This is a genomic window from Pseudomonas helmanticensis, from assembly GCF_900182985.1.
Taxonomy (GTDB): domain Bacteria; phylum Pseudomonadota; class Gammaproteobacteria; order Pseudomonadales; family Pseudomonadaceae; genus Aquipseudomonas; species Aquipseudomonas helmanticensis.
Window position 1 is genome coordinate 2980142 of sequence record NZ_FXUY01000001.1, and the last position, 115343, is coordinate 3095484.

General features: G+C 58.9%; 102 protein-coding genes (2 of these 102 running past the window's edge). 42 read left to right on the top strand and 60 right to left on the bottom strand.

Annotated features, from left to right (window positions below; genetic code table 11):
* Positions 1-436 carry the start of an S-(hydroxymethyl)glutathione dehydrogenase/class III alcohol dehydrogenase gene (locus QOL84_RS13425; protein WP_283437512.1) on the bottom strand. It extends 677 nt beyond the left edge of the window, so 436 of the gene's 1113 nt are visible here — the first part of the coding sequence; its start codon is at positions 434-436; its stop codon lies off the left edge, out of view.
* 116 nt (positions 437-552) lie between these two features.
* Here QOL84_RS13425 and QOL84_RS13430 point away from each other — a divergent pair, with 116 nt between their 5' ends.
* Positions 553-1449, top strand: a complete 897-nt coding sequence (locus tag QOL84_RS13430; RefSeq protein ID WP_283437513.1) for a LysR family transcriptional regulator — start codon at positions 553-555, stop codon at positions 1447-1449.
* Positions 1450-1544: 95 nt separating this feature from the next.
* Here QOL84_RS13430 and ispD read toward each other — a convergent pair whose 3' ends face one another.
* The 23 genes from ispD to rpsB form a co-directional block, all read right to left on the bottom strand.
* Complete coding sequence (gene ispD / locus QOL84_RS13435) at positions 1545-2252, bottom strand: 2-C-methyl-D-erythritol 4-phosphate cytidylyltransferase (protein ID WP_283437514.1); 708 nt, start codon at positions 2250-2252, stop codon at positions 1545-1547.
* Positions 2249-2527, bottom strand: a complete 279-nt coding sequence (gene ftsB / locus QOL84_RS13440) for a cell division protein FtsB (RefSeq protein WP_007908838.1) — start codon at positions 2525-2527, stop codon at positions 2249-2251. The genes ispD and ftsB overlap by 4 nt, the downstream gene beginning before the upstream one ends.
* Before the next feature lie 171 nt (positions 2528-2698).
* Complete coding sequence (gene eno, locus QOL84_RS13445; protein ID WP_007908839.1) at positions 2699-3988, bottom strand: phosphopyruvate hydratase; 1290 nt, start codon at positions 3986-3988, stop codon at positions 2699-2701.
* 157 nt (positions 3989-4145) lie between these two features.
* On the bottom strand, positions 4146-4991 hold the full coding sequence (gene kdsA / locus QOL84_RS13450; RefSeq protein WP_129389830.1) for a 3-deoxy-8-phosphooctulonate synthase: 846 nt from the start codon (positions 4989-4991) through the stop codon (positions 4146-4148).
* 4 nt (positions 4992-4995) lie between these two features.
* Complete coding sequence (pyrG, locus tag QOL84_RS13455) at positions 4996-6627, bottom strand: CTP synthase (RefSeq protein ID WP_129389827.1); 1632 nt, start codon at positions 6625-6627, stop codon at positions 4996-4998.
* 274 nt (positions 6628-6901) lie between these two features.
* Entirely contained in the window at positions 6902-8230 is a 1329-nt protein-coding gene (tilS, locus tag QOL84_RS13460; RefSeq protein WP_283437515.1) for a tRNA lysidine(34) synthetase TilS, read from the bottom strand.
* 124 nt (positions 8231-8354) lie between these two features.
* A complete protein-coding gene (locus QOL84_RS13465) occupies positions 8355-9302 on the bottom strand; it encodes an acetyl-CoA carboxylase carboxyltransferase subunit alpha (RefSeq protein ID WP_283437516.1) in 948 nt (315 codons plus the stop codon).
* Between the two features lie 139 nt (positions 9303-9441).
* Positions 9442-12963 carry a DNA polymerase III subunit alpha gene (gene dnaE / locus QOL84_RS13470; protein ID WP_283437517.1) on the bottom strand — a complete coding sequence of 1174 codons (3522 nt, stop codon included), beginning with the start codon at positions 12961-12963 and terminating at the stop codon, positions 9442-9444.
* Positions 12964-13039: 76 nt separating this feature from the next.
* The gene (gene rnhB, locus QOL84_RS13475) at positions 13040-13666 is read right to left on the bottom strand and encodes a ribonuclease HII (RefSeq protein WP_283438653.1); all 627 of its coding nucleotides are present in this window, start codon (positions 13664-13666) and stop codon (positions 13040-13042) included.
* 14 nt (positions 13667-13680) lie between these two features.
* Positions 13681-14808: a lipid-A-disaccharide synthase gene (lpxB, locus tag QOL84_RS13480; RefSeq protein ID WP_129389814.1), complete on the bottom strand. Its 1128-nt coding sequence runs from the start codon at positions 14806-14808 to the stop codon at positions 13681-13683.
* Between the two features lie 2 nt (positions 14809-14810).
* Positions 14811-15587 carry an acyl-ACP--UDP-N-acetylglucosamine O-acyltransferase gene (gene lpxA, locus QOL84_RS13485; RefSeq protein ID WP_283437518.1) on the bottom strand — a complete coding sequence of 259 codons (777 nt, stop codon included), beginning with the start codon at positions 15585-15587 and terminating at the stop codon, positions 14811-14813.
* The gene (gene fabZ / locus QOL84_RS13490; RefSeq protein ID WP_003222142.1) at positions 15584-16024 is read right to left on the bottom strand and encodes a 3-hydroxyacyl-ACP dehydratase FabZ; all 441 of its coding nucleotides are present in this window, start codon (positions 16022-16024) and stop codon (positions 15584-15586) included. Before fabZ ends, lpxA begins: the two co-directional genes overlap by 4 nt.
* 106 nt (positions 16025-16130) lie before the next feature.
* Positions 16131-17186 carry a UDP-3-O-(3-hydroxymyristoyl)glucosamine N-acyltransferase gene (gene lpxD, locus QOL84_RS13495; RefSeq protein WP_283437519.1) on the bottom strand — a complete coding sequence of 352 codons (1056 nt, stop codon included), beginning with the start codon at positions 17184-17186 and terminating at the stop codon, positions 16131-16133.
* Positions 17187-17189: 3 nt separating this feature from the next.
* Positions 17190-17693 (bottom strand): OmpH/Skp family outer membrane protein, encoded by a 504-nt coding sequence (locus tag QOL84_RS13500; RefSeq protein WP_007908849.1) that lies wholly within the window; start codon positions 17691-17693, stop codon positions 17190-17192.
* A 45-nt stretch (positions 17694-17738) separates the two neighbouring features.
* Positions 17739-20114 (bottom strand): outer membrane protein assembly factor BamA, encoded by a 2376-nt coding sequence (bamA, locus tag QOL84_RS13505; RefSeq protein WP_129389808.1) that lies wholly within the window; start codon positions 20112-20114, stop codon positions 17739-17741.
* A gap of 74 nt (positions 20115-20188) precedes the next feature.
* A complete protein-coding gene (rseP, locus tag QOL84_RS13510; protein ID WP_283437520.1) occupies positions 20189-21541 on the bottom strand; it encodes a sigma E protease regulator RseP in 1353 nt (450 codons plus the stop codon).
* Positions 21542-21595: 54 nt separating this feature from the next.
* A complete protein-coding gene (gene ispC, locus QOL84_RS13515) occupies positions 21596-22786 on the bottom strand; it encodes a 1-deoxy-D-xylulose-5-phosphate reductoisomerase (RefSeq protein WP_283437521.1) in 1191 nt (396 codons plus the stop codon).
* The gene (locus QOL84_RS13520; protein ID WP_129389798.1) at positions 22783-23589 is read right to left on the bottom strand and encodes a phosphatidate cytidylyltransferase; all 807 of its coding nucleotides are present in this window, start codon (positions 23587-23589) and stop codon (positions 22783-22785) included. The genes ispC and QOL84_RS13520 overlap by 4 nt, the downstream gene beginning before the upstream one ends.
* Entirely contained in the window at positions 23589-24344 is a 756-nt protein-coding gene (uppS, locus tag QOL84_RS13525) for a polyprenyl diphosphate synthase (protein WP_129389795.1), read from the bottom strand. Before uppS ends, QOL84_RS13520 begins: the two co-directional genes overlap by 1 nt.
* A gap of 14 nt (positions 24345-24358) precedes the next feature.
* On the bottom strand, positions 24359-24916 hold the full coding sequence (gene frr, locus QOL84_RS13530) for a ribosome recycling factor (RefSeq protein ID WP_007908855.1): 558 nt from the start codon (positions 24914-24916) through the stop codon (positions 24359-24361).
* Positions 24913-25656: a UMP kinase gene (gene pyrH / locus QOL84_RS13535; RefSeq protein ID WP_003222124.1), complete on the bottom strand. Its 744-nt coding sequence runs from the start codon at positions 25654-25656 to the stop codon at positions 24913-24915. Before pyrH ends, frr begins: the two co-directional genes overlap by 4 nt.
* Positions 25657-25865: 209 nt before the next feature.
* Complete coding sequence (gene tsf / locus QOL84_RS13540; protein WP_007908856.1) at positions 25866-26729, bottom strand: translation elongation factor Ts; 864 nt, start codon at positions 26727-26729, stop codon at positions 25866-25868.
* Positions 26730-26921: 192 nt separating this feature from the next.
* Entirely contained in the window at positions 26922-27659 is a 738-nt protein-coding gene (gene rpsB / locus QOL84_RS13545) for a 30S ribosomal protein S2 (protein WP_008052780.1), read from the bottom strand.
* A 373-nt stretch (positions 27660-28032) separates the two neighbouring features.
* On the opposite strand from rpsB, the gene map reads away from it, so the two are divergent.
* The 5 genes from map to QOL84_RS13570 all read left to right on the top strand — a co-directional run bounded on the left by map (position 28033) and on the right by QOL84_RS13570 (position 34668).
* Positions 28033-28815, top strand: coding sequence for a type I methionyl aminopeptidase (map, locus tag QOL84_RS13550; RefSeq protein ID WP_129389792.1), 783 nt, complete (start codon positions 28033-28035; stop codon positions 28813-28815).
* A 41-nt stretch (positions 28816-28856) separates the two neighbouring features.
* On the top strand, positions 28857-31559 hold the full coding sequence (locus QOL84_RS13555) for a [protein-PII] uridylyltransferase (RefSeq protein WP_283437522.1): 2703 nt from the start codon (positions 28857-28859) through the stop codon (positions 31557-31559).
* A 209-nt stretch (positions 31560-31768) separates the two neighbouring features.
* Positions 31769-32965 (top strand): succinyldiaminopimelate transaminase, encoded by a 1197-nt coding sequence (gene dapC, locus QOL84_RS13560; protein ID WP_283437523.1) that lies wholly within the window; start codon positions 31769-31771, stop codon positions 32963-32965.
* Positions 32966-33161: 196 nt separating this feature from the next.
* On the top strand, positions 33162-33896 hold the full coding sequence (locus QOL84_RS13565; RefSeq protein WP_283437524.1) for a M12 family metallopeptidase: 735 nt from the start codon (positions 33162-33164) through the stop codon (positions 33894-33896).
* A gap of 61 nt (positions 33897-33957) precedes the next feature.
* A complete protein-coding gene (locus QOL84_RS13570) occupies positions 33958-34668 on the top strand; it encodes a M12 family metallopeptidase (RefSeq protein WP_283437525.1) in 711 nt (236 codons plus the stop codon).
* 31 nt (positions 34669-34699) lie between these two features.
* On the opposite strand, the gene QOL84_RS13575 is transcribed toward QOL84_RS13570, so the two are convergent.
* Positions 34700-36331, bottom strand: a complete 1632-nt coding sequence (locus tag QOL84_RS13575; RefSeq protein WP_283437526.1) for a Na+/H+ antiporter — start codon at positions 36329-36331, stop codon at positions 34700-34702.
* A 279-nt stretch (positions 36332-36610) separates the two neighbouring features.
* Here QOL84_RS13575 and QOL84_RS13580 point away from each other — a divergent pair, with 279 nt between their 5' ends.
* From QOL84_RS13580 to QOL84_RS13595, 4 genes are all read left to right on the top strand, one after another.
* Positions 36611-36973: an ArsC family reductase gene (locus QOL84_RS13580; protein WP_016985102.1), complete on the top strand. Its 363-nt coding sequence runs from the start codon at positions 36611-36613 to the stop codon at positions 36971-36973.
* Between the two features lie 33 nt (positions 36974-37006).
* Positions 37007-38041, top strand: a complete 1035-nt coding sequence (gene dapD, locus QOL84_RS13585; RefSeq protein WP_283437527.1) for a 2,3,4,5-tetrahydropyridine-2,6-dicarboxylate N-succinyltransferase — start codon at positions 37007-37009, stop codon at positions 38039-38041.
* A gap of 130 nt (positions 38042-38171) precedes the next feature.
* Positions 38172-39377, top strand: a complete 1206-nt coding sequence (locus QOL84_RS13590) for an aminotransferase class V-fold PLP-dependent enzyme (RefSeq protein WP_283437528.1) — start codon at positions 38172-38174, stop codon at positions 39375-39377.
* Positions 39374-39778: a SufE family protein gene (locus tag QOL84_RS13595; RefSeq protein ID WP_283437529.1), complete on the top strand. Its 405-nt coding sequence runs from the start codon at positions 39374-39376 to the stop codon at positions 39776-39778. Before QOL84_RS13590 ends, QOL84_RS13595 begins: the two co-directional genes overlap by 4 nt.
* A gap of 120 nt (positions 39779-39898) precedes the next feature.
* On the opposite strand, the gene tcdA is transcribed toward QOL84_RS13595, so the two are convergent.
* The gene (gene tcdA / locus QOL84_RS13600; protein WP_283437530.1) at positions 39899-40717 is read right to left on the bottom strand and encodes a tRNA cyclic N6-threonylcarbamoyladenosine(37) synthase TcdA; all 819 of its coding nucleotides are present in this window, start codon (positions 40715-40717) and stop codon (positions 39899-39901) included.
* Between the two features lie 214 nt (positions 40718-40931).
* Between tcdA and QOL84_RS13605 the strand changes: the two genes are divergently transcribed.
* The 4 genes from QOL84_RS13605 (at position 40932) to QOL84_RS13620 (ending at position 46137) form a co-directional block, all read left to right on the top strand.
* Positions 40932-43520 (top strand): glycosyltransferase, encoded by a 2589-nt coding sequence (locus QOL84_RS13605; protein WP_283437531.1) that lies wholly within the window; start codon positions 40932-40934, stop codon positions 43518-43520.
* A gap of 203 nt (positions 43521-43723) precedes the next feature.
* On the top strand, positions 43724-44875 hold the full coding sequence (gene dapE / locus QOL84_RS13610) for a succinyl-diaminopimelate desuccinylase (RefSeq protein WP_129389756.1): 1152 nt from the start codon (positions 43724-43726) through the stop codon (positions 44873-44875).
* Positions 44875-45684, top strand: a complete 810-nt coding sequence (locus tag QOL84_RS13615) for a putative RNA methyltransferase (protein ID WP_129389753.1) — start codon at positions 44875-44877, stop codon at positions 45682-45684. The genes dapE and QOL84_RS13615 overlap by 1 nt, the downstream gene beginning before the upstream one ends.
* A gap of 75 nt (positions 45685-45759) precedes the next feature.
* The gene (locus QOL84_RS13620) at positions 45760-46137 is read left to right on the top strand and encodes a hypothetical protein (protein WP_283437532.1); all 378 of its coding nucleotides are present in this window, start codon (positions 45760-45762) and stop codon (positions 46135-46137) included.
* Between the two features lie 197 nt (positions 46138-46334).
* Here the strand turns inward: QOL84_RS13620 and QOL84_RS13625 are convergent, their stop codons facing one another.
* On the bottom strand, positions 46335-46544 hold the full coding sequence (locus QOL84_RS13625) for a cold-shock protein (RefSeq protein ID WP_007908870.1): 210 nt from the start codon (positions 46542-46544) through the stop codon (positions 46335-46337).
* 238 nt (positions 46545-46782) lie between these two features.
* On the opposite strand from QOL84_RS13625, the gene plsB reads away from it, so the two are divergent.
* From plsB to QOL84_RS13645, 4 genes are all read left to right on the top strand, one after another.
* A complete protein-coding gene (gene plsB, locus QOL84_RS13630) occupies positions 46783-49281 on the top strand; it encodes a glycerol-3-phosphate 1-O-acyltransferase PlsB (RefSeq protein ID WP_283437533.1) in 2499 nt (832 codons plus the stop codon).
* A gap of 97 nt (positions 49282-49378) precedes the next feature.
* Positions 49379-50065 carry a hypothetical protein gene (locus QOL84_RS13635; RefSeq protein WP_283437534.1) on the top strand — a complete coding sequence of 229 codons (687 nt, stop codon included), beginning with the start codon at positions 49379-49381 and terminating at the stop codon, positions 50063-50065.
* 51 nt (positions 50066-50116) lie between these two features.
* A complete protein-coding gene (locus QOL84_RS13640) occupies positions 50117-50515 on the top strand; it encodes a YbaY family lipoprotein (protein WP_129389741.1) in 399 nt (132 codons plus the stop codon).
* A 27-nt stretch (positions 50516-50542) separates the two neighbouring features.
* A complete protein-coding gene (locus tag QOL84_RS13645) occupies positions 50543-51232 on the top strand; it encodes a DUF4197 domain-containing protein (RefSeq protein ID WP_283437535.1) in 690 nt (229 codons plus the stop codon).
* A 231-nt stretch (positions 51233-51463) separates the two neighbouring features.
* Here the strand turns inward: QOL84_RS13645 and QOL84_RS13650 are convergent, their stop codons facing one another.
* On the bottom strand, positions 51464-54532 hold the full coding sequence (locus tag QOL84_RS13650; RefSeq protein WP_283437536.1) for an efflux RND transporter permease subunit: 3069 nt from the start codon (positions 54530-54532) through the stop codon (positions 51464-51466).
* A 6-nt stretch (positions 54533-54538) separates the two neighbouring features.
* On the bottom strand, positions 54539-55639 hold the full coding sequence (locus tag QOL84_RS13655; protein WP_129389732.1) for an efflux RND transporter periplasmic adaptor subunit: 1101 nt from the start codon (positions 55637-55639) through the stop codon (positions 54539-54541).
* A 94-nt stretch (positions 55640-55733) separates the two neighbouring features.
* Between QOL84_RS13655 and QOL84_RS13660 the strand changes: the two genes are divergently transcribed.
* Positions 55734-56369 carry a TetR/AcrR family transcriptional regulator gene (locus QOL84_RS13660; protein ID WP_283437537.1) on the top strand — a complete coding sequence of 212 codons (636 nt, stop codon included), beginning with the start codon at positions 55734-55736 and terminating at the stop codon, positions 56367-56369.
* A gap of 114 nt (positions 56370-56483) precedes the next feature.
* On the opposite strand, the gene QOL84_RS13665 is transcribed toward QOL84_RS13660, so the two are convergent.
* Complete coding sequence (locus QOL84_RS13665; protein ID WP_430458716.1) at positions 56484-57266, bottom strand: class I SAM-dependent methyltransferase; 783 nt, start codon at positions 57264-57266, stop codon at positions 56484-56486.
* A 92-nt stretch (positions 57267-57358) separates the two neighbouring features.
* Here QOL84_RS13665 and QOL84_RS13670 point away from each other — a divergent pair, with 92 nt between their 5' ends.
* On the top strand, positions 57359-57979 hold the full coding sequence (locus QOL84_RS13670; RefSeq protein ID WP_283437538.1) for an energy transducer TonB: 621 nt from the start codon (positions 57359-57361) through the stop codon (positions 57977-57979).
* 3 nt (positions 57980-57982) lie between these two features.
* On the opposite strand, the gene QOL84_RS13675 is transcribed toward QOL84_RS13670, so the two are convergent.
* The 7 genes from QOL84_RS13675 to ppc all read right to left on the bottom strand — a co-directional run bounded on the left by QOL84_RS13675 (position 57983) and on the right by ppc (position 65271).
* A complete protein-coding gene (locus QOL84_RS13675) occupies positions 57983-58675 on the bottom strand; it encodes an extensin-like domain-containing protein (RefSeq protein ID WP_283437539.1) in 693 nt (230 codons plus the stop codon).
* A gap of 2 nt (positions 58676-58677) precedes the next feature.
* The gene (locus tag QOL84_RS13680) at positions 58678-59514 is read right to left on the bottom strand and encodes an isocitrate lyase/PEP mutase family protein (RefSeq protein ID WP_283437540.1); all 837 of its coding nucleotides are present in this window, start codon (positions 59512-59514) and stop codon (positions 58678-58680) included.
* 32 nt (positions 59515-59546) lie between these two features.
* Positions 59547-60407 (bottom strand): DUF72 domain-containing protein, encoded by an 861-nt coding sequence (locus QOL84_RS13685; RefSeq protein ID WP_283437541.1) that lies wholly within the window; start codon positions 60405-60407, stop codon positions 59547-59549.
* Positions 60407-60715: a hypothetical protein gene (locus QOL84_RS13690; protein WP_064393215.1), complete on the bottom strand. Its 309-nt coding sequence runs from the start codon at positions 60713-60715 to the stop codon at positions 60407-60409. Before QOL84_RS13690 ends, QOL84_RS13685 begins: the two co-directional genes overlap by 1 nt.
* 216 nt (positions 60716-60931) lie before the next feature.
* A complete protein-coding gene (gene tsaB / locus QOL84_RS13695) occupies positions 60932-61606 on the bottom strand; it encodes a tRNA (adenosine(37)-N6)-threonylcarbamoyltransferase complex dimerization subunit type 1 TsaB (RefSeq protein ID WP_283437542.1) in 675 nt (224 codons plus the stop codon).
* 93 nt (positions 61607-61699) lie between these two features.
* Entirely contained in the window at positions 61700-62350 is a 651-nt protein-coding gene (adk, locus tag QOL84_RS13700) for an adenylate kinase (protein ID WP_008078383.1), read from the bottom strand.
* A gap of 290 nt (positions 62351-62640) precedes the next feature.
* Complete coding sequence (gene ppc / locus QOL84_RS13705; RefSeq protein ID WP_283437543.1) at positions 62641-65271, bottom strand: phosphoenolpyruvate carboxylase; 2631 nt, start codon at positions 65269-65271, stop codon at positions 62641-62643.
* 213 nt (positions 65272-65484) lie between these two features.
* On the opposite strand from ppc, the gene QOL84_RS13710 reads away from it, so the two are divergent.
* The 3 genes from QOL84_RS13710 (at position 65485) to lptF (ending at position 67452) form a co-directional block, all read left to right on the top strand.
* A complete protein-coding gene (locus QOL84_RS13710) occupies positions 65485-65829 on the top strand; it encodes a hypothetical protein (protein WP_064120549.1) in 345 nt (114 codons plus the stop codon).
* Between the two features lie 375 nt (positions 65830-66204).
* Positions 66205-66609: a DUF4398 domain-containing protein gene (locus QOL84_RS13715; RefSeq protein WP_129389705.1), complete on the top strand. Its 405-nt coding sequence runs from the start codon at positions 66205-66207 to the stop codon at positions 66607-66609.
* Positions 66610-66663: 54 nt separating this feature from the next.
* On the top strand, positions 66664-67452 hold the full coding sequence (gene lptF / locus QOL84_RS13720) for a lipotoxin F family OmpA-related lipoprotein LptF (RefSeq protein WP_283437544.1): 789 nt from the start codon (positions 66664-66666) through the stop codon (positions 67450-67452).
* A gap of 133 nt (positions 67453-67585) precedes the next feature.
* Here the strand turns inward: lptF and QOL84_RS13725 are convergent, their stop codons facing one another.
* The 14 genes from QOL84_RS13725 to QOL84_RS13790 form a co-directional block, all read right to left on the bottom strand.
* A complete protein-coding gene (locus QOL84_RS13725; RefSeq protein ID WP_283437545.1) occupies positions 67586-67915 on the bottom strand; it encodes a PA3694 family proteiin in 330 nt (109 codons plus the stop codon).
* Entirely contained in the window at positions 67912-68817 is a 906-nt protein-coding gene (locus tag QOL84_RS13730; protein WP_283437546.1) for an alpha/beta hydrolase, read from the bottom strand. The genes QOL84_RS13725 and QOL84_RS13730 overlap by 4 nt, the downstream gene beginning before the upstream one ends.
* A 147-nt stretch (positions 68818-68964) precedes the next feature.
* On the bottom strand, positions 68965-70215 hold the full coding sequence (locus QOL84_RS13735; protein WP_174823963.1) for a flavohemoglobin expression-modulating QEGLA motif protein: 1251 nt from the start codon (positions 70213-70215) through the stop codon (positions 68965-68967).
* A 60-nt stretch (positions 70216-70275) separates the two neighbouring features.
* A complete protein-coding gene (locus QOL84_RS13740) occupies positions 70276-70830 on the bottom strand; it encodes a hypothetical protein (RefSeq protein WP_283437547.1) in 555 nt (184 codons plus the stop codon).
* Positions 70831-70990: 160 nt separating this feature from the next.
* Entirely contained in the window at positions 70991-71704 is a 714-nt protein-coding gene (locus QOL84_RS13745) for a TetR/AcrR family transcriptional regulator (protein WP_283437548.1), read from the bottom strand.
* A gap of 105 nt (positions 71705-71809) precedes the next feature.
* Positions 71810-73312 carry a lysine--tRNA ligase gene (gene lysS / locus QOL84_RS13750; RefSeq protein ID WP_122662230.1) on the bottom strand — a complete coding sequence of 501 codons (1503 nt, stop codon included), beginning with the start codon at positions 73310-73312 and terminating at the stop codon, positions 71810-71812.
* 114 nt (positions 73313-73426) lie between these two features.
* Positions 73427-74522, bottom strand: a protein-coding gene (gene prfB, locus QOL84_RS13755) for a peptide chain release factor 2 (RefSeq protein ID WP_102358477.1) whose coding sequence is annotated in 2 segments (ribosomal slippage) — positions 73427-74449 and positions 74451-74522 — 1095 coding nt in all. Because the reading frame shifts where the segments join, the coding sequence is not laid out codon by codon here.
* 209 nt (positions 74523-74731) lie between these two features.
* A complete protein-coding gene (locus QOL84_RS13760; RefSeq protein ID WP_129389685.1) occupies positions 74732-75733 on the bottom strand; it encodes a diguanylate cyclase domain-containing protein in 1002 nt (333 codons plus the stop codon).
* A 48-nt stretch (positions 75734-75781) separates the two neighbouring features.
* Positions 75782-76792, bottom strand: a complete 1011-nt coding sequence (gene cheB / locus QOL84_RS13765) for a chemotaxis response regulator protein-glutamate methylesterase (RefSeq protein WP_129389682.1) — start codon at positions 76790-76792, stop codon at positions 75782-75784.
* On the bottom strand, positions 76789-79080 hold the full coding sequence (locus tag QOL84_RS13770; protein WP_283437549.1) for a hybrid sensor histidine kinase/response regulator: 2292 nt from the start codon (positions 79078-79080) through the stop codon (positions 76789-76791). Before QOL84_RS13770 ends, cheB begins: the two co-directional genes overlap by 4 nt.
* Positions 79077-79760, bottom strand: coding sequence for a chemotaxis protein CheW (locus QOL84_RS13775; RefSeq protein ID WP_129389676.1), 684 nt, complete (start codon positions 79758-79760; stop codon positions 79077-79079). Before QOL84_RS13775 ends, QOL84_RS13770 begins: the two co-directional genes overlap by 4 nt.
* A complete protein-coding gene (locus QOL84_RS13780; RefSeq protein ID WP_283437550.1) occupies positions 79757-81028 on the bottom strand; it encodes a CheR family methyltransferase in 1272 nt (423 codons plus the stop codon). The genes QOL84_RS13775 and QOL84_RS13780 overlap by 4 nt, the downstream gene beginning before the upstream one ends.
* Entirely contained in the window at positions 81025-81561 is a 537-nt protein-coding gene (locus QOL84_RS13785; RefSeq protein WP_283437551.1) for a chemotaxis protein CheW, read from the bottom strand. Before QOL84_RS13785 ends, QOL84_RS13780 begins: the two co-directional genes overlap by 4 nt.
* Positions 81561-83183 carry a methyl-accepting chemotaxis protein gene (locus QOL84_RS13790; protein WP_283437552.1) on the bottom strand — a complete coding sequence of 541 codons (1623 nt, stop codon included), beginning with the start codon at positions 83181-83183 and terminating at the stop codon, positions 81561-81563. Before QOL84_RS13790 ends, QOL84_RS13785 begins: the two co-directional genes overlap by 1 nt.
* A gap of 512 nt (positions 83184-83695) precedes the next feature.
* On the opposite strand from QOL84_RS13790, the gene QOL84_RS13795 reads away from it, so the two are divergent.
* The 6 genes from QOL84_RS13795 (at position 83696) to QOL84_RS13820 (ending at position 93043) form a co-directional block, all read left to right on the top strand.
* Positions 83696-84211 carry an Hcp family type VI secretion system effector gene (locus tag QOL84_RS13795; protein ID WP_007919523.1) on the top strand — a complete coding sequence of 172 codons (516 nt, stop codon included), beginning with the start codon at positions 83696-83698 and terminating at the stop codon, positions 84209-84211.
* A gap of 91 nt (positions 84212-84302) precedes the next feature.
* On the top strand, positions 84303-86345 hold the full coding sequence (locus QOL84_RS13800) for a type VI secretion system Vgr family protein (protein WP_283437553.1): 2043 nt from the start codon (positions 84303-84305) through the stop codon (positions 86343-86345).
* Positions 86338-87237, top strand: coding sequence for a DUF4123 domain-containing protein (locus tag QOL84_RS13805; RefSeq protein ID WP_283437554.1), 900 nt, complete (start codon positions 86338-86340; stop codon positions 87235-87237). The genes QOL84_RS13800 and QOL84_RS13805 overlap by 8 nt, the downstream gene beginning before the upstream one ends.
* Positions 87234-90596: a toxin VasX gene (locus QOL84_RS13810; RefSeq protein ID WP_283437555.1), complete on the top strand. Its 3363-nt coding sequence runs from the start codon at positions 87234-87236 to the stop codon at positions 90594-90596. The genes QOL84_RS13805 and QOL84_RS13810 overlap by 4 nt, the downstream gene beginning before the upstream one ends.
* Positions 90596-91681: a DUF6708 domain-containing protein gene (locus QOL84_RS13815; protein ID WP_346772241.1), complete on the top strand. Its 1086-nt coding sequence runs from the start codon at positions 90596-90598 to the stop codon at positions 91679-91681. Before QOL84_RS13810 ends, QOL84_RS13815 begins: the two co-directional genes overlap by 1 nt.
* A 231-nt stretch (positions 91682-91912) precedes the next feature.
* Positions 91913-93043: a hypothetical protein gene (locus tag QOL84_RS13820; protein WP_283437556.1), complete on the top strand. Its 1131-nt coding sequence runs from the start codon at positions 91913-91915 to the stop codon at positions 93041-93043.
* Positions 93044-93095: 52 nt separating this feature from the next.
* On the opposite strand, the gene QOL84_RS13825 is transcribed toward QOL84_RS13820, so the two are convergent.
* The gene (locus QOL84_RS13825; RefSeq protein WP_283437557.1) at positions 93096-93818 is read right to left on the bottom strand and encodes a tellurite resistance TerB family protein; all 723 of its coding nucleotides are present in this window, start codon (positions 93816-93818) and stop codon (positions 93096-93098) included.
* Positions 93819-93993: 175 nt separating this feature from the next.
* Here QOL84_RS13825 and QOL84_RS13830 point away from each other — a divergent pair, with 175 nt between their 5' ends.
* The 8 genes from QOL84_RS13830 (at position 93994) to QOL84_RS13865 (ending at position 104065) form a co-directional block, all read left to right on the top strand.
* Positions 93994-94908: a LysR family transcriptional regulator gene (locus tag QOL84_RS13830; protein ID WP_007967749.1), complete on the top strand. Its 915-nt coding sequence runs from the start codon at positions 93994-93996 to the stop codon at positions 94906-94908.
* Between the two features lie 131 nt (positions 94909-95039).
* Entirely contained in the window at positions 95040-96497 is a 1458-nt protein-coding gene (locus QOL84_RS13835; protein WP_283438656.1) for a gamma-aminobutyraldehyde dehydrogenase, read from the top strand.
* 83 nt (positions 96498-96580) lie between these two features.
* Positions 96581-97732, top strand: a complete 1152-nt coding sequence (gene ydcS / locus QOL84_RS13840; RefSeq protein ID WP_283437558.1) for a putative ABC transporter substrate-binding protein YdcS — start codon at positions 96581-96583, stop codon at positions 97730-97732.
* A 267-nt stretch (positions 97733-97999) separates the two neighbouring features.
* The gene (locus QOL84_RS13845) at positions 98000-99037 is read left to right on the top strand and encodes an ABC transporter ATP-binding protein (RefSeq protein WP_283437559.1); all 1038 of its coding nucleotides are present in this window, start codon (positions 98000-98002) and stop codon (positions 99035-99037) included.
* Positions 99038-99053: 16 nt separating this feature from the next.
* Complete coding sequence (locus tag QOL84_RS13850; RefSeq protein WP_007908947.1) at positions 99054-99974, top strand: ABC transporter permease; 921 nt, start codon at positions 99054-99056, stop codon at positions 99972-99974.
* Positions 99964-100773: an ABC transporter permease gene (locus QOL84_RS13855; protein ID WP_283437560.1), complete on the top strand. Its 810-nt coding sequence runs from the start codon at positions 99964-99966 to the stop codon at positions 100771-100773. The genes QOL84_RS13850 and QOL84_RS13855 overlap by 11 nt, the downstream gene beginning before the upstream one ends.
* Before the next feature lie 157 nt (positions 100774-100930).
* Complete coding sequence (locus QOL84_RS13860) at positions 100931-102355, top strand: gamma-aminobutyraldehyde dehydrogenase (RefSeq protein ID WP_283437561.1); 1425 nt, start codon at positions 100931-100933, stop codon at positions 102353-102355.
* Between the two features lie 225 nt (positions 102356-102580).
* On the top strand, positions 102581-104065 hold the full coding sequence (locus QOL84_RS13865; protein WP_077571272.1) for an APC family permease: 1485 nt from the start codon (positions 102581-102583) through the stop codon (positions 104063-104065).
* Positions 104066-104141: 76 nt separating this feature from the next.
* Here QOL84_RS13865 and QOL84_RS13870 read toward each other — a convergent pair whose 3' ends face one another.
* Positions 104142-104543 (bottom strand): type II toxin-antitoxin system VapC family toxin, encoded by a 402-nt coding sequence (locus QOL84_RS13870; RefSeq protein WP_027610984.1) that lies wholly within the window; start codon positions 104541-104543, stop codon positions 104142-104144.
* Positions 104543-104788 (bottom strand): AbrB/MazE/SpoVT family DNA-binding domain-containing protein, encoded by a 246-nt coding sequence (locus QOL84_RS13875; RefSeq protein ID WP_082341390.1) that lies wholly within the window; start codon positions 104786-104788, stop codon positions 104543-104545. Before QOL84_RS13875 ends, QOL84_RS13870 begins: the two co-directional genes overlap by 1 nt.
* A 418-nt stretch (positions 104789-105206) precedes the next feature.
* Here QOL84_RS13875 and QOL84_RS13880 point away from each other — a divergent pair, with 418 nt between their 5' ends.
* Together QOL84_RS13880 and QOL84_RS13885 are read left to right on the top strand one after the other, a co-directional pair.
* Positions 105207-105719 (top strand): BRO-N domain-containing protein, encoded by a 513-nt coding sequence (locus QOL84_RS13880; RefSeq protein WP_283437562.1) that lies wholly within the window; start codon positions 105207-105209, stop codon positions 105717-105719.
* Positions 105720-105804: 85 nt separating this feature from the next.
* On the top strand, positions 105805-106011 hold the full coding sequence (locus QOL84_RS13885) for a hypothetical protein (protein WP_283437563.1): 207 nt from the start codon (positions 105805-105807) through the stop codon (positions 106009-106011).
* Here QOL84_RS13885 and QOL84_RS13890 read toward each other — a convergent pair.
* Entirely contained in the window at positions 106008-106193 is a 186-nt protein-coding gene (locus QOL84_RS13890; RefSeq protein ID WP_103306409.1) for a hypothetical protein, read from the bottom strand. The genes QOL84_RS13885 and QOL84_RS13890 overlap by 4 nt on opposite strands.
* A 403-nt stretch (positions 106194-106596) precedes the next feature.
* On the opposite strand from QOL84_RS13890, the gene QOL84_RS13895 reads away from it, so the two are divergent.
* Complete coding sequence (locus tag QOL84_RS13895) at positions 106597-108225, top strand: glucan biosynthesis protein D (protein WP_064120576.1); 1629 nt, start codon at positions 106597-106599, stop codon at positions 108223-108225.
* 206 nt (positions 108226-108431) lie between these two features.
* Here QOL84_RS13895 and QOL84_RS13900 read toward each other — a convergent pair whose 3' ends face one another.
* From QOL84_RS13900 to QOL84_RS13910, 3 genes are all read right to left on the bottom strand, one after another.
* Entirely contained in the window at positions 108432-109538 is a 1107-nt protein-coding gene (locus tag QOL84_RS13900; protein WP_283437564.1) for an NADH:flavin oxidoreductase/NADH oxidase, read from the bottom strand.
* A gap of 256 nt (positions 109539-109794) precedes the next feature.
* Complete coding sequence (gene recJ, locus QOL84_RS13905; protein WP_283437565.1) at positions 109795-111504, bottom strand: single-stranded-DNA-specific exonuclease RecJ; 1710 nt, start codon at positions 111502-111504, stop codon at positions 109795-109797.
* 55 nt (positions 111505-111559) lie between these two features.
* Positions 111560-112102, bottom strand: a complete 543-nt coding sequence (locus QOL84_RS13910; RefSeq protein WP_007908961.1) for a YaeQ family protein — start codon at positions 112100-112102, stop codon at positions 111560-111562.
* A gap of 146 nt (positions 112103-112248) precedes the next feature.
* Between QOL84_RS13910 and QOL84_RS13915 the strand changes: the two genes are divergently transcribed.
* Together QOL84_RS13915 and QOL84_RS13920 are read left to right on the top strand one after the other, a co-directional pair.
* Entirely contained in the window at positions 112249-113448 is a 1200-nt protein-coding gene (locus tag QOL84_RS13915) for a CaiB/BaiF CoA transferase family protein (protein WP_283437566.1), read from the top strand.
* Positions 113375-114355, top strand: a complete 981-nt coding sequence (locus QOL84_RS13920) for a TIGR02285 family protein (protein ID WP_283437567.1) — start codon at positions 113375-113377, stop codon at positions 114353-114355. Before QOL84_RS13915 ends, QOL84_RS13920 begins: the two co-directional genes overlap by 74 nt.
* Positions 114356-114531: 176 nt before the next feature.
* Here QOL84_RS13920 and QOL84_RS13925 read toward each other — a convergent pair whose 3' ends face one another.
* Positions 114532-114813: a DUF3509 domain-containing protein gene (locus QOL84_RS13925; RefSeq protein ID WP_129389626.1), complete on the bottom strand. Its 282-nt coding sequence runs from the start codon at positions 114811-114813 to the stop codon at positions 114532-114534.
* 163 nt (positions 114814-114976) lie between these two features.
* Positions 114977-115343: the 3' portion of a response regulator gene (locus QOL84_RS13930; RefSeq protein ID WP_283437568.1), read on the bottom strand. The gene runs 41 nt beyond the window's last position; only the last 367 of its 408 coding nucleotides appear in the window; its start codon lies off the right edge, out of view; its stop codon occupies positions 114977-114979.

Consider the following 115343-nt stretch of genomic DNA (forward strand, 5'->3'; position numbering starts at 1 on the left):
TGTATTCCGAGAACGTCGAAGTACCCATGTAGTGGAAAATCGTTTCGCCCTTGTAGGAAAAGCGCGAAGTGCCGTCTGGCATCAAGCCCTTACCCTGAGTCGCGCGAATCGCCTGACACAGGTTGGTCTTGCCCGACTTGCAGAATTTGCACTGGCCGCATTCCGGGGTGTACAGCGGAATGACGTGATCGCCAACGGCAACCGAGGTTACGCCTTCGCCGATGGCCTCAACGATGGCACCGCCTTCGTGACCAAGGATCGACGGGAAGATGCCTTCCGGGTCAGCGCCGGACAGGGTGTAGGCGTCGGTGTGGCAAACCCCGGAAGCCACCACGCGCAGCAATACTTCGCCGGCCTTGGGCATGGCGACGTCGACTTCTACGATTTCCAGCGGCTTCTTGGCCTCGAAGGCAACGGCGGCGCGCGACTTGATCATGCTGACTCTCCAGTGAATCCATTGAATAAAAAAGCAGACCGTCAGTGTAGTTCAGCGCGAGCTGATGAATAATCCGGACAAAAGCAAAACATTATTGCCATACAGGGATAATCTTGATGTCCGAAAATCGCTGGGAAGGCATCGACGAGTTTGTTGCCGTCGCCGAATGCAGCCAGTTCACCGCCGCCGCGGAACGTCTTGGGGTTTCCTCCTCGCACGTCAGTCGCCAAATCGTCCGACTCGAAGAGCGTTTGCAGACGCGTCTGCTTTATCGCAGTACCCGTCGCGTGACACTGACTGAGGCCGGGCAAACCTTTCTGCAACATTGCCAACGCTTGCAGGATAGTCGCGAGGAAGCCTTGCGCGCGGTGGGCGACCTGACCAGCGAACCAAAAGGCATGCTGCGCATGACCTGTGCGGTGGCCTATGGCGAGCGGTTTATCGTGCCGCTGGTCACACGCTTCATGGGACTGTATCCGCAGCTGCGCATCGATATCGAGCTGAGCAATCGCCAACTCGATCTGGTGCATGAAGGGCTGGATCTGGCGATTCGCCTGGGTCGTCTGCAGGATTCGCGTTTGGTCGCCACCCGACTTGCGCCACGGCGCATGTATCTGTGCGCGTCGCCGTCCTACCTGGAAAGGTATGGGCGCCCACACAGTTTGTCGGAACTGAGCCGACACAATTGCCTGATTGGCAGCTCGGACATCTGGCAGCTTGAACAGAACGGGCGAGAATTTTCCCAGCGGGTGCAGGGCAACTGGCGTTGCAACAGTGGGCAGGCGGTGCTGGATGCGGCGTTGCAGGGGGTCGGGCTGTGTCAGTTACCGGATTATTACGTGCTCGAGCATTTGCACAATGGCGCGCTGATTTCGTTACTGGAGGCACATATGCCGCCGAATACGGCGGTGTGGGCGTTGTATCCGCAACAACGGCATTTGTCGCCGAAGGTGCGCAAGTTGGTGGATTTTTTGAAGGTGGGGTTGGCTGAGCGGCCGGAATATCGAGGTTGAAAAGCAAAAGATCGCAGCCTTCGGCAGCTCCTACAAAGGCATGCGAACCCATGTAGGAGCTGCCGAAGGCTGCGATCTTTTGATCTTTTGATCTTTTAGCGGCGATTCGCCCAACGCTGCCGCAACCATTCAAGATCTTCCGGCCGGGTGACCTTGAGGTTATCCGCCCGCCCTTCGATCAGGCGCGGCTTCAGCCCCGCCCACTCCATCGCCGATGCTTCATCAGTAATTAGCGCATCCGCCACCAGACTGTCCGCCAACGCCCGATGCAACGCACCAAGGCGAAACATCTGCGGCGTGTACGCTTGCCAGATCACACTGCGATCGACGGTTTCCACCACCCGGCCGTGCTTGTCGACCCGTTTCAACGTGTCGCGGGCCGGCACCGCAAGCAAACCGCCCACAGGGTCATCTGCCAGTTCATCAAGTAACTTGTCGAGATCTTCGCGACTCAGGTTGGGCCGTGCGGCATCGTGCACCAGTACCCAATCCTCATCATCGGCACCCTGCGCATGCAAATGCAGCAAGGCATTGAGCACCGAGCCGGAACGCTCGGCCCCGCCCTCAACCCGTTGAATACGCGAGTCGCCCGCGCACGCCAGGTTCGGCCAGTAAGGATCATCAACCGCAAGACTGACCACCAAACCCCTGAGGCTCGGGTGATCGAGGAAACAGCCGAGGCTGTGTTCGAGAATTGTGCGCCCGCCCAGTTGCAGATATTGCTTGGGACGGTCCGCGGCCATTCGGGCACCGACGCCCGCGGCAGGAATCACGGCCCAGAAGGCCGGAAGGGAATTGATCATTGGGCCAACTGGTAAAGGGTTTCGCCGTCCTTGACCATGCCCAGCTCGTGACGAGCCCGCTCTTCAACGGTCTCCATGCCTTTTTTCAACTCGCTGACTTCAGCGTCCATCACTCGGTTGCGCTCCAGCAAACCTTCGTTCTCGGCATGTTGATCAGCAATCTGCTGATTCAGCTCGGCGACCTGCGCCAGACTGCCATTGCCCACCCACAGGCGGTACTGCAGACCGGCCAGCAGCAAGAGCAAAACGAGAAACAACCAGTAAGGACTGCGCATCGAATATCAGGTATCCAGTGAAAAAAGACAGCCACGCCAAAACTTTGAAGCATCTGATAGCACGAAGCCTGGAAGATCCAGGCTTGTGCATATAAGGCATCAGATTAGTGGCAAATCCATCGCTGTCACGACTTTTCCGACACAATCCGGTGTCTTTTTACCATTTACAACTTAGCCGCGGAACTCGGAGCGACCGTTGTACTTGGCCTTGCCATTCAACTGCTCTTCAATACGCAGCAGTTGGTTGTACTTGGATACACGGTCGGAACGGCACAGCGAACCGGTCTTGATCTGGCCAGCCGAGGTGCCCACAGCCAGGTCGGCGATGGTCGAATCTTCGGTTTCGCCCGAACGGTGCGAGATCACTGCGGTGTAACCGGCAGCCTTGGCCATCTGGATGGCTTCAAGGGTTTCGGTCAGCGTGCCGATCTGGTTGAACTTGATCAGGATCGAGTTGGCGATGTTTTTATCGATGCCCTCTTTCAGGATCTTGGTGTTGGTCACGAACAGGTCGTCGCCTACCAGTTGAACCTTCTCGCCGATCTTGTCGGTGAGAATCTTCCAGCCAGCCCAGTCGGACTCGTCCAGACCGTCTTCGATCGAGATGATCGGGTAACGCTCGGTCAGACCTTTCAGGTAGTCGGCGAAACCTTCGGCGGTGAACACCTGGCCTTCGCCGGACAGGTTGTATTTGCCGTCTTCGTAGAACTCGCTCGCCGCGCAGTCCAGTGCCAGGGTCACGTCGGTGCCCAGCTTGTAACCGGCGTTTGCCACAGCTTCCGAGATCACTTTCAAAGCGTCTTCGTTGGAAGCCAGGTTCGGTGCGAAACCGCCTTCGTCGCCAACGGCAGTGCTCAGGCCACGGGCCTTCAGCACAGCTTTCAAGTGATGGAAAATCTCGGTGCCCATGCGCAGACCTTCCGAGAAAGACTTGGCGCCAACCGGCTGAACCATGAATTCCTGGATATCGACGTTGTTATCGGCGTGCTCGCCACCGTTGATGATGTTCATCATCGGTACCGGCATCGAGTAAACACCCGGAGTGCCGTTGAGGTTGGCGATGTGTGCGTACAGCGGCAGGTCCTGATCCTGCGCAGCAGCCTTGGCCGCAGCCAGGGACACGGCGAGGATGGCGTTGGCGCCCAGGGTCGCTTTGTTTTCGGTACCGTCGAGCTTGATCATCGCGTGATCCAGGGCTTTCTGGTCGCTTGGGTCAGTGCCCAGCAGCAGATCGCGGATCGGACCGTTGATGTTGGCTACCGCTTTGAGCACGCCCTTGCCCAGGTAACGGCTCTTGTCGCCATCACGCAGCTCGAGCGCTTCACGCGAGCCAGTGGATGCACCGGATGGCGCGCAAGCGCTGCCGATGATGCCGTTGTCGAGAAGCACGTCCGCTTCCACGGTGGGATTGCCACGGGAGTCGAGAACTTCACGACCTTTGATGTCGACGATTTTTGCCATTGTTGTAAACACTCCAAAGTTGACGAAAACGACGCAGCTAGAGGAAATCTTTTTACCGTCGGCAAGGGGTGTGCAGCGGGCAGACTTGCAGACGATAACGCTCATGCCCGAGGGCATGAGCGACAAATCGTGCGGTACTTTACCGGAGAATTGAGGTTTACGCGGTTTCTACCGTCGGAAAACTCTTAACCAGTTCGTCCAAAGCTTTGAGCTGGGCCAGGAATGGCTCCAGTTTGTCCAGACGCAAGGCGCAAGGGCCGTCGCATTTGGCGTTGTCCGGATCCGGATGTGCTTCGAGGAACAGACCCGCCAGCGACTGGCTCATACCCGCCTTGGCCAGATCCAGAACCTGCGCACGGCGACCGCCGGCGGAGTCGGAACGACCGCCAGGCATTTGCAGCGCGTGGGTCACGTCGAAGAATACCGGGTACTCGAACTGCTTCATGATGCCGAAGCCGAGCATGTCGACCACGAGGTTGTTGTAGCCGAAGCTCGAACCACGCTCGCAGAGGATCAATTGATCGTTACCCGCTTCCACGCACTTGTTCAGGATGTGTTTCATTTCCTGAGGCGCGAGGAACTGGGCTTTCTTGATGTTGATCACTGCATTGGTCTTGGCCATCGCGACGACCAGATCGGTCTGGCGCGACAGGAAGGCCGGCAGTTGAATGATGTCGCAGACCTCAGCGACGACCGCAGCCTGATCGGGCTCGTGGACGTCGGTGATGATCGGCACGCCGAAGGCTTGTTTGATGTCCTGGAAGATGCGCATGCCCTCTTCCAGGCCAGGGCCACGGTACGAATTCACAGAAGACCGGTTGGCCTTGTCGAAACTGGCCTTGAACACGTAAGGGATACCGAGTTTTTCGGTGACCTTCACGTACTCTTCGCAAACCTGCATGGCCATGTCGCGGCTTTCCAGCACGTTCATGCCGCCGAACAGCACCATGGGTTTGTCGTTGGCAATCTCGATATCGCCGACGCGGATGATCTTCTGTGCCATCGGGTTACGCCTTCTTCTGGTGTTGAGCCAACGCAGCCTTGACGAAACCGCTGAACAGCGGGTGGCCATCGCGTGGTGTCGAGGTGAACTCAGGGTGGAACTGGCAAGCGACGAACCATGGATGATCCGCTGCTTCAACCACTTCAACCAAGGCTGCGTCAGCGGAGCGACCGGAGATCTTCAGGCCGGCTTCGATGATTTGTGGCAGCAGGTTGTTGTTCACTTCGTAACGGTGACGGTGACGTTCGACGATCACGTCCTTGCCGTAGCAATCGTGCACCTTGGAGCCGGCTTCGAGCAGGCATTCCTGAGCGCCGAGACGCATGGTGCCGCCCAGATCGGAGGTTTCAGTACGCACTTCGACTGCACCGGTGGCGTCTTCCCACTCGGTAATCAGGCCGACAACCGGGTGGCCACTGGCGCGGTCGAACTCGGTGGAGTTGGCGTCTTTCCAGCCCATGACGTTACGAGCGAACTCGATGACCGCCACTTGCATGCCCAGGCAGATACCCAGGTATGGAACCTTGTTTTCACGAGCGTACTGAACGGCAGTGATCTTGCCTTCCACGCCGCGCAGACCGAAGCCGCCTGGTACGAGGATCGCGTCGACACCTTCGAGCAGCGCAGTGCCCTGGTTCTCGATGTCTTCGGAATCGATGTAGCGCAGGTTGACCTTGGTACGGTTGCTGATGCCGGCGTGACTCATCGCTTCGATCAGCGACTTGTAGGCGTCCAGCAGCTCCATGTACTTGCCGACCATGGCGATGGTCACTTCGTGTTCCGGGTTCAGCTTGGCGTCAACCACCGCTTCCCACTCGGACAGGTCAGCGCTGCCGCACTGCAGGCCGAAACGCTCGACAACGAAATCGTCCAGACCCTGCGAGTGCAGGATGCCCGGGATCTTGTAGATGGTATCGGCGTCTTCCAGCGCGATCACCGCACGTTCTTCAACGTTGGTGAACTGAGCGATCTTGCGACGCGACGAGATGTCGATCGGATGATCGGAACGGCACACCAGCACGTCTGGCTGCAGGCCGATCGAACGCAATTCTTTTACCGAGTGCTGAGTTGGCTTGGTCTTGGTCTCGCCAGCGGTGGCGATGTACGGAACCAGCGTCAGGTGCATCAGCATCGCGCGCTTGGCGCCGACTTCGAAACGCAGCTGGCGGATGGCTTCGAGGAACGGTTGCGACTCGATGTCACCGACGGTGCCACCGATCTCGACCATTGCCACGTCAGCGTCACCGGCACCCTTGATGATGCGGCGCTTGATTTCGTCGGTGATGTGCGGAATCACCTGGATGGTTGCACCCAGGTAGTCACCACGGCGCTCTTTGCGCAGTACGTGTTCGTAGACACGGCCAGTGGTGAAGTTGTTGTTCTGGGTCATGGTCGTGCGGATGAACCGCTCGTAGTGGCCCAGGTCCAGGTCGGTCTCGGCGCCGTCGTGGGTGACGAACACTTCACCGTGCTGGAACGGGCTCATGGTGCCCGGGTCAACGTTGATGTACGGATCCAGCTTAAGCATGGTGACCTTAAGCCCCCGCGCCTCCAGGATAGCCGCCAATGAAGCCGAGGCAATGCCTTTCCCCAATGAAGAAACAACACCGCCCGTGACGAATATGTAGCGCGTCATGAAAAACCCTAGAAGTCTGCGTTAAAGCGGTACGAGCCGCCGGGGAAAGCGAAGGAAGGCCGAAGCCCCCGATCACCTGCATTAATCACAGTGCACCTTTCAAAAAAACCGCCGCGTTGGGACAGACCGGCAGATGAAACACCGGTAGGTTGCTCGCTACACATTTTTTGGAATCGCCCAGCAAAGACTGCTTGGTAATCGGCAACTCCTGCAATTCAGGCGAATCCACAGAAGTTGTATCAAGAAGGGAGCGTAGTCTACCGGAATGCTCCTTTCAGCTCAAACCTTGATCTTCGTCTGTTGGCTGCCAATGCAATTGCCAGCCGTCCTGCCCATTGCCATCAAGCCCCGGCAGGTTCGCCACCGCGAGCAATTCGTCAGCGCGAAACAGCAGCGGCAATCTGCCACGGACGAACCCCGGCACCGCGCGCTCATTGAGCAGGCGCTTGAGGTCGCGATGCCCGCGATTCGCCAGATGCATGACTTCGCCACCTTGCCGATAGGCAATGCGCAACGGCCCGCAAGGCGCCTGCCCGCTGAACATGACACGGCCGTTATCGGCCAAGCGTAGCGCCGACGCCGGCGTCTGCCACCCGCAACCGATCACTGGCGTGCGCAGCCAGTCACCGCTGAGCCACCACACACGACCGGCGCTGCGGTGCAGCTCGCCATCGGCCAGACGCCAGATCGGCGCGGCATCGGCGGCGGCATCGCAGAGATCCGTCCAACCCGACCAATGGTCACTATCTGGCAGTCGCGTGAAGGGTTCGAGCCAGTGGCTGAGCGCATTTCGTTGACGCGCGGCAGACAGCGCAGTCAGTGGCGCCAGTTCCAGCGATGGCAATCCCAGCCATTGGAAATCATGCGCGGAGTTGGCGTGCGCCAGATCCATCTGCGCCAGTTCATCAAGCAATCCCTGCGCCTCACGCAGATGCGCGGCGCTGCGAGCCATGCTCGCCTGCGCTTGCGGCCAGCGCTCGGTCAGCAGCGGCATGACCTGATGGCGCAGGTAATTGCGCGAGAACTGCCGATCCTGATTTGACGGATCTTCGATCCAGGTCAATTGATGAACCCGCGCATAGTCCTCCAGCTCGGCGCGAGAGACATCCAGCAACGGCCGAATCAGCGTGCCCTGCCCCACCGGCCGTTGCTGCGGCATCCCTGACAACCCACGCACCCCGGCGCCGCGCAGGAGCCGGAACAACAGCGTTTCTGCCTGATCATCGCGATGCTGGCCGGTGAGTAACGCGTCATTGGTTTGTGTCAGCGAACCGAACACCGCGTATCGCGCATCCCGCGCCGCCCGCTCCAGACTCGCGCCCGGTTGCACCGTCACGCGCTCGATCAGCAGCGGCACACCCAACGCAGCGCAAACGGACTGACAATGTTGCGGCCACGCATCAGCCACAGCCTGAAGGCCGTGATGGACATGGACAGCGCTTAGCGGAGGGAGGGATTCGGATTTCGCCAGAGAGGCAAGCAGATGCAGCAGGACAGTGGAGTCGAGGCCACCGGAGAAGGCGATACGCCAATGAGCGGCATTGCGCCAAGGTTCCAGGCTCAGTAACAGCCGTGAAGGCAAATCACTCTTCGAAGGACTCATGAAAATTGATCACTTCTCAAAAAATCCCTGTAAGAGCTGCCGCAGGCTGCGATCTTTTGACTTTGTCTTTTAAGATCAAAAGATAGCAGCCTGCGGCAGATCCTACAGGGGTATTGCGTTCGACTTAGAGGCCGTAGCTCATCAGTCGATCATAACGGCGCTTCAACAGCGCTTCGTTATCGAACTTCTTCAGCATCGCCAGTTGCGAGCTCAGCTCGGCACGGATCGATGCAGCCGCAGTGGCCGGGTCACGGTGGGCGCCGCCCAGAGGCTCGCCAATCACCTTGTCGACAATGCCCAGGCCTTTCAGACGCTCGGCGGTGATGCCCATCGCTTCAGCGGCATCCGGCGCTTTTTCGGCGGTTTTCCACAGAATCGAGGCGCAACCTTCCGGCGAGATCACCGCGTAGGTCGAGTATTGCAGCATGTTCAGTTGATCGCAGACACCGATCGCCAGTGCACCACCGGAACCACCTTCACCGATAACGGTGGCGATGATCGGGGTCTTCAGGCGCGACATCACACGCAGGTTCCAGGCAATCGCTTCGCTCTGGTTGCGCTCTTCAGCGTCGATACCTGGGTAAGCACCCGGGGTGTCGATGAAGGTCAGGATCGGCATTTTGAAACGCTCGGCCATTTCCATCAGGCGGCAAGCCTTGCGGTAGCCTTCCGGACGCGGCATGCCGAAGTTGCGGCGCACCTTCTCACGCACTTCACGGCCCTTCTGGTGACCGATGATCATCACCGGCTGGTCTTCCAGACGAGCGATACCGCCGACGATGGCAGCGTCGTCGGAGAAGTGACGGTCACCGTGCAGCTCGTCGAACTCGGTGAAGATGTGCTGGATGTAGTCCAGCGTGTATGGGCGTTTCGGGTGACGCGCCAGGCGTGCGATCTGCCAGCTGGTCAGCTTGCCGAAAATGTCTTCGGTCAGCGTTTTGCTCTTGTCCTGCAGGCGGGAGATCTCATCGCCGATATTCAGCGAATTGTCATTACCGACCAAGCGCAACTCTTCGATCTTGGCTTGCAGGTCGGCGATCGGCTGTTCGAAATCTAGAAAATTCGGGTTCATAGGCGTCCGTCTTGGGTCGTGTCCCAAATGAGCTTGGGCCGGCCGGTTGTCTATTCGCGCCCTACCTTAAGGGAGAGGCGCGCTGAGGTCGAGATTAAAAATTCAGGTCGCGGGCGAGCGCCATGATGGCACTCGCCGGTCAACGGTATTGGAGGAAGACGTTGTCTCGCCCGAACTGGTCACGCAGTGCTTGAATCAACGCATCTGCCGGATCGATTCGCCAGGTCTCCCCAAACTGCAGCAAGGTCTTCGCATCCGGGCTGGTGTACTCCATGGTCACCGGGCACGCGCCGCGGTGACGCTTGAGCAAATCCCCCAACCAGCGTAGCTGATCGCCTTTCAGATCCTGGGTTTGCAGCTTCAGGCGCAGGCTCTCGGCAAGGTTGGTACGCGCATCTTCCATACTCATCACACGCTTGACCCGCAGGCGCAGGCCGCCGGAGAAGTCGTCGTTGCTGACTTCGCCTTCGACCACCACCATCGCATCGGTCTGCAACAGCGATTGCGCCGAATGGAACGCATCGGCAAACAGCGACGCCTCGATGCGCCCCGAGCGGTCGTCGAGGGTGATGAAGCCCATCTTGTCGCCCTTCTTGTTCTTCATCACCCGCAGGGCAATGATCATCCCCGCGATGGTCTGGGTATCGCGGGCCGGTTTCAGGTCAATGATGCGCTGACGGGCGAAACGGCGGATCTCGCCTTCGTATTCGTCGATCGGGTGACCGGTCAGGTACAGGCCCAGGGTATCTTTCTCACCCTTGAGGCGTTCTTTGAGGGTCAACTCCTTGGCCTTGCGATGCACAGCGTAAACGTCGGCATCTTCCTCGACGAACAGCCCGCCAAACAGGTCGGCGTGGCCGCTGTCGTGAGTGCGCGCGGTCTGTTCGGCGGATTTGATCGCCTCTTCCATTGCCGCCAACAGCACCGCGCGATTGCGGTCGATGTTGGCCTGATAAGCCTTTTGCTCTTCATGGAAGTACGGGCCGAGACGATCCAGCGCACCGCTGCGGATCAAACCGTCCAGAGTGCGCTTGTTGATGCGTTTGAGGTCGACCCGGGCGCAGAAATCGAACAGATCCTTGAACGGCCCGTTCTCGCGCGCCTCAGTGATCGCCTCGACTGGCCCTTCGCCCACACCCTTGATCGCGCCGAGACCATAAATGATGCGGCCTTCGTCGTTCACCGTGAACTTGAATTCCGAAGTATTCACATCCGGCGCGTCGAGACGCAGCTTCATGGTGCGAATTTCTTCGATCAAGGTCACGACCTTGTCGGTGTTGTGCATGTCCGCCGACAGTACCGCGGCCATGAACGGCGCCGGGTAGTGGGTTTTCAGCCAGGCGGTCTGGTAAGAGACCAAGCCGTAAGCGGCAGAGTGAGACTTGTTGAAACCGTAACCGGCGAATTTTTCCACCAGGTCGAAAATGTTACCGGCGAGGTCGGCTTCGATATTGTTGGTCTTGCAACCTTCAATGAAACCGCCGCGCTGCTTGGCCATCTCTTCGGGCTTTTTCTTACCCATCGCCCGGCGCAGCATGTCCGCACCACCGAGGGTGTAACCGGCCATGACCTGGGCAATCTGCATCACCTGTTCCTGATACAGGATGATGCCGTACGTCGGCGCCAATACCGGCTTGAGGCCTTCGTATTGATAGTCGGAGTGCGGGTACGCCAGTTCGGCGCGACCATGCTTACGGTTGATAAAGTCATCAACCATGCCCGATTGCAGCGGACCCGGACGGAACAGGGCGACCAGTGCGATCAAGTCTTCCAGACAGTCGGGCTTGAGCTTTTTGATCAGCTCTTTCATGCCCCGGGATTCAAGCTGGAACACCGCCGTGGTTTCCGCTTTTTGCAGCAGCGTGTACGTCGGTTTGTCGTCGAGCGGGATGAACGCAATATCCAGCGGCGGCTCGTCGACCTTGGCGCGGTCGCGGTTGATGGTCTTCAGTGCCCAGTCGATCACCGTCAGCGTCCGCAGACCGAGGAAGTCGAACTTCACCAGACCGGCCGCTTCAACATCGTCCTTGTCGAACTGGGTTACCAGACCGTCACCGGCCTCGTCGCAATAGATCGGCGAGAAGTCGGTCAGTTTGGTCGGGGCGATCACCACACCACCGGCGTGTTTACCAACGTTACGCACGACGCCTTCGAGCTTGCGCGCCATCTCCCAGATTTCTGCGGCTTCTTCATCGACCTTGATGAAGTCACGGAGGATTTCTTCCTGCTCGTAGGCTTTTTCCAGGGTCATGCCGACTTCGAACGGAATCATCTTCGACAGACGATCCGCCAGGCCGTAGGACTTGCCCTGCACCCGCGCCACGTCGCGCACCACAGCCTTAGCGGCCATGGAACCGAAAGTGATGATCTGGCTTACCGCGTTGCGCCCGTATTTCTCGGCCACGTAGTCGATCACGCGGTCACGACCGTCCATGCAGAAGTCGACGTCGAAGTCGGGCATCGATACCCGTTCCGGGTTAAGGAAACGTTCGAACAGCAGGTCGTATTCCAGCGGGTCGAGGTCGGTGATCTTCTGCACGTAGGCCACCAGCGATCCCGCACCCGAACCACGGCCCGGGCCTACCGGTACCCCGTTGCTCTTGGCCCACTGGATAAAGTCCATAACGATCAGGAAGTAACCGGGGAAGCCCATCTGGATGATGATATCCAGCTCGAAATTCAAGCGATCGACGTAGACCTGACGCTTGGCTTCGTAGTCTTCGGTGGTGTCCTTGGGCAGCAGCACCGCCAAGCGTTCTTCGAGGCCGTCGAAGGAGACTTTGCGGAAATACTCGTCGATGGTCATGCCATCGGGAATCGGGAAGTTGGGCAGGAAGTGCGTGCCCAGTTTCACTTCGATGTTGCAGCGTTTGGCGATTTCGACGGTGTTTTCAATCGCGTCGGGAATATCGCTGAACAGCTCGATCATTTCCTCGGCGCTTTTCAGGTATTGCTGATCGCTGTAATTCTTCGACCGGCGCGGATCGTCGAGGGCGCGGCCCTCACCGATGCACACGCGGGTTTCGTGGGCGGCGAAGTCTTCCTGCTTGATGAACCGCACATCGTTGCTCGCCACCAGCGGCGCGCCGAGCTTGTCGGCAAGGGCCACGGCACCGTGCAGTTGCTCTTCATCGTTGGGGCGGTTGGTGCGCTGGATTTCCAGATAGAAACGATCCGGGAACACCGTCATCCACTCGCGCGCCAAGGTTTCGGCTTCAGCCGGGTTGCCGCCGATCAGCGCCATGCCGATCTCGCCTTCTTTGGCGGCGGACAGCATGATCAGGCCTTCATTGGCTTCGGCAACCCACTGGCGCTCGATGATGATCATGCCGTTGCGCTGGCCTTCGATGAAGCCGCGCGAGATCAACTCGGTGAGGTTGCGATAGCCCTTGGCGTTCATCACCAACAGACTGAGACGGCTCAGCGGCGCGTCCGGGTCTTTGTTCGATAGCCACAGGTCGGCGCCGCAGATCGGCTTGATCCCGGCGCCCATGGTGTTTTTATAGAATTTGACCAGGGAACACATGTTGTTCTGGTCGGTGACCGCGACCGCCGGCATGTTCATGGCGGTCAGCGCCTTGACCAGCGGCTTGATCCGTACCAGCCCGTCGACCAGCGAGTATTCAGTGTGCAGGCGTAGATGAACGAATGAAGCCGGCATAGTGATCCTGTCCAGTTACATAGAGACAACAAGGCCCGGATTGTACCGGGCCTCGAACAAAACATCAGCCTTGCGACTAAACCTGCGTGAGGCCTTCCAGCGCTTCATAAGCCTGACGTACCGGGGCGAACGAGCGCCGGTGAATCGGCGTCGGGCCAAGCCGCACCAACGCTTCCAGATGAACGGGCGTCGGGTAGCCTTTATGGCCACCGATACCGTAACCCGGGTAGATCAATTCGAATGCGGCCATTTCTCGGTCACGGCTGACCTTGGCCAGAATCGACGCGGCGGCGATGGCCGGCACCTTGCCGTCACCCTGAATCACGGCTTCAGCGCGCATCGGCAGTTGCGGGCAGCGGTTACCGTCGATCATCGCCAGTTTCGGCTGGATGTGCAGGCCAGCTACCGCGCGCTGCATGGCGAGCATGGTCGCGTGCAAAATATTCAGCTCGTCGATTTCTTCGACTTCGGCGCGGGCAATGCACCAGCTCAGGGATTTTTCGATGATTTCGTCGTAGAGCTTTTCGCGCTTGGCTTCGGTGAGTTTTTTCGAGTCGTTGAGACCAAGAATCGGCCGGTTCGGGTCGAGGATCACCGCTGCTGTCACCACGGCACCGCACAACGGGCCACGACCGACTTCATCGACACCGGCGACCAACTCCTCGACTTCGGCGACCAGAGTAAAGTCCAGGCCCATCTGCATGCTTGTCTTGCTCATTATTTTTGACCGATCAGGTTAAGGACGGCGTCCGCCGCCTGATTGGAGGCATCCCGGCGCAGCGTGCGGTGGATCTCGTCGAAACCGCGAGTCTGCTCTTCGCCACCTTCGATCAGCGGCGACAGGGTCTGCGCCAGTGCTTCGACTGTCGCATCATCCTGCAACAATTCTGGCACCAGCAAACGCTGAGCGAGCAGGTTCGGCAGCGACACATACGGGCTCTTGACCATGCGCTTGAGAATCCAGAATGTCAGCGGCGCCAGGCGGTAAGCCACCACCATTGGCCGCTTGTACAGCAATGCTTCGAGGGTGGCGGTGCCGGAGGCGATCAACACCGCATTGCACGCGGCCAGGGCCAGATGCGACTTGCCGTCGAGCAGGGTCACCGGTAGATCGCGGCCGGCGAGCAGCTCTTCCAGTTGCACGCGACGTTCCGGGTTGGCGCACGGAATGACAAAGCGCACACCTGGGCGCATGGCGCGCAGACGTTCGGCGGTGTCGAGGAACAGCCCACCCAACCGAGACACTTCGCCGCCACGGCTGCCGGGCATCAACGCTACCAGCGGCCCGTCGGGCAGGCCCAACTCAGAGCGCGCCGCAGCGCGATCGGCTTCCAGTGGAATGGTATCGGCCAGCGTGTGGCCAACGAACCGGACTGGCACGCCTTTCTCTTCGTAGAATTTCGCTTCGAACGGCAGCAGCGTCAGCATCAGATCGCAGCCTTCGCGGATCTTCAGCACCCGCTTCTGGCGCCACGCCCACACCGACGGGCTGACGTAATGCACGGTCTTGATCCCGGCCTGACGCAGCTTCAGTTCGATGTTGAGATTGAAATCCGGTGCGTCGATACCGATGAACACATCCGGTTTCTCGGCGATCAGCATGGCGATCAGGTCTTTGCGGCGCTTGAGCAACTCACGCAGGCGACCAAGAACTTCCACCAGGCCCATGACCGACAAGCGCTCCATGGGAAAGTAAGAAGTCAGGCCTTCAGCCTGCATCAACGGACCGCCGACGCCGATGAACTCGACCGCCGGATGCTGCGCCTTGAGGGCGCGCATGAGACCGGCGCCGAGAATGTCACCGGAAGCCTCACCCGCCACCAGCGCAATACGCAGATTGGCCATGATCAGCGAGTGATGCCGCGAGTCGACGACTGGATCGAGTCACGGAATATCGCGACTTCGGGGAACTGTGCCGCCGGCTCAACCAGCTCTGCGAGTGCCTGCTCGACCGTCAGACCCTGACGGTAGACGGTTTTGTAGGCGCGACGCAGGGTATGGATGGCGTCTTCGCTGAAACCGCGACGACGCATGCCTTCGAAGTTCATGCTGCGCGCTTCTGCCGGGTTGCCAAACACGGTAACGAACGCCGGAACGTCCTTGCCGATGGCGGTGCCCATCCCGGAAAAGCTGTGCGCGCCGATGTGGCAATACTGGTGAACCAGGGTAAAACCGGAGAGGATCGCCCAGTCATCAACGTGCACATGGCCAGCCAACGCCGTGTTGTTGACCAGAATGCAGTTGTTGCCGATGACGCTGTCGTGGCCGATGTGGGCATAGGCCATGATCAGGTTGCGATCACCCAGGGTGGTTTCCGAGCGGTCCTGCACGGTGCCACGGTGAATCGTCACGCCTTCGCGGATGACATTGTGATCACCGATGACCAGACGGGTTTCTTCACCTTTGTATTTCAGATCGGGCGTGTCTTCGCCTACCGAGGAAAACTGGTAGATGCGATTGTGCTTGCCGATACGCGTCGGGCCTTTGAGGATTACATGCGGCCCGATCACGGTCCCCTCGCCGATTTCCACACCTGCGCCGATGATCGACCACGGGCCGACCTCGACGCCGTCAGCCAGTACGGCCGACGGATCGATGATTGCGCGAGGGTCAATCAAACTCATAGCTTGCGTTCCGCACAGATGATTTCAGCCGAGCAGACCGGCTTGCCGTCGACCGAAGCCTGGCATTCGAACTTCCAGATCTGACGCTTGCAGCTGATGAACTTGGCTTCCAGGATCAACTGGTCGCCCGGCAACACAGGCTGGCGGAAGCGCAATTTGTCGGAACCGACGAAGTAGTAAAGCGTGCCGTCGGCAGGCTTCACATCAAGCATTTTGAAACCGAGGATCCCGGCAGCCTGAGCCATCGCTTCGATGATCAGTACGCCCGGCATGATTGGATGCGCCGGGAAGTGACCATTGAAGAACGGTTCATTGATGCTGACATTCTTGTAGGCGCGAATGCGCTTGCCTTCAGTGTCCAGTTCCACCACCCGGTCCACCAGCAGGAACGGGTAACGGTGAGGCAGGTATTCGCGAATCTCGTTGATGTCCATCATTTCGGGGGGAAGCCTATGTAAAGATTGGGAGCGCGACTGACGCGCACTCCTCTAGCAAATCAAGGAGGCAGTCTAGAGGCTGTGCACACTTGATATGGAAATGGTATCAGCCATCTGATGAAGCATTGCCGTCAGGGGTCACTTCCCCTACGCGCTTTTCCAGCTGTTTCAAACGTCGCGCGATGTCATCGAGCTGACGAATACGGGCCGCGCTTTTGCGCCATTCGGCCGCTGGTTGCATGGCTGTACCGGAAGAGTAGGCGCCTGGCTCGGTAATCGAGTGCGTCACCATGGTCATCCCGGTGAGGAAAACGTTGTCGCAAATATCAATGTGGCCAACCAGCCCTACACCACCGGCGAGCATGCAATGCTTGCCGATTTTGGTGCTGCCGGAAATGCCGACACACGCGGCCATGGCGGTGTGATCACCGACCTGGACGTTGTGCGCAATCTGGATCTGATTGTCGAGCTTCACGCCATTGCCGATCACGGTATCGGCGAGCGCACCGCGGTCGATCGCGGTATTCACGCCAATCTCGACATCGTCGCCGATGGTCACGCCACCGATCTGGGCGATTTTCTGCCAAATGCCTTTTTCGTTGGCGAAACCGAAACCTTCGCCGCCGAGCACTGCACCGGACTGGATAACCACACGCTTGCCGATGCGCACGTCGTGATACAGCGTAACGCGCGGCGCGAGCCAGCCGCCTTCGCCGATTTCACTGCGCGCGCCGATGAAGCAATGCGCCCCCAATGTCACGTTTGCCGCAATCCGCGCTCCGGCCTCGATCACCACGAATGGGCCGATACTGGCGGTTGGATCAACCACGGCATCAGGCGCAATCACCGCAGACGAGTGGATACCCGCCGCTGCTTTTGGCTTTGGATCGAACAGGTGGGAGATACGCGCGTAAGCCAGGTAAGGATCAGGCACCACCAATGCATTACCGGCAAAACCTTCGGCATCGGCCTCTTTGAGCAGCAATGCAGCTGCCTGCGAGCCCGCCAGGTATTTGCGATATTGAGGGTTTGCCAGAAAGCTCAACTGAGCTGGGCCAGCCTCTTGCAAAGTGGCTAGCCCAGTAATTTGCTTCTCCGGGTCGCCACGCAGGGTGGCGCCGAGGAACTCGGCCAATTGGCCGAGTTTGATAGTCACGGTCATGGGTTACTTCAGCTGATTCATGCGCTCGATAACCTGGCGCGTGATGTCGTACTGAGGTTTGACATCAATCACTGCGCCACGCTCGAACACCAGGTCAAAACCACCTTTCTTGATGACTTCTTCCACTGCGCTATCCAGTTTCGGCTTCAGTTGCTTGAGCATTTCGCGGTCGGCAACGGCTTTGGCTTCGTTCAGCTCTTTGGACTGGAACTGAAAGTCACGGGCCTTTTGCTTGAATTCCAGCTCCAGACGCTCACGCTCGCCTTGCTGCATCTTGTCGCCACCGGCCATCAGACGGTCCTGAATGCCTTTGGCGCTGCTTTCCAGGGTCTTCAGTTTGGTCAGTTGCGGGCCGAATTTTTTCTCGGCATCGACGGCGTATTTCTTCGCCGCGTCAGATTCCAGCAAAGCCATCTGATAGTTCAGAACGGCGATTTTCATGTCGGCAAATGCCGGGCCTGCCACCATCAAGGAGGCCAGGAGAACCAATTGAGTCAACTTACGCACGATGCACTCCTACAAAATCCATTGTCGTTATCTTGGGTCAGACGCTTAGAACGTCTGGCCGAGGGAGAATTGGAACACTTGAGTTTCAGCGTCATCCGGTTTCTTGATCGGCATGGCCAACGCGAAGCTCAGAGGACCCAGTGCGGTGACCCAGGTCACACCCACACCCACGGAACTTGCCATGTTGCTCAGGCTGATGTCGTTGCACTTGGTGTTCGACGTCGAGCCGTTGGCATTGGTAGTGTCCTTGCACTGCGAGTCAAATACGTTACCCACATCCCAGAATACCGAAGTACGCAGGGAACGCTGATCCTTGACGAATGGCAGCGGGAACAGAACCTCGACACCACCCTGGATCAGGACGTTACCGCCGAACGGCAGTGGATCCTGGTCCGGGTCAGCCAGCGTACCCGGGTTGGTGCCTCGGCTTGGTGTACTACGCGGGCCGAGGGTGCTGTCCTTGAAGCCACGAACCGAGTTGAAACCACCAGCATAGTAGTTTTCATAGAACGGCAAGCCGTCAGTCGAACCGTAACCGTCGCCATAACCCAGCTCGGTGTGCAGACGCAGGGTGTAGTTCTCGGTGATCGGCTGGAACAGCTGACCGCGGTAATCAAGTTTGTAGAACGACAGGTCGCTGCCCGGAATGGTGGTTTCCAGGGTCAGGCTCTGGGAACGACCACGGGTCGGCAATACACCTTTGTTCAGGGTCGACTCGGACCAGCCGGCCGAAGCCTTGAAGTTCAGGTACTTGTCGCCTTCCTTGTTAACGAAGTCGAAAATCTCGTCAACGGTGTAAGTACCGGTCTTGATCTCGTCCTGTTGCGCGGACAGACCGAAGGTCAGGCGCGAAGTCTCGCTGATCGGGTAGCCGATGTTGACGCCGGCACCCAGGCTGTCTACCGCATAGCTTGCTACGTCGACGTCGAGGTCTTTGTAGTCGGTGGTGCGATAGAACGCGTTGTAGCCCAGGCTCACGCCATCGGCGGTCCAGTACGGGTCAACGTAGCCGAAGTTGTAGCGGCTCTGGTATTCGCTTCGGGTCAGACCGACGCTGACGCGGTTACCGGTACCGAGGAAGTTGTTCTGGGTGATCGAACCACCGAGGATCAGACCGGCACTCTGGGCGAAACCGACACTGGCGGTAATCGAACCGGAAGCCTGCTCTTCAACGGCGTAGTTCACGTCCACCTGGTCGTCGACACCTGGCACAGCCGGGGTTTCGACGTTGACTTCCTTAAAGAAGCCCAGACGCTCAAGACGGGTCTTGGATTGGTCGATCAGGTAGGTCGAAGCCCAGCCGCCCTCCATCTGACGCATTTCACGACGCAGCACTTCGTCTTCCGACTTGGTGTTGCCACGGAAGTTGATACGGTTGACGTAGGCGCGCTTGCCCGGATCGACAGCAAACAGGATGTCGACGGTGTGGTCGTCATCGTGTGGCTGAGGCACGCCGTTGACGTTGGCGAAGGTGTAACCCTCGTTACCCAGACGACGGGTGATCAGTTCGGACGTGGTAGTCATCAGCTTGCGCGAGAACACCTGGCCTTTCTGCACCAGCAACAACGATTTGACCTGATCTTCAGGGACTTTCAGATCACCGCTGAGTTTGACGTCACGAACGGTGTACTTCTCGCCTTCGGTCACGTTGACGGTGATGTAGACGTGCTTCTTGTCCGGGGTGATGGACACCTGGGTCGAAGCGATATCCATGTTGATATAGCCACGGTCCAGGTAGTAGGAACGCAGACGCTCCAGGTCACCAGACAGTTTTTCACGGGCGTACTTGTCATCGTTCTTGAAGAACGACAGCCAGTTGGTGGTTTTCAGTTCGAACAGGTCGGTCAGGTCTTCCTCGGGGAAAACCGTGTTGCCCACCACGTTGATGTGCTGAATGGCCGCAACGGTGCCTTCGTTGATCTTCACTTTCAGACCAACGCGATTACGCGGCTGCGATACCACTTCGGTATCGACGGTAGCCGAATAGCGGCCTTGCGCGACGTACTGACGTTGCAGTTCGTTACGCACGCCTTCGAGGGTGGCACGCTGGAAGATCTCGCCTTCGGAGAGACCGGATTGCTTGAGGCCCTTCATCAGGTCTTCAGTTGAGATCGCCTTGTTACCTTCGATCTCGATACTGGCGACGGATGGACGCTCGACAACCGTGATTACCAGAACGTTGCCTTCGCGGCCCAGCTGGATATCTTGAAAGAAACCGGTTTTGAACAACGCACGAGTGGATTCCACCAGGCGACGATCATCCGCCTGCTCACCGACGTTCAACGGCAAGGCACCAAAGACGCTACCCGCGGAGACCCGCTGGAGGCCATTGACGCGAATATCAGAGATAGTGAAGGACTCGGCGTGAACTTCGGCGATCATCAATACGGTGAGAACCGCAGTTAGCAGCAGACGTTTCATGAAGTCCTTTCTTATTCCAACTGGCAATAAACAAACTGCCGCAAAATGCGGCAGATTCGCAATTCAGCGAAGCGTTACAGTCGACCCAGATCGTTGACCAGAGCAAGCAACATCACCCCGACCACCAAACTGATACCGATCTGTATCCCCCAACCTTGCACCCGATCCGACAAGGGACGACCACGCGCCCACTCGATCAGATAAAACAACAAATGCCCCCCATCCAGTACAGGAATGGGCAGCAAATTCAGAACGCCCAGGCTAATACTCAGATAAGCAAGGAAATTCAGGAAATCAGCGACGCCCGACTGGGCAGAAGCGCCCGCCACTTTAGCAATGGTTATCGGTCCACTCAAGTTTTTTACCGAGAGCTCGCCGAAGAGCATTTTCTTCAGTGAATCCAGCGTCAGGATGCTCATGGTCCAAGTGCGACGGGCACCCTCGCCAATTGCGGCCAAAGGCCCGTAACTGACCTCGCGGATCATCTCCGGTGGCCAGTCGACAGCTTTTACACCGGCGCCCAGATATCCGCTTGGCGACTTGCTTTCACCGCGCGCCGCCAGGGTTACCGGGACGTCGATTTGAGCACCGTCGCGCTCGATGCGCAGCATGATTTTGGTATCAGGACGCGTACGAACGGTATCGACCACCTGCTGCCAGTCATTCAGCGCCTGACCATCAAGGGCGAGCAGGCGATCACCGGTTTTCAGACCGGCCGCTTGCGCCGGGCCTTTCGGATCAAGCTCGGCAAGTACCGGCGGCAGGGCTGGACGCCATGGCCGAATCCCCAGCGAGCGAATCGGATCCGGCTCATCGGCACCTTTGAGCCAGTGATCCAGCGCCAGCTCGCGCGGCGAATCCGCGGTGGAACCTTGTTCACGCACGACCAGTTGCAGCGAGCCGCTCTCGCCCAGCCGGCGTACCAGCTGCAAATTCACGGCAGCCCAACCGGTAGTCGGCTCACCATCGATGGCGACGATTTCCTGGCCGGAAGTCAGACCGGCCTTGGCGGCGATGCTGCCGGACTCGACTGCACCGATGACCGGGCGGATCTGCTCGCTACCGAGCATGGCCAGCACCCAGAAGAACACCAGGGCCAACAGAAAGTTGGCGATGGGACCTGCGGCAACAATGGCGATACGCTGACGTACGGATTTGCGGTTGAACGACTGATCAAGCTGATCGGCCGGCACTTCGCCCTCGCGCTCATCGAGCATCTTGACGTAGCCGCCCAACGGGATCGCGGCAACGACGAACTCGGTGCCTTGCTTGTCGCGCCAGCGTAGCAGCGGCATGCCGAAGCCTACGGAAAAACGCAGAACCTTGACGCCACAGCGACGCGCGACCCAGAAGTGGCCGAATTCGTGAAAAGTGACCAGCACTCCCAAGGCGATCAGGGTGCCGGCAATCATATAGAGCGCGCTCATCTACTTTCTCCGCAATCCTGTTCAGTGCCGCGTGTAGCCATTGTGTTGCAAAACTTATCGGTCGTGACGACTCAACCACTGTTCAGCCAGCACTCGCGCTTTCGCGTCCGCCGTGAACACCGCATCGAGATCATCCAGTGCAACCACCGGCTCGAGATTCAAGACTTCCTCGATGATACTCGCGATTTCCAGGTAACGAACCCGTCCGTCGAGAAACGCTGCCACAGCGACTTCGTTGGCCGCATTCAACATGGCCGGTGCGCTGTCGCCTGCTTCAGCAGCTTGACGAGCCAGACGCAGACATGGAAAGCGCTCTTCATCCGGCGCTTCGAAATCCAGCCGGGCAATCGCAAACAGATCCAGCGGCGCAACACCGGAGTCGATGCGCTCCGGCCACGCCAGAGCATTGGCAATCGGCGTGCGCATATCGGGGTTACCCAATTGCGCCAACACCGAACCGTCCACGTAATCGACCAGCGAATGAATCACGCTCTGCGGGTGAATCACCACTTCGACCTGCGCAGGCTTGGCATCGAACAACCAGCAGGCCTCGATCAGCTCAAGCCCTTTGTTCATCATGCTCGCCGAATCCACGGAGATCTTGCGCCCCATGGACCAGTTCGGATGCGCGCAGGCCTGATCAGGTGAAACATGCTCCAACTCGGCCATCGGCGTCTGCCGGAAAGGGCCGCCGGAAGCTGTCAGCAAAATCCGCCGCACACCTACCGAACTCAATCCGCGCGCAAAATCCTGCGGCATGCACTGGAAAATCGCGTTGTGCTCGCTGTCGATCGGCAGCAGCACCGAACCGCTTTTACGCACGGCCTGCATGAACAAGGCGCCGGACATCACCAGCGCTTCCTTGTTGGCGAGAAGAATCTTCTTGCCCGCCTCGACCGCCGCCAGCGTTGGACGCAAACCAGCGGCACCGACGATGGCTGCCATGACTGCATCGACCTCAGGGGCCGCTGCGACCTGACACAAACCCTCTTCCCCGACCAGCACGCGGGTCGGCAACCCGGCCGCCCGCAAGTCATCCTGCAGGCTGCGCGCCGCGCCTGCTTGCGGGACCACCGCGTACTGCGGCACATGACGCACGCACAAAGCGAACAACTCACTCAGTCGAGTGAACCCGCTCAGCGCAAAAACCTGATAACGCTCAGGGTGACGCGCGATGACATCAAGGGTGCTCAAGCCGATCGAACCGGTTGCCCCCAGAACAGTGATCTGCTGTGGGCGGCTCAAGGTGCAGCCATCCACAGCAATACTGCGAATACCGGAATGGCTGCCGTCAGGCTGTCGATACGATCGAGCACGCCGCCATGGCCGGGCAGCAGGTTACTGCTGTCCTTGATGCCGGACTGACGCTTGAACATGCTTTCAGTGAGGTCGCCTACCACCGAAATGAACACGATCAGTGCCGCGCCGATCAGCCCCTTGAGCAACTCGGCCACCGTCCAGTCGCGCACCAGGCCGACAATCGCGGTAATCACCAGACTCAGAGCCAGGCCACCATAGACACCTTCCCAGCTTTTACCGGGACTGACGTGTGGCGCCAGCTTGCGCTTGCCGAAGGCCCGGCCGGAAAAGTACGCACCGATGTCTGCGCCCCAGACCAGCACCATCACCGCCATGATCAGCCAGTTACCCAGTGGATACTGCTTGATCTGCACCAGACCTTGCCAGGCCGGCAGCAGAATCAACAGACCAATGACCAGTTTGGTCGCGGCACTGGACCAGTGCTCGCTCGAGCGCGGATAGGTCAGCACCAGCCATGTCGCCACCGCCCACCACAACACGGACGCACCCAATACCCATGGCGCAAGACCGGGCAGGATGTACATGACGAACAGCATCAGGGCGACCACGGCAGCAAAGCCGACACGGAAGGTTTGCGCGGTAAAACCTGCCAGGCGCGCCCATTCCCAGGCACCCAGACTCACGACCAGACCGATGAAAAGCGCAAAGCCCGAGCCTTCGAGCAGGAAAAACCCGCACAAGGCGATCGGCAGCAAGATCAGTGCAGTAATGATTCGTTGTTTAAGCATTAAACCCGGGCTCCAGCTTCGATCTGCTCGCTCGTTTTACCGAAGCGACGTTGACGCGAAGCGTAATCGGCCAGCGCATTGCGCATGGCATCGTGTTTGAAGTCCGGCCAGAACAGGTCGGAGAAGTACAACTCGGCGTAAGCCAGCTGCCACAACAGGAAATTGCTGATGCGATGCTCGCCGCCCGTGCGAATGCACAGGTCAGGCAGCGGCAGATCACCGGTCGCCAGACAGGTTTGCAACAGGTCCGGCGTGATGTCCTCCGGACGCAGATGCCCGGCCTGAACTTCGCGCGCCAAGCGCTGCGCAGCCTGGGCAATATCCCACTGACCGCCGTAATTGGCAGCGATCTGCAGGACAAAGCGATTGGCACCGACGGTCATCGCCTCGGCTTCGCGCATCGCTGCCTGTAGCTCAGGATGGAAGCGCGAGCGATCACCGATGATGCGCAGGCTGATGTTGTTGTCGTTGAGGCGCTTGGCCTCACGACGCAACGCCTTGAAGAACAGATCCATCAAGGCGCTGACCTCATCGGCCGGGCGCTGCCAGTTTTCACTGGAAAAGGCGAACAGGGTCAACACTTCGACCTTGGCCTCAGCGCAGACCTCGATTACCGCACGCACGGCATCCACGCCCGCTTTATGCCCGGCGACACCTGGCATAAAGCGTTTTTTAGCCCAGCGATTGTTACCATCCATGATGATCGCGACATGGCGCGGCACCGCGGACGGCGCAGTCTGCTTGGTCTTGTCCATTAAAAACTCGACCCTTAAACGGCCATCAGATCCGCTTCTTTTTGCTTGGTAGCCGTGTCGATATCAGCCTCTGCCTTGTCGGTCAGTTTCTGGATATCGGCAGCAGCACGACGCTCTTCGTCTTCGCTGATTTCTTTGTCCTTGACCAGCTTCTTCAGCTCGCCCAGGGCATCACGACGAATATTGCGCACGGCAACACGAGCGTCTTCAGCAGCACTGCGCGCCTGCTTGGTGAAGCCCTTGCGGGTTTCCTCAGTCAGGGCAGGCATGGAGATCAGCAGCAATTCGCCCAGGTTGGTCGGATTGAGGTTCAGGCCAGCGCTCTGGATTGCCTTGTCGACCGCCGCGAGCATGTTGCGCTCGAAAGCTACGACTTGCAGGGTGCGCGAGTCTTTTACAGTGATGTTGGCCACTTGGGTGATGGAGGTGTCTGCGCCGTAGTACGGCACCATCACGCTGCCCAGGATGCTTGGGTGAGCCTTGCCGGTACGAATCTGGCCGAATGCATGGGCCAGAGAGTCCAGGGATTTTTGCATGCGCTCTTGAGCGTCTTTTTTGATTTCGTTGATCATTGTTGACCTTCCTCGATCAGGGTGCCTTCAGCGCCGCCATGGACGATGTTCAGCAGGGCACCAGGCTTGTTCATGTTGAATACGCGCAGCGGCATCTTGTGGTCGCGGCACAGGCAGATAGCTGTCAGGTCCATTACACCCAGCTTGCGATCCAGTACTTCATCATAAGTCAGATGATCGAACTTCTCGGCATGCGGATCTTTGAACGGGTCAGCGGTGTAGACGCCATCGACCTTGGTCGCTTTGAGCACGACATCGGCATCGATTTCGATTGCACGCAGACAGGCTGCCGAATCCGTGGTGAAGAACGGATTACCGGTACCGGCCGCGAAAATCACCACGTCCTTGGAGTTCAGGTGGCGCATGGCTTTGCGGCGATCATAGTGATCGGTCACGCCAACCATGGAAATCGCCGACATGACGATGGCCGAGATATTGGCACGTTCCAGCGCGTCGCGCATGGCCAGGGCGTTCATCACAGTGGCCAGCATGCCCATGTGGTCGCCCGTAACCCGATCCATACCGGCTTTGCTCAGGGCTTCGCCACGGAACAGGTTGCCGCCGCCGATCACCAGACCGACCTGAACGCCGATGCCGACCAATTGGCCGACTTCCAGCGCCATGCGATCCAATACCTTTGGATCGATCCCGAACTCTTCCGAGCCCATCAGGGCCTCGCCGCTAAGCTTGAGTAGAATGCGTTTATAGCGAGCCTGATAACCACTGCCCTGCTGAGCCATTGCGAATCTCTCCTGCGGCGTATTTAAAATTCTTTGCGAGCTGTTTACAGCTGGCGTTCACTCTAGCTTGGCGCTGCTTCAGCGCCATCGGAACATGGCTTTGTAAGTCAGTTCCAAGTGGAAACCAATAAAAAATTGGCAACCCCATTTGAAAAGAGGCTGCGCGCGTAAGCGGGCAGCCTCTTTCGGGCGACAGTTGAAAAACCGTCTTATTGCTTGGCGGCAGCCAGCTGGGCAGCAACTTCTTCGGCGAAGTTGTCGACCGGCTTCTCGATGCCTTCGCCTACTTTGAAGTAGGTGAAGGAAACGATTTCAGCACCGGCTTTCTTGGCCAGTTCGCCAACCTTGATTTCAGGGTTCTTGACGAACGCCTGCTCAACCAGGCTTGCTTCAGCCAGGAACTTGCTGATACGGCCTTTGACCATATTTTCAACAATGTTTTCTGGCTTGCCTTTGATTTTTTCTTCGTTCAGCTGCAGGAACACAGCTTTTTCGCGCTCGATAGCTTCAGCCGAAACTTCCGATGGCAGCAGGAACTCAGGGTTGCTGGCCGCTACGTGCATAGCGATGTCTTTGGCCAGTTCAACGTTGCCGCCTTTCAGAACAACTGCAACACCGATCTTGTTGCCGTGCAGGTAGCCACCAACAACGTCGCCTTCTACGCGAACCAGACGACGGATGTTGACGTTTTCGCCAACCTTGCCGACCAGTACCAGGCGAGCAGCTTCTTGAGCTTCGATCAGTGGAGCAACATCAGTCAGCTTGTCAGCGAAGGCTTTTTCGATGCTTTCAGCAACGAATGCCTTGAAGTCGTCCTGCAGAGCCAGGAAGTCGGTCTGCGAGTTCACTTCCAGCAGAACAGCAGATTTGCCGTCTTCTTTCAGAGCGATGGCGCCTTCAGCGGCAACGTTGCCAGCTTTTTTGGCAGCCTTGATTGCGCCCGAAGCACGCATATCATCAATGGCTTTTTCGATGTCGCCGTCAGCCTTTTCCAGGGCTTTCTTGCAATCCATCATGCCTTCGCCGGTACGCTCGCGCAGTTCTTTAACCAACGCTGCAGTAATTGCTGCCATTTTCAAATTCCTCTTGGATAGGTTTTCAACCATTCCACCCGATCGAACGGGCGTTCAATTCGTCCCGAACCCCATCTTGTAGCTGCTGCACGTTACAGAAGCTGTAGCTGCGCCGCCGACAAGTGGTTTTCGAGGTGGCAAAAAGGGGGCCAAGCCCCCTTTTTGCTTACTGAGTCAACGCCAGGGCGTCAATTACTCAGCTGCAGCCTGAGTTTCTTCAGCTGCGAATTCTACAGTGCCGCCGGCAACATTGTTGCGACCACGGATAACTGCGTCAGCCATCGAACCCATGTACAGCTGGATAGCGCGGATTGCGTCATCGTTGCCTGGGATGATGTAGTCAACGCCTTCCGGGCTGCTGTTGGTATCGACAACGCCGATTACCGGGATGCCCAGCTTGTTGGCTTCGGTGATCGCGATGCGCTCGTGGTCAACGTCGATCACGAACAGTGCGTCTGGCAGACCGCCCATGTCCTTGATGCCGCCCAGCGAACGATCCAGCTTCTCAAGATCACGAGTGCGCATCAGCGCTTCTTTCTTGGTCAGCTTGGCGAAAGTACCGTCTTCGGCTTGAACTTCAAGGTCACGCAGACGCTTGATGGAAGCACGAATGGTTTTGAAGTTGGTCAGCATGCCGCCCAACCAGCGGTGATCGACGTACGGCGAACCGCAACGTGCTGCTTCTTCAGCAACGATCTTGCCAGCGGAACGCTTGGTGCCGACGAACAGAATCTTGTTTTTGCCCTGGGCCAGACGCTCTACGAAAGTCAGAGCTTCGTTGAACATTGGCAGGGTTTTTTCAAGGTTGATGATGTGAATCTTGTTACGCGCGCCGAAAATGTACTTACCCATTTTCGGATTCCAGTAACGGGTTTGGTGACCGAAGTGCACACCGGCCTTCAGCATATCGCGCATATTGACTTGGGACATGATAGTTCCTTAATAAGTCGGGTTTGGCCTCCACGTATCCCAATGACCAACCAGTGGCATAAAGCCAAAAGCACCCAGGTCATCGTGTCGACACGTGTGTGGATTTAAGCCTTTCGGGGTATCCCCGGAAAGCGGCGCATTTTATACCACAGGGTGCGCAGAAACGGAACCCGAAATCTGTATTCGCACCAAGGACATGGGCGCAGCCCCCTTGGAATCGGCTCCGAACGCACCACTGTATAGAGAGAAGCGATGCACGCAGGCACTGAATTGCGCCGTGCGTCTGTTAGAATCGCGTTTTTCAGGGTCGCAAAACGCACACCTGCCACCCTATTCGTATCAGCAAGCGCCGCCGAGCGCAGAGAGAGCCTGTATGACCGTCAACCTCAAAACCCCCGAGGACATCGCTGGCATGCGTGTCGCCGGCAAACTGGCCGCCGATGTGCTGGAAATGATTGCCGAACACGTCAAACCGGGCATCACCACCGATGAGCTGAACCAGATCTGCCACGACTACATCGTCAACGTGCAGCAAGCCATCCCTGCCCCGCTCAACTACAAGGGCTACCCGAAGTCGATCTGCACTTCGATCAACCATGTGGTCTGCCACGGCATCCCGAACGACAAGCCGCTGAAAAACGGCGACACCCTGAACATCGACGTCACCGTGATCAAAGACGGTTACCACGGCGACACCAGCCGCATGTTCCACGTCGGCGAAGTACCGGTGTGGGCCGAGCGCCTGTCGCAGATCACTCAGGAATGCATGTACAAGGCGATCGAGATCGTCAAACCCGGCTGCCGCCTTGGCGACATCGGCGAAGTGATCCAGAAGCACGCGGAAAAGAACGGTTTCTCGGTGGTCCGCGAGTTCTGCGGTCACGGCATCGGCAAGGTGTTCCACGAAGAGCCGCAGATTTTGCACTACGGCCGCGCTGGCACCGGCATGGAACTGAAGGCCGGCATGACCTTCACCATCGAGCCGATGATCAACCAGGGCAAGGCCGACACCAAAGTATTGGGCGACGGCTGGACCGCGATCACCAAGGACCGCAAGCTCTCGGCACAGTGGGAACACACCCTGCTGGTGACCGATACCGGCTACGAGATCTTCACCCTGCGCGCCGACGACACCATCGCGCGCATCTCGGCCTGATCCACACAACGCTCCCAGCCTTATAGAAGGAAAGCCAATCGATGCCGCAGGTGGATCCCGAACTCTTCGACCGCGGCCAGTTCCAGGCTGAACTGGCTCTCAAAGCGAGTCCTATCGCGGCGTTCAAGAAGGCGATCCGCCAGGCTCGCGAAGTGCTCGACGCGCGTTTTCGCAATGGCCGCGACATCCGTCGGCTGATCGAAGACCGTGCCTGGTTCGTCGACAATATCCTGCAAAAGGCCTGGGACCAGTTCAACTGGAGCGAAGACGCCGACATCGCGCTGGTCGCGGTCGGCGGTTATGGTCGCGGCGAGCTGCACCCCTATTCCGACATCGACCTGCTGATCCTGCTGGACAGCGCCGATCACGAAATTTTTCGCGACTCGATCGAGCGCTTTCTGACGCTGCTGTGGGACATCGGCCTGGAAGTCGGCCAGAGCGTGCGCTCGGTCGACGAATGCGCCGAAGAAGCCCGCGCCGACCTGACGGTGGTCACCAACCTGATGGAAAGCCGCACCATTTGCGGCCCCGAGCGTCTGCGCCAGCGCATGCTCGATGTCACCAGCACTGCACACATGTGGCCGGCCAAGGAGTTTTTCCTGGCCAAGCGCGCCGAACAGAAGGCCCGCCATCACAAGTACAACGACACCGAATACAACCTGGAACCCAACGTCAAAGGCTCGCCCGGCGGACTGCGGGATATTCAGACGATCCTCTGGGTGGCCCGACGTCAGTACGGCACGCTTAACCTGCGCGCCCTCGCCGGCGAAGGCTTTTTGGTCGAGAGCGAAAACGCCCTGCTCGCCTCCTCCCAGGAATTCCTCTGGAAAGTGCGTTACGCCCTGCACATGCTTGCCGGGCGTTCAGAAGATCGCCTGCTGTTCGATCATCAACGCACCATCGCCGGCCTGCTCGGTTTTGAAGGTGACGACGCCAAACAGGCGGTCGAAAACTTCATGCAGCAGTATTTCCGCGTGGTGATGAGCATTGCCCAGCTCAGCGACCTGATCATCCAGCACTTCGAGGAAGTCATCCTCGCACCAGAAGACGAAGCGCCGCCGCAACCGATCAATTCGCGCTTCCAGCTGCACGACGGCTACATCGAAGCGCGCAACGACAACGTGTTCCGCCGCACGCCATTTGCCATGCTGGAAATCTTCGTGCTGATGGCCCAGCAGCCAGATATCAAAGGCGTGCGCGCCGACACCATTCGTCTGCTGCGCGAGCATCGTCACCTGATCGACGACAACTTCCGTAACGATATTCGCAACACCAGCCTGTTCATCGAGCTGTTCAAGTGCAAGATCGGCATCCACCGCAACCTGCGCCGAATGAACCGTTACGGGATTCTCGGGCGTTATCTGCCGGAGTTCGGCTTTATCGTCGGGCAAATGCAGCACGACCTGTTCCACATCTATACGGTCGATGCGCACACGCTGAACCTGATCAAGCACCTGCGCAAATTGCAGTACACCCAGGTCTCGGAGAAATTCCCGCTGGCCGCCAAGCTGATGGCCAAGCTGCCCAAGCCCGAGCTGATCTACATGGCCGGTCTGTACCACGACATCGGCAAGGGTCGGCACGGCGATCACTCGGAGATCGGCGCGGTCGATGCCGAGGCGTTCTGCCAGCGCCACCAGTTGCCGGTGTGGGACAGTCGCCTGATTGTCTGGCTGGTGCAAAACCACCTGGTGATGTCGACCACCGCCCAACGCAAGGACTTGTCCGATCCGCAAGTGATTCACGATTTCGCCCTGGCGGTCGGCGATGAAACCCGTCTCGACTACCTCTACGTGCTGACCGTGGCCGACATCAACGCGACCAACCCGACGCTGTGGAACTCATGGCGCGCCAGCCTGCTGCGCCAGCTCTACACCGAAACCAAACGCGCCTTGCGCCGTGGCCTGGAAAACCCGGTGGATCGCGAAGAGCAGATCCGTCAGACCCAGAGCGCGGCACTGGATATTCTGGTGCGTGGCGGTACCGATCCGGACGACGTCGAGCAGTTGTGGGCGCAGTTGGGCGATGACTACTTCCTGCGGCACACGGCGGGCGACGTGGCCTGGCACAGCGACGCGATCCTCCAGCAGCCGGTCGATGGCGGTCCGCTGGTGCTGATCAAGGAAACCACCCAACGCGAATTCGAGGGCGGCACGCAGATCTTCATTTATGCACCGGACCAGCATGACTTCTTCGCCGTGACCGTGGCGGCGATGGATCAGCTCAACCTGAACATTCATGACGCCCGGGTCATCACCTCGAGCAGCCAGTTCACCCTCGACACCTACATCGTGCTCGACAACGAAGGCGAATCCATCGGCGACAACCCGGCGCGGGTCAAACAGATCCGCGACGGTTTGACCGAAGCGCTGCGCAATCCGGACGACTACCCGACGATCATCCAGCGTCGGGTGCCACGCCAGCTCAAGCATTTCGCGTTTGCGCCGCAGGTGACCATCCACAACGACGCGCAGCGTCCGGTGACCGTGCTGGAACTGACCGCGCCGGACCGGCCGGGCCTGTTGGCACGGATTGGCGGGATTTTTCTCGAGTTCGACCTGTCGCTGCAAAACGCCAAGATTGCGACCCTGGGCGAGCGCGTGGAAGACGTGTTCTTCATCACCGACGCGCACAACCAGCCGCTGTCCGACCCGCTGCTGTGCAGCCGTTTGCAGGATGCGATTGTTGAGCAGTTGAGCGTCAATCAGGAACCGGATATCAAGCTTTCGCGTATCAGTATTTGAATCAATGAATTTCCCCTGTTGGAACCGGCAAGCTCCACTGCAAGCCTGGCAATGACCCCATGTGGGAGCGAGCCTGCTCGCGATAGCGGTGCTTCAGCACACATAAATGCTGAATCTGCCGCCCTCATCGCGAGCAGGCTCGCTCCCACAGGTTTCTCATCCAGCCTGAAAGTTGGAGCATGGCCACTCCCACATTGAACGAGGCCCCAATGAACAACGCTCTGAACCAGCTCCAGCCTTACCCGTTCGAAAAGCTCCGCGCCCTGCTCGGCACCGTGACGCCGAACCCGGACAAACGTCCGATCGCCCTGTCGATCGGCGAGCCGAAACATCGCTCGCCAAGCTTTGTCGCCGAAGCGCTGGCGAACAATCTGGATCAGATGGCGGTTTATCCGACCACGTTGGGCATCCCGGCCCTGCGCGAAGCCATCGCTGGCTGGTGCGAGCGGCGTTTTGGCGTGCCGAGCGGCTGGATCGATCCGGCGCGCAATGTGCTGCCGGTCAACGGCACCCGCGAAGCGTTGTTCGCCTTCACCCAGACCGTGATCAACCGTGGCGATGATGCGCTGGTCGTCAGCCCGAACCCGTTCTATCAGATCTACGAAGGCGCCGCGTTCCTCGCCGGGGCCAAGCCGCACTATCTGCCGTGCCTCGACGAGAACGGCTTCAACCCGGATTTCGATGCCGTTTCTCCCGACATCTGGAAGCGCTGCCAGATCCTCTTCCTGTGCTCGCCAGGCAACCCGACCGGCGCGCTGATTCCGGTCGATGTGCTGAAAAAACTCATCGCCCTGGCTGACGAATACGACTTCGTGATCGCCGCCGACGAGTGCTACAGCGAGCTGTATTTCGAAGAACAGACCCCGCCGCCGGGCCTGCTGACGGCCTGCGTTGAATTGGGTCGCAAGGATTTCAAGCGCTGCGTGGTGTTCCACAGTTTGTCCAAGCGCTCCAACCTGCCGGGCCTGCGTTCCGGTTTCGTCGCCGGCGACGCCGATATCCTCAAGGGTTTCCTGCTCTATCGCACCTACCACGGCTGCGCGATGCCGGTCCAAACCCAACTGGCCTCCGTCGCCGCCTGGAACGACGAAGAACACGTGCGCGCCAACCGTGCGCTGTACCGCGAGAAGTTCGACGCGGTACTGGCAATCCTCAGCCCGGTGATGGACGTTCAGCGTCCTGATGGCAGTTTCTACCTGTGGCCGAATGTGCAGGGTGACGATACTGCGTTCTGCCGGGACCTGTTCGAACAGGAACACGTGACCGTAGTCCCGGGTTCTTACCTGTCCCGCGATGTCGACGGAGTCAACCCGGGTGCAGGTCGCGTGCGGATGGCACTGGTTGCGCCGCTGGCAGAATGTGTCGAGGCTGCGGAACGTATCCGCGACTTCATCAAGCGCCGCTAACTAACGTTTATATATTCCCGCACGATGCAATGTCGTGCGGGAACAAACACCACGCAACATATCAACTCCCCGCATCGTCTTCCTATCTTCAGCCCCGACACTTACTCTGTCCGTCAGGCCGAACCCGGTTATTTAAAAAAACAAATTCCACGCCCCCCCAAAAAAACAACAAAGCGTCTATTACGGAAAGTTATTCATGGATGATATTAAAGATTGTTTTGTTAAAGCGCCCAAAGACATTAACGCGTCTTACCAAACGGCCATTGAGGAGAATCCCGCCAATCGCGGTGCGCCCAGCGGTCGGCAGAAAAGAGCCGTGTTCAAGCATCGCAAACTCTGGACACCCGGCCGAACCCTGCGCATTCGCGTGCTGGCCGGTGACGCGGCCTACAAGCAAGCCATTCGCGCGGCCGCAGAGACATGGACTGCTTTTATCAATCTCAACTTCGACTTTGTCGATGACGGTGATGCCGAGATTCGTATATCCGATGACGGCGGAGCCTACTGGTCGCTGATCGGCACTGACGCATTAACCATTGATGATCAAAGCGAAGCCACTATGAATCTTTCGCCTGATCACAACTTGTCGCTCAAGTTCTTCATGGCCAATGCCATACATGAGTTCGGTCATGTACTGGGTGCCGAACATGAACATCTGCATCCACAGATGACCATTCCCTGGGACAAGCAAGCCGTCTACGAGCACTTTGGCGCAGAAGATGATCTGGCCCGCAGCAGCATCGACGAGCGTTATTTCAATCTTCTCGATGCCAGTGAAGTCGACAACTCGGCTTACGACCCAAAGTCCATCATGCACTACGCCATCCGCCAGAGCTGGACTCAGGGTGACTTCCAGATTCACCTGAATCTGCAGCTCAGCGACAAAGACAAGGCTTTCATATCCGCAGCTTATCCACAGCCCGATGCCTGACAGGACGTCAGGTTTCATCAAAACCACTCACTTCATGCATCACTTAAAAAGGATTTCAAGAATGCCAGACTGCAAAATCTGTACGACACTGCCGCCGAAAAGCCAAAGTCCTTCCTATCAGGCCGCGCTTGCCGAAAACCCTGCCAACGTCAGCAGACAGGGCATTTCCTTACTGGGCGTGGCCCTTGATGGAAAGGTATGGAAAGCGTTCAGGACGCTTAGCGTCACGTTTCTCGATAACCTGACGAACGACGAGCAAAGGCAGTATCGGGAAGTCATTCGGGAATGGGGCAACCATATCAATCTGGATATCGCGTTCACGAGCGAGCGCGATGCCGACATTCGCATCAAGACCAAAACCAGTGACAACAGCTCTGCCGTTGGCACAGACGCACTCACCGTCGATGTGCAGAATCCAACGATGTACATTGCCGAAAAGCCAGGCAGCAGCAGATTCAGAACGGTATTACTGCACGAGTTCGGCCACGCCTTGGGCTTCGAACACGAGCATTTGCACCCGTACGCCAACATCCCTTGGAACAAGCAAAAGGTTTACGACCACTTCACGCGACTCGGTATGAGCAGAGCCGCTATTGACGAAAACTTCTTCACCAAGATCAATCAAAAGATGTCTGTGACCGCTTATGATCAAAAGTCGATCATGCACTACCCGATAGAAAAAACCTTCACCGACGGAGTATTTGAGGTCACTGAAAACACCGAACTAAGTAGATTGGATATACACATGGCGCGAACCGTTTATCCCCGATAAAACCAGCAATCCGATCAACACCCATGCGGGACTACTTCAACACCCCCAGATTGGCCTCACTCAAATCAAGCTCACCTAATACCTCGCGCAATACGTCATCACCGATCTGGTGATGACGGCTGAGGCTGTAGAGTTCCAGACGTTGCGCGCGAAGTGCCTTGAGGCGTAAACGACGCTCGAGCAGATCCATCTGAAACGCCAGGGCCTGTGCTTCGGCCGAGTCGTTGAAGACATCGAGCTGATGGCGGTACTCGGACATGATCCGCGCCTTGAGTTCTGCCGCGAGAGCGGCCTGCGCTGCATCCTGCGGGCCGACCTCCTCGGTTTCCAGCGCATGAATCGCTGCCTCGGCGGTCTTGCGCCAGGCGTCGCGCACTTCCTGGCGACGTTTGTCGTCCGGGCTTTTTTCGATGCCGCGCAACAACAGAGGCAGAGCGATACACGCCGAAATCAACGACAGCAGAATCACCCCGGCAGCGATAAAGATCAGCAGATCACGCTCGGGAAACGCCTCCGCGCCCATCAACATCGGCACCGACATCACACCCGCCAGCGTCACCGCACCGCGTACGCCACCCACCGTCAGCAGCCAGCAGGAGCGCGCCGTCGGCACCTGAGTCAACTCGTTCTTGCCACGCAAACGCCGCAGCAACACCGACAAGCGCCAGATGCTCTGCACCCAGATAAACCGCAGCAGCACCAAGGCGAGAAAGATCGCCACCACGTCGAGACAGCGATAGAACAGGGTCGGCCATAACGTCGGTTCGTGGCTGACCACCGCTTTGATGATGTCCGGCAACTGCAGACCGAGCAGCAGGAAGATCAACCCGTTGAAGGCAAACTCCAGCAGCGACCAGACGCTGCGATTAAGCAAGCGGGTGCTGGTTTGCCGAGGCAGCAGATCGAGCCAGCTCTGCATCATGCCCGCCGCCACTGCCGAGAGAATGCCCGAGACCCCGAGGCGTTCAGCCAATACATAAGCAGCGAACGGCAGCAGCAACATGAACACCACGTGCGTGGCGGGATCGTCCCAGCCTCGCGCGATCATCCAGGCGCGCAGGCGCCCGACCAGCCAGCTCAAGGCCACGCCGACGGCCAGCCCACCGAGGGCCACCACGACAAAGGTCAGGCTGGCGTTGGTCAGCGAGAACACGCCGGTGATCGCCGCGGCCAGTGCGAACTTGAAGGTCACCAGACCCGAGGCGTCGTTCATCAACGCTTCGCCCTGCAAGATATGCATCAGCGGCGTCGGCAAGCGGTTCTGCGAAATCGCCGAGACCGCAACCGCGTCGGTTGGCGACAGCACAGCGGCCAGGGCGAAGGCTACCGGCAACGGAATCGCCGGCAACAACCAGTGAATGAAGTAGCCGGCGCCGACTACGGTGAACAGCACCAGACCAACCGCCAAGGTCAGGATCGGCCCGCGCAAATGCCAGAATTCACGTTTGGGCATGCGCCAGCCATCGGAAAACAGCAGCGGCGGCAGGAACAGAAAGAGGAACAATTCAGGATCGAGCGCCACGTGCAGACCGAGGGTCGGCCAGGCGAGCAAGGCGCCGGCGGCGATTTGCACCAGCGGCAGAGGCAGCGGGATGACCCGTCCGACCAGACGCGAAACGCTGACCAGCATCAGCAGGATCAGGACGGTGTAAGCAGTTTGCATAAAGCGGAAATCTCAGACAATCGACAGCGTTGAACTGCCATATTAGCCGCTTAGCATGCATCTGACCGTTGCACCTATGTCGCAGCTGTCCCAACCGATCCCCGCACAACAATGCGCAGGAGCTGCGGCACGCTGCGATCTTTTGATCTTTAAAGACACAATCAAAAGATCGCAGCCTCGTTTCACTCGACAGCTCCTACAGGGTTTTGCGTATTCGCCGAAGGGTCATGGCATAATCCGTCACCATTTTTCTCCAGCACCTGTGAAGGGGGCGATTCCTTGACCGTTTCAAGTAAAACGTTGCACCTTTTCGGCATCAAAGCCTGCGACACCATGAAAAAGGCGCGCACCTGGCTCGATGAACACGCTGTCAGCTACGACTTTCACGATTACAAAAGCGCCGGCATCGACCGTGAGCACCTGACCCAATGGTGTGACGAGCACGGCTGGCAAACGGTGTTGAACCGTGCAGGCACGACCTTTCGCAAACTCGACGACGAACGTAAAGCCGATCTCGACCAGTCGAAAGCCATCGAACTGATGCTCGCTCAACCCTCGATGATCAAGCGCCCGGTGCTCGATCTCGGTGACCGAACCCTGATTGGCTTCAAGCCAGATATCTACGCGGCCGCTCTGAAGTAAGCAGCCCGTCACTCTTTGTAGAGGTGTATTTACATGTCCAATTCCCTGTTCAGCATCGCCTTTGGTGTCGGCACTCAGAATCGTCAAGGCGCATGGCTGGAAGTGTTCTACGCACAGCCACTGCTCAACCCTTCGGCCGAACTGGTCGCCGCGGTTGCGCCGATCCTCGGTTACACCGAAGGCAACCAGGCCATCACCTTCACCACCGCTCAGGCTGCACAACTGGCTGAAGCCGTGAAAGGCATCGACGCCGTGCAAGGCAAGCTGCTGACCCGTCTGGCCGAAAGCCACAAGCCGCTGGTCGCCACCCTGCTGGCTGAAGACGCACAGCTGACTTCGACCCCTGAGGCCTACCTCAAGCTGCACCTGCTGTCGCACCGTCTGGTCAAGCCGCACGGCGTGAGCCTGGCCGGGATCTTCCCGTTGCTGCCGAACGTGGCCTGGACCAGCCAGGGCGCCATCGACCTGAGCGAACTGGCGGAAATGCAACTGGAAGCCCGTCTGCGCGGCGATCTGCTGGAAGTGTTTTCGGTCGACAAATTCCCGAAAATGACCGACTACGTGGTTCCGGCCGGCGTGCGTATCGCTGACGCCGCGCGTCTGCGTCTGGGCGCTTACGTCGGTGAAGGCACCACCGTGATGCACGAAGGTTTCATCAACTTCAACGCCGGCACCGAAGGCCCGGGCATGATCGAAGGCCGCGTTTCCGCTGGCGTCTTCATCGGCAAGGGTTCCGATCTGGGCGGCGGTTGCTCGACCATGGGCACCCTGTCGGGCGGCGGCAACATCGTGATCAAGGTTGGCGAAGGCTGCCTGATCGGCGCCAACGCCGGTATCGGTATTCCGTTGGGCGACCGCAACACCGTGGAGTCGGGCCTGTACGTGACCGCCGGCACAAAGGTCGCGCTGCTGGACGAGCACAACAACCTGGTTAAAGTTGTGAAGGCGCGCGAGCTGGCCGGTCAGACTGACCTGCTGTTCCGTCGCAATTCGGAAACCGGTGCTGTGGAATGCAAAACCCACAAATCGGCGATCGAACTGAACGAAGCGCTGCACGCTCACAACTAAGCAGCACATCGACCTCCTGTGGGAGCGAGCCTGCTCGCGAAGCTTTTGGCGTATTCAAGAACGCCTTCGCGAGCAGGCTCGCTCCCACAGTGTCTTGTGTACACCCGCCCAAGTTCACAGGGCTGAACAGATGATGATTCCCTCCCCGTGGCGTGCCGATTTCCCGGCCATCGCCGCGCTGCAACGGCAAGACCAGACCTATCTGGACAACGCCGCCACCACGCAAAAACCGCAAGCCCTGCTCGACGCGCTGACGCATTACTACGCCAATGGCGCGGCCAATGTGCATCGCGCGCAACACCTGCCCGGCGCCCATGCCACGCAGGCGTTCGAGGACAGTCGGCTCAAGGTTGCCCACTGGCTGAACGCCGGTGACAGTGGGCAGATCATCTTTACCCACGGCGCCACCAGTGCGCTGAACCTCCTGGCTTATGGCCTGGAACATCTTTTCCACCCCGGCGATGAAATTGTCATCAGCGCCCTGGAGCATCACGCCAACCTGCTGCCGTGGCAGCAACTGGCGCAACGTCGCAATCTGAAACTGGTGATCCTGCCGCTGGATACCGACGGTCTGATCGACCTCGCTGCCGCCGTGCACTTGATCAGCCCGCGCACACGCTTGCTGGCGGTCAGTCAGCTGTCCAACGTACTCGGCGCATGGCAGCCATTGCCGGCGCTATTGGGCATGGCCAAGGCGCAGAACGCATTGACCGTGGTCGATGGCGCACAAGGCGTGGTTCACGGTCGGCATGACGTGCAGGCGCTGGGTTGCGACTTTTATGTGTTTTCCAGCCACAAACTGTATGGCCCCGATGGCCTCGGTGTGTTGTTCGGGCGCAATGCTGCACTTGAACAACTGAAGCCTTGGCAGTTCGGCGGTGAAATGGTGCTGGAAGCCAACTACCACGACGCGCGCTTTCGCCCTGCTCCGCTGGGTTTTGAAGCGGGCACACCGCCGATTGCCAGTGTGATCGGCCTCGGTGCCACGCTGGATTATCTGGCCGGGCTCGATCAGGACGCGGTGTCGGCCCACGAAGCGGTGCTGCATGACTATCTGCTGCGAGGCCTCGCCGCTCGTAATGGCATTCGCTTGCTCGGCAAGCCGCAATTGGCGCTGGCGAGTTTTGTCGTCGAAGGCGTGCACAACGCCGATCTGGCGCACTTGCTGACCGAGCAAGGTATTGCCGTGCGCGCCGGACATCATTGCGCGATGCCGTTGCTGAAAAGCTTTGAGCTGGCCGGAGCGATTCGCGTGTCGCTGGCGCTGTACAACGATTCGGAGGATCTGGAACGGTTCTTTGAAGCGCTGGATCAGGCGCTGGAGTTGTTGCGATGAGTTTGCCGGTCGAAGCCGCCGAGGCGTTGCAGACTTTTCAGAATGCGGCTGGCTGGGAACAGCGGGCGCGGTTGTTGATGCAGTTTGGTGATCGCCTGCCGCCGCTAAGTGACGCCGACAAGTGCGAGGCCAATCGCGTGCATGGCTGTGAGAGTCAGGTGTGGCTGGTTGGGGCGTTGCGCGAGGGTCACTGGCAATTCAGCGCGAGCAGCGATGCGCGGATGATTCGCGGCTTGGTGGCGTTGTTGCTGTTGCGGGTCAACGGGTTGTCGGCGGCTGATTTAAAGCAAATAGACTTGCCTGATTGGTTTAATCAGCTCGGCCTGTCGCGCCAGTTGTCGCCCTCGCGCAGCAACGGCCTGAATGCCGTGCTCCAGCGAATGAATGATCTGGCGCGCTAACTGATCGTTCCCACGCTCTGCGTGGGAATGCCTCAACGGACGTTCCGCGTTCGGCTGCTGATGGGGACGCGGAGCGTCCCGGGCTGCATTCCCACGCGGAGCGTGGGAATGATCAACCGGTCAGGCGTCAGGTTTGACCCGATCTGAAGGGCGCCGCACACCCGCGACAATCTTGTCCACAGCCTTGGTCGCCGCGACCATGCCGAACGTCGCCGTGACCATCATCACCGCGCCAAACCCACCCGCGCAGTCCAGTTTCACCCCATCGCCAACAAAACTCTTCTGCAAACAAATGCTGCCATCCGGTTTCGGGTAGCGCAGTTGCTCCGTGGAAAACACACACGGCACGCTGTAATGACGGGTCACGGTGCGCGAAAAACCGTAATCACGACGCAACGTCGAACGCACTTTCGAGGCCAATGGGTCGTTGAACGTACGATTGAGATCGCAGACCTGGATCAGCGTCGGATCAATCTGCCCGCCCGCGCCACCCGTGGTGATGATCTGAATCTTGCGGCGTTTACACCAGGCGATCAGCGCAGCCTTGGCGTTAACCGCGTCGATGCAGTCGATCACGCAGTCAATGTTCGGCGTAATGTATTCGGCCATGGTCTCGCGGGTGACGAAGTCCGCCACTGCGTGCACCGTACAATCCGGATTGATCCCGCGCAGACGCTCGGCCATCACCTCGACCTTGGGTTTGCCGACGGTGCTGTCCAGCGCGTGCAATTGGCGGTTGGCGTTGCTGACGCAGACATCGTCCAAATCAAACAGCGAAATCTCGCCGACGCCACAGCGGGCAATGGCTTCCGCCGCCCAGGAACCGACGCCACCGACGCCGACGATCGCCACATGCGCCGCACGTAAACGCGCCAAGCCTTCGATGCCATACAAACGGGCGATGCCTGCAAACCGCGGATCTTCTGTACTCATGACCATTACCCCAAAAACCGGCGCGCATTATAGGGCTACACAGCGACAAGTTTTAAGCTTCCAGCTACAAGTGTAAGAACTTAAGTCAAAGTCGGCTGCCCAATGTCGGGCATTTCCCTGTCTGATGTACGACTTGCGAACAGCCGGTGTAGGATGCGCGCCCCTCGGGCGTATAGCCGACCGATCCTCCGTTCCACAGCCTTTGGAACCCGAAATAGCTATGTCATCGCGTAAATTTGGACTCAACCTGGTGGTGGTTCTGGCAATCGCCGCCCTGTTCACCGGTTTCTGGGCGCTGATCAACCGCCCGGTCTCCGCGCCGAACTGGCCGGAGCAAATCTCCGGTTTCTCCTATTCGCCGTTCCAGCAGGGACAATATCCGCAAAAGGATCAGTACCCGACTGACGACGAGATGCGCCGCGATCTGGAGATCATGAGCAAGCTGACGGACAACATCCGCATCTACTCGGTCGACGGTTCGCTGCAAGACATCCCGAAACTGGCTGAAGAGTTCGGCCTGCGCGTGACGCTGGGGATCTGGATCAGTCCCGACCAGGAACGCAACGAACGGGAAATCCAGCGCGCCATCGAACTGGCCAACACATCACGCAGCGTGGTTCGCGTGGTGGTCGGTAACGAAGCGATTTTCCGCAAGGAAATCACCGCGCAAGAGCTGAGCGTATTGCTCGATCGCGTGCGCGCGGCGGTGAAAGTGCCGGTGACCACCTCCGAGCAATGGCACGTCTGGGAAGAACACCCGGAGCTGGCCAAGCACGTTGACCTGATCGCTGCGCACGTTCTGCCGTACTGGGAATTCATTCCGGTCGACAAGGCTGGCCAGTTCGTTTTCGACCGTGCCCGCGACCTGAAAAAGCTCTTCCCGAAAAAACCGCTGCTGCTCTCCGAGGTCGGCTGGCCGAGCAACGGTCGCATGCGCGGTGGCGCCGATGCGTCGCCGGCGGATCAAGCGATCTATCTGCGCAACCTGGTCAACAAGCTCAACCGCCAAGGCTTCAACTACTTCGTGATCGAAGCGTTTGACCAGCCGTGGAAGGCCAGCGATGAAGGTTCGGTCGGCGCGTACTGGGGCGTGTTCAACGCCGCGCGTCAGCAGAAATTCAACTTCGAAGGCCCGGTGGTCGCGATCCCGCAGTGGCGCGTACTGGCGATCGGCTCGGTAGTGCTGGCGCTGTTGTCGCTGACTTTGCTGATGATCGACGGTTCGGCCCTGCGTCAACGTGGGCGGATCTTCCTGACCTTTATCGCCTTCCTTTGCGGTTCGGTGCTGGTGTGGATCGGTTACGACTACAGCCTGCAATACAGCACCTGGTTCAGTTTGACGGTCGGATTCCTGTTGGCGCTCGGCGCGCTCGGGGTGTTTATCGTGTTGCTGACCGAAGCGCATGAATTGGCCGAAGCGGTGTGGATTCACAAACGTCGACGCGAATTCCTGCCGGTCGAGGGCGACTCTAATTACCGCCCGAAAGTCTCGATCCACGTGCCGTGCTACAACGAGCCGCCGGAGATGGTCAAACAGACCCTCGACGCCCTCGCCGCGCTCGATTATCCGGACTACGAAGTCCTGATCATCGACAACAACACCAAGGACCCGGCGGTCTGGGAACCGGTGCGCGACTACTGTGCAACACTCGGCCCGCGCTTCAAGTTCTTTCACGTCTCGCCTTTGGCCGGCTTCAAGGGCGGCGCGCTGAACTACCTGATTCCGCACACCGCCAAAGACGCCGAAGTGATCGCCGTGATCGACTCCGATTACTGCGTGCACCCGAAATGGCTGAAGCACATGGTGCCGCACTTCGCCGACCCGAAAATCGCTGTGGTGCAGTCGCCGCAGGATTATCGCGACCAGAACGAAAGCACCTTCAAGAAGCTCTGCTACGCCGAATACAAAGGCTTCTTCCACATCGGCATGGTCACCCGCAACGACCGTGACGCGATCATTCAGCACGGCACCATGACCATGACCCGGCGCTCGGTGCTGGAAGAGTTGGGCTGGGCTGACTGGTGCATCTGTGAAGACGCCGAACTCGGTCTGCGCGTGTTCGAAAAAGGCCTGTCGGCGGCGTATTACCACGACAGCTACGGCAAGGGTCTGATGCCGGATACGTTTATCGACTTCAAAAAACAGCGTTTCCGCTGGGCTTATGGTGCGATTCAGATCATCAAGCGCCACACCCGCAGCCTGCTGCGCGGCAAGGACACCGAGCTGACGCGCGGTCAGCGCTACCACTTCCTCGCGGGCTGGTTGCCGTGGGTCGCGGACGGCATGAACATCTTCTTCACCGTCGGCGCGTTGTTGTGGTCGGCGGCGATGATCATCGTGCCGCAGCGGGTCGATCCGCCGTTGCTGATCTTTGCAATTCCGCCACTGGCGTTGTTTGTGTTCAAGGTCGGCAAGATCATCTTCCTCTACCGTCGCGCCGTCGGCGTGAACCTGAAAGATGCATTCTGCGCGGCACTGGCCGGATTGGCGTTGTCGCACACCATCGCCAAAGCGGTGCTGTACGGCTTCTTTACCACCAGCATTCCGTTCTTCCGTACGCCGAAAAACGCCGACAACCATGGCTTCTGGGTGGCGATTTCCGAAGCACGGGAAGAGCTGTTCATCATGCTGCTGTTGTGGGGCGCGGCGCTGGGGATCTACCTGGTCAACGGCATCCCGAGCAACGACATGCGTTTCTGGGTAGTGATGTTGTTGGTGCAGTCGCTGCCGTATCTGGCGGCGCTGATCATGGCGTTCCTCTCGTCGCTGCCCAAACCTGCGGCCAAGCCTGAGCCGGCAACAGCATAATCGGTAACGGATAACGTCAAACGGCGGCCTTCGGGCCGCCGTTTTGCTTTAGAATGACCGCCTTTTTCAATGCCAACAAACTCGGTAGGAGCTGCCGCAGGCTGCGATCTTTTGATCTTGCTGTTGATTTTAAAAAACAAAATCAAAAGATCGCAGCCTGCGGCAGCTCCTACAGGTTTACCGTGCGCACCCGGAGTTATTACATGACGGCCCACGCCGACCTTTCGCCGACCCTCCAACTCGCCATCGACCTGATCCGCCGTCCATCCGTGACGCCGGTCGACGCCGATTGCCAGAAGCAGATGATGCAGCGCCTGGGCGATGCCGGTTTCAGCCTCGAGCCGATGCGCATAGAAGATGTGGATAACTTCTGGGCGACCCACGGCAACAACGACGGTCCGGTACTGTGCTTCGCCGGCCACACCGACGTGGTGCCAACCGGCCCGGTCACCGCTTGGCAGATCGACCCGTTCAACGCGTTGATCGATGAACACGGCATGCTCTGCGGCCGTGGCGCGGCAGACATGAAAGGCAGCCTCGCGTCGATGACCGTCGCCGCCGAGCGTTTCGTCGCCGACTACCCGAACCACAAGGGCAAAGTTGCGTTCCTGATCACCAGCGACGAAGAAGGCCCGGCGCACCACGGCACCAAGGCTGTGGTCGAGCGTCTGGCCGCGCGTAACGAACGTCTGGACTGGTGCATCGTCGGCGAACCATCGAGCACCACGCTGGTCGGCGACGTGGTGAAAAACGGCCGTCGCGGCTCGCTTGGCGCCAAGCTCACGGTCAAAGGCATTCAGGGCCACGTCGCTTACCCGCATCTGGCGAAGAACCCGATCCACCTTGCCGCTCCAGCGCTGGCCGAACTGGCCGCCGAGCATTGGGATAACGGCAACGATTTCTTCCCGCCAACCAGTTTCCAGATCTCCAACCTCAATTCCGGCACCGGCGCGACCAACGTGATTCCGGGCGATCTGGTAGCGGTGTTCAACTTCCGTTTCTCTACAGAATCGACTGTCGAAGGCCTGCAGAAACGCGTCGCCGACATCCTCGACAAACACGATCTGGACTGGCACATCGACTGGGCGCTGTCCGGCCTGCCGTTCCTCACCGAACCGGGCGCGCTGCTCGACGCGGTGTCGGCGAGCATCAAGGCGATCACCGGTCGCGAAACCAAGGCGTCGACCAGCGGCGGGACGTCCGATGGTCGTTTTATCGCGACCATGGGCACGCAAGTGGTTGAACTGGGGCCGGTCAATGCGACCATCCATCAGGTCAACGAACGCGTGCTGGCGGCGGATCTCGACGTGCTGACCGAGATCTACTACCAGACCCTGATCAAGTTGCTCGCCTGATGCTTGCTTGCCCCATTTGCAGTGAGCCGCTGAACGCGGTGGACAACGGCGTGGTCTGCCCCGCCGGCCACCGCTTCGACCGTGCGCGGCAGGGTTACCTGAACCTGCTGCCGGTGCAGCACAAGAACAGCCGCGACCCGGGCGACAACCAGGCTATGGTCGAAGCGCGTCGTGATTTCCTCAACGCTGGCCATTACGCGCCGGTGGCCAAGCGTCTGGCTGAGCTGGCGGCGAGTTATGCGCCGGATCGCTGGGTCGATATAGGCTGTGGTGAGGGTTATTACACCGCGCAAATCGCCGAGGCCTTGCCGAACGCCGATGGCTACGCGCTGGATATCTCCCGCGAAGCGGTCAAACGCGCCTGCAAGCGTAACCCGGCGATCAGCTGGTTGATCGCCAGCATGGCCCGCGTGCCTTTGGCGTCGGGCAGTTGCCAGTTTCTCGCCAGCGTTTTCAGTCCGCTGGATTGGGCAGAAGCCAAACGTCTGCTCAGTGTCGGCGGTGGTCTGATGAAAGTCGGCCCGACCAGCGGCCACCTGATGGAACTGCGCGAACGCCTGTACGACGAAGTGCGCGAGTACACCGACGACAAGCACCTGGCTCTGGTGCCAGAAGGCATGGCGCTGGCACACAGTGAAACCCTGGAATTCAAACTGACGCTGGACAAGCCCGAGGATCGCGCCAACCTGTTGGCGATGACTCCCCACGGCTGGCGCGCCAGTGCCGAGCGTCGCGCGGCAGTCATCGAACAGGCCGAGCCGTTCGAGACCACCGTGTCGATGCGCTACGATTATTTCGTTCTTCAATAACTTTTGGTCTCGGGCAAGTGCCCGGGGCCGGCTAAATCCGCGAATGGATTTTTCAGACCCGCAGTGAGGACATCCATGCGCCAACCGGATATCGAGATTTACCTGAAAGACGCCGACGTCGACCACAAGGCCATTTCGGCCTGGCTGGGCGAAGCACTGGGCCCATGCAGCGACTGGGTGCAGAAAGGCCAGACCTGGAAGTGCAAGGCCGGCAACGTGCCGGTGACCTGGCTGCCGAAAGCCGTGGGCAAATGGAACAGCCTGTACCTGGAAAGCGATGCGACCCCATGGGACGACGACATCGCCTGCGCTCGCGCAGCGTTTGCTGCGCTGAACGTCGAAGTACGTTGCGCGCCGGGGACGTGGGTCGAGGAAGAAGGTGAGGAAACGGCGGATCGCTGGATGCGCATCAGCGAAGACGGTGAAGAAGAAATCACCTGGAAAACCGCGTAACAACAGGCAACGCGGATACAAATGTGGGAGCGAGCCTGCTCGCGAATGCGTAGTGTCAGTCGATATGAATGGTGACTGATACACCGCATTGATCGTTCCCACGCTCCGCGTGGGAATGCAGTCCGGGACGCTCTGCGTCCCAAAGCGAACGCGGAGCGTCCGTTGAGGCATTCCCACGCAGAGCGTGGGAACGATCATCACAGGCCTACAACGTCTTCCGCCTGCAAGCCCTTCTCGCCAGTAATCACCGCGTACTCGACCTGCTGGCCTTCCGTCAGCGACCGATGCCCTTCGCCACGAATCGCGCGGTAGTGCACGAACACGTCCACCCCGTCTTCGCGCTGGATAAAGCCGTAGCCCTTGGCGTCGTTGAACCACTTCACGTTGCCGGTTTCACGGGTTGCCATCTGTTCATACTCCTTTTTTATTATTGAACAGGCTTTTCGCAGGAAAGCCTTTGCGGAACATCAACCTGCGTCCGACGTCCATACAAGGGCCCCGGCGACAGACCGCCGAGTATATGACAGGCGCGAAAACTCTCAACAGGAGATTACTTCGCCGCTTTTTTGCCGATTTTCAGCGAATCCGGCACACTATCGACCGCCCGAGCATCTGCTCGGTTTTATTCACTCACGCAGAAGCCGTATGACCCGTTCCCCGTTCCGCCGTCTTGTGTTTGGCACCTTGCGCCGACTGTTGTATCTCTGGGTTCGCTCGGAGACGATCAACCAGTCGTCGTTCACCCTCAACCTCGACCGCAGTCGTCCGGTGTTCTACGTCCTGCAAAACCCTTCGCTGACCGATCTGGCCGTGCTCGACACCGAGTGCACCAAGGCCGGCCTGCCGCGTCCGGTGCTGCCGGTGTCGGTCGGTTCGCTGATCGAACCGGCGGCGTTTTTCTATCTGACGCCGGATCCGGACTGGCTCGGTCGCCAGGACAAACGCGGTGCACCGCCGACCCTGACCCGATTGGTCAGCGCCCTCACCCAGAACGCTGCCGAAGACGCGCAGATCATTCCGGTCAGCGTGTTCTGGGGCCAATCGCCGGACAGCGAAAACAGTCCGTGGAAACTCTTGTTCGCCGACAGCTGGGCCGTCACCGGGCGCCTGCGCCGGCTGCTGAGCATCATCGTCCTCGGGCGTAAAACCCGCGTGCAGTTTTCCGCGCCGATCCACCTGCGCGAGCTGATCGAACACAACAAGGGCCACGAACGCACCGTGCGCATGGCCCAGCGGATCCTGCGCGTACACTTCCGCAATCTCAAAGCAGCGGTGATCGGCCCGGACATTTCCCACCGCCGCAATCTGGTCAAAGGCCTGCTCAACCAGCCGCTGGTCAAGCAAGCGATCCTCGACGAAGCCGAGCGCGAAAACATCTCGCCGGAGAAAGCCAAGGCCCAGGCCCTGCGCTACGGCAACGAAATTGCCTCGGACTACACCTACACCGCGATCCGCTTCCTCGAAGTGGTGCTGAGCTGGTTCTGGAACAAGATCTACGACGGCATCAAGGTCAATCACATCGAAGGCGTGCAGAAGGTCGCCCAGGGTCACGAAGTGATCTACGTGCCGTGCCACCGCAGCCACATCGATTACCTGCTGCTCTCGTATTTGCTGTTCCGCAACGGCCTGACCCCGCCGCACATCGCCGCCGGAATCAACCTCAACATGCCGGTGATCGGCAGCCTGCTGCGTCGCGGCGGCGCGTTCTTCATGCGCCGCACATTCAAGGGCAACCCGCTGTACACCTCGGTGTTCAACGAGTATCTGCACACCCTGTTCACCAAAGGCTTCCCGGTCGAGTACTTCGTCGAGGGCGGTCGCTCGCGCACCGGGCGCATGCTGCAACCGAAAACCGGCATGCTCGCGATTACCTTGCGCAGTTTCCTGCGTTCGTCGCGGATGCCGATCGTGTTTGTGCCGGTGTACATCGGTTACGAGCGCGTGCTGGAAGGTCGTACCTACCTCGGCGAACTGCGTGGCGCGAGCAAGAAGAAAGAGTCGATCTTCGACATCTTCAAAGTCATCGGCGCACTCAAGCAACGCTTTGGTCAGGTCGCGGTGAACTTCGGCGAGCCGATCAAACTGGCGGAATTCCTCGACGCCGAGCAACCGGACTGGCGCCAGCAGGAACTCGGCCCACAATACAAACCGGCGTGGCTCAACGAAACCACCAACCGCCTCGGCGAGAAAGTCGCGCAGCATTTGAACGAAGCAGCGGCGATCAACCCGGTCAACCTTGTAGCGCTGGCGCTGCTGTCGACCACGCGCCTGGCGCTGGACGATCGCGCTATGGCCCGCGTGCTGGATTTGTATCTGGCGTTGCTGCGCAAGGTTCCGTATTCGCCGCACACCACGCTGCCGGAAGGCGATGGTCGTGCGTTGATCGAACATGTGAAGGACATGGACCTGCTCGCCGAGCAGAACGATGCGCTGGGCAAGATTCTTTATCTGGATGAGCAGAACGCCGTCCTGATGACTTACTACCGCAACAACGTTTTGCACATTTTCGCCCTGCCGGCGCTGCTGGCGAGTTTCTTCCAGAGCGCTTCGCGCATGAGCCGCGAACAGATCCTGCGCTACACCCGTGCGCTGTATCCGTACCTGCAATCGGAGCTGTTCATTCGCTGGTCTCTGGAAGAACTGGATGGCGTGGTCGATCAGTGGCTGGAAGCGTTTGTCGAGCAAGGCTTGCTGCGTTTCGAGAAGGATGTCTACCTGCGCCCAGCACCGAGCTCGCGACATTTTGTCTTGCTGACGCTGCTGTCGAAGAGCATCGCGCAGACCTTGCAGCGCTTCTACATGACCGTGTCCTTGCTGCTCAACAGCGGCCAGAACAGCATCAGCGCCGAAGAGCTTGAAGACCTCTGCACCGTGATGGCCCAGCGCCTGTCGATCCTCCATGGCCTCAACGCCCCGGAGTTTTTCGACAAGAGCCTGTTCCGTCACTTTATCCAGACCCTGCTCGACCTCGACGTGCTGCGTCGCGACGAGGCCGGCAAACTGAGTTATCACGAGCTGCTCGGCGAACTGGCGGAAGGTGCGGCGAAGCGCGTATTGCCAGCGGACATTCGATTGTCGATCCGCCAAGTGGCATTGCATCGCAGTGAAGATGCGGCTGAAACGGCGGTCATTGCCGAAGGCTGAAACTTGCCGATAACTAACGGAGAGCCCGCCGGGTTCTCTCGTTAGTTGATTCGTGAATAAATAGGCTCACGTTAATAATCGCGATAAGGATATCGAGATGAGCCTGTTGCACGAACAAACTCCCATTGTCACCGTCGACTTCCGTCTGCCCCCAGACTTCCGCGCTCCTGAGGGCGGTGAGAATGAAACGGTGGTCAGCGTCAAAGCCATTACTTTAACTCCGCCGATTACCATCAAAGACTGGCGACACCCGTCAGTTTTCGATATCGACTGGAAGTTCTCTTTCCCGCATCACTACCACGATGTCGGCGTGAAATATCAGATCAACGTTCAGATGTTTCATGACCAACAGCCACTACTGTTGGCGCTGGATTACTTTGTTATCGTCAACACAGCCCCGCACCGACAGACGCTGCATTTGAGTCCGATCGGTTTTTTGCATGTGCAAGTTCAGGAGCCGCGCACGGTTGCTGAACACGAAGCTGTAACGATCAGCCTGCACGATGCAGATCATCCCGATACACAACTTGCCCGCATCACACACGATGAACGAACCGCCGCTTCGTTTTATCTGCAATACGATCCGGACAGCGTCATGCCCGGTAGGCGTTATGCGTTAAGCGGTGTTGAAAATCGCTACCGTCAATCCATTCTGGTCACGCCGTCGCATGTCGAACTTGCGCCGGTTTCGCCCAACCTGGGCTCGTGGCTATCGCAGTGGATCGCGCAATGGCTGAAAAAACCATTACGTTTGTTCACTGACGTTAATGACAAAATCCGCTAGATTCCCCTTCGGTGCCGGGATTCTTCCGGCGCAAAAGTCACAGAGGTCCCGATGAAAAAACTCACCCTTCTCGCCGCTGCCACTTTGTTGAGCGCCTGCCAATCGACCACACCGGCCGGCAAGGTCGGCCTCGATGGCGAAGTGTTCTACCTGCAGCGCATCGCTCTGCCACCGAGCGCGACCCTCAGCGTGAGCCTGCAAGACATTTCTCTGGCCGATGCGCCCGCCGTCGTACTCGACGAGCAGAAAGGCCCGGTCCAAGGTCAGGTACCACTGCCTTTTCACTTGAGCTACGATCCGGCGCAAGTCAAACCCGGTCACCGTTATTCGGTCAGCGCACGCATTGAAGTGAATGGTGAGCTGATGTTCATCACCACCGAAAACCACGCCGTGCAACTCGACGGCAACGACCCGCAGCCGCTGAAAATCCGCGTCGACGCCATTCGTTAATTCATATTCTGCAACAAGGAAGCCGCCATGCTCCGCCCTACCCTTCGCTTCGCCGGCCTGTGCGCGGGCCTGATGATCTGCGCCAACGCCATGGCCCTGTCGCTCAGCGACCTGTCGCAAAAAGACGCTACCGGCGGCCTCAAGGACGCCCTGACCCAAGGTGCGCAAATTGCCGTCAAACAACTGGGCACCCCGGGTGGCTTCAGCAACAACCCCGATGTGAAGATCGAGCTGCCGGGCAAACTCGGCAAAGCTGCCAGCAAGATGAAAGCGTTTGGCATGGGGGCTCAGGTCGAAGAACTTGAAACTGCGATGAACAAAGCGGCGGAAAGCGCCGTGACTCAGGCCCAGCCCATCCTCGTCGATGCCGTGAAGAAAATGAGCGTGGAAGACGCCAAGGGCATCCTCAGCGGCGGCAAGGACTCGGCCACCCAATACCTCGACAAATCCAGCCGCGAACAGATCCGCGCCAAGTTCTTGCCGATCGTCAAACAGTCCACCGACAAGGTTGGCGTGGCGCAGAAGTACAACTCGTTCGCCGGCCAGGCTGCGGCCTTCGGTGTTGTCGATGCGAAAAGCGCGAATGTCGAAAACTACGTGACCGAGCAGGCGCTGAATGGCTTGTTTGAAATGATCGGCAAACAGGAAGAAACCATCCGTCAAAACCCTGCCGCTGCAGCGACCAGTCTGGCGAAGAAAGTCTTCGGCACGTTGTAACCCACCGTGTAGGAGCTGCCGAAGGCTGCGATCTTTTGATCTTGGGTGTTTATATCAAAGACAAGATCAAAAGATCGCGGCCTTCGGCAGCTCCTACATGGAATCACGGCAAGCCCGCCCCCCAATCAGGTTGAGTGTCAGCTCGCCTGCTTTTGATCCCCGCAGAAACGGATATTCACAAGGAACACCCAAAACATGGTCGGCCCGAAGGCCGCCACGTCAAACCAAAGATCAAGCCTCGCGCCGAACCCTGAACCAAGCCGCATACAACGCCGGCAAAAACAACAAAGTCAGAGCCGTAGCGACAATCAACCCGCCCATGATCGCTACCGCCATCGGCCCGAAAAATACACTGCGCGACAACGGAATCATCGCCAACACCGCCGCCAGCGCCGTCAACACAATCGGCCGGAACCGCCGCACCGTCGCCTCGATGATCGCCTGCCAGGGCTTAAGGCCGGAAGCGATATCCTGCTCGATCTGATCCACCAGAATCACCGAATTGCGCATGATCATCCCCGACAACGCAATGGTCCCCAACATCGCCACAAACCCGAACGGCTGGCGGAACACCATCAAGAACAACGTCACCCCGATCAAGCCCAATGGCGCGGTCAAAAACACCATCGCCGTGCGCGAAAAACTGCGCAACTGCACCATCAGCAACGTCAGCACCACGACGATGAACATCGGCACCCCGGCATTCACCGACTTCTGCCCGCGCTCGGAATCTTCCACGGTGCCGCCGACATCCAGCAGATAACCATCCGGCAACTCGGCGCGAATCGAGTCCAGCGTCGGCATGATCTGCTTGACCAGGGTCGCCGGCTGCTCCTTGCCATAGATGTCCGCTCGTACGGTGACGTTCGGCAGCCGATTGCGATGCCAGATAATCCCTTCTTCAAAGCCGTATTCCAGCGTGGCAATCTGCGACAACGCCACGCTGCGGCCGTTATCGGTCGGTACCGCCAGACTCGGCAACAACGACAGTTCAGTGCGCTCATGCACCGTGCCGCGCAGCAGAATCTCGATCAACTCGTTGTCTTCGCGGTACTGACTGACACTCGACCCGGTCAACGAACTCTGCAGGAATTTCGCCAGATTGGCCGTGCTTACACCCAGCGCCCGGGCACGATCCTGATCGATATTCAGGTACACGACTTTGCTCGGTTCCTCCCAATCCAGATGCACATTGACCACGTGCGGATTCTCGCGAACCTTGGCCGCGACCTTGCGCGCCAATGCACGGACTTCTTCGATGTGTTCGCCGGTGACGCGGAACTGCACCGGATAACCAACCGGCGGGCCGTTTTCCAAGCGAGTGACCCGCGAACGCAGCGCCGGGAATTGCTCGTTGAGTGTCTCGATCATCCAGCTGCGCAGCGCTTCACGCTCCTCGATGGTCTTCGCCAACACCACAAACTGCGCGAAGCTTGCCGCCGGCAGTTGCTGATCGAGCGGCAGGTAAAAACGCGGCGAACCGGTGCCGACATAAGCGACGTAATTGTCGATGCCCGCGTGATCCTTGAGCATCGCTTCGAGTCGTTTGACCTCGCCTGTGGTGTTGGCCAAGGACGCGCCTTCCGCCAGTTTCAGATCGACCATCAACTCCAGTCGGTTGGAGGCCGGAAAGAATTGCTGCGGGACGAAACGGAACAACATCACCGAAGCGATAAACAGCCCGACCGTCAGCACGATCACGGTTTTGCGGTGCGTCACGCACCACTCGACCAGACGCCGCACCCGCTGATAAAACGGCGTGCCGTACGGATCCGGCTGACCATCGCCAGTGCCGTGTTTGGCCGCATGAATTTTCGCCAGATCCGGCAACAGTTTTTCCCCCAGATACGGCACGAACATCACCGCCGCGACCCACGAGGCGAGCAGCGCGATGGTCACTACCTGGAAGATTGAACGGGTGTATTCGCCGGTGCCGGATTGCGCCGTGGCAATCGGCAGGAAACCGGCGGCAGTGATCAACGTACCGGTCAGCATCGGGAACGCGGTGCTGGTCCAGGCGTAACTCGCCGCACGAATGCGATCGAAGCCCTGCTCCATTTTGATCGCCATCATTTCCACGGCGATGATCGCGTCGTCCACCAGCAATCCGAGCGCCAGCACCAGCGCACCGAGGGAGATCTTGTGCAGGCCGATGCCGAGGTAATACATGCAGGCGAAGGTCATCGCCAGCACCAGCGGAATGGTCAGCGCGACGACCATGCCGGTGCGCACGCCAAGGGAGAAGAAACTCACCAGCAAGACAATCGCCAGCGCTTCGACCAGCACCTGAACAAACTCACCGACCCCGGTTTTCACCGCCGCCGGCTGGTCGGAAACCTTGCGCAATTGCATGCCGGCCGGGAGGTTTTTCTGGATGCGCGAGAACTCGCCTTCCAGCGCTTTGCCGAGGACGAGAATGTCGCCACCGTCCTTCATCGCTACGGCCAGACCGAGCGCGTCCTCGCCCATGAAACGCATGCGCGGCGCCGGAGGATCGTTGAAACCACGGCGCACGTCAGCCACATCGGAAATGCGGAACGTCCGGTCACCAACGCGGATGGGGAAGTTCTTTATCTCATCGACTGTCTTGAAATTCCCCGAAACCCGCAACTGCAAGCGCTCGCTGCCGGTTTCAAAGAACCCGGCGGTCGACACCGCGTTCTGCTCTTGCAGCGCTTGTTGTACCGCCGCCAGCGGCAAGCCAAGGGTCGCCAGTTTGACGTTGGACAGCTCGACCCAGATCTTCTCGTCCTGCAAACCGAGCAAGTCGACCTTGCCGACGTCCTTGACCCGTTGCAGCTGGATCTGGATGCGATCAGCGTAATCCTTGAGCACGGCGTAATCGAAACCGTCGCCGGTCAGCGCATAGATATTGCCGAACGTGGTGCCGAATTCATCGTTGAAAAATGGTCCCTGGATATCCGGCGGCAAGGTCTGGCGAATGTCGCTGACCTTCTTGCGCACCTGATACCAGAGGTCGGGGATCTCCTTGGAATGCATCGAGTCGCGGGCAATGAACGTGACCTGCGATTCGCCGGGGCGCGAGAACGACACGATGCGCTCGTACTCACCGGTTTCCATCAGTTTCTTTTCGATGCGTTCGGTGACCTGGCGCGAGACTTCCTGCGCGGTCGCACCCGGCCAACGGGTCTGAATGACCATGGCCTTGAAGGTAAACGGCGGGTCTTCGCTCTGGCCGAGTTTGGTGTAGGACAACGCACCGACGATGGCCAGCAAAAGCATCAGGAACAGCACAATCTGGCGATTACGCAGCGCCCATTCGGAAAGGTTGAAGCGCATCGGGACTTACTCCTTGTCCGCCAGATTGACCACACGGTTGGAGCGATCCACCGGACGCACCTGCTGCCCCTCCAAAAGCACATGCACGCCGGCGGCGACTACCCAGTCGCTGGCGTTCAGACCTTCGAGCACCGGCACGGTTTTCTCGCCGAACGGGCCGACGCGCACCGGGGTTTTCTTCAGGGTGTTATTGCCGTTGACGACCCAGACATAGGTCGCGCCGTTTTCAGCGGTCAGCGCCGAGAGCGGCACGGACAGCGACAGCGCATCGGCCGATTGCACGAACACACGGGCGCTCTGCCCCAGTTCCGCCGGGACTTTGCCGCTGGTAAAGGAAATCCGTGCGGCGAATGTGCGCGAGCGTGGATCGGCAGCCGGCGACAGTTCGCGGATCTGTCCGGCGAAGCGCTGGTTCTGTTGCGTCCATAATTCGACGGTCACCGGCTGACCCACCTTGAAGCGGCCAAAGCTCTGCTCCGGCAGGCTGATCGACACTTCGCGCTCGCCATCGGTGGCGAGGGTAAACACGGTTTGCCCGGCGGCGACCACCTGGCCGACCTCCACCGAACGCTTGGCCACCACGCCATCCTGTGGCGCACGCAGCACCGCGTAACTGGCCTGATTGGTCGATACGTTGAATTCGGCTTTGATTTGTTTGAGGCGGGCTTCACCGGAACGGTAAAGGTTTTCGGCGTTGTCATACGCCGAGCGGCTGACCATCTGCCGATCCATCAGGGTTTTGTAGCGATCACGCTCGGCGCGCACCATGGTCAGATTCGCTTCGGCGGCGGCCACTTGTGCGCGAGTGGCTTCGAGTTGCAGACGCACGTCCTGCGGATCGAGTTCGGCGAGTGGCTGATCAGCCTTCACGCGCTGACCTTCATCGACCAGTCGTCGGCTGACTTTGCCGCCGATACGGAACGCCAGATCGGGTTCGTAACGGGCACGCACCTCGCCCGGATAACTTTCCATCGCCTGCGCCGAAGGCTCTGGCTGCACCACCATGGCCGGTCGTACGGTGACTTGCGTCGCCTCTTCCTGACCGCATGCGGACAATAACAACGCCAGACTCGCTGGCAACGCAAAGGACAACGCATGGCGGAACATGGTGACGGACCTTTCGCTAATGGTGCTTGGAATAATTATACTGGCGGGTATGTTATTAATAGCAAACTCACCAGTCCAGTAATAAAAGCGAAGAATGTCGAACAATCTTTCAGCTCCAAACGGCCCGGGCCGCCCCAAGGACCTGGCCAAGCGCCAGGCGATCCTCGACGCGGCGAAAATTCTGTTTCTGAGTCATGGCTATGCCAACACCAGCATGGACGCGGTCGCCAGCGAGGCCGGCGTGTCGAAGCTAACGGTCTACAGCCATTTCAACGACAAGGAGACGCTGTTCTCCGCCGCCGTAGTGGCCAAATGCGAGGAGCAATTACCGCCATTGTTCTTCGAATTGCCCGAAGGCATTGCCGTGGAAAATGTGTTGCTGAACATTGCCCGAGGCTTTCATCACCTGATCAACAGCGATGAATCGGTGAATCTGCACCGTTTGATCATGGCGCTGGGGGTTCAGGATCCGAAGCTGTCGCTGATCTTCTTCGAGGCGGGACCGCAGCGCATGGTGCAAGGCATGGAGCGGTTGCTGACGCAAATCCATGACAGCGGCGTGCTGAGCATCGATCTGCCGCGCAATGCGGCCGAGCATTTCTTTTGCCTGATCAAAGGCGCGGGGAATTTTCGGTTGCTGTATGGCTGTGGCGAGCCGTTGAGCGAAGAGGCTTCGGAGAGCCATATTGAGGAAGTGGTGGGGTTGTTTATGCGGGCTTACAAACCCTAGCTTTTGCGCTGTTTGGCTGGCCCTATCGCGAGCAGGCTCACTCCTACAGTGGATTTGTGTGCACCACAGATCAATTGTAGGAGTGAGCCTGCTCGCGATAGGGCCGACTCGGTTTTAAGGCTTGAGTGCTTTCTTCGGATAAATGTCATACCGGCTCGATTTGCCATCCAGCGCATGACTCGGCTTCGGCCCCGCAATGCACGGTGCTTTGCGCGGGCGTTTGACCACCACCCGGTGCGTCGCCAACGCCAACGCGGCTTCGAGCAACGCCGGCGCATCCGGATCATCGCCGACCAACGGCCGGAACAGACGCATCTCCTTCTTCACCAGCGCGGTCTTCTCACGATGGGGAAACATCGGATCGAGATAGATCACCTGCGGTGCCTCGCCTTCCCAGTTCTGCATGACCTCGATGGAGTTGCCCTTGAGCAACTTCATCCGCGCCACGATCGGCGCCACCTCGAAATCCTCCGCACCACGTGCCAGACCATCCTCCAGCAGCGCGCCGATCAGTGGCTGACGCTCGATCAGGCTCATCTCGCAACCAAGACTGGCCAGCACAAACGCATCCTTGCCCAGCCCCGCCGTCGCATCCAGCACCCGTGGACGCACACCTTGCGCGACGCCGACAGCTTTGGCGATCATCTGCCCGCTGCCACCGCCGTATAAACGTCGATGTGCCGCGCCACCTTCAACGAAGTCGACGCGCACCGGCCCCGGCGCTTCCGGGCCGAGTTGTTGCAGCTGCAAACCCTGCTCGCCGACCTGCAAGGCAAACTCGCCGTCTGCCACTGCCAGCGGCAGACCTAGACGCTCGGCCCACTGCGCAGCTTGCGCTTCATACGTCGCGCCGAGGGCTTCGACATGGATGCGGCAGGCCGCGGGTTGCTCAATCATGGAAAACACGCTCAAAAATTCAAGGAGCGGCAAAAACCGCCGATAACTCATTCAACGCACATTTTGCCAGAGCTGAGCGTCAACCGAAAAAAATGTCAGGCATTCTTCCCACATCGATTGGCTACATCTCGCCCCATGGCGACTTCAGCCGTCAAAATACTCAAGCACTGAGCGGCGTCAGCCATCTGTGGCAAGATTTCTTTGCCCAGGCGCTGGCTGAACAGTCGAGTGATGTGGTGCCGGCCTGCGGCACGTTTCCACCGGTTGACCTGAACAGCCCTGAAGAGCCGACCGTCGGCAGCGAACTGCACGCGCACATTGTCAGCCAGCGCGAATGCGATGTGGTCGACACCGAAGTGCGTCCGCCAGAGCCGCTGTTCCTGCCGATCGCCGAGTTCGAAACAGAGCTGCTCGACAAGCCGCTCCCACCGTTCCCGCCAGAAGAACTCAAGGCTCAGCAAACCCAACAGGATTTCGACAGCAGCTGGGTACGTCCGGTCGTGATCAACAATGGTCAACCGACACCAGAACCTGGCCCGGCGCCGCAGAAGAAGCCGTTGTACCTGCCGATTGCCGAGTTCGACCTCGACTTGATGCAGAAACCTTTCCCGCCGTTCCCGCCGGAAGAAATCGTCGAGCAACAGAAGGCGCTGGACTTCGATAACGGCTGGGCACGCCCGATCGTTCTGCAGAACCTGCGCCTCGCCGCTTAAACCTCAGCGACAGACACTCCAACGCCCGACATCGACATGAAAATGATTGCGATGGGCGGCGTTGTAATCCGGACTCAAGACCACACTGAACGCCTCGCAGGCGCCGTCACGCACCTGGCGCAGAAACGCTGCGTCCTGACTTTGCTTCGGCCAGTCCTTGAGCACGCTGACGGTGCGCCCGTCAGCCAGACGGAAACCAGCGATATCCAGCGCATCGGCGCTGGCGTGGCGGCTGAGCGCGCCATTTTCGCGGTTGTAGATATTGCGGCAGGCAAAGCTGCCGAGATGATCGAGGCGCACGACCTTCTCGCCGTAAACGGCTTGCGCGGCGGGTTGCAGGGTGTGGCGCTCGAACAGCGCGTAGGCCACCGCCAACGGGCAACTGGCGAGGAAACTGCTGCTCAGCACCACCTCGCCACCCTGTACGCGCAGTGCGCCGATCAGCGGACACTTGGCGTCGGGACTGTCGGATTGCCGCGTGACGCGCAATTCAGAGCTGCTCAATGCCTGGGCGCAGAGTTGCGGGTCACTGCGCAAACTCATGAGCTTGTAGCCGGTCAGCCAATTGGGCGCGGCCTTCACGTCCAGTGGCGCCCATGGATTCCACTGCGGCGGGACCTCAAGCCAACCGCGCCAGACACTGAGCAACGCGCCGCCAACGATCAGCAACAGCAGCAACGCAATCCAGCGCCCCATGTTCAGCCTTTGAAAAACTGATTGGCCTTGGCGTACGGCATCGAGTGCGAGGTAAACCCGAACGTGCCGGACTGCTGAATTTCTTCAGCCGCGCGAAAGAACTCGCCGAACGCCGCCAGCGCCAGCGCCGAACCGGTGCTGACGCGGCGCACGCCCATTTCTTCGAGTTGCTGCACGGTCAGCTTCAAACCTCCGGACATCAACACATTGACCGGTTTCGGCGCCACCGCACGCACCACCGCCAGCACTTCTTCGGCGCTGCGCAAACCCGGCGCGTACAGCACGTCGGCGCCCGCGTCGGCGAAAGCCTTCAAGCGGCGAATGGTGTCGTTGATATCAGGATTGCCGTGCAGATAGTTCTCCGCACGCGCGGTAAGCATGAAGGGAAACGGCAACGTGCGCACGGCGGCGACGGCGGCTTCGATGCGCGCCACGGCGTGTTCGAAACAATAGATCGGCGCGTCCGGCCGACCCGTGGCGTCTTCAATCGAGCCACCGACGGCGCCCGCCTCGGCTGCGCGCAGCAAGCTTTTCGCGGATTCGGTCGGGTCGTCGGCGAAACCGTTTTCCAGATCCACTGCCACTGGCAAATCCGTTGCGGCGACAATCGCGCGGACATTGGCCAAGGTCTCTTCGAGACTCAACGCGCCATCGGCCTTGCCTTGGGAAAACGCATAACCGGCGCTGGTCGTTGCCAAGGCCTGATAGCCGAGACTGGCGAGCATCTTCGCCGAACCCGCATCCCACGGATTGGGAATGACGAAAATCCCCGGACGGTCATGCAGGGCTTTGAAGGCGTGGGCTCTAAGGACTTGTTCTTGAAGGGCTGCGGCGTCCATCGACAGGCTCCTGGGCAGGAAAAAAATCCGCTTCAGAGCAGGCCAAGTTGCTCCGCGGCGGGTTCTCTGTATAGCTCAGGCAGCGCCGGCAAGCCAGGCAAACGTTGCATCAGTTGTGCATGAAAACGTTGCGCCAGCTTCGCTGCCATGAGGTTGTCGGCGGTGTGCAGGAAGATGTACGGCGTGCGCCCCTCTTCAATCCACTCGGCGATTTTCGCCACCCATGGCACGAGGAACGTGTCGTTGGCTTCAAGCTCGGGATGGCCGATGAAACGCACCTGCGGGAACTGGGTGAACGCCGCCGGACGTGTCGGTACGCGGGGCTTTTTCGATTGCGCGTGGATCACCGAAGACTCGGTCGACAGGCAACTGAACAGCGCCCGGGGATCGAGGCAAATGCGCTCGACGCCACGATCGAGCAGCAGACGATTGAGCAGTCGCTCGCTTTCACCCTTGGCGAAGAATTGCTCATGACGGACTTCAACGGCCAACGGGCAATCCAGCGCATCAATGAACGCCGCCAGTTCCGGCAGACGCTGCGGCGTGAAGCTTTTCGACAATTGCAGCCACAGCGGCGAGACACGCTCGCCGAGCGGTTTGAGTAATTGCAGGAAGGTTTCGGCAGCGGTCAGTTGTTCACGCAAGTCGCCGCCATGGCTGATGTCGCCGGGAAATTTGGCGGTGAAGCGAAAGTGCACCGGCATGATCTCGGCCCAACGCTGCACAGTGGCGGGCGACGGGCTGGCGTAGAAGGTCGTGTTGCCTTCCACTGCGTTGAACACTTGAGAATAGAGACCGAGGAAGTCAGAGGTCTTGGCGTCTGCCGGGTACAGATAATCGCGCCAGGCGTTTTCGCTCCAGGACGGACAACCGAGGTAGTAAGGCAGCGCCATCAGATGTACAGATCGAGGCCCAGCACGTCCGCATCCCAATCGACAAAACCCGCAGTGCTAAGGTAGCTGGCGAGGGCCATGGCTACGCTCTTCTTCATTGCACGGTGATAGATCATGTCTTGCTGACGGGCAGGCAGATTGGCCAGGCGTTGTGCGGAGGCTTTGGCAGCGCGGGCGGCCATTTGCTCTTCAGTCGGGAATTCCAGCTCGCCATCGATATCGTCGACGGATTCATCCAGCGCCGCATTGCCTTTGCGAGGCTTGCGCTTGATGGGGTAGGACTGAGAGGAAAGGCCGTCTATACGCATAATTTCATGCTCGGTATCGATGATGGCAATTTAGCGGCACCGGGCCGACTTAGCAAACTGCCGAGTGATAACTAGAACACATAAAGCGCAAAAGGTTTAAAACCTGAGGCTGGAAACTGACGATTGGCGTTTTGAAAATCAAAAGATCGCAGCCTGCGGCAGCTCCTACATGCGTACCTGTGTAGGAGCTGCCGCAGGCTGCGATCTTTTAAAGGCTCAACGGGCTTTGGGGGTGGCGACCTTATCGCGCAGGTAAACCGGTTGCGCATCGTCCGCCGGGATCGACTCGCCGCGTTCCCAAGCAAAACGCGCCAGGGTCAGCAAGTCTTCGGCGTGGGGCAGCATGCCGGCATCCGATTCGCTCAGATTGACGGCGATGCGCTCGGCATATCCCCAACCGGTGCCGGCACCAAACCACTCGCCACTGGCATCGACCGGCAACGCGACAACTTCCGGCGGCAGCACCGCTTCGGCACCGACCAAACGCATCTCCCCTGCGGTCTCGCGGTAGCAGCCCCAATAGACTTCATCCATCCGCGCATCGATGGCCGCGGCGACCTGGCTCACGCCGTGTTCACGAAAGGCACGCTGCGCCAGCACCGCAAGATTGGACACCGGCAGCACCGGACGCTCCAGCGCGAACGCCAGCCCTTGCACCACGCCAATGGCGATTCGCACACCGGTAAACGCGCCTGGCCCACGACCGAAGGCGATCGCATCGACCGCTTGCAACGTGGTGCCGGCATCGGCCAGCAGTTGCTGGATCATCGGCAACAGCTTCTGCGCGTGCAGGCGCGGGATCACCTCGTAATGGCTCGTGACCTTGCCGTCATGCAGCAAGGCAACGGAGCAAGCTTCAGTCGCGGTGTCCAGGGCCAGCAAGGTGCTCATCGATGTTTCCAAAACAGGGGTGGGAAAAAGTGCGTCAGTATAAACAACTACGGCCCGCAAGCGGGCCGTGGATGATGCAGCCGATCAGACTTTTCAGCTCAGCGCTGCGAGCACCTTGGCGGTGATTGCATCAACCGAACCAACGCCCGGGATGTGGCTGTACTTCGGCTTGCCGGCGTTTTTCGCGGACAGGCTCTGGTAGAACTCCACCAGCGGCTTGGTCTGCGAATGGTAGACCGACAGGCGATGACGCACGGTTTCTTCGGTGTCGTCCTTGCGCTGTACCAGCTCTTCGCCGGTGATATCGTCTTTGCCAGCGATTTTCGGCGGGTTATAGACGATGTGGTAAACGCGGCCGCTGGCTTCGTGAACACGACGACCGGCGATGCGTTGCACGATTTCTTCGTCTTCAACGGCGATTTCAACCACTGCATCCAGCTCAACGCCGGCAGTCACCAGTGCTTCAGCCTGAGGAATGGTGCGCGGGAAGCCGTCGAACAGGAAGCCGTTGGCGCAGTCTGGCTGAGCGATGCGATCCTGAACCAGTGCGATGATCAGGTCATCCGACACCAGGCCGCCGGCATCCATGATGCTCTTGGCTTGAACGCCCAGCGGCGTGCCGGCCTTGACCGCAGCACGCAGCATGTCGCCGGTGGAGATTTGCGGAATGCCGAATTTCTCGGTGATGAACTTTGCCTGAGTACCTTTACCGGCCCCGGGAGCTCCCAGCAGAATGACGCGCATCGATGTGCTCCTCAATTTTTTATATAGAAAACAACAGGATTCGCCTCTTGGGGCCAATCTTAAAAATACGGGTCGTGGCCGCACAAACGGCCAAAGGCTGATCAAGATACACAGCAGGCTGCGCCCACACAAGACGCCAAAAGTCGGAGAAACCGCTGCCTGCCGCGACCTCGCGATCCGGTGAGCCAAGTCGCAACCCCATCATTAACTGTCGCCTGCCGGCACTTTCCCCCTGCACGCAATGCGGCACCGGAGGTATCCCCAAGATGCCTTGCGTCCCGTGAAAAACCTTAGCCGGTATTGCGCAGACCAGCGGCGATCCCCGCCACAGACACCAGCAGCGCCTGCTCCACCGGGCTGCCCTGCTCGACATTCTGCTGCCGCGAACGGGCCAACAGTTCGGCTTGCAATAGATGTAGCGGGTCGAGGTAAGTGTTGCGCAGACGGATGAATTCGAGGGTGTCCGGGCTATGTGCCAGCAATTGCGACTGGCCAGTCAGACCAAGCACCACCGCGCACGCCTGCGACAATAGGTCGCGTAACTGCGCGCCCAACGGCAGCAGATCCGGCTCGACCAGACGCTCGTCGTAGGACAACGCGATGTCCGCATCAGCCTTGGCCAGGACCATTTCGAGCATGTCGATGCGCGTACGGAAGAACGGCCATTGCTCGCGCATCTGCCCGAGCAACTCGCCTTCGCCACGCTCCAGCGCTTTGCTCAACGCCGACTCCCAACCCAGCCACGCCGGCAGCATCAACCGCGTTTGCGTCCAACCAAAGATCCACGGGATCGCCCGCAGGCTTTCGATGCCGCCGGCGCGACGTTTGGCCGGACGACTGCCGAGCGGCAAACGGCCCAATTCCTGCTCCGGCGTGGACTGACGGAAGTACTCGACGAACTGCGGGTTTTCCCGCACCACCTGGCGGTAAGCGCTGACACCGTCGGCGGCCAATTCGTCCATCAGATGCCGCCATTCAGGCGTCGGTGGTGGCGGCGGCAGCAACGTCGCTTCCAGCACGGCAGCGAGATACAGATTGAGATTTTGCTCGGCGATGTCCGGCAGGCCGAATTTGAAGCGAATCATTTCCCCTTGCTCGGTGGTACGGAAACGCCCCGCAACCGAGCCCGGTGGCTGCGACAGAATCGCCGCGTGCGCCGGGCCACCGCCACGGCCGACCGTGCCGCCACGACCGTGGAACAGCAGCAGTTCAACTTCTTGCTCACGGCAAATTTCCACCAGCCTTTCCTGCGCGCGATATTGCGCCCAGGCCGCCGCCGTGGTGCCGGCGTCCTTGGCCGAGTCGGAGTAACCGATCATCACTTCCTGCGGGCCTTGCAGGCGTGCGCGATAGCCCGGCAGCAGCAACAACCGCTCCATCACCGGCCCGGCGTTATCGAGGTCGGCGAGGGTTTCGAACAGCGGCACCACGCGCATCGGCCGCAACACGCCAGACTCTTTGAGCAGCAGTTGCACAGCGAGGACGTCGGAAGCGGCGCCAGCCATGGAGATCACATAGGAGCCGAGCGACGCACCCGGTGCGGCGGCGATTTCCTTGCAGGTGTTGAGCACTTCGGCGGTATCGGCCGACGGCTTGAAGTGCGCCGGCAGCAGTGGCCGACGATTGTTCAGCTCACGGGTCAGGAAGGCGATGCGCTGTTCTTCGTCCCAATCTTCATAGCGACCGAGGCCGAGATAATCGGTGATTTCGGTCATCGCCGAGCTGTGTCGTGACGAATCCTGCCGCACGTCGAGGCGCACGAGGAACAAGCCAAAGGTCACCGCGCGACGCAGGCAATCGAGCAACGGGCCGTCGGCGATCACGCCCATACCGCACTCGTGCAGCGAGTTGAAACACAGCTCCAGCGGGTCGAGCAGATCACGGTTGTTGTGCAGCACATCGGCAGGCGCCGGTGTCGGCGCAGTCAATGCGGCATGCGCCCAATTGCGCGTCGCCCGCAGGCGTTCGCGCAATTGCTTGAGCACCGCGCGATACGGTTCGGCGCTGTCGCCAGCCTTGGCTTTCAAGGCATCGCTGGCCTGTTGCATCGACAGCTCGGCAGCCAGATGATCGACATCGCGCAGGTACAAATCAGCGGCCATCCAGCGCGCCAGCAGCAACACTTCGCGAGTCACCGCAGCGGTGACATTGGGGTTGCCGTCACGGTCGCCGCCCATCCACGAGGCGAAACGGATCGGCGCAGCTTCCAGCGGCAAACGCAGGCCTGTGGCGGCGAACAGCGCCTGATCAGCCTTGCGCATATGGTGGGGGATCGCCTGCCACAGCGAATGCTCGATCACCGCAAAACCCCATTTGGCTTCATCGACCGGCGTCGGGCGCGTGCGGCGGATTTCTTCGGTGTGCCAGGCTTCGGCGATCAGCCGTTGCAGGGTGTTTTGAATCTGTTCGCGTTCGGCGCTGGTCAGGTCGCGATGATCCTGGGCGGCGAGTTGCCCGGCGATCGCGTCGTACTTCTGGATCAGCGTGCGCCGCGCCACTTCGGTGGGGTGCGCGGTCAGCACCAGTTCGATTTCCAGCCGCGCCAGTTGCCGGGCCAGCGATTCGGCGCTGTGGCCTTCATTGCGCAAACGCGCGAGCAACTCAGGCAGCACGCGCGATTCGAACGGCGCCGGCTGCGATTCTTCGCGGCGATGGATCAATTGATACTGCTCGGCGATGTTCGCCAGGTTGAGAAACTGGTTGAACGCCCGCGCCACGGGGAGCAATTCGTCTTCGCTCAATTGATTGAGGCTGGCGCTCAGTTCAGCGTCCATCGAGCCACGGCGATCGGCCTTGGCGCCTTTGCGAATCTGCTCGATCTTGTCGAGGAACGCCTCGCCGTACTGGTCTCGAATGGTGTTGCCCAACAGCTCTCCGAGCAGGTGAACGTCTTCGCGCAAGCGTGCATCAATATCGGTCATCAGCAATTCCCCAGCAGTAATCCGGACGGCTTAGAAACGAGTGCATGAGCTAGAGAGTGCCGCTCAACGACGCTTCTTACAAGCATCCGACCAAGGGACTTTAAACCTTGCGGGCGAAAGCTAGTCTCAACAGTAAGCCGTACAACGGCTTGCCGCCGGCCCTGCCGGACACTCACCCAGGCCTGCCATGAGCAGGCGCGAAATGAGGTCATCATGAAAATTCGTGAACTCGCCCAGCATTGGGAAGAAAACGCCAAGGGTCGCCTGACCGACACTGGCTACACGATTCATCTGGACGTTGAAGCCGCTGCGCGACTGGCAGCGATTGCCGAGATGTACCCCAAACGCCATCCCGAAGAACTGCTCGGCGAACTGATTGGCGCAGCGCTTGAAGAGTTCGAAGCGAGCCTGCCGTATGTGAAGGGTTCGACCGTGGTGGCGACGGATGAGGAAGGTGATCCGCTCTATGAAGACGTGGGGCCTACGCCAAGGTTCCTCGCGTTGTCGCGCCGCCATTTGCATGACCTTTCGGCCGCTGCCGGCAAGCAAAAACACTGACACAACACAGATCAAACTGTAGGAGTGAGCCTGCTCGCGATAGCGGTATTTCATTCAAAATTTTTTGTTGTCTGACATGACGCTATCGCGAGCAGGCTCACTCCTACAGGATCGTATTCCAGCTCAAAATCGATGTGTTTTCGAGATCCGCCCCCCCGCGCGTACCGCTCCATCCCGCCAAAGTTCCCGCTTTAGAGCCTTGTCCATTCGGTCAAAAATTATTTAGGCGATAGGCCATCTTTTCTGAACTTTTGAAAAATCACTCCGGTCGGAACCTGTAACCACGCCTGGAACGAGCGTTTCAAAAACGCCTTTCACACGACGCTTTTCGGCTCCTCGACCAGGATGGATTCAGATGTTTTCAGGAGATGCCTAATGGAGTTGAAGACCATGAAAAACCAAACCACTTTCTCGCACTTGCGCGGTCTGAAACTGGCCGCTCTGGCCATCGGCACCAGCTTCGTGCTGGCCGGTTGCGCCGGTAATCCACCGACCGAGCAATACGCCGTGACCCAATCGGCGGTCAACAGTGCGGTCAGCGCTGGCGGTACCGAGTTCGCGGCGGTCGAAATGAAGCAAGCGCAGGACAAATTGAAACAAGCCGAAATCGCCATGCACGACAAGAAGTATGACGAAGCGCGCACCCTCGCCGAGCAAGCCGAATGGGACGCTCGTGTCGCCGAACGCAAGGCTCAGGCAATGAAAGCCGAACAGGCTGTGAAGGATTCCCAGAAAGGTGTTCAGGAACTGCGTCAGGAAAGCCAGCGCACCGTGCAGTAAGCGCGCATCCCGACCGCAACGCTGAAACTTTATCGATAGAAAGGACGAAAAATTATGCGTAAGCAACTGATGATCCCCGCTCTTCTGGCCGCAAGCGTCGCTCTGGCTGCCTGCTCCACTCCGCCTAATCCGAACCTGGAAAACGCGCGCACCAACTACTCGGGTCTGCAAGCCAACCCACAGGCGAGCAAAGTCGCGGCGCTGGAAACCAAAGACGCCAGTGATTACCTGGACAAGGCCGACAAGGCTTATCTGGACAAACAAGACGCGGCCAAGGTTGACCAACTGGCTTACCTGACCAACCAGCGCGTGGAAGTGGCCAAACAGACCATCGCCCTGCGCACTGCCGAGGCCAACCTGAAAAACGCTTCGGCACAACGTGCTCAAGCCCGTCTGGATGCTCGCGATCAGCAGATCAAACAGCTGCAGGACAGCCTGAACGCCAAGCAGACCGATCGCGGTACGCTGGTGACCTTCGGTGACGTGCTGTTCGCCACCGACCGTGCCGACCTGAAATCCAGCGGTCTGGTCAACATCAACAAACTGGCGCAGTTCCTTCAGGAAAACCCGGATCGCAAAGTGATCGTCGAGGGTTACACCGACAGCACCGGTACTGCCAGCCACAACCAGACGCTGTCTGAGCGTCGCGCTAACTCCGTGCGTACCGCTCTGGTGAAAATGGGCGTTGATCCAGCGCGCATCGTTGCTCAGGGCTACGGCAAGGAATACCCGGTTGCCGAGAACGGCAGCGTGTCCGGCCGTGCGATGAACCGCCGTGTGGAAGTGACCATTTCCAACGACAACCAGCCGGTTGTGCCACGTTCGGCGGTTAGCTCGAACTAAGCTCCCTGCTGTAACGCAAAAGCCCCGCCTGAGTGATCAGGCGGGGCTTTTTTCAAGATCAAAAGATCGCAGCCTTCGGCAGCTCCTACATGGGATTTCTGTAGGAGCTGCCGAAGGCTGCGATCTTTTGCTTTTATGGCTGGAGTTTTTGCGGGGTCTCTTCGCCCATGCAGCGCACGGCTTTTTTCTGCGCATTGATCAGCACGCCGGTCAGGCCTTTCTGCTCGGTGTCGAACAACACCAGCACGCCATCGATGCACTGCGCCACTTGCGGCGCCGGGTCCAGCGAGACTTTGTAGTCTTCGCCCGGCACCGTCTTGAGCATGGTGAATTCGTTGAGCAGCAACGCATCCTCGGGTTTGGCGAAGTGCAGGTAGCCGTAGAACCACAGCGCCCCGACGGTGCCGAGGATGCTGCAGATACCGGTGATGATCAGCGGGATGGCGTTGCGTTCTTCAGTCATTGCGGACTCTCATCTTCAGAATTCGGGGGTGGCGGGTAATTGGGGATTTCGCCGAGGCGGCGCAGGCCGTTGAAATGTTCGGGATCGTCGAGGTAACGCAGCATCACCTGGCGCCACACCGGGTCGCCGAAGGTCTGCACATGGCCGCCACGGGTCAACTGCAGCACGCGCGGTGGCGGCGCAGCTTGATACAGACGGATGCCGTTGGAAAGCGGTACCAGCGGATCGTCGATGCTGTGGAAGATCAGCTTCGGCACGCCGTTAAGCTGCGGCATCGAGTTGATCGCGCTGTCGCCGTCCGGCACCAGCCACGACAGCGGCACCTGGAATGGCCAGGTCAGCCACGAAGTACTGAGGGCGTATTGGCCGACGCTGCGATAACTGGCGGGCACGCCGTCGAGCACCAAGGCCTTAAGCTGTTTCTGCCGCTCTGGATGCTGCACCAGCCAATGCACGGCCATCGAACCGCCGAGGCTCTGGCCGAGCAACACCAGCGGTTTGCCTTTGACTTCCGGCGCTTTGTCGAGCCAGGCAAACGCCGCGTCGATGTCCTGATAGATCGCCGGCAAACTCGGCTCACCCTCGGACAGGCCATAACCGCGATAGTCGACCAACAGCACTTGATAGCCGTTTTTCGGCAACCACCAACTGCCGCCCAAATGCATTGGCAGGTTACCGCCGTTGCCGTGCAGGTGCAGGACGGTGCCTTTGACCTCGACACCGGGTTTGGCCGGCAGCCACCAGGCGTTGAGCTTCAGGCCATCCGCCGTCACCAGCGTGACGGTGCGGTATTCGAGCTTGGCTTTTTCCGGGGTGAAAATCTGACCGGGTTCGGGGTAGAACAACAAAGAGCTGCAACCACTGAGGGTCAGGAGCAGGCAGAAAATGCCGAGGATTCTCATCCGGTGAAACCTCGCAAAAATTCAGGTTCAGATCGTTCCCACGCTCTGCGTGGGAATGCATCCCGTGGCGCTCTGCGTCACAGTGGACGCGGAGCGTCCATGGCAGCATTCCCACGCGGAGCGTGGGAACGATCGGTCTGTAGTGGGTTAGAGGATGTTCGAGTAGTCGGCTTCGATCCGGTCCAGGCTCAAGTGATTGAGGAAGTTGGAGAAGCACATCCACGCCGACAACGCATTCAGATCGCGGAACTGCTCCGGCAGATACTTCGGCGCCACCACCAGCCCCTCATCCACCAACTGGCGCAAGGTACGCATGTCTTCCAGCGTGGTCTTGCCGCAGAACAACAACGGAATCTGCTCAAGCTTGCCCTTACGCACGGCCAACTGAATGTAGTTGTAAACCATGATAAAGCCCTTGAGATAGGACAAGTCTTTGGTAAATGGCAGACCGGTTGGCGTCGATCCACGGAATACCCGACTGGCGTTGCCGTAACTTTCCGCCATTTCGAATCCCTGCTCGCGGAAGAATTCGAAGACCTGCAGGAAGTCGGCGCCCTCCTCGACCATGTGAATGGCGCGGGTGCGGTTGGTCAACTTGCGCAGACGGCTCGGGTAGGAGGCGAAGGTGATGATTTCCATGAGGATCGCCAGGCCTTCCTGGGTCACCGTCGACGACGGCGGGCCTTTAGAGAGGAAGGTGCAGATCGGCTGGTTCAGACCGTTGAGCGTGGTGCCAACGTGCACCAGGCCTTCATGGACTTCCAGCGCACGCACGTCTCTATCGTTGAACATCGCGTCGGTGCGGATCTTGATGTAGTCGGCGCCCGCCGCCGCGTCGGCAACGATACCGTCGGACTCGAACACGCGGATGGTCTCCTCGGCCTCGCCGAACACCTTGTTCAGACGGGTTTGCAGCAGGTGCACGGCGTCCTTGGCGGTGAGGACTTTCGGCTCGTCCTTCAGATCGCCACGGCCGTCGATGTTGTTGAGGTAATCGGACATCATCAGGCCGAGGTCGGCAAGGGTCGGGTCACCGGCGTGGAAGGCGTCGGAGGCGGCGCCGTACAGCTCTTGCGAGATCAGGCCGAAATCCTCGGTGCCGCGCGCTTCGAGCATGCGCACGACCATGCGGTATTCCTTGCACATGCGCCGCATGATCTGCCCGACCGGGTTGAACTGGCCGAGCTGGCGGGTGATGTCGCGCTCGATGTTCTGGAATTCCAGTTTGACCTTGCTCGAATCGAAACTCAGCGGCCGATTGAGGTAGTAGTCGCGATCCACCGCCGGCATTTCCTTGCCTTTGGCCTTGAGGAAACCCTTGCGGATGTTCTCGTCCCACTTGACCGCGTCGAGCACACGGATCGGCGTCTGCGCCAGCACAATGCGGTCGGACAACATGCGTATCGTCTGCTGGTAATCGTCCACCCGAAACTCCTGTAGAAAACGTGACGTACTGAATTATTGGGCGCGGGCCTGGCGCTGGTAGCGCACGGCTTCAACGAAGACATCGGAATTGGCCGGATCGTCGAGATAAGCAAAGACCTTGTCGAGGTTGCTGTCGACTTGCACACCCTCGCCATCGTCGGTCTGGAACGCCTGACCGTCGAGGGCTTGCTGTTTGATCGCCTGATTGATCTGTTCAAGATCGAGGTTGTAGACCACCAGTTCGTGTTTATCGGTGAGCTCAAAACCGGCAATGGTGTAGTGGCCGCCGTACTGTGCCGGGACTTTCGCCGACAGATACCAGCGATTGCCATGACGCGAGACAGTGAACGGATAGGCTTCGCGCTCGCGAGGCCTGGCCTTGAACCAGCTGATGGCCTGATAGCGATCGTTGCCGATGCGGGTCAGTTCAAGGTTCATCGGTTCGCCCCAGGCATTGGTGCTCGACCACTTGCCGAGCAGGCCCTTGGGCGCCGGTTCGCTGGCGGCCAGCGGTTCCTTGAAGGTCACCAGACAGCCACTGAGCAGCAGGAACGACAAGGCGATCAGCACGCCACGCCAGGCTTTCATTCAAAACTCCCTATGAACATTCGCCGCCCTCATGGTGATCGATCGTTCCCACGCTCTGCGTGGGAATGCATCCACTGGCGCTCTGAGTCATGTCTACGAAGGGACGCGGAGCGTCCCGGGCGGCATTCCCACGCAGAGCGTGAGGAACGATCAGCGCAGTTCAGACCGATGCGAGCACCAGGTGCATGTAGCGCGTCAGAATGCCGAGCATGTCCTCTTCGGCCAAAGGCTCGGCGTCGTTGAGCAGGCCCTGATATTCCATCCGTCCGATAATCGCCGTCAACACCTTGGCATCCTGCTGCGGTTCGCGCGAGCCCAGAACCTGGAACAACTGGCAGGTGCCCTGCAACAGAATCTGCTGATGCGAGCGCACCAGAATCGCCAGGCGCGGGTTGAGCAGCGCTTCCTGACGGAACGCCTGCTCGGCCATCAAATGCTCGCGACGGTTAACCAATTGACGATGCACGTAGTCGGCCATCAACCGTGCAATGTCGTCAGCCAATTGCGAGCGCGACTCCGGACTGCCGTCGCCACTGACCACCATCTCACGCAACAAGCCTTCGTTGTTGACCCACAACTTGGCCATGTATTCCGCGCTGCGCTCTACGTATTGAGCGAAGGTATCGGTGAGCAGGTCATCAATGTCCTTGAAGTAATACGTGGTCGCCGACAGCGGCACACCGGCCTCGGCGGCAACTGCGCGGTGACGCACAGCGCGTACGCCATCACGTACGACAATACGCATTGCCGCGTCGAGAATGTCCTGGCGACGCTGCTCACTGCCCTGTCGGCTGGCCTTGCGACCCTGGTACTGAACGCTTTCAGCGACCGCAGTGGCGATACCCGCTGCACCTTCTTGAGCTATTGCACCCATCACGACAGGACTTCCTCTGCTATTTCCAAAGTAACCAATTGATACATTTGTACCAGACAGGCAATAAAAAGCCGCCTGTTTTAGGCGGCTTTTTAACTGAAACGTTTACGCTTGCGGTCGCATGTGCGGGAACAGGATCACATCGCGGATCGACGGCGAGTTGGTCAGCAACATCACCAGGCGGTCGATGCCGATGCCTTCACCGGCCGTTGGCGGCATGCCGTACTCCAGCGCGCGCACGAAGTCGGCGTCGTAGTGCATGGCTTCGTCGTCGCCGGCGTCCTTGTCGGCCACCTGCGCCATGAAGCGCTCGGCCTGGTCCTCCGCGTCGTTCAACTCGGAGTAGGCGTTGGCGATTTCACGGCCACCGATGAACAGCTCGAAGCGGTCGGTGACGTTCGGGTTGTCATCGTTGCGACGCGCCAGCGGCGACACTTCGAACGGGTACTGAGTAATGAAGTGCGGCTGTTCCAGCTTGTGCTCGACCAGTTCTTCGAAAATCATCACTTGCAGCTTGCCCAGACCTTCGAAGCCCAGCACCTTGGCGCCGGCTTTCTTGGCGATGGCGCGGGCCTTGTCGATGTCGTTCAGATCATCGGCGGTCAGCTCAGGGTTGTACTTGAGGATCGAGTCGAACACCGACAGACGCACGAACGGCTCGCCGAAGTGGAACACCTTGTCGCCGTACGGCACGTCGGTAGACCCCAGCACAAGCTGCGCCAGTTCACGGAACAGTTCTTCGGTCAGGTCCATGTTGTCTTCGTAATCGGCGTACGCCTGATAGAACTCCAACATGGTGAATTCAGGGTTGTGACGAGTCGAAACGCCTTCGTTACGGAAGTTGCGGTTGATCTCGAAAACCTTTTCAAAACCACCAACCACCAGACGCTTCAGATACAGCTCTGGCGCGATACGCAGGAACATTTCCATGTCCAGCGCGTTGTGGTGGGTTTCGAACGGCTTGGCCGCAGCGCCGCCAGGAATGGTCTGCAGCATCGGCGTTTCGACTTCGAGGAAGTCGCGCTTCATCAGGAAGCTGCGGATGTGCGCGATCACTTGCGAACGCACGCGGAAAGTCTGACGCACTTCGTCGTTGACGATCAGGTCGACGTAACGCTGACGGTAGCGCTGTTCGGTGTCGGTCAGGCCGTGGTGCTTGTCCGGCAGCGGACGCAGCGATTTGGTCAGCAGACGCACGTTGGTCATTTCAACGTACAGGTCGCCCTTGCCGGAACGCGCCAGGGTGCCTTCGGCGGCAATGATGTCGCCCATGTCCCAGGTTTTCACCGCGGCCAGGGTGTCTTCCGACAGGGTTTTACGGTTGACGTAGACCTGGATGCGACCGGTCATGTCCTGGATCACCATGAACGAGCCACGGTTGAGCATGATGCGACCGGCAACCTTGACCGGGATTGCAGCCTCTGCCAGCTCTTCCTTGGTCTTGTCCGCGTATTTCTTCTGCAGATCTTCGCAGTAGTTTTCGCGGCGGAAGTCGTTCGGGAAGGCGTTGCCCTTGGCGCGCTCGGCAGCCAGCTTTTCCTTGCGCAGGGCGATCAGGGAGTTTTCTTCCTGTTGCAGGGCTTGCGGGTCGAGTTGTTGGTCGCTCATGTCTTTAGATATTCCATCAGGTTCGTTGCCCCCGGACCTCGCGGCCCGGGGATCGCCAGCAGGGCTGGCTCCTACAGGGATCGGCCTGAATCAGCCGATGCTGTATTGCGTCTTTTACAGCCCTGATTTCAGGCTGGCATACAGGTATTCGTCGATGTCGCCGTCGAGTACCTTGTCGCAGTCGCTGCGTTCGATGTTGGTGCGCAGATCCTTGATCCGCGACGCATCGAGCACGTACGAGCGAATCTGGTGACCCCAGCCGATGTCGGACTTGGTGTCTTCCAGCGCTTGCGACGCGGCGTTGCGTTTCTGCATTTCCTGCTCGTACAACTTGGCCCGCAGCATTTTCATGGCGGTGTCTTTGTTGGCGTGCTGGGAACGTTCGTTCTGGCAGCTGACCACGGTGTTGGTCGGTACGTGAGTGATACGTACGGCCGAGTCGGTGGTGTTTACGTGCTGACCACCTGCACCGGAGGAACGATAGGTGTCGATCCGCAGATCTGCCGGGTTGATTTCGATTTCGACCTTGTCGTCGATCTCTGGCGAGACGAACACTGCGGAGAACGAGGTGTGGCGACGGTTGCCGGAGTCGAACGGGCTCTTGCGCACCAGACGGTGTACGCCGATCTCGGTACGCAGCCAGCCAAAGGCGTATTCGCCCTTGATGTGCACGGTCGCACCTTTGATACCAGCGACTTCACCGGCCGACAGCTCCATGATGGTCGCGTCGAAACCGCGTTTATCCGCCCAGCGCAGGTACATGCGCAGGAGGATGTTGGCCCAGTCCTGGGCTTCGGTGCCGCCGGAACCGGCCTGGATGTCCAGGTAGGCGTTGTTCGGGTCCATTTCATGGCTGAACATGCGGCGGAATTCCAGCTTGGCCAGATTTTCCTCGAGACGGGCCAGCTCGGCGACGACATCGCCCACTGCGCCTTCGTCGTTCTCTTCGACGGCCATGTCCAGCAGATCGCGGCAATCGGCCAGGCCGGCGTTCAGTTCATCGAGGGTATCGACGATCTGCGCCAGCGCCGAACGCTCGCGGCCCAGCTCCTGGGCGTATTCAGGTTTGTTCCAGACGCTCGGATCTTCAAGCTCGCGATTGACTTCAGTCAGACGCTCATGCTTTTGATCGTAGTCAAAGATACCCCCGAATAGTTTCGGAGCGCTCGGACAGGTCCTTGATGGTGTTCAGGATCGGGTTGATTTCCATGACGGGCAGCACTCGTTGGCGAACTTTTGAAAGCCGGCGAGTATAACGTAATCAGGCTGTCACGGCAGCCCGTCTGGCGGCTGTGGGGGCGATTCACTTGACACATTTCACCTGTAGGAGCTGCCGAAGGCTGCGATCTTTTGACTTTGATTTTAAAAACAGATCAAAAGATCGCAGCCTGCGGCAGCTCCGACAGGGGATTGCGGTGGTTATTCGATGCCGACCTGGTTGCGGCCGTTGTTCTTGGCCAGGTACAGGCCACGATCCGCCGCCGAGATCAACAAGCGGCAATCGCTGCCCGACTGCGGCACCATGGTTGCCAGGCCGATACTGATGGTCAGGCTCGCGCCGTCACCCGGGGTGTTGTGCGGGATTTTCAGCGAGGCCACGGTCTGGCGCAGTTTCTCCGCCACCAGCCGCGCGCCGCCCGGCGAGGTGTTCGGCAGCACCAGCGCAAACTCTTCACCACCGTAGCGCGCCGGCAGGTCAGAAGGCCGCGCGCTGGCGTCGCGGATCGCCGTGGCGACCTTGCGCAACGCCTCGTCGCCTTCAACATGGCCGAAGCTGTCGTTGTACGGCTTGAAGTAATCGACATCGATCATCAGCAGTGACAACTGGCTTTGATCGCGCAGCGAGCGGCGCCATTCCAGTTCAAGGTATTCGTCGAAGTGGCGGCGATTGGACAACCCGGTCAGGCCATCGGAGTTCATCAGCCGTTGCAGCACCAGATTGGTGTCGAGCAACTGCTGCTGACTGACCCGCAACGCACGGTATGCAGCATCGCGTTGCAGCAGGGTCATGTACGAGCGCGAGTGATAGCGGATGCGCGCCACCAGTTCGATGGTGTCCGGCAGTTTCACCAGATAATCGTTGGCCCCGGCGGAGAACGCCGCGCTCTTGATCAGCGGGTCTTCCTTGGTCGACAGGACGATGATCGGAATGTCCTTGGTCGCCGGATGATTGCGGTATTCGCGCACCAGGCTCAGGCCGTCGAGGCCGGGCATCACCAGATCCTGAAGAATCACCGTCGGTTTGATCCGCACCGCTTGGGCAATGGCCTGATGCGGGTCGGAGCAGAAGTGGAAGTCGATGTTCTCTTCATTCGACAGCCCACGGCGCACGGCTTCGCCGATCATTGCCTGATCGTCCACCAACAACACCATGGCGGCGTTTTCGTCGGTTTTAATGTCGTCGATCTGTAAGTCAGTCATGGGCGGTCACCTGAGTACTGCGGGGGCCAGGATTGCGGATAAATCGGTTCATTTGGGGAAAATCTCCTGCAATCGTGGCGCTATCTTTTCCAGTGGACGGATTTCCACGGCGGCATCAATGGCTGCTGCAGCCTTGGGCATGCCGTAAACCGCACTGCTTTGCTGATCCTGCGCGATGGTCAGGTAACCCTGTTGGCGCATGAGCTTAAGCCCTTGCGCGCCGTCGCGTCCCATCCCGGTCAATAAAACCCCGACGGCGTCGCCATTCCAATAACTGGCGACACTTTCGAAAAATACGTCGATGGAGGGTCGGTAGATCTCGTTGACCGGCTCGGCGGTGTAGGCCAGCGTGCCGTTCTTGAGTAACCGAATATGATGATTGGTGCCGGCCAGCAGCACGGCGCCGGCTTGCGGTGGCTCGCCTTCGCGGGCCAGCCGTACATCAAGGCCGCTGGCGCTGGCCAGCCATTCGGCCATGCCGGCGGCGAACACCTGATCAACGTGCTGCACCAGCACAATCGCCGCCGAGAAGTCCCGGGGCAGGCCCTTGAGCAACACCTCAAGCGCTGCGGGCCCGCCGGCAGACGAGCCGATCGCCACCAGTCGCTTGCACGATGCCGAACTGCGCTGGGGCGTCGGCGTCGGTCGCGAGCGCGGTGCCTTGTCGCCGATCAGCCAGCCGATATTGAGGATCTTGCGCAGCAACGGCGCCGCCGCTTCCTGCGCATTGCCGGCGCCGAGTGCCGGGGTATCGACCACATCCAGCGCGCCGTGGCCCATGGCTTCGAACACGCGATGGACGTTCTGCTGACGGTCGACGGTCACGATGACGATCGCGCACGGGGTTTCGGCCATGATCCGGCGGGTGGCTTCGACGCCGTCCATCACCGGCATGATCAGATCCATGAGGATCAGGTCGGGGGTGTTCTCGGCGCACAGTTGCACCGCCTCGGCGCCGTTGCGAGCGACCCAGACCACCTGATGCGCCGGCTCGAAGGCCAATGCACGACGCAGGGCCTCCACCGCCATTGGCATGTCGTTGACGATTGCGATCTTCATGCCCGCGCTCCTCCGATGAGCTCGACCACTGCGTCGAGCAGGGCGTCGTCATGAAAACTGGCTTTGGCTAAATAATAGTCCGCCCCGGCGTCGAGACCACGGCGGCGATCCTCTTCACGATCCTTGTACGACACGACCATCACCGGCAGCGATTGCAGACGGTTGTCGCGACGCAACAGGGTGACCAGCTCGATGCCGTCCATGCGCGGCATGTCGATGTCGGTGATGAGCAAATCGAAGTCCTCCGAACGCAGCGCGTTCCAGCCGTCCATACCGTCCACCGCCACCGCGACGTCGTAGCCGCGATTGAGCAGCAGCTTGCGTTGCAGCTCGCGCACGGTCAGCGAATCGTCAACCACCAGCACGCGTTTGCGCGCAGCCTCGGCGGCCTGATTGCCGTGACGGGCGATGCGCTCGAGGCGACCGGTATTGAGTAGCTTATCCACCGAACGCAGCATGTCTTCGACGTCGACGATCAGCACCACCGAGCCATCGTCGAGCAACGCGCCGGCTGAGATATCCTGCACTTTGCCCAGACGTTCATCGAGTGGCAATACCACCAAAGTGCGTTCGCCAATGAAGCGCTCGACCGCCACGCCGTAAATCGCATCGCGCTCGCGAATCACCACGACTTTCAGGGTTTCGCCGCTGTTCTGGCTGGCCGGGCGGTTGAGCAACTGACTGGCCGCGACCAACCCGACATGCCGGCCTTCATGCCAGAAATGCTGGCGACCTTCGACCTGGACAATGTCTTCAGGCTCCAGATCGCACATGCGTTCAATGTGCGCCAGCGGGAACGCATAAGCCTCTTCGCCGACTTCCACCACCAGACTGCGCACCACCGACAACGTCAGCGGCACTTCGAGATGGAAGCGACTGCCCTCGCCCGCCGCCTGTTCCAGCACCACGGCACCGCGCAACTGGCGAACCATGTGTTGAACGGCATCGAGACCCACGCCCCGGCCAGAGACTTCGGTGACCGTGTCGCGCAGGCTGAAACCGGGCAGGAACAGGAAGGTCAGCAGTTCTTCCTCGCTCAACTGCGCCGCCGTTTCGGCTGGGGATAACTGCCGTTCGACGATGCTGCGGCGGACCTTTTCCAGATCGACACCGTTACCGTCATCGCTCAATTCCAGCACCAACAGACCGGCCTGGTGCGAGGCGCGCAGGCGGATCAGGCCCTCTTCGGGTTTACCTTTGAGCAGACGTTGCTCCGGGGTTTCGATGCCATGATCGACGGCATTGCGCAGCAAGTGAGTCAGCGGCGCTTCGAGCTTTTCCAGCACGTCACGGTCGACCTGAGTCTTCTCGCCTTCGATTTCCAGGCGCACTTGTTTGCCGAGGCTGCGGCCCAGATCGCGAACCATGCGCACCTGCCCGCTGAGTACATCGGCAAACGGCCGCATGCGACAGGCCAGCGCGGTGTCGTAAAGCACCTGCGCGCGTTGACTGGCCTGCCAGGCGAATTCATCCAGCTCGGCGTTTTTCTCGCTGAGCAATTGTTGCGACTCGGCGAGCAAGCGCCGCGCATCTTCGAGGGCTTCCAGCGCCTCAAGGCTCAGCGCGTGTTCCTTGAGGTGCACGTTGAGATTTTCCAGCGCGCGCAGGCCGTTGTTCTGCATGCGCTTGAGGCGCTGCATGGTTGCCAGGTGCGGCTTGAGGCGCTGGGTTTCCACCAGCGATTTGCTCGACAGGTCGAGCAGGCTGTTGAGGCGTTCGGCGGTAACGCGCAAGACGCGCTCGCCACCTTCAGTGGTGCGTCTGCTTTTCCGTGGCGGCGGCTCTGGCGCCTCCACCGGTAGTTCTACAGATTGCACCGGCGCTGGCGGCGTTGGCTCGACTCGCGGCGCTTGCAACTGCAATTCGGCCATGACCGGCGCAGCGACGGCAGGCGGCGACGATGGATCAAGCAACTGCGCCATCAACACCACATACGCTTCGATGTCAGCCGGTTGCGGAGCATTCGCTGGCGTCGCAATGCGCATGAGCAAATCGGTGCCCTGCAACAACGCATCGATGTGTTCCGGGCGCAGCAACAAGCGCCCTTCCTGCGCGCTGACCAGGCAATCTTCCATGACATGGGCGACGCTGACGCCACTGTCGATGCCGACAATTCGCGCCGCGCCCTTGAGCGAGTGCGCCGCACGCATGCACGATTCGAGTTGATCGGCCTGGGTCGGATTGCGCTCCAGCGCCAGCAGCCCGGCGCTGAGCACCTGCGTCTGGGCTTCGGCTTCAAGGCTGAACAGCTCCAGCAGCGAGGCGTCGCGCATTTGCTCGGGGGTCATGTGAGGCTCCGGGTCACGGCAGACAACAGCTGTTCTTCATCCAGCCAACGCAGGCTGCGACCGCGAAATTGCAGGACGCCACGGGTGTACTTGGCACTGGCCTGGGCGCCGGATTGCGACGCGGCATCAAGGATTCGCTCATCGATGGCATGAATGCCGTAAACCTCATCCACCGGCACCACCACCGGCCCGCCATGGGCAGCGATGATCAACATGCGCGGCATGATGCGCCCGCTGACAGCTGGAGCGGCGCTGGCATCCAGATCCAGCAATTCCACCAGCGACAGGCACGCCACCAGCGCGCCACGCACATTCGCCACCCCCAGCAAGGCGCGCGAACGCTGATGCGGTAACGAGTGAATCGCCTGCAACGGCGCGACTTCCACCAGGCTACGCGTCGCCAATCCGAGCCACTCTTCACCGAGACGGAACATCAGCAGCGAACGGGTTTTGACATCGGTTTCGACCGCGATCGCCACCGGGTCGCGCTCGTCCTGCTGCAACGAATAGCGATCGAGCAAGCGCGTCGCCGCTGCGGAATACACCGAGCAGTTGCGGCAATGAATATGTTCTTCGAGCAGCGGGCAGGACTTGTCGCCGTGGATGCCAATACGGTTCCAGCAATCGTCGATGGCCTGGGCGTCTTCATGGGTGACGTTCAAGGTGTCGGCCGAAATCATCGTTTACGCTCACTGTCAGCGGTGCGCCCGCTGCGGGCGGCGCGCTCCTGCAATCGTCTGGCACCGGCGCTGTCGCCCTGGGCCTGGAGCAAAGCCGCGAGGTGCATCAGCGCTTCCGGGTGTTGCGGTTCGAGGTACAGCGCCTTGCGGTAGAAACCCTGGGCTTCGAGGGTCAGGCCGGCGACGTCGCTGAGCAGTCCCAGCCAGTAAAACACTTGAGCCACTGGTTCGTGGCTGCGCAAATACTGCTCGCACGCGGCACGCGCTTCGGCGCTTTTGCCTTCATTGGCCAGTGCCGCGATATTCGCCAGCAAGGTCGCGGCGTCCGGATTCGCGCTGGTGCGGGTGGTCGGCAGCGCGGTCACTGGCGCAAATGGCCGTTGGCGCACGGGCGGTGGCGGCGTGCTGCGTATCGATTGGCTGACTGGCAACGGAATCGGCTTGGGCACTGGCAGCGGTTCAGGCTGCGGGTCGCTGTGACGACTGAACGCGAACGACTGCGGGATCCCGATCGAGCGCATGCCCAAACGGCCGAGCAGACTGCCCTCGGCGGGGCCGATAAACAGCACGCCGTCGACATGCGTCAGGCGTTTGAGCACTTCGAACACTTGCTTCTGCGTGGGCTGATCGAAATAAATCAACAGGTTGCGGCAGAACACAAAATCGAACGCCGGCTCGCTGGCCAGCAGCGCCGGATCAAGCACATTGCCGACTTGCAGACGCACCTGCTCACGGACATTTTCGTTGACCCGATGGCCGTCCTGCTCGGCGCTGAAATGCCGTTCGCGATAGTCCAGATCCTGGCCGCGAAACGAGTTCTTGCCGTACAGCGCCCGCCGCGCCTTTTCCACCGACAGCGGGCTGACGTCCATGCCATCGACCTTGAACTGATGCGGCTTGAGCCCGGCATCGAGCAAGGCCATGGCAATCGAATACGGTTCTTCGCCGGTGGAACACGGCAGGCTGAGAATGCGCAGCGCGCGCATGTTGTTCAGCTCGGTGAGGCGATTGCGCGCCAGTTTACCGAGCGTGGCGAACGATTCCGGGTAACGGAAAAACCACGTCTCGGGGACGATGACTGCTTCGATCAGCGCTTGCTGCTCATCCCGTGAACCCTGCAACAACTGCCAATATTCATCGGCATGCGCCGCTTGCGAGAGTGTCGTGCGCTGACGCACCGCGCGCTCGATGATCGCCGGGCCGACCGAGGTGACATCGAGGCCGATGCGCTCCTTGAGAAAGTCGAAAAAGCGCTGATCGCTGCTCATGGCTGTTCCTCAAGCTGCGCCGGATCCCGTGGCGGCTGCGGGAGCAGCAAGGCGCGCACCGCGTCATCGAGCAAGTCATTGACCCGCACCCATTGCACCAGTCCGCGCGCATCTTCACGCACCGGGCCGAGGTAAGGCGTCTGCCGATTGTCGAGACCGTAGGGCTGAAAATCCTGCGGATTGCAGCGCAAGGTGTCGGTGGCCTGCTCCAGAATCAGCCCGAGCCATTGCACCGGCCGCGCATCGTCGGGCTGGTAATTCACCAGCACCAGACGCGTGCTGGTGCGCGCTTGCGCGGGTTCACCGAACGTCAGCGCACTGAGATCGATCACTGGCACCACCACACCGCGATACGCAAATACCCCGGCGACCCACTGCGGCGCCCGCGCAATCGGCTTCAACGGCAGGCGCGGCAGCACTTCCGCGACTTCGGTGGCGCGCAAGGCGTAACGCTCGCTACCGATGCGAAACAGCAGGAACAACGCCTGCTTCGCCAGCGGTGCGGCGTTGCGTTTGGCGATGATTTCGCTCATCAGACTTTGAATCGCGAAACGCCGCTGCGCAGCCCGACGGCCACCTGGCTCAGTTCGTCGATGGCGAAACTGGCCTGGCGCAGCGACTCGACAGTCTGGCTGCTGGCATCGCCCAACTGCACCAGCGCATGGTTGATCTGCTCGGCGCCGGTGGCCTGCGCCTGCATGCCTTCGTTGACCATCAACACGCGCGGCGCCAGCGCCTGCACCTGATGGATGATCTGCGACAGCTGCTCGCCAACCTGCTGCACTTCGGACATGCCACGGCGCACTTCTTCGGAAAACTTGTCCATGCCCATCACACCCGCCGACACCGCCGACTGGATCTCGCGGACCATTTGTTCGATGTCGTAGGTAGCGACCGCGGTCTGATCCGCCAGACGTCGCACTTCAGTGGCGACCACGGCAAAACCGCGTCCGTATTCACCGGCCTTCTCGGCTTCGATCGCCGCGTTGAGCGAGAGCAGATTGGTCTGGTCGGCGACTTTGACGATGGTCACCACCACCTGATTGATGTTGCCGGCCTTCTCGTTGAGGATCGCCAGTTTGGCGTTGACCAGATCCGCCGCGCCCATCACCGAGTGCATGGTGTCTTCCATGCGCGCCAGGCCTTGCTGGCCGGAACCGGCGAGAACAGAGGCCTGATCGGCAGCGGTGGAGACTTCGGTCATGGTGCGGACCAGATCGCGCGACGTGGCGGCGATCTCGCGGGACGTTGCACCGATTTCGGTGGTGGTCGCCGCCGTTTCAGTGGCGGTGGCTTGTTGTTGCTTGGAGGTTGCAGCGATCTCGGTTACCGAGGTGGTCACCTGCACCGACGAGCGTTGCGCCTGGGATACCAGCGAAGTCAGCTCGGTCATCATGTCGTTGAAGCCGGTTTCCACCGCGTTGAATTCATCTTTGCGGTCGAGGCTCAGGCGGGTGCTGAGGTCGCCGGTGCGCATGGTTTCGAGAATCCGCACGATCAGGTTCATCGGCGCCATGATCGCGCGCATCAGCAGGAACCCGCAGGCTGCCGCCGCCAGCACCGCGACCAGCAATGAAATACCCATGCTGACTTTCGCGGCGGCGACCGCATCATCAATGTTGTTCATGGCCTCATCTGCGACGGCTTTGTTCTCGCGAATGATGTCGTTGAGTTTCATCCGGCCGGCGGTCCAGGCCGGAGTCAGCTGTTCGTTGAACAACTTCGCCGCCTCATCCTCTTGGTTGCGCTGATACAGATCGAGCACCTGCGTCTGAATCTTGTTGTAGTTGAGGACGTCTTGCTTGAAGACGGCGAATTCGGCCTTGTCCTCATCAGTGGTGACAGTGCTTTGATAGTTGCCCATCTGCTCTTCGAGACGCGCCTCGAAGGCTTTGAAATCAGCCGCGTCCTCGGCGCTGATGCCCTGGCCTTTTTTCAGGCCGAGCAATTCCTGGGTCTGCAGGTAACTGTCGACCCAGGCGCTGCGAATCATCGAGCTGAAATACACGCCGGGCACGGCGTCCTGACGCACGCTCTGCTCGCCGGCCTCGATTTTCAGCAACCGCGAATAAGAGACGACGACCATCAACAGCATGATGGCGATAATCACCGCAAAGCTCGCCAAAATGCGTTGGCGCAACGTCCAGTTCTTCACAGTGATTCCTCGTGCCTAGGTCGAAATGCGGGGAGTATAGCCGAGGGCGGTGTTTCATTTATAAGACGCTTTTTAATCCGACCCGTTTGGCGGAAGGCTCTGGGACTGGACTGTCGGTTAATTCGGGGTTGGCGTACCAGTGGGGTAATGGCAAAAAGGGGCGATGGATTGATCATTTCCGGGCTTTCCATTTCGGCAAGATGCTGGCAATGCGCCTTGATGCGCAACTTCTTGCGCACTTGTTCGCCGATTTTCGCCTCTTGAATCGCTACAGCCCCCATGGCCCGGGGCCTGTGGCCAAGTGCGCAACTTCTTGCACACCACTGCGCAAGAAGTTGCGCACTTTTAGCCTAAAACCAGCATGAAACATATTGAAACATGCACTTTTCGGCTGTTTGGCCCCGTGTTTTCGGGAATTACAGCAAAGCTGGCACGTTCCTTGATAACAATCAGGCACCCACCGGGCGATTTCGCCCCGGGCACCCTAAATTTATCCGCAAGGAGAGCACCCCATGGCAACACCAGCGTACATGTCGGTTACCGGCGAAAAACAAGGCCTGATCACTGCAGGCGCATTCACCGCTGACTCCGTAGGCAACACCTACCAGGAAGGCCACGAAGACCAGGTCATGGTTCAGGCTTTCAGCCACGACGTAATCATCCCGCGTGACCCGCAATCCGGCCAACCAACCGGTCAGCGCGTTCACAAGCCAGTTGTGATCACCAAGGTCTACGACAAGGCTTCGCCTCTGCTGCAAGCCGCTCTGACCTCCGGCGAGCGCATGAGCGAAATCGTTATCCAGTGGTTCCGTACTTCTGCTCAAGGTACCCAAGAGCACTACTACACCACCAAACTGGAAGACGCGATCATCGTCGCCATCAACAACAAAATGCACAACTGCCAGGATCCAGGCAACTCGCACTTCACCCACCTGGAAGAAGTGCAGTTCACCTACCGCAAAATCACCTGGACCCACGAAGTATCCGGTACTTCGGGTTCCGATGACTGGCGTGCTCCAGTCGTTTAATTACGGCTGATCGTTACAAGCATCGGCCAGCTCTGCTGGTCGATGTTGTTTTCGCAACTCCAGATTTTTGTGACAGCACGAGGAACAACGGATGTTCGCGCCGGCCAATGAAACCCACTTTGCCCTGACCATCGAAGGTCTTTCTGCTGACTTTCAGGTGTTTACCCTGCAAGGCCGGGAAGCCATCAGCCAGCCTTTTGTCTTTGAGGTGGAGCTGGTCAGTGAGCAGCCGTCGCTGGACCTCGAAACCCTGCTGCACAAACCGGCCTTCCTGCAACTGTCGCCCGACGGCAGCGGCATCCACGGCCAGATCTATCGCGCCGCGCAAGGCGATTCGGGCAAACGCCTGACGCGCTATTCGCTGACCCTGCGCCCGCAGCTGGCGTACCTCGCGCACCGCATCAACCAACGCATCTTCCAGAACCTCACGGTGCCGAAAATCATCGGCAAGGTCCTCGAAGAACACGGCATTCAAAGCAACGCCTACGAATTCAAGACCGGTTCGATTTATCCCGAGCGCGTTTACTGCGTGCAATACGATGAGTCGGACCTGCATTTCATCCAGCGCCTGTGCGAAGAAGAAGGTATCCACTACCACTTTGAGCACACCGCCACGGCGCACAAACTGATTTTCGGCGATGACCAGACGGTGTTCCCGAAACTCCAACCCGTGGCCTATCAGCAAGACTCCGGCATGGTCGCCAGCGACCCGGTGATCAAGCGCTTCGACCTGCGCCTGGAAACCCGCACCAGCCGCACCACGCGCCGCGATTACGACTTCGAAAAACCGCGCATCACCCTCGAAAGCGAAAACCGTGGCGACGCCCTGCCCGACCTCGAGGATTACGATTATCCCGGCCGCTTCGTCGACCGCGAGCGCGGCAAACACCTGGCCAAACGTGCCCTCGAACGCCATCGCAGCGACTTCCAGCTGGCCGAAGGCAAGAGCGATCAGCCACTGCTGGTCAGCGGCCATTTCCTCGCCCTCACCGCGCACCCGAAAGCCAAATGGAACGACCTCTGGTTGCTGACCGAAGTCCATCATGAAGGCAAGCAGCCGCAAGTGCTGGAAGAGTCGGTGACCAGCGACACCACCGCGCTCAAAGACGATTTCCATCAGGGCTACCGCAACCGCTTCCAGGCCACGCCATGGGACGTGCCGAACCGCCCGCCCCTGCGCCACCCGAAACCACGCATTCTCGGCAGCCAGAGCGCCGTGGTCACCGGCCCCAAAGGCGAAGAAATCCACTGCGACGAATACGGCCGGGTCAAAGTCCAGTTCCACTGGGACCGCGAAGGCCAGGCCGACGACAAGACCAGTTGCTGGTTGCGCGTCTCCTCCGCCTGGGCCGGCGCCCAGTACGGCGGCATCGCCATCCCGCGTATCGGCATGGAAGTGCTGGTGACCTTCCTTGAAGGCGACCCCGATCAACCGCTGATCAGCGGCTGCCTGTACCACAAGGAAAACACCGTCCCGTATGCGCTGCCGGCGAACAAGACCCGCAGCACCTTCAAGACCCTGAGTTCGATGGGCGGTGGCGGCTACAACGAACTGCGCATCGAAGATAAAAAAGGTCAGGAGCAGATCTACCTGCACGCCCAGCGCGACTGGGACGAAAACATCGAGCACGACCAGAAGATTCGGGTGGGCAACGAACGCCACGACACCGTCGAAAAAAACAGCTACAGCGAATTCAAAGCCGAAGAACACCACACCGTCTACGAAGACCGCAAAGTCGAAGCCCGCGCCAACGACCACCTGACTGTGGGCGTGAACCAGCACATCAAGATCGGCACTGGGCAGTTCATCGACGCGGGGCAGGAAATCCATCTCAGCAGCGGCATGAAAGTGGTGATGGAGGCTGGCGCCGAACTGACCCTGATCGGCGGCGGCAGCTTTATCAAGATTGATGCCGGCGGCGTGACCATGAGTGGGCCGGTGATCAACATGAACTCCGGCGGTGGGCCGGGCGGCGGCACCGGTGCGGCGCCGTTGTTGCCGGGGCCGTTGAAGCAGGCGGATACGGATAAGGCTGGGAAGTTGTTGGTGCCGGCGCAGCGGCAGGCGTTAATGCAGAAGAAACCGATTTGTGCGGTGTGTGAGAAAGCCAAGCTGGAGGCTCAGAATGCTTAAGTCGGAATTTCCATTGGAAAACGGCCTCCCCCAAGGCCTTCCATGGAATGGCACGGTAGGTTTACTGCTTGATGGTGTCAGCGTTGAGAAGCTTCCGCAGCACCTGTATCAGTGGACGGAAAACCCTGAGTTCGAGCCGCTTTATCTTGGGACTCGTTGGGCAGAACTGGGCGATATCTCCCCATGCCTCGTGCAAATAAAAGCACAGAACAACCCGGTCCTGACCCGGTTCCTGAACGCATCGCGTCAGGAATGGGGGCACTTGGTGTTTAGCGATCAATCATGGGATCAACTGGTCGCACACTTTCGCTGGCTCACCAGCGTCATGCACCCACTGGGGGAGGAAGTGTTGTTGCGCATCGCGGACCCGGCCGTAACTCATGCACTGCTTGCTCACGCAGAAACTATCAAGGATCCGACCCTATTCGGCCCCTGCAAACAAATCGTTACTGCCGATGCAGCACTGGATTGCTGGTACATAAACAATAGGCCGGGCAACGCTCCCGAGCCCGACCACAGCAAGCGCTATCGATTGAGCGAAGCACAACTCAGTCAACTGGACGAGGTGAACTTTCGCAATGTTGTGATGCGTCTCGATGCACACATGCAAGAATATTTCCCAAGCTATCAGGCACAGTCGACCCCACAGCAACGCTGGGAACACCTGCATGCGTTGGCGTCGACCTCCTATGATCGCGGCTTCAACACCGAACTCGATATCACCCTCTACGCCAACATTCACGGGTTCCTTGGCGAGCGAGCACTGGAAGAACATCCAGACCTCGACGCCATACTCAAAACCCCGTCGGAGCAAACGCCCGCACAACGACTCGAAAGGGTCGCTGATATTGCCCAGGAACGGGCAGCAACATTGACCAGGAGCCAAGGATGACAACGCCAACATCGACCGGCAAAAGCCCGAACAACGTTGCAAAAAGCCGGGATGACGGCAAGTGTGCCATGGGCGGCTGCTCGTTGATGAAGGCAAAAATCCAGCTCATCCCACTGCGTTACGGCCTCGTTGAACGACTCGACCCGTCAAGTGCGCTGACCATGCCGTACAAAACCACTTCTCGCCCACTAGGCATTCGATTGATGCGTGACGGCTGGCTCTACGTCATCGTCGACAAGAAGCCTGAAGCCGTAATGCACGAATACCGAATCCAGAACGGCATCGTGACCCAACTGCTGTGGGAAAAGAGCGAAATCACCGTCAACAAACGCGAAAGCAACGTGGGCGAAGCCGTGTTGGTCTTCCCGCTTTTGAGCAAACTCTACGTCAACTACTCCGAGGTGCAATGGACCGCCGCAAAATGCGCGCAGGTCATCAAGCACAAGTCTGAACGTGAGTACTTCATGCAGAAGGTTGATCTCACCAGTGCAGACCCTGAGAAAGGTGCAGCTAATCTGCTGACTCCAATTCAGGCGGAAAAGTGGATTGCTGAGGTTGCGGAGCAGCCGAGTAAAGAACCGTCGGTTACGAGTGCCAAACCTGAGGAAAGTCAGGACTATCTTTGGGAGCAAGCGTCGCACTTCAAGAAAACTCAGATGGGCACGCTCAAAAAGCAAGTCAAGGCAGAACATGAGCGTGACCATCTGTACTTGGTCTTACAGGATGACCTGGGCGTATTACGCGATCTCGCTGAGCATCAGGACTTGGTCACTGGCTGGATCAGCGACTGGAGCGACGCTGAGGCCAATCAAAAAAAGTATGTGTTTGGTTGCTACATCGAATCGTTGTACACCGTAACAGGCGAAACCATTCTAAATGCCGCCCAAGGCGACCCTCGTTTTGCCAAACTCAAGGACGAAATAAACGAAGAGCAGCGGCAATCGATCGTCGACTACGTCAACGTTAAAAATCAAACCCAGTATTCAGGCGCTGGTACGCATCGTGGGGCTATTGCAGCCTCAAAGTCGCGGATGCGTACGAATCTTGGACCTTTATATTCCAAGTACGAAGACCTGATCGAGACCATCGAAGACAACGCGGATGAAGCGCTCAATGGCGCAAAAATGGGACAAGAAGGCATTAACGACCTGATTGACCGACCGGCTATGGAAGCCTTCCTTAAACAACAGCGAGCACAATTAAGCCGTTGGAATAAGCGTTTGGATCTGATAACTGAAGATCGAGTAAAATTAGTATGTGAAAAACGCTTCTATAAATCTGCTTGGTATTTTGACCCAAAATTTGTAACCCAACTTGAATCGGCTCTTGCTACTGAATACGCGTGCATGAAAGATATATGTCGCACTGACAAGGCTACCGAAGCGATTGCAGACCTAATAGAAAAAGAGCCGGGCTTTACAGTTCCAACCTTCTTTACTGCAAGCTTGACCGATCAGAAGGACCTTTTTGCAAAAATCGGCTCATTAATAAAATCGGCCCGGGACATACCCCTTTCAGCGAAGGATTTCCAAGGACTGCAAAAAATCAGTCGAAATTTTGTAACGCTCCTGACCCAGGATCTCGCGGCATCAATAAATCTAAGCAACGATGGTATAACTTTCGATCAAGCACGAAACACTGCTTATGAACCTGCCAAACAACTCCGCTTGGCGAATGCTCTCGAAGAAGCTATAGAAGGACTACGCAACGGCCGAGCAATAGACCCATCTAAAATTCTACGAAATATTCCCGGCTCAGCATGGATCGACGTACTAAGAACATTTGGCAAAAAAGGAATTACTCTTGAGTTTGCTTCTGCAAGCCAGCTTCATGCGTTCGAAGCTGACATGGCGAAACTCACCGAACTCCGCCAGCAGATGTCCTCGTTGAAAAACAGGATCAGAGAGACATTGGCTAACGAGCGAAAAGGTCGGGCCCCCAAGGGGAGCTATCGATCTTTGGTTGCACAGCGTAAATCTGTTCAGCAATCCGTCGCCCCGTTAGAGAAAAAAATCGCGCCTGCGATGGTTGCTGTTGGCGAAGGCCCGAGTAAAGCAAGTATAAAAATTAAAGGCCTAACCAGCGCCCAAGAAGCTGAAGTCCACCGAATGGCCGAAGATCATCGCTTAAACACAGGCGACAAGGTAAGGGGACTAGGAAAAGATATCTTTCAATCTGCGGGAGGCGACATCTTCGCATCAGCTGTATTTGTCGTGCAATTAATTAACTTTGTCACTGTTTATTCAGAGTTAAGAAGAAAACCCAGCTGGGATAAAACCGATTACGTTGCATTTGGCAATGCGTTCTTCTCTGCAAGCGGAGGAGGCTTTGCGGCTGCACAGGGGATATCAGCCACTACTCTAAACGTAGTCAAAAACAATTATTCAAGTGCTGCCGGCAAAGTCCAGTTAGCCGCGCGCATTGGAAAGCTCACCGGGGGGCTGGGGCTAGCTGCTTACGGGTTCGGTATGGCGGCAGCAGCCACAAGTCTGTACGGGGAAAAAGGCTCTGTCGCTCGTTGGACTGAAGCCTTGAGGTCGGGAGATAGTGCAAAGCTGGCTGGTGCCAGCATGACAATCGCGGGCGACTCTGGACAGTTTGTCGTTAACGGTTGGGCAGTTGCACGAACAGGGCAATATATGTTTGAGGCGGCTTCAAATGTTAGTCAAGCAAGAGCTGTCGCTTGGGTTACAGCTGGAGGCAAACTTCTGAGCGTTGCTGCGAGAGCCAACTTAATAGGGTTAGGTTTGACGGTGTTGCAGCTAGGTGGCGAGTGGATTTACAACCGAAACAATAAAACGAAGTTTGATAACTGGCTTCAGCAGGGCGCGTGGGGAAAGAAGAACCAAAATCGCGAATTCCAAGCAGATCGCATGCAATTGGCAGAGATCACTTCAACTCCTCAGGTCGGTCTAAGACAAATAAATAACAAACCTACTGCAGTGATTAGCATTCCAAATATAACAATTCGAGAGCTGGATGATGTTGGATTTGGCCTTACCGCGTATTGGTCAAGCAGTCTCCAGCGCAATGACTGGGAGCCTTGGACTGAACCTTTGCTATATCAACTCAATTTACTGAGTCCACCAGACGCGCCACTCCAACTGGGGCTAGAAATTTTTGCGCATGAAGCTAACGCTCAGCACGGTCTTGCCATAAAATTGCGATACCATCCACTCCCCGGAGCGCAAAAATTTCAGGAAATAATGTTTGAAACCAAGACACTTAATGTTGGAAGCGGGAAGGAATTTTCAACAACTGGGTTTTTCAGCGCACGAAATACAACCGCTCAAGCATTCATTGTGACCACCGACACGCTAACTGTGCTCGAATCATCAAAACAAGCCGGGCAAACCTAATGTCTTCAATAAATGAGCAATCCCGCGACGATCTAAATCTCAAAAAAATACGGCCCGTGGCTGGTGAGAAGCGTAAGTTCGCGACAGGTGAGGCATTATTCTTCTCCCCGCTTCCGATACCAACGGGCAACGTCCCCATGGATTTGGGCGGAAGCTTTGTTGAGGTAAATGACACATTCCTCGACGTAGGCAGTAGTAATTCCGGCAAGGCTTTCCAAGCGAGGGCAATGATTGGGCTCGGGATGATGTTTATTTTTTCATGCCTGATTATTCTGCCTTTGCTTGCAGGATCTACTACCTGGGGATCCCCATTTGCCGAGTCCTTTTGGGACAGAACAGCAGGCATGTTCGATTTCGGTGTCACCTTTAGTATTTGGGGAGGAGGAATAGCTGCGCTCTTGGGTATTTACGTTATTTTGAGCACTACCAGAGCAAAGTCGCGCAGCCGTCCAATTAGATTCAACCGCCAACGTCGTGAAGTCTGTTTCTTTCCCGAAGGTTCTGACCTCCCCGTCATTCAACCATGGGAAGAGATAGTATCTTGGCTTTCAATCAGTACAGGTGTTACTGGAGTAGGCGTAACAAGCACCTATACATTTGGTATGGCGTTCGACGATTCCAGAGCTGACGTAGTGCATTTCATGAGACAAGGCGTGATGACTCCTGCCCATGCCTTGGGTAAGTGGGAAGCCATACGGATCTATATGGAAAAAGGTCCAGAGTTCTGCCCAGGCAAGGCAGCCTACGAGGGGCGCCACACCTTTGATAAAAAACGACAAGACATGCACGAGGAATACCAGAACAACGAACGTTCCGCTTTAGGAGTTGGTTGGTGGTACCTGACACATTTGATCACTTGGTGGCGTTTTCCGTATTGGGTAGCAGAATGGGACCATCGTTTCAGCATGAAATCTCTTCCTGAATCCATTGCCGAGTGGTCTAAGCCTCTTCCGCCTAAACAATGGGGCAAGCCAAGCCCGGTGCTTAAAGAGCAAAGCGCGAAAATCGAAAAAGCCTTTGCTCAAGGACAGGATTTTATGACGTACTTCAAGGCAAACCTAAACGAAAGCAAGGCAGAAGAATAAAAAACAGCTGAGCTATATAGTAGCTAGAAATCAGATAGCCCGATAACCGTCAGGTCAAGTCTGAGCTTTTACAAAACTGAAAAACAAAAGGGGATGGTTCATTTTCAAAAAAACAAACCCGTCCCCTTTTCGCTAGAGGCACTGGCGCTTTTCCAGCAATCAACCTGGTTGCGCCCCACCCCCACGCACCATTGCTATCGATAGAGCCTCTGATGCTGGAAATCGCTTCGCATGCCTAAAACCCTTGATTTCGAATTGATAGAGCCTGCTGCTACGACGAACCATCGCGCCGGAGACGTGGAGCAATTTTCAACTGGCACCACCACTTACCTGGCACCGCTGCCACTACCCACCGATGCATCGCCCAACAGTCCTTACATAAGCGAGCTGAACGATGCGTATCTGGACTTTGGTGGTGGCAAACCTCAATTGTTTTCATGGCAATTGACGTTGGGAGCACCATTTACCGCTGCGCTCCTGATTGCCCTGGGTATTCCTCTGGTCGCGGGGCTGATCCTCGCGTCAAGCGGCTATCGGTTAACTGAAGTATTGGAGTTCAGCTCAGACCTTTATTTCGCTGCCCGGGAATCCGCGATCTGGTTGTTTTTCGTGGGACTCGGTACTGGCCTTATCGTGTGGTTTTACGACCACAAAAAATACACAACCGTCATCCCGACCCGCTTCAACCGCCAGCGCCGGGAAGTCTGTTTCATGCCCACGGACGCGGAAACACCGGTTTTCGTACCTTGGGAGTCACTCTCCGCTTGGGTGATTGAGGCGCAAGGAGCAACACAATATGGCGTCCGACGACAGTACGGGATGGGCATGGGATTCGAACGTGAGGGCCAGAGGGTCTGCATTGAGTTCGTATGCGCTGGCCTACCGTTGGCAATCGCGCACTGGGAGGCCGTACGCGCTTTTATGGAGTACGAGGTCAACGGCCTGAAAAGCCATCAAGACCCCATGGATCTGCAAGGTCCCAATGATCCTCCCCATGAAGGAATGCATACGTTCCGAAATGCGCGAGCGCGCTTGCGAAGCCGAATTCGCGACAAGGAAGTGAGCTGGATGACTGGATTTTTTTGGTATCTCTTTCACGTCATGACGTTCTGGACATTGCCCAATCGACTCGTCGAATGGGAAATTCGCCGAATTGCAAAAGTCGGACGTAAAGTGTTGCCCGAGGCTATGCGCTCATGGTCTGAGCCCTTGCCTAAAGTACAATGGGCAAAGCCTGGCGAAGACCTGATTCGCCTGAGCAAGGAGGTCAGAGAGCTCAAGCAGCGCTCGCCAAAACGAGCCATTACAGAGATCTTCGCCGAAGTTTATTTGAATGAGCGAAGTGGCAAGAAACGAGCATAGTCCTGTCCTTCAACACACCAGGGCTGCACTGATGCAGCCCTGACTCATCGACCTAGACAGTCGCCAACCGCACCTGCTTCTCCAACTCCACCTTCAACCCCGGCTCCAGCTTCAGTTGCCGCGCCAGTTCATCCAGATAACTCTTCTCCATAAAGTTCTCCTCATCCACCAACATCACACTGGCGATGTACATCTCAGCCGCCATCTCCGGCGTACTCGCAGCGCGGGCCACGTCAGTGGGGTCGAGGGGCTTGTTGAGTTCGGCGTGCAGCCAGTGCTGCAGTTCCTGATCGTTGTCGAGCTTGGTGAATTCGCCCTCGATCAGTTGGCGCTCGCGGTCATCGATATGGCCGTCGGCCTTGGCGGCTGCGACCAGTGCTTTGAGAATGGCCTGGCTGTGTTGCTCTGCTTGTTCCGGTGGCAAGCGGTCGAGGGTCTGCGGTTCGCGTTGTGGTGCTGTGCCTTTCTGCGCGTTGTAGTTGCCGTAGGCTTTGTAAGCCAGCACGCCCAGTGCGGCGAGGCCGCCGTAGATCGCGACTTTGCCGCCGACCTTGCGCACTTTCTTGTTACCGAGCAGCAGGCCCATTGCGCCCGCCGCCAACGCACCGCCGCCTGCGCCTGAGAGCAGACTGCCGAGACCGCCAGAGCCTGAAGCGCCGCCAAGCAAACCACCCAAGGCACCGCCGGCCGATTTGTTCTGCGACCCGCCCGCCTTGTTCTGCAACAGATCCTGGCCGGACTTGAGTAGTTGATCGAGCAATCCACGGGTGTTCATGTTCCGCCTCCAAACAGGGGTTAACCGGACCTATAAGGCCTCCAGCCTAGTTCGAAAGTGCCCTTCCCCTGCCTGCAAGTGTGCTTCCAGATGTTGCTCGCTGCCCGCAGGCCTTCTTGAAAATAGATATACACTCAGGCCAATCTATAAAAACCGCCCACTGGGTACCTGTCTCATGATGACCCTGCGTCAGATCCGACACTTCATCGCTGTGGCCGAGACCGGCTCGATCTCCGCCGCCGCGCAAACCGCGTTCATTTCCCAATCGACTCTGACGTTGGCGATCCAGCAACTGGAAGAGGAAATCGGTGTCAGCCTGTTCAGCCGCCATGCCAAGGGCATGACCCTTACGCACCAAGGGCATCAATTCCTACGCCAGGCGCACCTGATTCTCGCCACCGTGGATAACGCCAAGCGCAGCCTGCAACAGAGCACCGATCAGGTCGCCGGGCAGTTGATCGTCGGTGTGACCAGTCTCGTCGCCGGTTATTACCTGGCGGATCTGCTCACCCGTTTTCAACGTGCTTATCCCAACGTCGAGATTCGCGTGATGGAAGACGAGCGGCCATACATCGAGCATCTGCTGGTCAGCGGCGAGATCGATGTCGGCGTGTTGATCCTTTCCAATCTCGAAGATCGCCATGCCTTGCAGACCGAGGTACTGACTCATTCCCCCCATCGTCTGTGGCTGCCGGCGCAGCATCCATTGCTGGAACACGACAGCATCAACCTCGCCGATGTCGCCCGCGAGCCTTTGATTCAGCTAAACGTCGATGAGATGGATCGCAACGCCCAGCGATTGTGGCGCGGCGCCGGGTTGCAGCCGAAAATCACCTTGAGAACCGCCTCGACGGAAGCCGTGCGAAGCCTCGTCGCCGCCGGTTTGGGCGTATCGATTCAGCCGGACATGACATATCGCCCATGGTCACTGGAGGGCGACATCATCGAAGCACGACCAATTGCCGACTTGAATCAAACCCTCGACGTCGGCCTGGCCTGGCGCCGTGGCACCGCGCGCCCCGCTCTCGTTGATCCATTCCTGACCGTGGCTCGCGAGCAACCCCACGGCGGGCGCAAGCCATCTATTTAATCGAATGCCGCCTTCAGTATTTAGAATTTGTCGACCTCGGAGCCGCGCACTAGTCTTGCTGCATCTATAAGACGGTCGGCTCCCGATATCAGGGAGCAACAATGGCCACACAAGAAAAGAGATCGCGGAAAATGGCTGGCGCGCAGACCCCGATGTGTACCGCGTTGTTGATCGACGGCGAATTGGTCGCAGGCCAGGGTTTCGTCGAGCCGATTCTCAACCCGGCCACCGGTGAAATCCTCACCCACATCGCCGAGGCCAGCACCGAGCAAGTCGAAGCCGCCATCCTCGCCGCCCACCGAGCCTTCGCCGAGTGGTCACGCACCACGCCGCAGCAACGTTCAAACCTGTTGCTGGACATCGCCAACGCCGTCGAAAAACACGCCGACCACCTCGCCCGCCTCGAATCGCTGAACTGCGGCAAACCGTTGCACCTGGCGCGTCAGGACGATTTGACGGCGACCGTCGATGTGTTCCGTTTCTTCGCCGGCGCCGTGCGTTGTCAGACCGGTCAGCTCAGCGGCGAATACCTGCCGGGCTACACCAGCATGGTCCGGCGCGATCCGATTGGCGTGGTCGCCTCGATTGCGCCGTGGAATTACCCGATCATGATGGCCGCGTGGAAGATCGCCCCGGCCCTCGCCGCCGGCAACACGCTGGTGTTCAAACCGTCCGAACACACACCGCTGTCGATCCTCGCACTGGCGCCAGCGCTGGCCGAAATCCTCCCGCGCGGGGTAATCAACATCATCTGCGGTGGCGGCGAAGGCGTCGGCAGCCATTTGGTCGGCCACGCCAAGGTGCGCATGGTCTCGCTGACCGGCGATATCGTCACCGGCCAGAAAATCCTTCAGGCCGCCGCGAAAACCTTGAAACGCACGCACCTCGAACTCGGCGGTAAAGCCCCGGTGATCGTCTGCAACGACGCCGACATTCAAGCCGTGGTCGATGGCGTGCGCACCTACGGTTACTACAACGCCGGGCAGGACTGCACCGCCGCGTGCCGGATCTACGCGCAGGCCGGGATTCACGACAAATTGGTTGCCGAACTCGGCGCCGCCGTCAGCAGCCTGCGCTTCGCCGGCAAACGTGACGCCGACAACGAGATCGGCCCGCTGATCAGTACCCGCCAGCGTGACCGCGTCGCCAGTTTCGTCGAGCGCGCCTTGGGTCAGCCGCACATTGAGCGGGTGACGGGTGCGGCGGTGCACTCCGGCGCCGGTTTCTACTATCAACCGACGCTGCTCGCCGGTTGCAAACAGAGCGACGAAATCGTCCAGCGCGAAGTGTTCGGCCCGGTGGTCACCGTGACCCGTTTCGATGAGCTCGCGCAGGCCGTCGACTGGGCCAACGACTCCGAATACGGCCTCGCCTCGTCGGTGTGGACGCAGAATCTGGACAAGGCGATGCAGGTTGCCGCGCGCTTGCAGTACGGCTGCACGTGGATCAACAGCCATTTCATGCTGGTCAGCGAAATGCCCCACGGCGGCCTGAAACGTTCGGGTTACGGCAAAGACTTATCCAGTGATTCGCTTCAGGACTACAGCGTGGTGCGGCACATCATGGCCCGCCACGGCCAGCATCTCTGACTACGCTAATAACAAGCCGCCAACGGCATGCTTCACCGCGTTCACAACTGCCCCGACCATAATTTAAAGAAGAGGGTTCAACCATGTTCGTGCACAAGACCGCACTGCTCAGTGCAATCACCACGGCCCTGCTGGCCAGCGCAAGCCTTTCAGCTGCCGAGCCGCTGAAGGCTGTCGGTGCTGGCGAAGGTCAGTTGGATATCGTTGCGTGGCCGGGTTACATCGAACGTGGCGAGAGCGACAAGGCCTACGACTGGGTGACCGGTTTCGAGCAGGAAACCGGCTGCAAGGTCAACGTGAAGACCGCCGCTACCTCTGACGAAATGGTCAGCCTGATGGCGAAAGGCGGATACGACCTGGTCACCGCGTCGGGCGATGCGTCGCTGCGGTTGATCGTCGGCAAGCGTGTGCAACCGATCAACACTGCGTTGATCCCGAACTGGAACACCCTCGACCCACGCCTGAAAGATGCGCCGTGGTACGTGGTCAACAAACAGACTTACGGCACCCCGTACCAGTGGGGGCCGAACGTGCTGATGTACAACACCAACGTGTTCAAGACCGCGCCGACCAGTTGGAACGTGGTGTTCGCCGCGCAGGATCTGCCCGACGGCAAGCCGAACAAAGGCCGCGTGCAGGCCTACGACGGCCCGATCTATATCGCTGATGCGGCGCTGTATCTGAAGTCGACCAAGCCTGAGCTGGGCATCAAGGACCCGTACCAACTCACCGAAGATCAGTACAAAGCCGTGCTCGATCTGTTGCGCGCGCAGCAGCCGTTGATCCACCGCTACTGGCATGACACCACGGTGCAGATGAGCGACTTCAAAAACGAAGGCGTGGTGGCGTCAAGCGCGTGGCCGTATCAGGTCAACGGTTTGATGAACGAGAAGCAGCCGATCGCTTCGACCATTCCGAAAGAAGGCGCTACTGGCTGGGCTGATACCACCATGTTGCACGCCGAGGCCAAGCACCCGAACTGCGCGTACAAGTGGATGGACTGGTCGCTGAAACCGAAAGTCCAGGGCGATGTGGCGGCGTGGTTTGGTTCGTTGCCGGCGGTGCCAGCGGCGTGCAAGGAGAGCGAACTGCTGGGTGCTGAAGGCTGCAAAACCAACGGTTTCGACCAGTTCGACAAGATCGCCTTCTGGAAAACCCCGCAGGCTGAAGGTGGCAAGTTTGTGCCGTATAGCCGCTGGACTCAGGATTACATAGCGATCATGGGCGGCCGCTAATTCCGATCATAACTCGGTCAAGCTCCCTTTCCCCCTCTCCCCCTTGGGGGAGAGGGCTGGGGTGAGGGGGTAGCTTTTGCCTTTGCTCTTGATCTCAGAGCAATGGCCGAAACCGCCCCCCTCACCCCCCGCCCTCTCCCGGAGGGAGAGGGAGCTAAAAGCAATCTCAGCGCCCTGCACACCTACTGTAGGAGCCGCCGCAGGCTGCGATCTTTTCGACGCACACACGACTTTTTTTGAAAGCCCGCTTTACCGGAGCACCGCACCATGACGCTTGCAGTCCAGTTCACCAACGTTTCCCGGCAGTTCGGCGAAGTGAAGGCCGTTGACCGGGTTTCCATCGATATCCAGGACGGCGAGTTCTTTTCCATGCTCGGCCCTTCCGGCTCGGGCAAAACCACCTGCCTGCGCCTGATCGCCGGGTTCGAACAACCGAGCGCCGGCTCGATCCGCATTCACGGCGCTGAAGCGGCCGGTTTGCCGCCGTATCAACGCGACGTCAACACGGTGTTTCAGGATTACGCGCTGTTCCCGCACATGAGCGTGCTCGACAATGTCGCCTACGGTTTGAAGGTCAAAGGCGTCGGCAAAACCGAACGGCACAAACGCGCAGAAGAAGCCTTGGACATGGTCGCCCTCGGCGGTTACGGCGCGCGCAAACCAGTGCAGTTGTCCGGTGGTCAGCGCCAGCGTGTCGCCCTCGCCCGCGCCTTGGTCAATCGTCCGCGCGTGCTGTTGCTCGATGAGCCTTTGGGCGCGCTCGATCTGAAACTGCGCGAGCAAATGCAGAGCGAATTGAAGAAGCTGCAACGCCAGCTCGGCATCACTTTCATCTTCGTCACCCACGATCAAACCGAAGCGCTGTCGATGTCCGATCGCGTCGCCGTGTTCAACAAGGGTCGCATCGAACAGGTCGACACGCCGCGCAATCTGTACATGAAACCGACCACTACATTCGTGGCTGAATTCGTCGGCACCTCGAACGTGATTCGCGGCGATCTGGCCCGTGAAATCAGTGGCCATCCGCAGCCGTTTTCGATTCGCCCGGAACACGTGCGCTTCGCCGAAGGCCCGCTCGCCAGTCACGAAATCGAAGTCAGCGGCCTGCTCCACGACATCCAGTATCAGGGCAGCGCCACGCGCTATGAATTGAAGCTGGAAAACGGCCAGACCCTGAGCATCAGCCACGCCAACAATCAGTGGATCGACAGCAGCGCACAACACCAGACCGGCCAGCGCCTGAGCGCACGCTGGGCGCGGGAAGCGATGATTCCGCTGCACGACACCGTGGCGAGCGGGGTGTGACATGAGCACGCTCGCGATGACTGCATCGCCGCCGTTGCGCAGGTTTTCCAACCTGCTCTACCGCAAGCCGAATCTATATCTTTCGATGCTGTTGGTGCCGCCGCTGCTGTGGTTTGGTGCGATTTATCTCGGCTCGTTGCTGGTGCTGCTGTGGCAAGGTTTCTACACCTTCGACGACTTCACCATGGCGGTCACCCCTGACCTGACCCTGGCCAATTTCGCCGCACTGTTTCAGCCATCGAACTTCGACATCATCCTGCGCACGCTGAGCATGGCCATCGTTGTGTCGATCGCCAGCGCCATCGTCGCGTTCCCGATTGCCTACTACATGGCGCGTTACACCACAGGCAAAACCAAGGCGTTTTTCTACATCGCGGTGATGATGCCGATGTGGGCCAGTTACATCGTCAAGGCGTATGCGTGGACGTTGCTGCTGGCCAAGGGCGGCGTGGCGCAGTGGTTCGTGCAGCACCTTGGATTGGAGCCAGTGTTGCAGTTCATTCTGGGAATTCCCGGCGTCGGTGGCAGCACCTTGTCGACCTCGCATCTGGGGCGATTCATGGTGTTCGTTTATATCTGGCTGCCGTTCATGATCCTGCCGATTCAGGCGTCGCTGGAACGTTTGCCGCCGTCGCTGCTACAGGCCTCCGCTGACCTTGGCGCCAAGCCGCGTCAGACCTTTATGCAGGTGATTTTGCCGCTGTCGATTCCGGGCATTGCCGCCGGTTCGATCTTCACGTTTTCGCTGACCTTGGGCGACTTCATCGTGCCGCAACTGGTCGGTCCGCCGGGCTACTTCGTCGGCAGCATGGTCTACGCGCAGCAAGGTGCGATCGGCAACATGCCGATGGCGGCAGCGTTCACCCTGGTGCCGATTGTGTTGATCGCGGTTTACCTGTCCATCGTCAAACGACTGGGGGCTTTCGATGCGCTCTGAGAAAGCATCATTAGGCTTAAAAATCGCAGCCTGGGGCGGGTTGGTGTTTCTGCACTTTCCGATCCTGATCATCTTCCTGTACGCCTTCAACACCGAAGAAGCCGCGTTCAGCTTTCCGCCGAAGGGCTTCACGCTGCACTGGTTCAGCGTGGCGTTTTCGCGGCCGGATGTACTGGAGGCGATCAAGTTGTCGCTGCAAATCGCGTCCATAGCCACGTTGATTGCGATGGTGCTCGGCACGCTCGCCTCGGCCGCTTTGTACCGGCGCGACTTCTTCGGCAAACAGGGCATCTCGCTGATGCTGATCTTGCCGATTGCGCTGCCGGGGATCATTACCGGGATCGCCCTGCTGGCGACGTTCAAGACGCTGGGCATCGAGCCGGGGATGTTCACCATCATCGTCGGCCACGCGACCTTCTGCGTGGTGATCGTCTACAACAACGTCATCGCCCGCCTGCGCCGTACTTCGCACAGTTTGATCGAGGCCTCGATGGACCTCGGCGCCGATGGCTGGCAGACCTTTCGCTACATCATCCTGCCGAACCTCGGCTCGGCGTTGCTGGCGGGCGGCATGTTGGCGTTTGCGCTGTCGTTCGACGAAATCATCGTCACCACGTTCACCGCCGGGCATGAGCGCACGTTGCCGTTGTGGCTGCTCAACCAACTGAGCCGGCCACGGGATGTGCCGGTGACCAACGTCGTCGCGATGCTGGTGATGATGGTGACCATGTTGCCGATCCTCGGCGCGTATTACCTGACACGCGGCGGCGAAAGCGTCGCCGGCAGCGGCGGTAAATAACCGAATAACCACAAACCCAACCCCGTGTAGGAGCTGCCGAAGGCTGCGATCTTTTGATCTTGATCTTTAACAGCAACATCAAAAGATCGCAGCCTTCGGCAGCTCCTACAGGGGTTCGGTTTCGGCAGAACAATAAAGTGTTAGTGAGGACAAACCCATGCAAACCAAACTCTTGATCAACGGCCAACTGGTCAACGGCGAAGGCCCGGCACAACCGGTGCTCAACCCTTCACTTGGCGAAGTCCTGGTAGAAATCAACGAAGCCAGCGAAGCCCAGGTCGACGCCGCCGTGCGCGCCGCCGACAACGCCTTCGCCGACTGGTCGCAAACCGCGCCGAAAGACCGCTCGCTGCTGCTGCTCAAACTCGCCGACGCCATCGAAGCCCACGGCGAAGAACTGGCCAAGCTCGAATCCGACAACTGCGGCAAACCCTACAGCGCCGCGCTCAACGACGAGATCCCGGCGATTGCCGACGTGTTCCGTTTCTTCGCCGGCGCCAGCCGATGCATGAGCGGTTCGGCCGGTGGCGAATACCTGCCCGGCCACACCTCGATGATCCGCCGCGATCCGGTTGGCGTGATCGCCTCCATCGCGCCGTGGAACTACCCGCTGATGATGGTCGCCTGGAAAATCGCCCCGGCGCTGGCTGCCGGTAATACCGTGGTGCTCAAGCCGTCGGAACAAACCCCGCTGACCGCGTTGCGTCTGGCCGAACTGGCGTCGGAAATCTTCCCGGCCGGTGTACTCAATCTGGTGTTTGGTCGCGGTCCTACCGTAGGCAGTCCGTTGGTGACGCACCCGAAAGTGCGCATGGTTTCGCTGACCGGCTCCATCGCTACGGGCGCCAACATCATTTCCAGCACCGCCGACAGCGTTAAACGCATGCACATGGAACTCGGCGGCAAGGCGCCGGTGATCATCTTCGACGACGCCGATATCGATGCGGCGGTTGAGGGCATTCGTACCTTCGGCTTCTACAACGCCGGGCAGGATTGCACTGCCGCGTGCCGGATTTATGCGCAGAAAGGCATCTACGACAAGTTCGTCGAGAAGCTCGGCGCAGCGGTCAGCAGCATCAAGTACGGCTTGCAGGATGATCCGTCGACTGAACTGGGGCCGTTGATTACTGCGCAACACCGCGACCGCGTGGCCGGGTTTGTCGAACGCGCCGTGGCGCAGCCGCACATTCGTTTGATCACTGGCGGCAAGGCTGTTGAAGGCAACGGCTTCTTCTTTGAGCCGACCGTGTTGGCAGATGCCCAGCAGGACGACGAAATCGTCCGCCGCGAAGTATTTGGGCCGGTGGTTTCGGTGACCAAATTCACTGATGAAGCACAAGCACTGGAATGGGCCAACGATTCGGACTACGGCCTCGCCTCCTCCGTGTGGACAGCGGATGTAGGACGCGCGCATCGCATGTCGGCGCGTTTGCAGTACGGCTGCACGTGGGTGAACACGCACTTCATGCTCGTCAGCGAAATGCCCCATGGCGGTCAGAAATTGTCCGGTTACGGGAAGGACATGTCCATGTATGGGCTGGAGGACTACACCACGGTTCGGCATGTGATGTTCAAGCATTAACGGCGAAAAGATCGCAGCCTGCGGCAGCTCCTACATGATGGACGCCGCTCCCCTGTAGGAGCTGCCGCAGGCTGCGATCTTTTCCGCGACACACGGATGATGTCGGCGATTCACCACCAGGCTTCACCGAAACCAAAACAACAACTACCGAACCGGGCGGCGCTCACAAAGCCCCGCCACGGCCTCGGCCATCCGAAATCTGCCGATTTCACGGAGCAAACACACATGAGTTCCTCACCCGATCTCGCCGCAGCCGTTGCCGACAGCGATGCCGAACAACTGCGCAAACTGGGCTACACCTCGAACTTCAACCGCAGCATGAGCCTGTGGGAAAACTTCGCTTTGGGCTTCACCTATCTGTCACCGGTCGTAGGGGTTTATACCCTCTTCGGCCTGTGCCTCGCCGCTGGCGGCCCACCGATGTTCTGGGCGTATTTGCTGGTCGGTTGCGGCCAGTTGCTGGTGTGCCTGATCTTCGGCGAAGTGGTTTCGCAATTTCCCATTTCCGGCGGTGTTTACCCTTGGGCACGCCGATTGGTCGGTAAGAAATGGGCGTGGATGGTCGGCTGGATCTACTCCATCGCCCTCTGCGTGACCATCGCTGCGGTTGCGGTCGGCGCTGGCCCGTACCTGGCCGCCATGCTCGGTTTCGAGCCAAGCAACAACACCAACATCGTCATCGCCCTGGTGCTGACCCTGTTCGCCACACTGGTCAACCTCAGCGGCACCAAAGTGCTGGCGCGCATCGCCATGTTCGGCTTTCTCTGCGAACTGGTTGGCGCGGTGATCGTTGGCGTTTATCTGCTGGTGTTTGAACGCCATCAACCGCTCAGCGTGCTGTTCAACACCTTCGACATCAGCGTCGACGGCTCGTACCTGCCGGCGTTCCTCACCGCATCGTTGGCGGGGATGTTCCTCTACTACGGCTTCGAGGCCTGCGGCGACGTCGCCGAAGAAACCCCGAACCCGAGCGCGAAAATCCCGGTGGCCATGCGCATGACCATCTACATCGGCGGCATCGCTGCGATGTTCGCCTGCCTGGCGCTGATCCTCGCCGTGCCGGACATGCAAGCGGTGATCAACGGCACCGACAAAGACCCGGTCACCACCATCCTCAACAACGCCTTCGGCCCGGTCGGTTCGAAAGTAGTGATGGGCGTGGTGATGATTTCCTTCATCTCCTGCGTCATCAGCCTCCAAGCAGCAGCGAGTCGTCTGCTGTACTCCTACGCTCGCGACGAAATGGTCATCGGCAGCCGACTGCTGAAAAAGATTTCTCCTACAACCCAAGTACCGGTTGCCGCACTGTTCGTGTCCGGCGTCCTGCCGGCCCTGATCATCGCCCTCGGCTTCTTCCTGCAAGACGCCGTGGCCACCATCGTCAGCTTCGCCGCCATCGGCATCTACCTCGCGTTCCAGATGATCGTCCTGGCCGCGCTGTACGCCCGCAGCAAAGGCTGGAAACCGAGCGGCAAATTCACCCTCGGCGCATGGGGCTGGCCGGTGAACATCGGCGCGCTGGTGTACGGCGTTGGCGCAATCATCAACATGGCCTGGCCACGCACGCCCGATGCGGCGTGGTATGTGAACTATGCGATGGTGTTGAGCACGGCGATCGTGATTGGCTTGGGCTTGGTTTATATGTGGATTGGCAAGCCGTATGACCATGGCAAGGCGCCGGCTGGGGATGCTTGGAAGGTGAGTCGCTAAGAGCTGAATCGCCCCGGTAGGTTCATTGTTACCGGGGCGATTTGCGAGACCGTACGTCGTGTCGCAATCCATAAGCTCAGGACGGCGTTATCAATTCGACTGAAGGGAAATAATTGCGGTAACGCTTGGAGTCTCTCGTCAACAAGGGTAATTTTTTTACGGCCGCATGTGCTCCGATGAAAAAATCCGCCAGAACATTATGCTTTCCACCGCCAACCTTCCGATACTTCACGAAGGCCTTACCAGCTAAAAACAGTGCGGGTCTAGGAATGTCCTGCATGACCAATCCCAGTTGACTCACTACTCCGTCCAATGCCTCAAACGTCGAAAATGTCTGTGATAGCTCTGCATAAACTATCGGGTTGATGGCTAACTCATGGATCAGTGATTGAGCACGAAGTTGCTGAATCGACCAATCGGCCCAGACCGGATCGTCTTCGAGCACATCAATCAACACATTCGTATCGACCAGCACCATCAATCATCCCCTCGGAGCAAGGCCATTAAATCATCGGTTCGCCATTTGATATCGGCTTTGCCCCTTACGGCATCAAATCGATCAGGAGCTCGCGCTTTTCCCGATTCGCGCTTTGCACTATGCAGAACCACTTCGCCATGATCGTTGACGCTGAACTCAATGGCCGAGCCCGGCGTAAGATGCAAAGCATCACGAATTGGCTTGGGGATTGTGACTTGCCCCTTGCTGGTCATGGTCGTCGACATGTCATACCCCTAAAGTATTACTCAATGGAACAACGTATTACTTGATCGAGATATCTGCAACCGCCGCTTATCGCAGGATTATTTTTACCGGATTGCAGGCCTCGACCTCTTAGCCCTGATGGCACTCATGCAGTTCATTCTGTGGATCCGAATAGATAAAGGAAAAACTACGGCTTGGGCGGTCGGTTGCTGCTGACACTGCAAAATCAGGCATTTCCTACAGATACCGCCTTCAGAGACAAGCCCGCTTTCCTACAGCAGGTATCGACAGAGCCGACTTGGCGTCTTGGATGGCTAGCCGATAGGCTTTCTCTCGGCGGCGAAATCAGCGGCCCGGTGTCGAAGCCGGAACAAAATCAACATGGCGCAACCGCGCTCATTTGAGTGGCGGCTCTATTCTCGATATTGGAGTCGACAAATGCCTAACGACGTACAAATTCCTTCTGAAAGCTCTGCTTTCTTCACCCCCATCATCTTCACCCGCCACAACCGCTTCCTCCATGCCTTCATGCAAGACCACGAAGCCTGGTTCTGCGTGCAAGATCTCGGTCGCTTGATGGGTTACCCACTGAACGAACGCCTCACCCTGAAACTCGATCCCGACCAGCGTCGCAATGTCTTCCTGCGCAAGGACGGCGAAATCATCGATTGCGCGATGGTCAGCGAGTCTGGCCTGTTCGCCCTGCTCGTCCATCACTTCGTCCCGGAAAACCGGCACCTGCGCCAATGGCTGAGCCATGAAGTCATCCCTATGCTGCGCGAAACCCAATCAAGTCCTGTGGAAAACCACCCGAGCCTGAGCTCAATGCATTGGGCAGGCGTCACCGTGTCGCTGCTGCACTGGCAACAGAAGGCGTGGGTCAAATGGCGGGATGTGCCGGAGTTGATGCACGGCCAACGGCCGTATCCGGTTCTGGCCACTTGCAGCTAAAGCTCATAAACAAAAAACCTATGGCGAGGGAGCAAACTCCCTCGCCATAGGTTTAGCGTGTCCATCTCTAGCGAGTTGAATTCAGATGAGTAGAACTGTTCTCAAATTTTCTCAGATTGAGGAAGTCATTCCCTGTGATGAAAGCTTTGCGATCTCTTACCTGAAACTAAACGACAGTGCCGAGCTGCAGAAAGCCATTCACGTCGGCATCGACGATGCCGACGCAGGCAATTTGATTGACCTGTCCACCGTAAAAGCCAAATGGCTTTCACGGTGCCCACCCCAGCGTTAAAACCGCGAAACACTCCGCATCGCATCCACCAGATACCGCATCGCAATCCGGTCACTTTCCGAAAGCTCTCGATAACGCTCCACCAGTTTCAGTTCGTCAGAACTGAGTCGACGTCTTTTGCGGCCGCTGCCCAGGCAGGGAAAGATGCCCAGCATGTCGGTGATGCCTTGTATTTTTGCCATGGACGATGTCCTTCTCGAATACGTCAAAGAACTGCTTAACCATCACATCGCCCTGCCCCTTACAGCAGCGCCGTGTGCCCTGCCGGCCAAATGGATCGCGCCGGTCATGCCCATAGAATAGAAATTAATTCGGCGCTGAAAAGCGGTTTTTAGAGTAATTAGTCGAGAAAAGCAGATATGCCGTGTAAATCAGAAGTTCCTGTCAGATTTTTAACCGACATGTCTTGTTTCATTGACACCCTCGGGCAGTGAATCAACGAATTTTGCAATTCGAGCGAACCGTTTAAGCTAGCGGGCATCTGTTTATAGTCCGTTGCGTTTGGCCGAAGGCTTGTCCGAACCGTTATTTCTGATCCAGCACGTGCCAGGAACGGCGCGGGATTGCACACGACAGGTTGTATTTATGCACCGCAGGAATTTGCTCAAAGCGTCCATGGCCATTGCGGCTTACACCGGTCTTTCGGCTACCGGCCTGTTGGCCACGCGTGCTTGGGCTGCCAATGGTGGCGCCGCCGATGGCGAGGCGCAGGCCTTCGATTTCGAGGCCCTGAAGCGCCAAGCCAAGCAGCTCGCTGGCAGTGCCTATCAGGACACTAAACAGGTGCTGCCGCCGACGCTGGCGACCATGACCCCGCAAAACTTCAACGCGATCCGCTATGACGGCGAGCATTCGTTATGGAAGGAAAACAAGGGCCAACTGGACGTGCAGTTCTTCCACGTCGGCATGGGTTTCCGCCAGCCGGTGCGCATGTACAGCGTCGACCCGAAGACTCGTACCGCGCGAGAGGTGCATTTCCGTCCGGCGCTGTTCAACTATGAAAACACTTCGGTCGACACTCAACAGTTGAAAGGCGATCTGGGTTTTGCCGGCTTCAAGCTGTTCAAGGCGCCGGAACTCGATCGCCACGACGTGGTGTCGTTCCTCGGCGCCAGTTATTTCCGTGCAGTGGATGCGACTGGCCAATATGGCCTCTCCGCGCGTGGCCTGGCGATCGACACTTACGCCAAGAAACGCGAAGAATTCCCTGACTTCACCAAATTCTGGTTCGAGACCCCGGACAAGAACGCTACACGCTTTGTGGTCTACGCCCTGCTCGATTCGCCGAGTGCGACCGGCGCTTACCGCTTCGACATCGATTGCCAGGCCGAGCGCGTGGTGATGGAGATCGACGCGCACATCAATGCACGCACCGCCATCGAGCAACTGGGCATCTCGCCGATGACCAGCATGTTCAGCTGCGGCAATCACGAACGCCGCATGTGCGACACCATTCACCCGCAAATCCACGACTCGGATCGCCTGGCCATGTGGCGCGGTAACGGCGAGTGGATCTGCCGACCGTTGAACAACCCGGCGACCCTGCAGTTCAACGCGTTTGCCGACACCGATCCGAAGGGTTTCGGTCTGGTGCAAACCGATCACGAATTCGCCAACTATCAGGACACCGTCGACTGGTACAGCAAGCGCCCGAGTCTGTGGGTCGAACCGACCACCGCGTGGGGCGAGGGCTCGATCGATCTGTTGGAGATTCCTACGACCGGCGAGACGCTCGACAACATCGTTGCGTTCTGGACACCGAAGAAACCGGTGGCTGCCGGGGATTCGCTGAACTATGGCTACAAACTCTACTGGAGCGCACTGCCGCCAGTGAGCACGCCGTTGGCACGAGTGCAGGCGACTCGTTCCGGCATGGGCGGTTTCGTCGAAGGCTGGGCACCAGGCGAGCATTACCCGCCGGTATGGGCGCGTCGTTTTGCCGTGGACTTTACCGGTGGTGGTCTGGATCGACTGCCGCAGGGCACCGGCATCGAGCCGGTGGTGACGTGCTCGAACGGCAAGGTGCAGGATTTCAGCGTGCTGGTGCTGGATGACATCAAGGGTTACCGGATTCTGTTCGACTGGTACCCGACCAGTGACAGCGTTGAGCCGGTGGAGCTGCGGTTGTTTATTCGCACCAATGACCGCACGTTGAGCGAGACCTGGTTGTACCAGTACTTCCCGCCGGCGCCGGATAAGCGTAAATATCCTTGATGATGTAGCGCCTACACGGGCCTCATCCCCTGTAGGAGCTGCCGAAGGCTGCGATCTTTTGATCTTGTTTTTAACAAGCAAAATCAAAAGATCGCAGCCTTCGGCAGCTCCTACAGGTGGCATGTCAGCGGATTAGCGCAAGGAAATCAGAAAAAAACCCGCCGGTTCAATGGCGGGTTTTTTATTGGCTGGTGACGGAGCGTCAATCAATCGCGCAAATCAGACTCATGAATCGGCTGATCCCGATGCGTCGCACGCTGATACTGCGCCGGCCACACCGCTTTGCGTCCACCCAGATCATCATCGGCATGCAACGGCCAGTACGGATCACGCAGCAGCTCGCGGGCGAGGAAGATGATGTCGGCCTGACAGGTGCGCAGAATGTGCTCGGCCTGCGCCGGCTCGGTAATCATTCCCACGGTGCCGGTGGCGATGCCTGACTCTTTGCGTACGCGTTCGGCGAAGCGCGTTTGATAACCCGGCCCGACGGGAATTTCGGCGTTGGCCGCCGTCCCGCCAGACGACACGTCGATCAGATCCGCGCCAAGCGTGTGCAGGCGTCGCGCCAGCTCCACGGTTTCATCAGGGTTCCAGCCGTCCTCCACCCAGTCGGTGGCGGACACGCGAACAAATAACGGCAACTCCTCCGGCCAAACCGCCCGCACCGCTTCCGTCACTTGCAGCACCAGACGAATACGATTTTCAAACGAACCACCGTACTGATCGCGGCGCTGATTGCTCAGAGGCGAAAGAAACTGATGCAGCAGATAACCATGCGCCGCGTGCACCTCAACCACACTGAAACCGGCCGTCAGCGCGCGTTTGGCGGCATCGACAAAGGCCTGGATGACGTCGGCAATCTGCCCTTCATCCAGCTGTTTCGGTTGCGTGTGTTGTGGGTCAAAGGCAATCGGCGACGGCCCGACCGGGGTCCAGCCGCCATCATCGGGTTTGACGCTGCCATGCTTGCCGAGCCATGGCCGATGGGTGCTGGCCTTGCGCCCGGCGTGGGCCAGTTGAATGCCGGCGACCGCGCCTTGGGAGGTAATGAAGCGCGTGATGCGTTGCAGCGGTTCGATCTGTTCGTCGTTCCACAGGCCAAGGTCTTCGGCGGTGATCCGCCCGTCGGCAGTGACCGCCGTGGCTTCGGTGAAGACCAGACCGGCACCACCCACCGCACGGCTGCCGAGGTGCACCAGATGCCAGTCGTTGGCCAGGCCGTCGACGCTGGAGTACTGGCACATCGGCGAGACGGCGATGCGGTTCGGGAGGGTCAGTTGGCGTAGGGTGAAGGGTTCAAGCAGCAGACTCATGGGGCACCTCTCAAATCAGTGGGCAGGCTCCAGGGTTCTGTTTGAATAGTCGACGAGTGACAGGAAAAAGGTGCAGCACCCGCCCCCGCGGGCAAAAAATTCGACAAGACGTCACAAGGCCAATCAAGCAGTGCTTAGAGCCTAGTCGACAACGGGGGATCGGGGGAAATTCAAGAAAAGATCGCAGCCTGCGGCAGCTCCTACATTGGAATGCGGTTTCCTGTAGGAGCTGCCGCAGGCAGCGATCTTTTGATCTTCAGCGTGGTTCGATATGGGCAATCATCAACTGAACAGTCTCATTACCCCGAAACTCGTTAACGTCGAGCTTATAGGCCAGTTCAACCCACTTGATCGTCGGATTCGGCCAGATATCCCGGTCAATCCCAAACGCGATGCCATCCAGCTTCACCGAGCCACACTCGCTCTTCAGCACCACTTTCAGATGCCGCTCGCCAACAACGCGCTGCTCAACCAACTGAAACACACCGTGAAACAGCGGTTCAGGAAAGTGTTGCCCCCAAGGCCCGGCATGGCGCAGGGCGCGGGCCAGTTCGAGGTGGAACTCTTCCACCGCCAGCGTGCCGTCCGACAGCATGCGCCCGGTCAGGTCTTCCTCGCGAAGTTGCCTACGCACTTCCGCGTCGAATGCCTCGGCGAACAGCGGAAAATTCTCCTGCGGCAAGGTCAGACCAGCAGCCATCGCGTGGCCACCGTACTTGGCGATCAGGGTCGGATGCTGCGCCGCCACGACGCTCAGCGCATCACGAATATGGAAGCCCTGCACCGAACGCCCCGAGCCTTTGAGCAGGCCATCACCGGCATCGGCGAAGGCGATGGTCGGGCGGAAATAACGCTCTTTCATGCGTGAAGCGAGAATACCGATCACACCTTGGTGCCATTCCGGATCGAACAGGCACAGACCAAACGGCATCGACTCCACCGGCAAGTCCTTGAGCTGCGCCAGCGCTTCACGCTGCATGCCCTGCTCGATGGATTTGCGATCCTGGTTCATGCCGTCCAGTTGCGCGGCCATTTCCCGGGCCTTGTTGGCGTCGGCGGTGAGCAGGCATTCGATGCCCAGGCTCATGTCATCCAGACGTCCGGCAGCGTTCAGGCGCGGGCCGACGATAAAACCGAGATCCGTCGAAGTGATGCGGCTGGCGTCACGCTTGGCCACTTCAAGAATCGCTTTGATCCCTGGCCGTGCGCGACCGGCGCGAATTCGTTCGAGACCTTGATGCACCAGAATCCGGTTGTTGGCGTCCAGCGGCACCACGTCGGCGACGCTGCCCAGCGCGACCAGATCAAGCAGTTCACCGATGTTCGGCTGCGGCTTGTTCTCGTACCAGCCGAGGCTGCGCAAACGCGCACGCAACGCCATCAATACATAGAAAATCACTCCGACGCCGGCCAGCGCCTTGCTCGGGAATTCGCAACCGGGCTGGTTCGGGTTGACCAGCGCATCGGCCTGCGGCAGTTCATCGCCGGGCAAGTGGTGGTCGGTGATCAGAACCTTGAGCCCGGCATTCTTCGCCGCCGCCACGCCCTCGACGCTGGAGATGCCGTTGTCGACGGTCACCAGCAAATGCGGTTCACGGGTGAGAGCGACTTCGACGATTTCCGGGGTCAGGCCGTAGCCGTATTCAAAACGATTCGGCACCAGATAATCGACATGCGCCGCACCGAGCAAACGCAAACCGAGCATGCCAACCGAGCTCGCCGTGGCGCCGTCCGCATCGAAGTCGCCGACGATGAGGATGCGCTGGCGTTGCTCCAGCGCCGTCACCAGCAAGTCCACCGCCGCGTCGATGCCCTTGAGCTGCTGAAACGGGATCAACCGCGCCAGGCTCTTGTCCAGTTCTGCCTCGGACTGCACGCCCCGCGCCGCATACAGGCGGGTCAGCAGCGGCGGAATATCACCCAGAAAGGGCAGCGTGGCAGGCAGTTGACGAGGTTCGATGCGCATGGGGTGACGGAGACTTCTCTTTAATACGTGGGATTATTCAGTTGAAGACGCGGGATCAGCCGCGTTCACCTTGCAGCCATTGCAACTGGACTTCGTGCTGACCACGGTCGTCGGTGACGAAGATCGTCCCTTCGCTGATCATCACGTCCCACTTGATAACGCGAGGCATGTCCTTGGCCAGCGTCTCCAGCACTTCCTGCGGGACGGCGGCGATGTTGACGTTTTTCAGGTTCTTGATCGCCGGGATCACTTTGGTTTCCCAGACGCGCAGGCTGCCGTAGGCCAGCAGGCTGGTGCGCTCGGTGCGACGCGAGCACCAGGTCAGGCGATCGGCGTCTGGCTGGCCGACTTCGATCCAGTGCAGAACACGGTCATCCAGGCTCTTTTCCCACAGCGCAGGTTCATCCACGTCTGACAGACCGCGACCGAACGACAACTGCTCGTTGTACCAGAGGGCGTAGGCCAGCAGCCGCACGGTCATGCGTTCTTCGGTTTCCGAAGGGTGACGGGCGATGGTCTGCTTGACGCTCTCGTAGACACTGCGGTCGAGGTCGGTGAGGTTCAGTTCAAATTTGTAGGTAGTGGACGGCTGGGCCATGAACGGGCTTCTTGATACGAGGAAAGTCGGCAAGTCTAACCGATGCGGTAGGCAATCATCGAATTGATGGCGATCAACCTGCGGCGTCTGACAGCCGGCTATGTTAAAACGCTGTATCCGCACAGCCTTGTCCTACAGGATTCAGTATGCCGTTCGCCAACAAGCCGCTCAGCGGCGTGAAAGTCATTGAATTGGGTACATTGATCGCCGGGCCGTTTGCCTCGCGCATTTGCGGCGAGTTTGGCGCTGAAGTGATCAAGATCGAATCGCCGGACGGCGGTGATCCATTGCGCAAGTGGCGCAAACTGTACGAAGGCACATCCCTGTGGTGGTTCGTCCAGGCGCGCAACAAGAAGTCGCTGACGCTGAATCTCAAGCATCCTGATGGCTTGGCGATCCTGAAAAAACTGCTCAGTGACGCCGACATCCTCATCGAGAATTTCCGCCCCGGCGTGCTGGAAAAGCTCGGCCTCGGTTGGGAAACCCTGCACGCGCTGAACCCGAAACTGGTGATGGTGCGTCTGTCCGGCTTCGGTCAGACCGGGCCGATGAAAGATCAACCGGGCTTCGGCGCGGTGGGCGAGTCCATGGGCGGTTTACGCTACATCACCGGTTTCGAAGACCGTCCGCCGGTGCGCACCGGGATTTCCATCGGTGATTCGATTGCCGCGCTGTGGGGCGTGATCGGTGCGCTGATGGCGTTGCGTCATCGCGAGGTCAACGGTGGACTCGGCCAAGTGGTCGATGTTGCCTTGTATGAAGCGATCTTCGCGATGATGGAAAGCATGGTGCCGGAGTTCGATGTGTTCGGTTTCATCCGCGAGCGCACTGGCAATATCATGCCCGGCATCACGCCTTCTTCGATTCACACCAGCGCCGACGGCAAGCACGTGCAGATCGGCGCCAATGGCGATGCGATCTTCAAGCGTTTCATGCTGATCATCGGCCGCGAAGACTTGGCCAGCGATCCGGCGCTGGCCAGCAACGATGGCCGCGACAGTCGCCGCGACGAGTTGTACGGCGTGATCGATCGCTGGGTCAATTCACTACCGCTGCAAACCGTACTCGACCTGCTCAATCAGGCCGAAGTGCCGGCCAGCCGGATTTTCAGTGCCGAGGACATGTTCAGCGATCCGCAGTACCTGGCCCGGGAAATGTTCCTGCAGGCCAAGCTGCCGGATGGCAAACCCTTCAAGATGCCCGGTATCGTGCCGAAACTCTCTGAGACACCCGGCTCCTCCGAATGGGTCGGACCGCAGCTGGGTGAACATAATGCGCAGGTACTTCACGATCTTGGCTACGACGAGAAGCAGATCGCCCGGCTGCGCGAAGACGGAGCCATTTAAGCTGAAGCGCCGGCAGACATCGCACGCCAACCGCGCCCACCACTGGTGGACGTGGCGGCTGTTCGGCCTGTTGTTTCTGCTGGCCCTGTCGACCGGCGCGCAAGCGAAACCGACGCTTATCTGGTTGCTGCGCGACTTGCCGCCGCTGACGATTTTCGAAGGCCCGAAAAAGGGCCAGGGCGTGATCGACCAATTGATGCCGCAGTTGATCGCCGGCATGCCGCAATACGAACACAAGCTGATGCGGGTCAACCGCGCACGCGGTTTGCAAATGCTTCACGAAAATCCCTTCGCCTGTGACCCCGCACTGCTGTGGAACAAAGAACGTGCGCAATGGGTGGCTTATTCGATTCCGGCGATTCGCGCGGTGAGCAACGGTCTGGTGGTGCGCCAGCAAGATCGCGCGGTACTCGCACCGTATCTGGTCGACGGTGAAGTGGATCTGTCGGCGCTGCTGGGCGCTACCGAACGCAAAATCGGTGTGGTGGCGGAACGCAGCTATGGTGAATTCATCGACACGCTTTTGCATGAGGCGCCGAGCGGTGCGCTGACCGCGCATTACGGCAACGATGCGTTGACCAACCTGTTGTCGATGCAACGACTGGGTCGACTGCAGGTGGTGTTGGGTTATTGGCCTGAGATTCGCTATCAGGCGAAACAGGCGCAGATCAATGAAGATGAACTGGAGTTCTATCCGATTCAGGGCAACGGCAGATATTTGTCAGGCTACGTGGGATGTTCCGACACCACACAGGGACGTCAGGCCATCAGCGAGATCAACCAGTTGCTGCGCACCCTGCCCCATGAACACTTGAATCAGCTCTACGCCGCATGGCTGGATCCCGACAGACGTGAGGATTATCTGCAGGAGGCGCGCGCCTTTTTCGAACACCAGGCTGCGCACTAGGCAAATTCCAGGCAAAAGAAACCCCGAGAAGTGGGGAGACGACTCGGGGTTAAACGTGGCCTATATCAAGACCCGTAGCAGCAAGCGACAAGCACCGGAGCACAATGCTTGATCCTGCTGTTATGGGGTCTGACTGACAGGGATGCCGGAAGGTTCCCACAAAAAATATTTCATCTTCACAGCGCCGGACGTTTATCCAGGGCCGCATTGCGCAAGGCCGCGATGACACAGGGTTCCAGCCGCCCTTCGGCGATCAGGATGTCACGGTGCAAACCATCGACCACGTCGGTCAGCTGACGTTTGTCGGTCAACTGTGCCTGATTGAATTGGCGCTCCACGACGATGGCGCCGCTGCTGTTCTTCAAGCTCACCAGGCATTCGCCGTGGGCACCGCTTGGAGACAGGGAAACCTGATACGGGCTCAGAGCCTCACCGAGCAATAGACTGATACTTTCCATCTCGATCTCCACTCAATAGTCCGAAAACATTGTGTCTGGGGCATGTCCACAGTAAATGACCACCGGCCCGAGAAGAAAGTTCTGAATACTGGACTCATCCCTGAGTTGTCACCGGTCTGTTGAAGCATGCACGGCGGAGATGACAGAAACATAACCGCCCGCTTCACGCGCGCGACGGATGCCTGGCCTTCATCAGGTAGCCGTCGAGCATTGCTCTCATCAGCACCGCTGAAACCGGTGTGTACAGTCGCCCCAGCAGTTGCAGGTCATGCGCTTGCAGCATGGCCTCGAGATCGCTGAGCAACCCCGGCGGTGCCCGGCCCAGCAGAATGACGGCGTGAGCCTCCTGCCGCTCTGCCAGTTGACGAATGAGCGCGATCCCTTCACCGCCGCTGTGCTGTGGATCGCAGATGGCGATATCGATCATCGCGCGGCGCGCCAGCGAGCGGCGTGCCGACGCCAGCGACGAAGCGGTCAGGACATCGTAGATACCGACCGCATTGAGCATCTGATGCAGGGCCATCAGTTGA

Excerpts from the sequence above, each read along its gene's own strand:
- QOL84_RS13860 (WP_283437561.1), top strand. The coding sequence starts at position 100,931 with ATGCAAACCAAACTCTTGATCAACGGCCAACTGGTCAACGGCGAAGGC.
- tsaB (WP_283437542.1), bottom strand. The coding sequence starts at position 61,606 with ATGAGCACCTTGCTGGCCCTGGACACCGCGACTGAAGCTTGCTCCGTT.
- ppc (WP_283437543.1), bottom strand. The coding sequence starts at position 65,271 with ATGACCGATATTGATGCACGCTTGCGCGAAGACGTTCACCTGCTCGGA.
- QOL84_RS13645 (WP_283437535.1), top strand. The coding sequence starts at position 50,543 with ATGCTCCGCCCTACCCTTCGCTTCGCCGGCCTGTGCGCGGGCCTGATG.
- tcdA (WP_283437530.1), bottom strand. The coding sequence starts at position 40,717 with ATGGTCATGAGTACAGAAGATCCGCGGTTTGCAGGCATCGCCCGTTTG.
- QOL84_RS13715 (WP_129389705.1), top strand. The coding sequence starts at position 66,205 with ATGGAGTTGAAGACCATGAAAAACCAAACCACTTTCTCGCACTTGCGC.
- QOL84_RS13670 (WP_283437538.1), top strand. The coding sequence starts at position 57,359 with ATGTCAGGCATTCTTCCCACATCGATTGGCTACATCTCGCCCCATGGC.
- dapD (WP_283437527.1), top strand. The coding sequence starts at position 37,007 with ATGTCCAATTCCCTGTTCAGCATCGCCTTTGGTGTCGGCACTCAGAAT.
- QOL84_RS13710 (WP_064120549.1), top strand. The coding sequence starts at position 65,485 with ATGAAAATTCGTGAACTCGCCCAGCATTGGGAAGAAAACGCCAAGGGT.
- QOL84_RS13770 (WP_283437549.1), bottom strand. The coding sequence starts at position 79,080 with ATGACCCCCGAGCAAATGCGCGACGCCTCGCTGCTGGAGCTGTTCAGC.
- QOL84_RS13680 (WP_283437540.1), bottom strand. The coding sequence starts at position 59,514 with ATGGACGCCGCAGCCCTTCAAGAACAAGTCCTTAGAGCCCACGCCTTC.
- QOL84_RS13855 (WP_283437560.1), top strand. The coding sequence starts at position 99,964 with ATGCGCTCTGAGAAAGCATCATTAGGCTTAAAAATCGCAGCCTGGGGC.
- QOL84_RS13620 (WP_283437532.1), top strand. The coding sequence starts at position 45,760 with ATGCGCCAACCGGATATCGAGATTTACCTGAAAGACGCCGACGTCGAC.
- pyrG (WP_129389827.1), bottom strand. The coding sequence starts at position 6,627 with ATGACGCGCTACATATTCGTCACGGGCGGTGTTGTTTCTTCATTGGGG.
- lpxA (WP_283437518.1), bottom strand. The coding sequence starts at position 15,587 with ATGAGTTTGATTGACCCTCGCGCAATCATCGATCCGTCGGCCGTACTG.
- QOL84_RS13640 (WP_129389741.1), top strand. The coding sequence starts at position 50,117 with ATGAAAAAACTCACCCTTCTCGCCGCTGCCACTTTGTTGAGCGCCTGC.
- lysS (WP_122662230.1), bottom strand. The coding sequence starts at position 73,312 with ATGAGCGACCAACAACTCGACCCGCAAGCCCTGCAACAGGAAGAAAAC.
- rnhB (WP_283438653.1), bottom strand. The coding sequence starts at position 13,666 with ATGCAGATGGGCCTGGACTTTACTCTGGTCGCCGAAGTCGAGGAGTTG.
- QOL84_RS13725 (WP_283437545.1), bottom strand. The coding sequence starts at position 67,915 with ATGACTGAAGAACGCAACGCCATCCCGCTGATCATCACCGGTATCTGC.
- rseP (WP_283437520.1), bottom strand. The coding sequence starts at position 21,541 with ATGAGCGCGCTCTATATGATTGCCGGCACCCTGATCGCCTTGGGAGTG.
- QOL84_RS13895 (WP_064120576.1), top strand. The coding sequence starts at position 106,597 with ATGCACCGCAGGAATTTGCTCAAAGCGTCCATGGCCATTGCGGCTTAC.
- QOL84_RS13880 (WP_283437562.1), top strand. The coding sequence starts at position 105,207 with ATGCCTAACGACGTACAAATTCCTTCTGAAAGCTCTGCTTTCTTCACC.
- QOL84_RS13900 (WP_283437564.1), bottom strand. The coding sequence starts at position 109,538 with ATGAGTCTGCTGCTTGAACCCTTCACCCTACGCCAACTGACCCTCCCG.
- frr (WP_007908855.1), bottom strand. The coding sequence starts at position 24,916 with ATGATCAACGAAATCAAAAAAGACGCTCAAGAGCGCATGCAAAAATCC.
- QOL84_RS13890 (WP_103306409.1), bottom strand. The coding sequence starts at position 106,193 with ATGGCAAAAATACAAGGCATCACCGACATGCTGGGCATCTTTCCCTGC.
- map (WP_129389792.1), top strand. The coding sequence starts at position 28,033 with ATGACCGTCAACCTCAAAACCCCCGAGGACATCGCTGGCATGCGTGTC.
- QOL84_RS13795 (WP_007919523.1), top strand. The coding sequence starts at position 83,696 with ATGGCAACACCAGCGTACATGTCGGTTACCGGCGAAAAACAAGGCCTG.
- QOL84_RS13785 (WP_283437551.1), bottom strand. The coding sequence starts at position 81,561 with ATGAGCGAAATCATCGCCAAACGCAACGCCGCACCGCTGGCGAAGCAG.
- QOL84_RS13685 (WP_283437541.1), bottom strand. The coding sequence starts at position 60,407 with ATGGCGCTGCCTTACTACCTCGGTTGTCCGTCCTGGAGCGAAAACGCC.
- QOL84_RS13465 (WP_283437516.1), bottom strand. The coding sequence starts at position 9,302 with ATGAACCCGAATTTTCTAGATTTCGAACAGCCGATCGCCGACCTGCAA.
- QOL84_RS13565 (WP_283437524.1), top strand. The coding sequence starts at position 33,162 with ATGGATGATATTAAAGATTGTTTTGTTAAAGCGCCCAAAGACATTAAC.
- QOL84_RS13675 (WP_283437539.1), bottom strand. The coding sequence starts at position 58,675 with ATGGGGCGCTGGATTGCGTTGCTGCTGTTGCTGATCGTTGGCGGCGCG.
- dapE (WP_129389756.1), top strand. The coding sequence starts at position 43,724 with ATGACGGCCCACGCCGACCTTTCGCCGACCCTCCAACTCGCCATCGAC.
- tilS (WP_283437515.1), bottom strand. The coding sequence starts at position 8,230 with ATGAGTCCTTCGAAGAGTGATTTGCCTTCACGGCTGTTACTGAGCCTG.
- QOL84_RS13825 (WP_283437557.1), bottom strand. The coding sequence starts at position 93,818 with ATGAACACCCGTGGATTGCTCGATCAACTACTCAAGTCCGGCCAGGAT.
- cheB (WP_129389682.1), bottom strand. The coding sequence starts at position 76,792 with ATGAAGATCGCAATCGTCAACGACATGCCAATGGCGGTGGAGGCCCTG.
- plsB (WP_283437533.1), top strand. The coding sequence starts at position 46,783 with ATGACCCGTTCCCCGTTCCGCCGTCTTGTGTTTGGCACCTTGCGCCGA.
- QOL84_RS13775 (WP_129389676.1), bottom strand. The coding sequence starts at position 79,760 with ATGATTTCGGCCGACACCTTGAACGTCACCCATGAAGACGCCCAGGCC.
- QOL84_RS13815 (WP_346772241.1), top strand. The coding sequence starts at position 90,596 with ATGTCTTCAATAAATGAGCAATCCCGCGACGATCTAAATCTCAAAAAA.
- QOL84_RS13915 (WP_283437566.1), top strand. The coding sequence starts at position 112,249 with ATGCCGTTCGCCAACAAGCCGCTCAGCGGCGTGAAAGTCATTGAATTG.
- ftsB (WP_007908838.1), bottom strand. The coding sequence starts at position 2,527 with ATGCGCAGTCCTTACTGGTTGTTTCTCGTTTTGCTCTTGCTGCTGGCC.
- QOL84_RS13850 (WP_007908947.1), top strand. The coding sequence starts at position 99,054 with ATGACTGCATCGCCGCCGTTGCGCAGGTTTTCCAACCTGCTCTACCGC.
- QOL84_RS13875 (WP_082341390.1), bottom strand. The coding sequence starts at position 104,788 with ATGTCGACGACCATGACCAGCAAGGGGCAAGTCACAATCCCCAAGCCA.
- QOL84_RS13885 (WP_283437563.1), top strand. The coding sequence starts at position 105,805 with ATGAGTAGAACTGTTCTCAAATTTTCTCAGATTGAGGAAGTCATTCCC.
- QOL84_RS13745 (WP_283437548.1), bottom strand. The coding sequence starts at position 71,704 with ATGGGTGCAATAGCTCAAGAAGGTGCAGCGGGTATCGCCACTGCGGTC.
- QOL84_RS13520 (WP_129389798.1), bottom strand. The coding sequence starts at position 23,589 with ATGCTTAAACAACGAATCATTACTGCACTGATCTTGCTGCCGATCGCC.
- tsf (WP_007908856.1), bottom strand. The coding sequence starts at position 26,729 with ATGGCAGCAATTACTGCAGCGTTGGTTAAAGAACTGCGCGAGCGTACC.
- QOL84_RS13845 (WP_283437559.1), top strand. The coding sequence starts at position 98,000 with ATGACGCTTGCAGTCCAGTTCACCAACGTTTCCCGGCAGTTCGGCGAA.
- lpxD (WP_283437519.1), bottom strand. The coding sequence starts at position 17,186 with ATGACCGTGACTATCAAACTCGGCCAATTGGCCGAGTTCCTCGGCGCC.
- ydcS (WP_283437558.1), top strand. The coding sequence starts at position 96,581 with ATGTTCGTGCACAAGACCGCACTGCTCAGTGCAATCACCACGGCCCTG.
- adk (WP_008078383.1), bottom strand. The coding sequence starts at position 62,350 with ATGCGCGTCATTCTGCTGGGAGCTCCCGGGGCCGGTAAAGGTACTCAG.
- QOL84_RS13805 (WP_283437554.1), top strand. The coding sequence starts at position 86,338 with ATGCTTAAGTCGGAATTTCCATTGGAAAACGGCCTCCCCCAAGGCCTT.
- QOL84_RS13820 (WP_283437556.1), top strand. The coding sequence starts at position 91,913 with ATGCCTAAAACCCTTGATTTCGAATTGATAGAGCCTGCTGCTACGACG.
- QOL84_RS13925 (WP_129389626.1), bottom strand. The coding sequence starts at position 114,813 with ATGGAAAGTATCAGTCTATTGCTCGGTGAGGCTCTGAGCCCGTATCAG.
- rpsB (WP_008052780.1), bottom strand. The coding sequence starts at position 27,659 with ATGTCCCAAGTCAATATGCGCGATATGCTGAAGGCCGGTGTGCACTTC.
- fabZ (WP_003222142.1), bottom strand. The coding sequence starts at position 16,024 with ATGATGGACATCAACGAGATTCGCGAATACCTGCCTCACCGTTACCCG.
- QOL84_RS13665 (WP_430458716.1), bottom strand. The coding sequence starts at position 57,266 with ATGATTGAGCAACCCGCGGCCTGCCGCATCCATGTCGAAGCCCTCGGC.
- kdsA (WP_129389830.1), bottom strand. The coding sequence starts at position 4,991 with ATGGCACAGAAGATCATCCGCGTCGGCGATATCGAGATTGCCAACGAC.
- QOL84_RS13740 (WP_283437547.1), bottom strand. The coding sequence starts at position 70,830 with ATGAAAGCCTGGCGTGGCGTGCTGATCGCCTTGTCGTTCCTGCTGCTC.
- lptF (WP_283437544.1), top strand. The coding sequence starts at position 66,664 with ATGCGTAAGCAACTGATGATCCCCGCTCTTCTGGCCGCAAGCGTCGCT.
- QOL84_RS13810 (WP_283437555.1), top strand. The coding sequence starts at position 87,234 with ATGACAACGCCAACATCGACCGGCAAAAGCCCGAACAACGTTGCAAAA.
- QOL84_RS13660 (WP_283437537.1), top strand. The coding sequence starts at position 55,734 with ATGTCGAACAATCTTTCAGCTCCAAACGGCCCGGGCCGCCCCAAGGAC.
- bamA (WP_129389808.1), bottom strand. The coding sequence starts at position 20,114 with ATGAAACGTCTGCTGCTAACTGCGGTTCTCACCGTATTGATGATCGCC.
- QOL84_RS13575 (WP_283437526.1), bottom strand. The coding sequence starts at position 36,331 with ATGCAAACTGCTTACACCGTCCTGATCCTGCTGATGCTGGTCAGCGTT.
- recJ (WP_283437565.1), bottom strand. The coding sequence starts at position 111,504 with ATGCGCATCGAACCTCGTCAACTGCCTGCCACGCTGCCCTTTCTGGGT.
- ispD (WP_283437514.1), bottom strand. The coding sequence starts at position 2,252 with ATGATCAATTCCCTTCCGGCCTTCTGGGCCGTGATTCCTGCCGCGGGC.
- QOL84_RS13780 (WP_283437550.1), bottom strand. The coding sequence starts at position 81,028 with ATGAGCAGCGATCAGCGCTTTTTCGACTTTCTCAAGGAGCGCATCGGC.
- pyrH (WP_003222124.1), bottom strand. The coding sequence starts at position 25,656 with ATGGCTCAGCAGGGCAGTGGTTATCAGGCTCGCTATAAACGCATTCTA.
- QOL84_RS13570 (WP_283437525.1), top strand. The coding sequence starts at position 33,958 with ATGCCAGACTGCAAAATCTGTACGACACTGCCGCCGAAAAGCCAAAGT.
- QOL84_RS13690 (WP_064393215.1), bottom strand. The coding sequence starts at position 60,715 with ATGCGTATAGACGGCCTTTCCTCTCAGTCCTACCCCATCAAGCGCAAG.
- QOL84_RS13920 (WP_283437567.1), top strand. The coding sequence starts at position 113,375 with ATGCGCAGGTACTTCACGATCTTGGCTACGACGAGAAGCAGATCGCCC.
- QOL84_RS13730 (WP_283437546.1), bottom strand. The coding sequence starts at position 68,817 with ATGAGAATCCTCGGCATTTTCTGCCTGCTCCTGACCCTCAGTGGTTGC.
- QOL84_RS13590 (WP_283437528.1), top strand. The coding sequence starts at position 38,172 with ATGATGATTCCCTCCCCGTGGCGTGCCGATTTCCCGGCCATCGCCGCG.
- uppS (WP_129389795.1), bottom strand. The coding sequence starts at position 24,344 with ATGGACAAGACCAAGCAGACTGCGCCGTCCGCGGTGCCGCGCCATGTC.
- QOL84_RS13595 (WP_283437529.1), top strand. The coding sequence starts at position 39,374 with ATGAGTTTGCCGGTCGAAGCCGCCGAGGCGTTGCAGACTTTTCAGAAT.
- eno (WP_007908839.1), bottom strand. The coding sequence starts at position 3,988 with ATGGCAAAAATCGTCGACATCAAAGGTCGTGAAGTTCTCGACTCCCGT.
- QOL84_RS13870 (WP_027610984.1), bottom strand. The coding sequence starts at position 104,543 with ATGGTGCTGGTCGATACGAATGTGTTGATTGATGTGCTCGAAGACGAT.
- QOL84_RS13615 (WP_129389753.1), top strand. The coding sequence starts at position 44,875 with ATGCTTGCTTGCCCCATTTGCAGTGAGCCGCTGAACGCGGTGGACAAC.
- dnaE (WP_283437517.1), bottom strand. The coding sequence starts at position 12,963 with ATGCCGGCTTCATTCGTTCATCTACGCCTGCACACTGAATACTCGCTG.
- QOL84_RS13655 (WP_129389732.1), bottom strand. The coding sequence starts at position 55,639 with ATGTTCCGCCATGCGTTGTCCTTTGCGTTGCCAGCGAGTCTGGCGTTG.
- QOL84_RS13830 (WP_007967749.1), top strand. The coding sequence starts at position 93,994 with ATGATGACCCTGCGTCAGATCCGACACTTCATCGCTGTGGCCGAGACC.
- QOL84_RS13800 (WP_283437553.1), top strand. The coding sequence starts at position 84,303 with ATGTTCGCGCCGGCCAATGAAACCCACTTTGCCCTGACCATCGAAGGT.
- QOL84_RS13605 (WP_283437531.1), top strand. The coding sequence starts at position 40,932 with ATGTCATCGCGTAAATTTGGACTCAACCTGGTGGTGGTTCTGGCAATC.
- QOL84_RS13430 (WP_283437513.1), top strand. The coding sequence starts at position 553 with ATGTCCGAAAATCGCTGGGAAGGCATCGACGAGTTTGTTGCCGTCGCC.
- QOL84_RS13635 (WP_283437534.1), top strand. The coding sequence starts at position 49,379 with ATGAGCCTGTTGCACGAACAAACTCCCATTGTCACCGTCGACTTCCGT.
- QOL84_RS13865 (WP_077571272.1), top strand. The coding sequence starts at position 102,581 with ATGAGTTCCTCACCCGATCTCGCCGCAGCCGTTGCCGACAGCGATGCC.
- QOL84_RS13555 (WP_283437522.1), top strand. The coding sequence starts at position 28,857 with ATGCCGCAGGTGGATCCCGAACTCTTCGACCGCGGCCAGTTCCAGGCT.
- QOL84_RS13835 (WP_283438656.1), top strand. The coding sequence starts at position 95,040 with ATGGCTGGCGCGCAGACCCCGATGTGTACCGCGTTGTTGATCGACGGC.
- QOL84_RS13735 (WP_174823963.1), bottom strand. The coding sequence starts at position 70,215 with ATGTTGTCCGACCGCATTGTGCTGGCGCAGACGCCGATCCGTGTGCTC.
- QOL84_RS13910 (WP_007908961.1), bottom strand. The coding sequence starts at position 112,102 with ATGGCCCAGCCGTCCACTACCTACAAATTTGAACTGAACCTCACCGAC.
- QOL84_RS13625 (WP_007908870.1), bottom strand. The coding sequence starts at position 46,544 with ATGGCAACCCGTGAAACCGGCAACGTGAAGTGGTTCAACGACGCCAAG.
- lpxB (WP_129389814.1), bottom strand. The coding sequence starts at position 14,808 with ATGGCCAATCTGCGTATTGCGCTGGTGGCGGGTGAGGCTTCCGGTGAC.
- QOL84_RS13760 (WP_129389685.1), bottom strand. The coding sequence starts at position 75,733 with ATGACTGACTTACAGATCGACGACATTAAAACCGACGAAAACGCCGCC.
- QOL84_RS13650 (WP_283437536.1), bottom strand. The coding sequence starts at position 54,532 with ATGCGCTTCAACCTTTCCGAATGGGCGCTGCGTAATCGCCAGATTGTG.
- dapC (WP_283437523.1), top strand. The coding sequence starts at position 31,769 with ATGAACAACGCTCTGAACCAGCTCCAGCCTTACCCGTTCGAAAAGCTC.